Source organism: Paracoccus sediminis, from assembly GCF_900188295.1.
Lineage (GTDB): Bacteria > Pseudomonadota > Alphaproteobacteria > Rhodobacterales > Rhodobacteraceae > Paracoccus > Paracoccus sediminis.
Genome location: NZ_FZNM01000008.1, coordinates 1 through 111,167 on the forward strand (window position 1 = coordinate 1; position 111,167 = coordinate 111,167).

Genomic DNA, 111,167 nt, shown 5'->3' on the forward strand with positions numbered 1-111,167 from the left:
CCGGCACGGGTTTCACGCGCAGACCGACGGGCGGATTCGCTGGGGCGGGCGTCCGAGGCGCGCGAACGAACCTCGCCCAAGGTTTCCCGGTTGGCCCGCTGGGGGGTGCCTTCGCCTCGGGTGGTTATATTGCGTTGGGTCTGTTGCTCGCGCCGCCGCGAGTCATCCAGGATTTGTTGGCTGTCAGTTCTGTCTTGCCTGCGGGACGCGGGTTGGCGCGCCGGTCGTTCCACAGGCTGATCTTGGCGCGTTGCGGCACGTTCCGCATCTTCGCCGCGGGGTTCGGGGCGGTCCCTGTTCCGTTCGCGTTCAGCCTGGTCTTGGCGTTCGGTCCTGTCGCGGCGCGGGGATTGGTCCGTTTCGGATCGGGGCCTTGGGCCTTGCTCTGATCGGCCGGGGCGTTCGTTCCGGGAATTACGATCAGCGCGGTCCGGCCGTTGTTCGGATTGACGTTCTTGCCGCGCGTTCTCTCGCGCCGGCCGCTCGTCATTGTTCTTGGCATTGTCACGATCCGGGCGTTCACGTCGCGGCTGATCCCCTGCGCGACGGACAGACGGCCCATCGCCGGATTCGGATCGAGCCTCGGCACCTGTGGACGCCTCTTTCGATGCGTCGCGGCCCCGACGAGGTTGTTCATCTTCCTCTTTCGTTTCCGCACGCTGCTTTTGTTCGGCTTGGGGCTGATTTCTGTTTTCGCCCTGCGGTTCGGAACGTTGCGTCTGGCCCCGGCGCACCGGCGGCTCGTCCCGTTCGGCCTGCGCCAGAAGCAACAAGCCCCTGGCCCGGCCCGGCATTGCATCCTGCCCGATTGTCACAGCGACCGGCTGGGCCGGTGCGGCATGAGGCAGCAGCATTGCAAGACATGTCATGATCGCAGTCGTGTTTCGGATGGCCCGATGCATGGCGTCTTCCTTCACTGGAACGGGTTCGGCATTCGGCAGAAACAACCCCGCGGCGGGGACGTCAGTTCCGCAAGCGGGCCAGTGTCAAGATGCCGACGGGCGATCATCAAAGGGAATATCGGCGCCTTGAAAACTTGCGCGGGGGGTCCTGTGGAAATCAAGAGAGCTTGAGCCTGTGCGGAACGGTTATCCTTGACGAATCCGATCTGGCTTTCTGGGTGCGCGGCGGCAAAAGATGAACCACAGCCAGATCACCGCCTGCCAAAGATAGGGCTTGATGGCGTGAACGAGATTTTTCGGGAAAGGCTTTTCTGCATTCGACACATGCCAATTGAACACTCCATCCGGTTTTATCGGATGCCAGAGGGTATTCTCCTGTTTGTGCGGGAACAGGAACGACGGGCGAAAGACGAAGGTGCCAGGGGACATCGACGGCGTAGCGGGCGTGTTGAAATAAAAGGCGTTCCGGTTGTGCGGCTTTACATAAGCGCCTGTGCCGCCAATGTCCTCGATCTCGTACCCCATCGATTTCGCCAAGGTTCCCCAGGCGACCTCGTAATGACCCGTCCAACCCATCCGATACGCCGCATCCACCGCCGCCAGAAATCGGTTGCTGGCACGAAACAGCGGATAGAACCCGCGAACCAGAAACTCGGGTTCCGGAATGTCCCCCTCCGGATTTCTGACCAATGGATTCAATATCTTTTTTGGCGTTTCCGCCGCATTATACAGGGCTGTCGCAAGGATGTCTGCCCGGCTCTGCTCGAAATGCCGGAAAAGAAAGGACCAATGCCCTTCGAAATGTACATCGTATTCGATGCCCCAATAGTAATCGAAATCCGGATAGTTCTTATAGAAACATAACATGTTCGTGTCTTCATGTCCCGGCATCTTCCACCCCAAGCCATTCCAACCGGCGGGATCGACCTTGGCCGGGTATGGCAAGGCCATGATCTGCCTGAAGTTGCAAAGGTGGATGTGATCGGCATGGGGCAGCGCAGCCTTTGGCATGTCCAGGGAATTGGCGCCGCAATTGATGTTGATAAAGACTTGATATCCCTCAGGCGCTTCGGACGTCAGCCGCTCGAACAACTGCCGGATGTGGTCGTTGAAAAAATGCGTCAGTATGACAACAGCAACTCTTGCCATGAAGGGGTCCACTCGAAATGTCTGTAGCCTGCCCATATGGCGGCAGGAAATTCCGCCTTGTCAACGGCATCCGGGCAGACGAGCCTCTGGCGGGTGTCGAGTGAATCGGGCATATTCTACCAAGGATTGAAGTCCGCCGTTCCTGGGCGGAATGGCCCTGATGCCCCTCATCGACGATGACATTTTGTCTTAGCGTGTTATCGCCGGAAATCGGGGTCCCTTGGCAGGATCAGGCCATACTTGCAGTTGAGTAAGCAAGGATCCGCCTTGCCTGGATTCTTTTGCAGGGCGATGATGAAGCCGCCGCGATGTTTTCCCAAGTCAATGCGTTGCTGGGGGCTGAGATCCACGGCCAAAGAGGCGGCACCAGGGGAATATTTCACGCCGACGGTCAACGCCGACTGCGCGGGCCGCCGGGCTTGCCTTCGGTCACAAATACTTCGGAGGGGCCGTTTCACGATTCGCGATCCTGCGACGACTTTGGCCCGTCCCTACGCGCAATCACAGAATTTGCTTTATCAAGGTTTTTGCAATCCCTCCGAATTCCCTTATTCCGTTGAACATCGTCGCAAAGCTGTATGTGACGAAAAAGAGGAAGGGATAGACAAGATAATCAGGATATCGATCCTGATTAAACCGGGCATCCAGAACCCTCGAAACTAGGGGAACCAGCAGGATCGACAACATCACGCCTATCGCCGCCCCGACAAGGATGTCAGAAAGATAATGCAATCCCAGCAGCAGCCTTGGCAGGCACACGATCAGCGCCGCATGGGCAAACGCCAGAAGTCCGACCTTTCTGGATATCAGGAAAAATCCGGTGGCAAGCGCGAAAAACATGATCGCATGATCGCTTGGCATCGAACTCCAATCTTCAAAGAAGGAGTTCTGTGAGATTGCGCTTCCGACAACTTCGGGATTTGCCCGCGGCCGCGGCCGAAAGGGAAGGGAATTCGCCAGTATCCTTCCAAGCGTGATGGAAACGACCGTCGTAAAAAGAACTGCCCACAGCTTGCTTCGGTGGCGGCCATCACCTTTCGACGGATAAAACCACAGGAACCAGAAGATGATCGCGGAAACCAGACCCTTGACTTCGTGTGCATTCGCGATCTTGTTTATCAAGTTATTCGCAAAAGGAAAGTCGTTCATATGCTCCAGCAAGGACCGTGATAAATTGTAATCGAATTGTTCAATGAAATTAATCACTTTACCTCACGGGCTTATGTCGCCATGCGTTATGTAAAATCTGTATGACAGAATATTCACGCGATCAAGACATCTTGATGAACGCCCTTGCAAGGGTCGCCGCACGGCACCGGCCGGCGACGGGGCGCCGGACACGCTGTCCCAAGGAGTCGAGGTCGGTCTTGGCGCCCATCGCGTGTGGCCCGCCCCGATCGATGATGCCGGACCGGCCGGGATTGGCCCGTTGCCGCGATTCGCGTTGCAAAGGCGTCTGCGGAAATCCCAGGAACTGGGACCGACACCCTGTCAGCGCACCCGTTCCATCAGCACACGCGGACGAGAACAGTCCCGCCGCACGTCCGGCGCGCAGCGGCGCGGGTCCAGGTCGCGGGTCAGGCAGATGCGCACCTCGCGCAGCGCGTCGCCCTGACAGGTGACGGTGGTGCCGTCGAAGGTCAGGTCGGGATTGGCCTCTAGAAAGGCGTCCTCGACCACGGCGGGCGGCAGGGCGATGTCGCGGCTCAGACCGTCGAACAGCACGGGAACCGCGATCCGGTCCGCAGCCTCGCGCATGGCGTCGTAATAACCGGCCGCCGAAAGGCCCGAACAGCGGCCGTGCTTTTTCCACTGATGCAAGGCCAGGCCCGGCGCCATCAGGTCGGCCATGGCCTGGGTTTCGCGCCGCGAGGGATCGCGTTCGTCGGTGTCGCAATATTCAGGATAGCCTTGTTCGTATTGCGGCCAGAGACCATGGACCACGAAATCCAGCCCGCTTCCCCGTTCGCATTCGTCCGCATCGCGTGCATCGCCTGTCGCGCGGCACCAGCTTGGCGACCAGCTGAGCGTCAGCACATAATAATCGAAATCGCCCGCCATGTCCTGGGCGGGGGCGGCGGCAGGCCACACGCTGAGCAGGAGCGGGATGACGGATAGGGCGCGCATGACGCCACCTTGCCCGGCCCGAGGGCCTGCGTCCACAGGGATATGCGAATCCTCTTTTCCCCGCGCGCCGAAATCGCTATAGCGGCTGGCAATTCCCCCCGAAAACGAGGAATGGCATCCGCCAAAAGCCGTTTTTCCGGCCCAGGTTCGATATTGTTCGGGGCAGACACGCGAAGGAGATTGACATGAGCAAGCCGCTGATGGCCAAGGCGACCGCCGTCTGGCTGGTGGACAATACCACGCTGAGCTTCAAGCAGATCGGCGATTTCTGCGGCCTGCACGAACTGGAGGTGCAGGGCATCGCCGACGGTGACGTGGCGGCGGGGGTCAAGGGTTACGACCCCGTGGCCTCGCACCAACTGGACGCCGAGGAGATCAGGAAAGGCGAGGCCAGCCCGGCCTATCGACTGCGCCTGAAGCACAATCCCGCCGCCGAGGGCGAGGAAAAACGCCGCGGGCCGCGCTATACGCCCCTGTCCAAGCGGCAGGACCGGCCGAACGCGATCCTGTGGCTGGTCAAGTTCCACCCCGAGCTGCCCGACGCGGCCATCGCCAAGCTGGTGGGCACGACCAAGCCGACCATCGCCTCGATCCGCGAACGGACGCACTGGAACATCCAGAACATGCAGCCCATCGATCCGGTGGCGTTGGGCCTTTGCCGTCAGACCGAACTGGATGCGGCTGTCCAGAAGGCTGCCAAGAAGGCCGCAGGCACCGGCGAGCTGATGAGCGACGACGAACGGCGCAAACTGGTCAGCACCGAGACGTCCCTGGCGATGAGCGACGAACCGCGCCTGCCGTCCTCGATCGCGGGACTGGAAAACTTTTCGCTGACCCGCGAGGAGGAAAAGGCGCCCGAAGGCGATCTGGACGCGGACAGCTTCTTCAACCTGCCCGATGCGGATGACGAGGAAGACGACGGCGACGACAACCGCCGTTAAGCCCGGCCGGCACGAACGGTTCATAAGGAAAAGGCCGGTGGAACGAACCACCGGCCTTTTCCTTTGATACGCTTCCGCCTTCAGGTCTTGCGGCGGATGAAGCGGCCGATGGCGATCAGGATGCAGGCGCCGATCACCGCGATGACAAGCTGACCGATCGCCCCGCCCGCCGTGGTGCCGAAGATGGCATAGGCCAGCCAGTTGCCCAGCAAGGCGCCGACGATGCCCAGGATGATGTTCATCAGCAGCCCGGTATCGGTCTTCATGATCTTTTCCGCGATCCACCCGGCGATTGCCCCCAGGATGATCGACATAATCCAGCCAAAACCTTCCATGCACTTCCCCTTTTCCAAATGACCCCGATGGAACCGAACGGCGGGGCCTTCGCCAGTCAATGCGCGATCCCCGCCATGCGTTCCCGCAAGCGACGGATTTTGCTGCGATCTGTCAAATCGACAGGCAGATGTATTTCAGTTCCAGGTAATCCTCGATCCCGTGCCGGCTGCCCTCGCGTCCCAAGCCGGACTGCTTGACGCCCCCGAACGGCGCCACCTCGGTCGAGATGATGCCGGTGTTCACCCCCACGATGCCGTATTCCAACGCCTCTTGCACGCGGGTGATGCGGCCGATGTCGCGGGCATAGAAGTATGAGGCCAGTCCGAAGATCGTGTCGTTGGCCTTCTGCACGGCCTCCTCCTCGGTGTCGAAACGGAACAGCGGGGCCAAGGGACCAAAGGTTTCCTCGGTCGCGACCTTCATGCGGTCCGTGACGCCGGTCACGACCGTGGGCTGAAAGAACAACCCGTCCATCCGTTCGCCGCCGGTGACGATCCGGCCGCCGCCGTCCAGCACGTCGCGGATATGTTCCTCGACCTTTTCCACCGCACCCTCATTGATGAGGGGACCGGTGGTCACGCCGTCCTCCAGCCCGTCGCCCACGCGCAGCTTGTCCACCGCCGCCGCCAGTTTCTGCGCGAACGCGTCATAGACCCCGGCCTGGACATAGATGCGGTTGGCGCAGACGCAGGTCTGGCCGTTGTTGCGGAACTTAGACGCCATCGCGCCGTCCACCGCCGCATCCAGGTCGGCATCGTCGAAGACGATGAAGGGTGCGTTGCCGCCCAGTTCCATGCTGCATTTCAGAACCTGGTCGGCGGCTTGGCGCAGCAGGATGCGCCCCACCTCGGTCGAGCCGGTGAAGGTCAGCTTGCGCACCAGCGGGTTTTCGCAGAATTCCTTGCCGATGTCGGAGGACCGCGACGAGGTGACGACCGACAGAATGCCCTTGGGCAGCCCGGCGCGTTCGCCCAGCACCGCCATGGCCAGCGCCGACAGCGGCGTTTCCGCGGCGGGGCGGGCGACGAAGCCGCAGCCCACGGCCAGGGCGGGGGCGGCCTTGCGGGCGATCATGGCGTTGGGGAAATTCCACGGCGTGATCGACCCCACCACGCCGATCGGCTGGCGGATCACGGTCAGGCGCTTGTCGGGCATGTGGCCTGGGATGGTTTCGCCGTAAACGCGCTTGGCCTCCTCGCCGAACCATTCGACGAAGCTGGCGCCATAGGCGATCTCGCCCTTGGCCTCGGGGAAGGGCTTGCCCATTTCGGCGGTCAGGATGCGCGCCAGGTCGTCCTGGTTGGCCATCATCAGGTCGAACCATTTGCGCATCACCCCGGCGCGGTCCTTGGCGGTCCGGGCGGCCCAGTCCTTCATCGCCTGGGCTGCGGCCTCGATGGCGCGGGCGGCCTCCGTGCGGTCCATGTCGGCGACCTTGGCGATGACATCGCCGCGCGCCGGATTGACGACGTCGAAGGTCGCGCCGTCGGCGGCCTCGATCCATTCGCCCGCGACATAGGCGCGGGTTTCCAGCAGCGATGGATCGCGCAGCAGGGTTTTCAGATCGGTGGAATGCTTGGTCATGGCTGGCTCCTTGGGCTTGGCCGCATGATCGCCTTGCGGGCGGCGCTTGTCAAAGCGCAGCTCTGCCGGGCATGTCCGCGAAAAAAGAACGCGACCAGGGGAAACTGGCGAGGGGCTGTCGCGTTGAACCGACATCGCTAGGCCTTCCCTCTTGGCGACCCTCTCTGACGGGGCGGTGTGCCGGTTGCGCGCCGCCCCGATTTCCTGTTCACGGTCCCGATTGGCGCCAGCAGGGTTGCCGATCGTCCGGTGCGGGTTCTGCGGCATGGACCCCCCGCGCAATCGCGCGGGCCAGCGTGCAGGCCACCGCATGGCCCAGCAGGAACGGATCGGTCGCGGGATCGGGCAGGGATCGCGCCCCGGTCGAAACCGCAAAGATCAGATCGCCGTCAAAGGGCGTATGGCTGGGCACCAGGGCGCGGGCCATGCCGTCATGGGCGGCGACGGCCAGGCGATGCAGGGCGGGCTTGTCCAGCGCGGCGTCGGTGGCGACGATGGCGATGGTGGTGGCCTCGCCCAGGCGCTTGGCCGGAACCGGTTCCTCTGCGGCGGGAAAGACGGGGGGCAGGCCATGCCCGCCGAATTCGCCGTCCAGTTCCCAAGGCGCGGCCCAGAAATGCCGGGTATCCCCGACGGTCGCTTGACCGACCGCGTTGACCACCACCAGGGCGCCCACCGCCAGCCCGTTCGACAGCCGGGCGGATGCCGATCCCAGACCGCCCTTGAGGTTCCCCGTGGTCGCCCCGGTCCCCGCGCCCGACGTGCCTATGGCGAAATCCACGGCGGCGGCGGCGAACGCGGCCCGGCCCAGCGCCGGATAGGGATTGTCGGCCCAACCCTTGTCCCCGCCGTTCAGCAGATCGAAGACGATGGCGCCGGGCACGATGGGCACCCGCGCCGCGCCGACGGCAAAGCCCCGCCCCGCGGCGCGCAGCCCCGCCATCGCGCCGTCGCAGGCCGCCAGTCCAAAGGCCGATCCCCCCGACAGCACCAGTGCATCGACCTGCGACACCAGCTTGTCGGGCGCCAGCAGGTCCGTTTCGCGCGTTCCCGGCGCACCGCCCATCACATGGACCGCTGCCCGGAACGGGGCATCGGCGGTCAGCACCGTCGTCCCCGATTTCAGACGCGCATCGGCGGCATTGCCGACCCGCAGGCCGGATATGTCGGTAATCAGGTTCAGCGTTCCCGGCCTCATGCGTCATCCTTGGTGAATTCGATCTGGCGCACGCGGACATGGCGCAGCGATTCGATCATCAGCGCGGTCATCAGGCCAAAGGTCAGCAGCCCGTTGGCGGCGGCCAGACCGCCGAGAATCCGCCATTCCAGCGGCATCAGCACATCGCCATAGCCAAGCGTCGTGAACGTCACCAGGGTGAAATACATCGCCTCCTCGAAATCGGAAAAGACGCCCAGCAGGTGAAAGGCCGCGGCCCACAGCCAGACCGACATCGTGACCATCGCCAGTACTGCCAGGCTGGAGGCCAAAACGACCAGGATCAGCTTGGGCCGATGCGGGGCGCGGATCAGCCACACCTCCCACCGGACGAACCCGATTTCCAGCAGCCATATCCACACCCCCGCGATGCCTATGCTGCACAGCATCAGGGCCGAACCGAACGTGATCTGTTCCAGCATGGCGACGCCATCCTTGCGCTTTTTGCAAGGGCTAGCCCACGGCCCGGCCGCCACGCAACAGCCGTGCATCTTTACACCCTGCCCCGGCCCCCCTATCTAACCCCCCTCATGACCAGCGATCCCGACAACAAGAACTACAAGATCATCGCCGAAAACCGGCGGGCGCGGTTCGATTACTTCATCGAAAGCGACATCGAGGTGGGCATCATGCTGACCGGGTCCGAGGTGAAGTCCCTGCGCACCGGACAGTCCAACATCGCCGAAAGCTATGCCTCGGTCGAGGGGGGCGAGCTGTGGCTGATAAACGGCTATATCGCCGCCTACAAGCAGGCGGGCGTCTGGGGGCACGAGGAACGGCGGCGGCGCAAGCTGCTGGTGTCGCGCAAGGAACTGGCGCGGCTGTGGCAGGCCGTCGGCCGCGAGGGAATGACCCTGGTGCCGTTGGTGATGTATTTCAACCACCGGGGCATCGTGAAGCTGAAGATCGGCGTGGCCAAGGGCAAGAAGGTCGCCGACAAGCGCGAAACCAGCGCCAAGCGCGACTGGAACCGGCAAAAACAGCGGCTGCTGAAGCAGGGCTAAGCCATTGCAAGGGGGGCATCGGCCTTGTAGATCAGGCCCGCGCCATGAGGGGAGGGGCCATGCAGGACGATCCGAAAACGCTGGTTTCGACCGATTGGCTGGCAGCCCACCTCAACGACCCCGATCTGCGGATCCTGGACGCAAGCTGGCATATGCCCGCCGCCGGGCGCGACGCGCGGGCCGAATACGACGCGGCCCACATCCCCGGCGCGCGGTTCTTCGACATCGACGCGATTTCCGACACGCGCAGCGCCCTGCCGCACATGGCCCCGCCGGTCGAGATGTTCGTGTCCCGGATGCGCGCCATGGGCGTGGGCGACGGGCATCAGGTCGTGGTCTATGACAATTCCGACGTGCGCAGCGCCGCGCGGGTCTGGTGGACCTTCCGCCTGATGGGCAAGACCAACGTGGCGGTCCTGGACGGCGGTTTCGCCAAATGGCAGGCCGAAGGACGGGCGGTCGAGGACATGGCCCCCGTCCTGCGCGACCGCCACATCACCGTGCAGCGGCAGGCGGGCCTGGTGCGCGACGTGACGCAGGTCGCCCTGGCCAGCAAGCTGGGCGATCACCAGATCGTCGATGCCCGCGCCCCCGAACGGTTCCGGGGCGAGGCGGCCGAGCCGCGCCCCGGCCTGCGGTCCGGCCACATCCCCGGCGCACGCAACGTCCCCTTCGGGCGGCTGCTGAATGCGGACGGCACGATGAGGGCGCCCGATGCCCTGCGCACGGAATTCGAGGCCGCAGGCGTCGATCTGAAAAAGCCCGTCATCACCAGCTGCGGCAGCGGCGTGACGGCGGCGGTTCTGGCGCTGGCGCTGGAGCGGATCGGGCACCGCAACCACTCGCTCTATGACGGAAGCTGGGCCGAATGGGGCAGCTTCCCGGACCTGCCCATCGCAACCGGAGACGCCTGATGCTGTCCAACCTGCAACCCCAAGCCCCCGATTCGATCCTGAAGCTGATCGAGGAATTCAAGGCCGACACCCGGCAGGGCAAGATCGATCTGGGCGTCGGCGTCTACAAGGATCCGCAGGGCGTGACGCCGGTGATGCGGGCCGTCAAGGCGGCGGAACAGCGGATCTGGGAAACCCAGACCACCAAGGCTTATACCGGGCTGGCGGGCGAACCCGATTATCGCGACGCCATGGCGCGGATGGTGCTGAAGGACGTGCCCGCGGATCGTCTGGCGTCGCTGGCGACGGTCGGCGGCACCGGCGCGATCCGGCAGGCGCTGGAGCTGGCGCGTTTGGCCAATCCGGGGGTCACGGTCCATGTGTCGAATCCGACCTGGCCCAACCACCTGTCGATCATGAAATTCATGGGCCTGCCCTTCGTCGAATACCGCTACTTCGACGCGGCCACGCGCGGCGTCGATTTCGACGGCCTGAAGGCCGACATCGCCCGCGCGGGCAAGGGCGACATCGTGCTGCTGCACGGCTGCTGCCACAACCCGACCGGCGCGAACCTGTCGATGGACCAATGGAACGAGGTCGCGGCGATCCTGGGAAAATCGGGGGCGATCCCGCTGATCGACCTGGCCTATCAGGGCTTCGGCGACGGGCTGGAGGAGGACGCGGCCGCCACCCGGATGATCGCGGGGCGCCTGCCCGAAGTGCTGATCGCGGCCTCGTGTTCCAAGAACTTCGGAATCTACCGCGAACGCACCGGCATCCTGTTCGCCCTGGCGGAAAACACGGCCGCACGCGATCTGGCGCAGGGGTCGATGGCTTATCTGAACCGGCAGACCTATTCCTTCCCGCCCGATCACGGCGCGCGGATCGTCAGCACCATCCTGTCTGACAATGCCCTGCGCGCCGACTGGGCGGCAGAGCTGGAGGAGGTGCGGGGCACCATGCTGGGCCTGCGGGCGCAGCTGGCGTCCGAACTGCGCGACCTGTCGGGCAGCGGCCGTTTCGATTTCGTCGAACGGCACCGCGGCATGTTCTCGCGCCTCGGCGCCACGCCGGAACAGGTGCAGCGCCTGAAATCGGATGCGGCGATCTACATGGTGGGCGATTCGCGGCTGAACATCGCAGGGCTGAACCGGCATACCGTGCCGATCCTGGCCCGCGCGATCATCGACGCCGGGATCTGACCGGGCCCCGCGTCGCGGCGGGGTCAGCCCGGACTGCGCAGCAGGTCGTTCACGCCGTGCAGCACGGGGCCGTCAGCGCCCATCCCGACCACAACGGCGCCGGTTTTGCGCAACCGGCCCAAATCCAGCATCACGCAGGTCCATTCGGCGCCGGTCGGCAGCTTTTCCGACACCACGACAATGCGCTGCGGCCGGCAGGCGGCAGGGGCACGATCGGCCGCGCCCTTGCCGGTGAAATGCCAGACCTGCCAGCCCCCCGGCAGCGAGGCCATCCGATCGCGCCTGTCGCCCCCCCAGGCGGGGCGGGCGGCCGATTCTTCCTGGCTGGCGATGTCGCCGTCTTCCTGCAACCATGTGCCGATGATGAAGGCCCCGCCAGACGGCTTGGATGCGGCGCGGCCCTGCGGGGTCATCAGGCCCACCGCCTCTCCCTCGGGCGCGATCAGCAGCAGGGGACGATCGGCCGTGATCCAGATCGCGGCGGATGCCACAAGCATCGCGACCCCGGCCAGAAAGCCCAACGCTCCCGGACCAAGGCGCCGGATGCGCAGCCCCCCACCCCAGCACAGGACCGCCAGGGTCGCGCCAAAGCACATCAGCGGGATCACCGGGCCGGGCGGCAGGGGCAGGGCCGTCACCGACCCGCCCAGGCCCGCGATCCATTCGGCCACCCACAGCATCCATTTCGTTCCAAGGCCCATCACCCACAGCGCCGGTCCCGCCAGCCCGACGGGCGCCAGCAGCGCGCCGATGACGCCGGCGGGCATCACCAGGGCGCCCATCACCGGCACCACCAGCAGGTTCGCCAACAGCCCGTACTGCGCCATCCGGTTGAAATGCGCCGCCGCCAGCGGCGAGGTCGCGATGGACGCCACCAGCGACGACACCAGCAGCATCGCCACCGGGCGCAGCCAGAACGGGACATGGGGCGAGACGCGCGACCAGGGGCCGGCGGACAGGATCAGCGCGACCGTTGCCGCAAAGCTCATCTGGAAACCGGGCTGGGTCACGGCTTCGGGCGAGTAGATCAGGATGATGGTCGCGGCCAGGGCGATGGTGCGCAGCGAAATGGCCCGCCGGTCGGCCATGATCGCCAGCAGCATGACCGCCACCATGACGAAGGCGCGTTCGGTGGCCACGCCGCCGCCCGACAGCCACAGATAGGCCGCCGACGCCAGCAGCGCGCCAAGTGCCGCGACCTTGTGGACGCCCTGCGGCAAGGGCGCGCCCAACCCTTGGCCCAGCACCAGCGCCATGCGCAGCGCGGTATATACGAACCCCGCCAGCATCGACATGTGCAGCCCGGAAATGGAAATGATGTGATACAGGTTCGATGCCCGCATCACCTCGTTCGTGGCCTCGGCGATCCCGGATCGGTCGCCGGTCATCAGGGCGGATGCGACCGCGCCTTCCTGTCCGCCGATGCCGTCCCGGATCGCCTGACTGACCGCCATTCGCGCGCGGTGCATGGCCCATATCCCGCCTTGGGCCGGTTCGACGGTCATGATGGGCGTGCGGGTATAGCCGACGCCTCCCAGCCCCTCGAACCAGGCCAGCCAGCGGAAATCGAAGCTGCCGGGGGATGCCGGGGCCGGGGGCGGGCCAAGGTGGCCGGTCAGCATGACCCGTTGGCCCAGCGGCGGCAGGGGGTCGGTGTTGTCCATCAGCGACAGGCGCACCTTGGCAGGCGTGCGGTCGGGGGCGGTGTCGTGCAGCACGACCCGATCCAGCGTCAGGCGGATGCGGTCGCGGGCGGATCGGTCGATTTCCACCACCCGACCCTCGACCGGGCCGTAGTACCGCCATTCCATCACCGGCGCCGCAACCAGCGCGGACCGCATCCCGATCAGGCCGAAGCCCGCGACGACCAGCAGCAGCCCCGTCGCGCCGGTCCGCAGAGCGTCCGCCAGGGACCAGCCGATCCGGCCCCGTTCGGCCCAGGGCAGGGCCATCCGGCCGATCGCCAGGCAAAGGCCCGCCAGCGCCCCGGCCGTGATCCAGTGCCAGCGGTCCGGGGCGACCGGCAGCGCGAACCACAGGGCGATCCCGGCGGCCAGGCAGACGGGCACCCATGCAAACAGCCCGGCGCGCGACGTGGCCGCCATCCGGGCGGGACGCGCCGTTGCGTGGCGCGATGCCCCGCGCGCGCCGGACAATCCCGGAGGGGCCGTCATGTCGCCCGAGATGGCGGCCATTCTTGTCCTTTCGCGGCGGCTTCTCTATCTCTCGGCCAACGATGGCATGGACTGCTTACCAAAGCGTTAATGTCCGTCCGTCCCTGATTCATGAAAGTTGCCATGTCCGATACCCCCGCAGATCGCCCTGTTGTCACCCGTTTCGCCCCTTCGCCCACCGGATACCTTCATATCGGCGGGGCACGGACGGCGTTGTTCAACTGGCTTTATGCGCGCGGCCGGGGCGGGAAATTCCTGCTGCGGATCGAGGATACCGACCGCGCGCGTTCGACCCCCCAGGCGACCGAGGCGATCCTGAAGGGCCTGACCTGGCTGGGTCTGGACTGGGACGGCGATCCGATCAGCCAGTTCGAACGCAAGGACCGCCACGCCGAGGTTGCGCGGCAGATGCTGGCCAGCGGCGCGGCCTACAGGTGCTTTTCCACCCCCGAGGAGATCGCGGCCTGGCGCGAGGCCAACCCACGCCAGCCGTTCCAAAGCCCTTGGCGCGACGCGACCGATCTGCCCGACGCGCCCTATGCGATCCGCCTGCGCGCGCCGCGCCAGGGCGAGACTGTCATCGACGATGCCGTGCAGGGCCAGGTGCGCGTGGGCAACGACCAGCTTGACGACATGATTATCCTGCGGTCCGACGGAACGCCCACCTATATGCTGGCGGTGGTGGTGGACGATCACGACATGGATGTAACCCATGTGATCCGGGGCGACGACCACCTGACCAACACCTTTCGACAGGTGCAGATCTTCGACGCGATGGGCTGGCCGCGCCCGGTCTTTGCCCATATTCCGCTGATCCATGGCGAGGACGGCAAGAAACTGTCGAAACGCCACGGCGCGGTGGGCCTGCACGAATTCGCGGCCTTGGGGTATCCTCCCGAGGCGATGCGCAACTATCTGGCCCGGCTGGGCTGGAGCCATGGTGATGACGAGTTGTTCGTGGACGAACAGGCTCGCGGCTGGTTCGACCTGTCGGGCATCGGGCGCGCCCCCGCGCGGCTGGATTTCAAGAAACTGGAACATGTCAGTGGCCACCATATCGGCATCATGCCGGACGCCCGGTTGCTGGCGGCCTTGGACGCCTTCCGGTCGGAAACCGGCGCCGCATCCCTGACGCAGCGTCAGAAGGATCGGCTGATGCCTGCGCTGCCCGCCTTGAAAGAAAAGGCGAAAACCCTGCCGCAATTGCTGGAACAGGCGCGGTTTGCCTTGATCGATCGGCCTGTCGATCCGGACGAAAAAGCCTCAAAGTCTCTGGATTCGGTATCCCGTGGTATGCTGGCCGCGTTGACTGCCGCAGTGCAGCATGGTAGCTGGACCCGAGACGAGCTGGAGCGGGCGGCTAAGCGGGTCGCCGAGGATCACGGCGCAGGCCTGGGCAAGCTGGCGACGCCACTGCGCGCAGCCCTGGCTGGCCGGACCGCGACCCCCAGCGTGTTCGACATGATGACGGCGCTAGGCCGCGAGGAATCGCTGGCCCGGTTGCAGGACCAGACGGATTTGGCGGGCTGAAGCCTGCCCCTACATGCCAGGGTCGTCCCGCGTTCAGTCGAAGGATCGGCCCGGCTTACCCGGAAAGGACGCTTTGGATGGCCGACGCGACGACCGCCACACTCAAGATCAACGACGCCGAATACGATCTGCCGATCCTTCGCCCGACGCAGGGGCCGGACGTGCTGGACATTCGCAAGCTGTACGGGCAGGCGGACGTGTTCACCTATGATCCCGGCTTCACCTCGACGGCCAGCTGCGATTCGACCATCACCTTTATCGACGGCGACAAGGGCGAACTGTGGTATCGCGGCTATCCCATAGAACAGCTTGCCGCCCGATCCCATTACCTCGAGGTCTGCTATCTGCTGCTGTATGGCGAACTGCCCACCGCCGAGCAGATGGAGGATTTCGAGCGTCGCGTGACCCGTCACACGATGGTGCACGAACAGATGCACAACTTCTTCCGCGGCTTCCGCCGCGACGCGCATCCGATGGCGACCATGGTGGGCGTGGTCGGCGCCATGTCGGCCTTTTATCACGATTCGACCGACATCAACGATCCCTGGCAGCGCGAGGTCGCCTCGATCCGGCTGATCGCCAAGCTGCCCACGATCGCGGCGATGGCCTACAAGTATTCGATCGGCCAGCCCTTCGTCTATCCGCAGAACGAACTGGATTACGCCAGCAATTTCCTGCACATGTGCTTTTCGGTCCCGGCCGAGAAATACAACGTCGATCCGGCCCTGGCCCGCGCCATGGACCGCATCTTCACGCTGCACGCCGATCACGAACAGAACGCGTCCACCTCGACCGTGCGTCTGGCGGGATCGTCGGGGGCCAATCCCTTTGCCTGCATCGCGGCGGGCATCGCCTGCCTGTGGGGTCCGGCCCATGGCGGCGCGAACCAGGCCTGCCTGGAAATGCTGCGGGAAATCGGGACGGTGGACCGTATTCCCGAATACATCGCCAAGGCCAAGGACAAGTCCGATCCCTTCAAGCTGATGGGGTTCGGCCATCGGGTCTACAAGAACTTCGACCCGCGTGCGACGGTGATGAAGGAATCCGCCGACGAGGTTCTGGAACTGCTGGGCATCCACAACAATCCGACGTTGCAGGTCGCCAAGGAGCTGGAAAAGATCGCGCTGGAAGACGAATACTTCGTCGAGAAGAAGCTCTATCCCAACGTCGATTTCTATTCGGGCATCATCCTCGAGGCGATGGGCTTTCCGACCTCGATGTTCACGCCCATCTTCGCGCTGTCGCGCACGGTGGGCTGGATCGCGCAGTGGAAGGAAATGATCGCCGATCCGCAGAACAAGATCGGCCGCCCGCGCCAGCTGTATGTGGGCGAGGACAAGCGCGACTATATCGAGGTCGGCGCGCGCTGATCCGCCCCGATCCGTGAAAGGCCCCTGTGGGGGCCTTTTTCGTGGTTGGCCTTGCGAAGGCAGCGGGCGGGTGGCAAGGGATCAACCATGACAAAGACACCGAAAATCGCATTGGTGACGGGGGCGTCGCGCGGCCTTGGCGCGGCCCTGTCCGAGGAACTGGCCGCGCGCGGCTTTCATGTCCTGGCCGTGGCCCGCACCGTAGGCGGGCTGGAGGAACTGGACGACCGCATCCGCCGCGCGGGCGGTGCCGCGACCCTGGCGCCGATGGACGTGGCCGAGGCCCCTGCGATGCAGCAACTGGCCCATGCCGTGCTGGGCCGCTGGGGCGGGCTGGATCTGTGGGCGCATTGTGCGGTGCATGCGGCCCCCTTGGCCCCCGCACCGCATGTGGATGGCAAGGACTGGGCCAAGTCGGTTCTGGTCAACATGGACGTGACCCGCGGACTGATCGCGCTGCTGGAACCGCTGCTGCGCGCGAGAGGCGGCACGGCGCTGTTCTTTGACGATCCGCGCGCGGGACAAAAATTCTTTGGCGCCTATGGGGCGACCAAGGCGGGCCAGATTGCGCTGGCCCGCAGCTGGCAGGCCGAGGCCGCGTCCGTCGGCCCGCGCGTGGTCATCGCCGAACCTGCGCCGATGCCCACCGCCGTTCGCGCGCGGTTTTTTCCGGGCGAGGATCGGGCGGCGCTGACCTCCTGCAAGGACGAGGCGGCGCGGATCCTGGACGCGCTGTGATTGCGTCCCGCGAAGGCCGGGGGCGCTTCGCCCCCCCGGACCCCCAGAGGATATTTTTACGAGGGAGAAACGGCGAGCGGCCTGGTGGCCTGATCGAGCCATTGGCGCGCGTCGTCGTCCAGATGCGGCGACAGCGTGTCGCGGACCTGCGCGTGATAGGCGTCCAGCCAGGCGATTTCGTCCCGCGACAGCGCCGCCACGTCGATCAGGCGGCGATCGATGGGGCACAGGGTCAGCGTCTCGAACTCCAGCAGGGCGCGGCCGGGTTCGGCTTCGGCCTGATTGATGGCGACCAGATTCTCGATGCGGATGCCGAAGGCGCCCTCGCGGTAATAGCCCGGTTCGTTGGACAGGATCATGCCCGCTTCCAGCGGCAGAGTGCTGACGCGGCTGATCCGCGCCGGGCCTTCATGGACGCACAGCGCCGCGCCGACGCCGTGGCCGGTGCCGTGGTCATAGTCCAGCCCCTGCGCCCACAGATGCTGCCGCGCCAACGCATCCAGATGCGCCCCCCCCACGCCCTGCGGAAAGCGCGCCCGGCTGAGCGCGATCATGCCGCGCAGCACGGCGGTATAGGGGGCGATGGCGTCAGGCAGGGGGTTGCCCAGGGCCACCGTGCGGGTGATGTCGGTGGTCCCGTCGGGATATTGCCCGCCGGAATCGATCAGCAAAACCTCGCCTCGCGCCAGGCGGCGGTTGCTGGCGCGGGTGACGCGGTAATGCACGATGGCGCCGTTCGGGCCTGCCCCGCAGATCGTGTCGAAGCTGATGTCGAGGATCCCGGCCTCGCGGCGCAGCGACTCCAGGTGTTCGACCACATCGATTTCCGTCAGGCTGGCCGGATCCTGGGCGTCCAGCCAGGCCAGCAGCCGCACCATCGCCACGCCGTCGCGCCGGTGGGCGGCGCGCATCCCGTCCAATTCGGCGGCGTTCTTGCGGGCCTTGGGCAGGATCGCAGGATCACTCGCGCGGGCGATCTGGGTGTTGGCATCCTCGAGCAGGCGGAAGGCGGCCTCGGGGGCGGTGGCGGGATCGACGCGGACGGGGCCTTCCAGATCCAGCAAGGCGGGCGCCAGGCCTTCGGGATGCAGGATCGCCACCTGATTGCCCAGATGGGCGCGCAGGGCATCGTCGAATTTCTCGGGGTCGGCGAACAGCGCGACATGGCCGTCGTCCGACAGCACCGCAAAGGATTGCACCACCGGATTCTTGGGCAGGTCGCTGCCCCGGATGTTCAGCAGCCACGAGATCGAATCGGGTAGAGTCAGCAGGGCGGCAGCCTGCCCATCCTGGCGCAGTTGGGCGGCAAGGCGGGCGCGTTTCCCGGCCGCGGTTTCCCCCGCCACCGCGTCGTCATGGACCCGCGCCCGGCCCACGGGCGGGGCGGGGCGGTCGGTCCAGATCGCGTCCAGCGGGTTGCGGTCCACCGCGATCAACCCAATGCCGCTGTCGGCCAAGGCCTTGTCCAGCGTCTCAATCTCTTGCTGAGTGTGCAGCCAGGGGTCGAAGCCCAACCGCCCGCCTGCGGGAAGGGCCTCGCGCAGCCAGTCCGAGGGCTTGGTCTCGGGCCAGTTGACCGGCGTGAAATGAGCCGGATCGACCTGTGCCTTGACCTGCACCCGGTAACGTCCGTCTATGAACACGCCCGCGCGGTCAGCCGTCACGATGGCAAAACCCGCGCTGCCGGCAAAACCTGTCAGCCAGGCCAGCCGGGCATCGGCATCGGCCACGTATTCGCCTTGATGGGCGTCGGCACGCGGGACGACGAAGGCGTCCAGGCCCTCGGCCGTCAGGCGGTCGCGCAGCGCGGACAGCCGGGCGGGATGATCGGCGCCGCCCGCCGGATCGTCAAAGGATTGAAAGCTCACAGCGTGATGGCCTTCATGATCTCGGGCTCGATCACCTGCACGCCCGGCAGCCCGTCGATCAGCGCCTGCGCGGATTGTTCCAGCATCGGAAAGGTCTTGTAATGGCAGGGGATCACCGTCTTGAAATCGAAATACTTCTTCGCGGCCCAGGCCGCGCGGCGCATGTCCATGGTGAAATGCCCGCCCGCGCACAGGATGCCGATGTCGGGCTGGTGGTATTCGCCCATCCAGCCCATGTCGGCCATGATGTCGGTATCGCCCGAGACATAGATCACATGGCCGTCGCCCGCGATCATGTAGCCCGATTCGTGGCCCGCATAGATCGGCCCGTCGGCGCCCTCGATGGAACTGGAATGGCTGGCATTGACCATCGTGACCTTGGCCCCGCCCAGATCGACGGTGCCCCCCTTGTTGAAGCCGATGCCGCCGATGTCGTGATGGGTGGTCCAGGTGTTGACCAGATCATAGATGCCCGCGACGGGGATCCTCAGTTCCTTGGCGATGGCCAGCGTGTCGCCCGAATGATCGCCATGGCCATGGGTCAGCAGGATATGGGTCGCGCCCCCGATGGCCTCGGCGCGCCGATCCTCGGGGAAGACCGGATTGCCGGAAATCCACGGATCGATCAGGATCACGGCATCCTCAATGTCCAGGCGAAAGCCGGAATGTCCAAGCCAGGTCAGTTTCATCGCGTTCCCCTTGCCGGTGTCGCGGACAGGTTAGCGGCGGGGTCTGGCCGTGACCAGACGCGATCAGACTGGCGCGGCGTCCTCCAGCCGCAGGCGCAGGCGTTCGCGCCCGTTCCAGGTGGACAGGTCCAGCCGGCCCGCCAGGTGGAACCGCCGCCCCCGCGCGCCGATCAGCGCAGGGCCGAGCGGTCCGTTCATCGCCCCCCAGGCCACGGCCTCCAACGCGGGGCCGCCGCCGCTGCGGAAGGACAGGCGCAGGTGGCTGTCGCCCATGGTGGACGCGCTGTCGATCATCTGGTCGGCGAATGCGAAACGCGGCGCCGGGGCGGCCTGGCCGAAGGGACCGGCATCCTCGATCCGGCGATACATCTGCGGCGTGGCCCCCGCGCCTTCCATCAGGCCGGATATGCGCAGATCGCGCCCGCCGGTCCGCTGCGCCAGATCGGCCGCGATCAGGTCGGACAGGCGCGCCATGGCGGCAGGAATGCGGTCCTCGGCCACGGTAAGGCCGGCCGCCATGGTATGCCCGCCGCCCCTTATCAGCAGCCCTTCGTCCGCCAGGCGGTGGATCGCGCGGCCCAGATCGACGCCGGGAACCGACCGCGCCGATCCCTTGCCGATCCCGGCTTCGATGCCGATCACGACCGAGGGGAGGTCGGTCGCCTCCTTCAGGCGGGCGGCGACGATGCCCACGACGCCCGGATGCCAGCCCTGGTCCGCCGCCCAGGACAGGCGCGCATCGCCTCGCGCCTCGACCTGGGCCAGGGCCTGATCGCGCACGGCGGCTTCGATGGCGCGGCGGTCGCGGTTAAGCCCGTCCAGTTCCGCCGCCAGCCGCCCGGCCTCGCGCGGGTCGCGGCAGGCCAGGCACTGCGCGCCCAGATCGGCGCGGCCCACCCGGCCGCCCGCATTGATGCGCGGCCCCAGCAGGAAACCCAGGTGAAAGGCGCTGGGCGGGCCATCCAGACGGGCCACATCGGACAAGGCCACAAGACCGGGGCGCCGCCTGCGCCCCATGATCGCCAATCCCTGGCGCACGAAAGCGCGGTTGACCCCCACCAGCGGCGCCACGTCAGCCACGGTGGCCAGCGCCACCAGATCCAGCATCGCCATCAGATCAGGCTCGGGCCGGCCCATGCCCCGCAGCACGCGGCCCGCCTGCACCAGGGTCAGAAACACGACCCCCGCCGCGCAGAGATGACCCAGGGATCCATCCTCGTCCGCGCGGTTCGGGTTCACGACCGCCAACGCGGGGGGCAGGGTCTCGCCGCCCAGGTGATGATCCAGAACGATGATGTCGGTGCCTGCGGCGGCGGCCAAGGCGTCATGGCTCAGCGTGCCGCAATCGACGCAGACGATCAGGTCGTGATCGCCCGCCAGCGCGGTCATGGCGGGCACGTTCGGGCCATAGCCCTCGTCGATGCGGTCGGGGATATACAGCGTCGCGTCGCGTCCCTGGCCGCGCAGCCAGTCCAGCAGCAGGGCCGCCGAACTGCCGCCGTCCACGTCGTAATCGGCAAAGATGGCGATCCGTTCGCCGTTGATCGCCGCCGCCACCAGCCGTTCGGCCGCAACGCCCATGTCGCGCAACGCAAGGGGATCGGGCAGCAGGTCGCGCAGGCGCGGCGTCAGGAAGCCTTCGGCCCCCTCGGCCTCGACCCCGCGTTCGGCCAGGATGCGGGCGATGGGCAGGGGCAGGCCGGTGCGCTGCGCCAGCCCCTCGGCCAGCCGGTCGGCCGCGGCGTCCGGGCCGATCCATCGCCGATGTGTCAGCGACTGCTCGATTCCCAGAAACGCCACGACCGCACCTTCTTCTTCACTTAAATATCCTGGGGGAAGTCCCGCAGGGACGGGGGCGAAGCCCCCTTATTTCACCGGGTTGCGATAGATCATCCTGCGAACCGATCCGGTCTTGGACCGCATCAGGATCGTTTCGGTCTGAAGATACCCCGGTTCGCGCTTGACCCCCGCCACGATGGACCCGTTCGTCACCCCGGTCGCGGCAAAGATCACGTCGCCCGTGACCAGTTCGTCCCGCGCATAGATGCGGTCCAGGTCGGCGATGCCCGCCTTGCGCGCCCGGCCGCGTTCGTCGTCGTTGCGAAACAGCAGCTTGCCCCACATCTGCCCGCCCATGCATTTGAGCGCGGATGCCGCCAGAACGCCCTCGGGCGCGCCGCCCGATCCCATGTACATGTCGATGCCCGTCAGTTCGGCCTCGGCGCAGTGGATCACGCCCGCCACGTCGCCATCGGTTATCAGCCGGATGGCCGCGCCGGTGGACCGCACCTCGGCCACCAGATCCTCGTGGCGGGGGCGTTCCAGGATGCAGACGGTGATGTCGCTGTTTTCACAGCTTCGTGCCTTTGCCAAGGCCCGCACCCGTTCCGAGGGCGTCATGTCCAGGCTGACCACATCGGTCGGATAGCCCGGCCCGACGGCCAGTTTTTCCATGTACACGTCCGGCGCGTGCAGCAGCGTGCCGCGCGGGGCCATGGCGATCACGGTCAGCGCATTGGGCATGTCCTTGGCCGTCAGGGTGGTGCCTTCCAGCGGGTCAAGCGCGATGTCCACCTCGGGGCCGTCGCCGGTGCCGACCTCCTCGCCGATATACAGCATCGGCGCCTCGTCGCGCTCACCCTCGCCGATCACCACGACGCCCTGGATGTCCAGCATGTTCAACTGGTCGCGCATGGCATTGACCGCAGCCTGGTCGGCGGCCTTTTCGTCGCCCCGCCCGATCAGCCGGGCCGACGCATGGGCCGCCGCCTCGCTGACGCGGGCCAGGCCCAGGGAAAGCATCCGGTCGTTGAAATCCTTGGGCGCGGTCATGTCCATCCCTTTGTGACGCAGGTCCGGCCCGGTCTTACGCGCGCGGTGCCGCAGCGGCAAGCCTGTCGGCGCTAACGGATCAGGCCTCCGACAGATCCAGGGCCAGGGCGTGGATACGGGGAACGATGTCGCCCAGCGTCCGGTGGACCAGCCGATGCCGTTCGATGCGGCTCAGTCCCGCGAAGGCGGGGCTGGCCATGCGGATGCGGAAATGGCTTTCGCCGCCGTCGCGGTATCCGGCGTGGCCGCGATGGGCTTCGCTTTCGTCGACGACCTCGATCCGACTGGGCTCCAGCGAAGCCAGCCTGTCGCGCATTTCATCCGCAATCATTCGTCAAGACCTTTCATGTCGCGTCAAAAACCCTAAACTGCCGCCTCCGAGTCGCAAAGGTGCCCCCAATGAGCAGTAACGACCCGTTCGGATTCGACATTTCGGCCGCCAAGGACAAGAAGCGCAAGACCAAGGGCCGGCGTGGCATGTCCGGGGCCTTCGAAACCTCGACCCGCATCTGCGACAAGCAGGGCTGCGACGAACCCGGACAATACCGTGCGCCCAAGAATCCCCGGCACCTGGACGACTATTTCTGGTTCTGCAAGGACCATGTGCGCGAATACAACGCGAACTGGAATTATTTCCAGGGCCAGTCCGAGGAGGAATTCCAGCAGTTCATCGACAACGCGACCGTCTGGGAACGTCCGACCAAGCCTTTCGGACGCGCCGCGGCCGAGGACAAATGGGCGCGCCACGGCGTCAGCGACCCGCTGGAGATCCTGGGCGCCAACGGCACCGCCCCCGAGGCGCGGGCCAGGGCGGGCCGCAAGCTGCCGCCCACGGAACGCAAGGCCCTGGACATCCTGGAAGCCAAGGACGGCTGGACGCGGGCCGAGATCCGCAAGCAGTACAAGTCGCTGGTCAAGGATCTGCATCCCGACATGAACGGCGGGGACCGATCCGACGAGGATCGCCTGGCCGAGGTGGTCTGGGCATGGGATCAGGTCAAGGACAGCCGGTTCTTCAAGGACTGACATCGTGTCAGGGGGCTGCCGCCCCCGTCCGCTGCGCGGACCCCCCCGCGGATATTTGAGTGAAGAAGAAGCCGTCAGGCCGGTCTGCGGCGGACACGCGCTGCGGCCAGGGCAAGCAACGCAAGCATGACGGCCGGGGTGTTTCCCCATGCCATCCAGGCGGTTTCCGGCAGGGCGCCCGGCAGGGCCGCGTCGATCTTGCCCTCGACGCCAAGCCCCAGGGATTGGCGGACGCGACCATAAGGGTCGATCACCGCGCTGATGCCGGTATTCGCCGCGCGGATCAGCGGCAGGCCGGATTCGATGGCGCGCAGGCGGGCCTGGGCCAGATGCTGGTAGGGACCGGAGAACTGTCCGAACCAGGCGTCGTTCGTGGCCTGCAAAAGCCAGGCCGGACGGCTGTCGAGGCCGCGCAGATGCTGCGGGAAGATCGCCTCGTAGCAGATCAACGGCTGGAAATCGGGAACTCCGGGGGCGGACATGATGGCGGGGCCGGCTCCGGGGGAATATCCGTTGCCCTGCTGCGCGGCAAAGGCCGTGATGCCGACCCTTGCCAGCGCATCGCCCCACGGAATGTATTCCCCGAACGGAACCAGGTGGAACTTGTCATAGGTGGCGCCCACGGTCCCGTCCGGATTTAACGTGACAAGGCTGTTATGGTATCGGCTGCCGTCGCGCCGCTGAATGCCCATGACCAGGGGCGCCCCTGCCGCCCGAGCCATGGCGGGCAGCACCGGGCCCGCGTCCTCGAGCAGGAAATTGACGGCCGTTTCCGGCCAGATGACCAGATCGCGCGGGCCGGGTGCCGCCGACAGATCCAGCAGGCGCTGAAAAAAGACCGCGGCCCATTCGGGATCCCATTTCAGATCCTGCCGGGCGTTCGGCTGAACGATCCGCACCATGACCGAGGTGTCGGGCGGCAAAGGCCAGGACTGGCGCACGAGGCCCGCGCCCCACAGTCCCCCGGTCAGCGCCATCGCCGCCAGAGCCGAGGACACAGGCCGCAGCAGGGATGGAAGCGCGGCCAGGGCCAGGGTAATCAGGCACAGCCCGATGGCGCCCCCCCAGGCGGCGGTCTGCGCGACCGGCGTGTCGATCCAGACATGGCCGGTCAGCGCCCAGGGCAGACCGGTGAAGATCCACCCCCGCAGCCAGTCGGACAACAGCAGCGCCGCGGCGATCGCCACGGCCCGGCGCCCGGGATCGCCAGCGAAACGCGCAGCCAGGCCCGCGGGGATCGCCCAGAACAACGCCCCGCCAAGAGCCATGAAAAACAGCGCAAAGGGCGCCATCCAGCCATAGATTTCCGGCTCGACCAGGAACGGCTCGACGATCCAGGACATCGACAGGGCGAACCATCCGAACCCGGCGACCAGCATGGGCCAGAACGCCCCGTCTGCGCGCGACGCGCGGTAGATCAGCAACGCCAGTGACAGCGGTGTCGCGATCCACAATCCGAAGGGAGGCAGGCCAAGCGCGGCGATCAGGCCAAGCGCGAAACCGGCCAGAAGATGCCGCAAGGGCGGGTGGCCGGATCGGATGCGCATCGGCCGGGATCAGGCGTCCGCGCTGTCCTGGGACGCGGCGACCGGAACCTCGTCCGCCTTCTTGCGGCGGGTGCGTTTCGGCTTGGGCGCATCCTCGGCCACGGCGTCCGGGGCGGGTTCGACGGCGGCGTCGGACTTGGCGCGCCGCGTCCGCTTGGGCTTTGCGGCCGGTTCGGCAGCGGGAGCGCCGTCGGTTTCCGGCTCGGCCTTCTTGCGGCGGGTGCGCTTGGGCCTGGGCGCGTCTTCAGCCGCCGGTTCGATGACCGGCTGGTCAACCGGCGAAACATCGGCAGCCGGTTCCACGGCATCCGGTTGGACCGCCGCGATCTGCGGGGCGGATTCCCCGAGGGCTTCGACGGCGGCCGCTTCGGGCGATGCGGACTCGGACCGGTCCTCGGCGCGCTTGCGGCGGTTCCGGCTGCGGCGCGGCTTGTCCGCCGAAGCCTCGGCCTTGGCGGGCGAGGCAGCCTCGACCGGCTTTTCCGGGATGGCGCCGTTGTCGTTCGCGACCGAGGCCAGCGCCCGCCGCAGTTCCACCAGCATGAATTCGGGAACGTGATCGCCCATGCCGACCACAGCGGGGCCGCGATGGTGGTCGTCACGGCCGCCGCGCCGGTCGCGCCCGTGATCCCGGCGATCCTCCCGACGTGCCTCGCGCTTCTCCTCGCGGGCCGGCTCGCGCCGTTCCTCCGCCGCGGGGGCTTCGCGCTGCGGTTCGGGGGCGCGGTCCTCGCGCGGCTCGCGGCGGTCTTCTTCGCGGCGGCGGCCACGGCCTTTGTCCCGGCCGGGGCGGCGTTCCTCTCGGCCTGCGTTGCGATCGTTTTCGGACAAGGTGAATCCTTCAGGCAGGGGCGCGCGGGGCAAAGGCTGTTTCACAAGGTTCTCGATGGCGGCCAGATATTTGTCGTCGGACGGCGTGGCGATGCTGAAGGCGCTGCCCAGACGCCCGGCCCGGCCCGTGCGGCCGATGCGGTGGACATAATCCTCGGCATGGGACGGCAGGTCATAGTTGAACACATGGCTGACCGCCGGAATGTCCAGGCCCCGCGCCGCCACGTCGGATGCGATCAGGAATTTCAGCTTTCCCTCCCGGAAACTTTCCAGGGTGCGGGTGCGGTGGCTTTGGTCCAGGTCGCCATGGATCGGCGCCGCGTCATAGCCGTGCTTGGCCAGCGATTTCGCCAGAATGTCCACGTCGGTCTTGCGGTTGCAGAAGATGATGGCGTTCTTCAGCCCGCCGTTTTCGGTCTCCGGGCCTTCGGCGTCGATCAGCGCCCGCAGCAGGTCGCGTTTCTGCTTGGCGGCCAGGTCGCGGCGGGTGGGGGCCAGTTCGACCAGCTTCTGGGCGATGGTTTCGCTGGCCGTGGCCTGGCGCGCGACCTCGATCCGTTCGGGGGCGTGCAGGAAGGTGTCGGTGATCCGCTCGATCTCGGGCGCCATGGTGGCGGAAAAGAACAGGGTCTGCCGGGTGAACGGCGTCAACTGGAAGATGCGTTCGATGTCTGGGATGAAGCCCATGTCCAGCATCCGGTCGGCCTCGTCCACCACCATGATCTGCACGCCGGTCAGCAACAGCTTGCCGCGTTCGAAATGATCCAGCAGCCGGCCCGGCGTGGCGATCAGCACGTCCACGCCCCGGTCGATCAGCTTGTCCTGTTCGCCAAAGGACACGCCGCCGATCAGCAGAGCCTTGGTCAGGCGGGTGTGCTGGGCATAGGTGTCGAAGTTTTCGGCCACCTGGGCGGCCAGTTCGCGTGTCGGGCACAGGACCAGCGACCGCGGCATTCGCGCCCGCGCGCGGCCCCGGCCCAGCAGCGTAATCATCGGCAGCACGAAGCTGGCGGTCTTGCCGGTGCCGGTCTGCGCGATCCCAAGAACGTCGCGGCCTTCCAGCGCGGGGGGAATGGCACCGGCCTGGATCGGCGTCGGCATCTCGTACCCGGCCGCGGCAATGGCCTTCAACACGCTGGGATCAAGCTTCAGATCGGAGAATTTCGTCATTCAGGGGCTTTCCAAGGCTGCGGCGCCGGTCATCCGGCGCGATGCGTTCCACCGCCGCGAAGCCCGGATGGCTGGTGCGGCCTGTCATGGGACGCAGACTCGCACGCCCCTTCAGTCGGTCCGCCGGATGCGGGCCATGCCACGCGTTAGACCAAGCCGACGCTCACGTCAATGTTTTGACGGGTAAACCTTGCGTAAAAGACAGGTTTCAACAGAGTTTCCGGGCTTTCGGTTGACCAGGCCCTGCCCCAGACGCTAACCGGCAGGGGACAGTCAGGAAAACGATCATGAACCTTTTTACCGATCTGCGCGGCGTCGTCCTGGCCGCGCTGGACCAGATGGTGCGGCTGGGCGAATTGCCGCGGGGCCTGGATTTCGCCAATGTCGCCGTCGAGCCGCCGCGCGATCCGGCGCATGGGGACATGGCGACCAACGCGGCGATGGTGCTGGCCAAGCCCGCCGGGATGAAGCCGCGCGAGATCGCGGACCGTCTGGCCGCCCGTCTGACCGACCCGCGCATCGCGGCGGCCGAGGTCGCGGGACCGGGGTTTCTGAACCTGCGGCTGTCGCCTGCCGTCTGGCAGGGCGTTGTCGCCGCCGCCATCCGCGCGGGCGCGGATTTCGGGCAGTCCGACATCGGCGCGGGGCAAAAGGTCAATGTGGAATTCGTCAGCGCCAACCCCACCGGGCCGATGCACGTGGGCCATGTGCGCGGCGCGGTGTTTGGCGACGCGCTGGCGAACCTGCTGGCCTTTTCAGGCCATGACGTGACGCGCGAATACTATATCAACGACGGCGGCGCGCAGGTCGACGTGCTGGCCCGGTCGGCCTATGAACGCTATCGCGAGGCCAACGGGCTGGAGCCGGAAATCCGCGAGGGGCTGTATCCCGGCGACTATCTGATCCCGGTGGGCGAGGCGTTGAAGCAGAAATACGGCGACCGCCTGCTGGACCGCCCGGAATCGGACTGGCTGGCCGAGGTGCGCGATTTCGCGACCCAGGCGATGATGGAGATGATCCGGGGCGATCTGGCCGCGCTGGGCGTGCGTATGGATGTCTATTCCAGCGAAAAGGCGTTGTATGGCACCGGCCAGATCGAGGCCGCGATCGAACGGCTGCGGTCCTTGGATCTGATCTATCGCGGCGTGCTGGAGCCGCCCAAGGGCAAGCTGCCCGAGGATTGGGAGGAGCGCGAGCAGTTGTTGTTCCGGTCCACCGCCCATGGCGACGACGTGGACCGGCCGATCCAGAAATCGGACGGGGCCTGGACCTATTTCGCGCCCGACATCGCCTATCACTGGGACAAGATCGACCGGGGCTTCGACCAGTTGATCGACGTGTTCGGCGCCGATCACGGCGGTTACGTCAAGCGCATGAACGCCGCCGTTGCGGCCCTGTCCAACGGCCGGGTGCCGCTGGACATCAAGCTGATCCAGTTGGTCAAGCTATTCAGGAACGGCGAGCCGTTCAAGATGTCCAAGCGCGCGGGCACCTTCGTCACGCTGCGCGACGTGGTCGAGGAGGCGGGCGCCGACGTGACCCGTTTCATCATGCTGACGCGCAAGAACGATGCGCCGTTGGATTTCGACTTTGCCAAGGTGCTGGAACAATCCAGGGACAACCCGGTCTGGTATGTCCAATACGCCAGCGCGCGGGTGCATTCCGTGCTGCGCCGGGCAGGTGATTCGGGGATCGATGTGGGTGATTCGGTTTTGGCCGCCGCCGATCTGACCCGCCTTTTCCATCCCGCCGAACTGGAACTTGCGCGGAAGGTCGCCGAATGGCCGCGACTGGTCGAACACGCGGCACGGGCGCATGAACCGCATCGAATCGCGTTTTTCCTGTATGAAATCGCGTCCGACCTGCATTCGTTGTGGAATCGGGGCAATGACGACCTGTCGCTGCGGTTCGTGCAGGATGGTGATCCGGCCACGTCCCAAGCAAAAATTGCGCTGGTGCGTGCAGTTGGCGTTGTTATTTCAAGCGGCCTCGCTATCCTTGGGGTCACGCCGGTCAAGGAAATGCGCTGATCTCACAAAGCGCCCCAGCCGGATGGAACGGGCAGTCAAGTTCAAGCCGGGTCAACCGGCAGGCAGGCAGGCTATGGCAGTGATGGATTTCCGCGAAGGCGGCTATGTGTTCTCGCGTCACAAGGTGAAGCGCGAATTTTCCTATGACGGGGGCTGGGACGACCGGCAGCAGGGCGGCAGCGCCGGTCCTGCCGATGCCCAGGGCAACGACAGCCTGACCACGCGTTTCGCGCGGCTGACGCATTATCTGGGCGCGGTCGCATCCGTTGCGCTGATGGTGGGGCTGATGGTCTGGGGCTGGCAGCTGGTGTCGCGCGACGTGTCGGGCGTGCCGGTGATCCGGGCCATTGCCGGGGATGCCCGCACCACGCCATCCGAACCGGGCGGGGAACTGACGAACTATACCGGCTATGCGGTGAACACCGTCGCCGAAGGCGTGGAACAACAGCCGACCCAGCAGGTCGCCATCGCTCCTGCCCCGGTCGGCCTGTCGGACGAGGATGTGGCCATGGGCCAGCTTGGCGCGACCGCCCGCGATCCCGCCGTCACGTCCGAGGTTCCGCTGAGCTTTGCGGGCGATCCCATCATACCCCTGTCCGACAGCGAGGCCCGCGCGCAGGCCGAGGCCGAGGCGCAGCGTCTGGCCATGGCCGACAGCGCCGTCCAGGACGCCACGATCATCGACATCCCCGCCACCGAAGGCCCCGTGAACGAGGCGCTGACGGACGAGAACGGCGTACCCGCCCAGGCCGCCGCCATCGCCGAAGCCCTGGTCCAGGCCCAGGCCGAGGCCAATCCGGGCGTGCTGACCGCCTCGACCCGGCCCGCGCCGCGTCCGCGCAGCACCCGTGTCGCGTCGGCGGGAACCACCGCCACCGACGCCCGCCCGGTCCCCCCCGAGGAGCGCCCGGCCGAAGCCCCCGCCGCCCGTCCCGACGCCTCGCCCGTCGCCGCCGTGTCGCAGGCCAGCGGCCCGCAAGTCCAGCTTGGCGCCTTTGACAGCGATTCCATCGCGGCCAGCGAATGGAACCGGCTGATGAACAAGCATGTCGTCTTTGCCGGCAAGCAGCAGGTGATCCAGCAGCACCAGTCCAATGGCCGGACCTTCTGGCGGCTGCGCGTTGCGGGTTTCGGGTCGCTGTCCGAAGCGCGCCAGTTCTGCGCGGCGCTGAAATCGGCGGGCACGGACTGCCTTGCCCTGAACTGATGGGTGCAAGCGCTACCATCCTGGGCGGCATCGCCGGAATGGACCTGACGGCGGCCGAGCGGGATTTCTTTCGCGCGGCCGATCCCTGGGGCTTCATCTTGTTCGGGCGCAATGTGGGCAGCCCCGACCAGCTGCGCCGCCTGACCGGCGACCTGCGCGATGCCGTGGGCCGCGATGCGGTCGTCACCGTCGACCAGGAAGGCGGCCGGGTGCAGCGCCTGCGCGCCCCGCATTGGACCGATTGGCCCGCGCCCCTGGATCAGGCCGCCGCCGGGCCGCGCGCGATGTGGCTGCGCTATCACCTGATCGGGCGGGAACTGCGCGCGGTGGGCATCGACAGCAATTGCGCGCCCACGCTGGACGTGGCGCAGGCCGATACTCATCCCTTCCTGCGCAACCGCTGCCTGGGTGCCGATCCCGGAACGGTCGCCATGCTGGGCCGCGCCGCCGCCGACGGGATGCTGGCGGCGGGCGTGCTGCCGGTGATGAAGCACATGCCCGGCCACGGCCGGGCCATCGCTGACAGCCACCACGGCCTGCCGACCGTCGCCGCCGCGCCCGAGGAACTGGAGGCGATCGACTTTGCCCCCTTTCGCGCGCTGAACGACCTGCCGATGGGCATGACCGCGCATATCCGCTTTACCGCGCTGGACGACGCGCCAGCAACGGCATCGACCCGGATGATCGGCCTGATTCGCGACCAGATCGGCTTTGACGGGCTGCTGATGACCGACGACATCACCATGAACGCCCTGTCGGGGACCGAGGCCGAACGCACCCGCGCCTCCATCGCCGCGGGCTGCGATCTGGTCCTGCATTGCAACGGCACGATCGCCGGCATGGAGCCCGTGGTCGCCGCCGCCGGTGATCTGTCGTTCACGGCGCAGCGTCGCGCCGACGCCGCCCTGGCGCAGCGTCGCGCGCCCCTGGATCACGACCCCGCCGCCCTGATGGCCGAATGGCGTGGCCTGACCGCGGCCCTGGCCTGACCGGCCGCTTGACAGGATCGTTCCGTCGGCGGACGTTGCCACCCTGCCTGGATACGATGCGCCCGTGACCCGATCCCCGACCGACAGCCCCCATCCTTGCCGCACGCCGCCTGACGGGGATATCGCGCGGCGCCGGGCCGACGAGGCGTTGATCGTCGAACTGGAGGGTTATGAAGGCCCGCTGGATCTGCTGCTGACGCTGGCGCGGACGCAGAAGGTGGATCTGATGCGGATCTCGGTTCTGCAACTGGCCGAACAGTACCTGTCCTTCGTGGAACAGGTGCGCGCCCTGCGGATCGAACTGGCCGCGGATTACCTGGTGATGGCCGCCTGGCTGGCCTTCCTGAAATCCCGCCTGCTTCTGCCCCCCGACCCCGAATCCGACGAGCCGTCGGCCGAGGACATGGCCGCGCATCTGGCATTCCAGCTGGAACGGCTGGCGGCCATGCGGCAGGCGGCGGGGCAACTGATGGCGCGCGACCGCCTGGGAATCGGCCGGTTCGCGCGCGGCAGGCCGGAAACGGTGGCGCGCAGGCGGCGGACCGAATGGCAGGCGGGACTGATCGACCTGATGCGCGCCTATGCCCGGCTGAAGACGCGCGACGAATTCCGCCCTTATGCCTTCGACCGCCATGACGTGTTCACGATGGAACAGGCGTTGGACCGGCTGCGGCGCCTGATCGGCTTTGCGGGCGACTGGACCGATCTGGCCGATGTCCTGCCGGACGGCTGGGTCGAACAGGGCGCCCGGCGCCGGTCGGCCACGGCCGCGACATTCGCGGCGTCGCTTGAGCTTGCGCGTCAGGGCCGGATCGAGATACGGCAAGCCGATGCCTTTGCCCCGATCCGCTTTCGCAGCAAGCCCGACCTGACCGATCCGCCATGACCCGTCCCGCCATGACCCGTCCCGCCGCCGAAACAGACGATCCGACGCCATCCCTTGCGCAGCAGGAACGGATGGTCGAGGCGATCCTGTTCGCCTCGGACCGGCCGATGGCCCTGCGGGAACTGGCTGATCGCCTGCCCGCAGGCTGCGACCCGGCACAGGCCCTGGACGGATTGCGCCAGACCTATGCCGGGCGGGGGGTGGCGCTGGAACGGATCGGCGAAGGATATGCCTTTCGCACCGCATCTGATCTGTCCTTCCTGATGCAGGCCGAAACGGTGGAACAGCGCCGCCTGTCGCGTGCCGCCGTCGAGACACTGGCGATCATCGCCTATCACCAGCCCGTCACCCGCGCCGAGATCGAGGAAATCCGCGGCGTCGCCGTCAGCCGCGGCACCCTGGACCAGCTGATCGAAATGGAATGGGTGCGTATCGGCCGCCGCCGGATGACCCCCGGCCGCCCGGCCACCTTTGTGGTAACGGAAGCCTTTCTGGATCATTTCGGCCTGGAATCGGCGCGCGATCTGCCCGGCCTGGCCGAATTGCGCGCGGCAGGGCTGCTGGAATCGCGCCCGCCGTCACCGGCGGCGCATGCCCCCCTTGCCTTGGGCGACGAGGATGACGATATGGCTGCCGCAGAACCCGCCCATCCGGCGTTCAAGGACGACTGACCCATGAACCTGAGCAAGATCCTTTCCGCCCTGACTCGTCTGGTCATGCGCCGCGCCGTGACGCGGGGCATCAGCAAGGGCATCGACCGGATCGCCAAGTCCGGCACAAAGCCCGCCCCCGTGTCGGCCAAACAGGCCAAGGACATGCGCGCGGCGGTCAAGCGCGCCCGCCAGGCCGCCCGGCTGACCCGGCGCATCGGGCGCTGACGCATGGCCTTTGACGCGCGCCCGCGCTAGGGCTGCGCGATGGATGACCGATTCGCGATTTTCCTGGTGGCGACGCCGGGCCTGGAGGCGCCGCTGGCGGCCGAGGCCGCGGCCCTGGGCTGGCAGCCGGTCGTGCAGCCGGGCGGGGTGACGATCACCGGCGGCTGGCCCGATGTCTGGCGCGCGAACCTGTGGCTGCGCGGCGCGACGCGGGTGCTGGCGCGCGTGGGCCAGTTCCGCGCGCTGCATCTGGCGCAACTGGACAAGCGGGCGCGCCGGTTTCCCTGGTCCGAGGTGCTGCGCCCGGACGTTCCGGTCCGCGTGGAAACCACCTGCAAGGCCAGCCGCATCTATCACGCGGGCGCCGCCACCCAACGGATCGAACGGGCCATCGCCGAGGAGCTGGGCGCGCCCCTGGCCGCCGATGCGGCCCTGGTCGTGAAGGTGCGGATCGAGGACGATCTGGTCACGATCAGCCTGGATACGACCGGGGAATCCCTGCACAAGCGCGGCCACAAGGAAGCCGTTGCCAAGGCGCCGATGCGCGAAACCATGGCCGCGATGTTCCTGCGGGAAATGGGGTTCGACGGCAGCCAGCCGGTTCTGGACCCGATGTGCGGTTCGGGCACGTTCGTCATCGAGGCGGCCGAAATCGCAGCGGGCCTGGCCCCCGGCCGCAGCCGCAGTTTCGGGTTCCAGCAGCTTGCCGGATACGATCCCGTGGCCTGGGATGCCATGCGTGCATCCGTCACGCCGCGCCCGGCACCGGCGCAATTCATGGGCAGCGATCGGGACGCGGGCGCTGTGCGCATGGCCCAGGCGAACGCCGATCGCGCAGGCGTCGGGGCGCTGACCCGGTTCGAATGCCGTGCCATCGGCGATCTGCAACGCCCCGACGGACCGCCCGGCATCGCCATCGTGAACCCGCCCTATGGCGCGCGGATCGGCAACAAGGGGCCGTTGTTCGCCCTGCACGCCGCCATGGGCGCCGTGTTTCGAGAACGATTTCACGGCTGGCGCGTCGGAATCGTGACCAGCGAAGGGGCATTGGCCAAGGCCACCGGATTGCCGCTGGAATCCGGGCCGATCGTGGCGCATGGCGGGTTGAAGGTGCGGCTGTGGCGGACAGGGCCGTTGTAGCCGGACCGACGCGGGCCAGGATGGCCTTAACGGAACTGCTTGGCCAGTTTCAGGCCTTGGCCCTGGTAATTGGATTTGATGCCTGCGCCATAAAGCCGGTCAGGGCGCGCGGTCATGCGTTCATAGACCAGGCGTCCGACGACTTGGCCGTGTTCCAGAACGAACGGCGCCTCGTGGCAGCGCACCTCCAGCACGCCGCGCGCGCCGGTTCCTGATTCCCCGATGCCGAAGCCGGGGTCGAAAAATCCTGCGTAATGAACACGGAATTCGCCAACCATGGCCAGATAGGGCGCCATCTCGGCCGCGTAATCGGCCGGGATCGCCACGGATTCCCGGCTGACAAGAATATAAAAAGCGCCGGGGTCCAGGATCAGGCGCCCATCCGTTGTGCGCAATTCATCCCAGAAATCGCGCGCGTCATAGGCGCCGATCCTGTCAAGATCGATCACTCCGCTGTGGGGACGGGCGCGATATCCCACCAGATCGCCCGATGCGGGCCGCAGATCGACGGAAAAGCCAAGCCCCTGGTCGATCAACGCCTGACCGGCGACAAGGGGGTCGCGGGCGTTCAGATCGCGCAGTTCGGCATCGGACAGCACCGCCTGGCCCCGCCGCAACCGCAACTGGTTCAGCCGCATTCCGGGGCGCACCAGGACGGAAAAGCTGCGCGGGCAGATCTCGGCATACAGCGGGCCGTCATAGCCTTCGGGCAGCCGGTCGAATTCGGTGCCGCTGTCGGCGACCAGGCGAGTCAGGAGATCCAGTCTGCCGGTCGAGGATTTGGCGTTGGCTGCCGCCGTCAGGCCAGCGGGCAGGGCGACGCGTTCCATCAGCGGGATCAGATACACGCAGCCCCGTTCCAGCACCGCGCCCCCGGTCAGATCCATCTGGTGCATCTGGACATCGGCCAGCCGATCCATGACCCGGTTCCCGCGCCCCGCCAGAAAGCTGGCGCGCAGGCGATAGGCCACGGTCCCCAAGCGCAGGTCCAGCGACGCAGGCTGGGTTTGTTCAACGATGATTGGGGGATCGGCCGCGATGGCCCCCGACCGGATCAGGTCATGGATGCCGCTGTCGGGAAGAACGCCATTCATGCCGAAACCTTTCATGCGAAAACGCCCACCCCCGGACAGGAATGGGCGTTTTCGAAATGGTCGGGCCGGAGAGATTCGAACTCTCGGCCTTCCGCCCCCCAGACGGACGCGCTAACCAGACTGCGCCACGGCCCGACGCGCACCGTATAGTGCGATCCTGCCGGAATGCACAAGGGCCGCAGTGCGGAAATCTGCTGCCCGGCGCAGGCGAGGTTCAGCAAATCCGCGCCAAGGCATCACGCAGCCGCGACAGCGATGCCCGATGATGTGGCGCCGCGGCATCGGACGGGCGAAGGCCGCGCAGGCGGGCGTTGAGGGCCATCACCTCGGCCAGCCAGCTTATGGGACGTTCCTGGCTGCGGCCGTTCAACGACACGCCGGGCGACATCCCCACGGCGCGGCGGCGGCGATGGCGGGACCGGGGTTCCTGGGCCGGTTCGGGCCCGGCGTCGAGATCGTCGTCGGCCCCATCCAGATCGAGGTCTGGGGCAGGATCGACCGGTTCTGCCAGATCGGCCAGACGTAACAGCCCGCGCTCCCGGACCGACGCCCCGCGATCGCGGGCCAAGAGCTTCTTGGCGCCCCGGATCGTCAACCCCTCGTCACGCAGCACGATGCACAGTCCCGCCGCCAAGCGCACGTCGTCGGGACGGTAATACCGCCGCCCGTCCGGGCGCTTCATCGGTTTCAGCAGGGGGAACTGGGTTTCCCAGTATCGCAGCACATGCGGGGCCACGCCCAGAAGCCGTGCAACCTCTCCTATCGACCGGAATGCGTCTGCGCCCTTTGTCATTCAGTTCGGACCGCCCCTAGCCCTTGTTTCCGGCCGCGACGCGATCCTTCATCAGGTGCGAGGGGCGAAAGGACAGGACGCGGCGGGGGGTAATCGGCACTTCCTCTCCGGTCTTGGGATTGCGGCCGATGCGTTCGTTCTTGTCGCGCAGGCTGAAGGTGCCAAAGGACGAAATCTTCACCTGTTCGCCCTGCACGAGCGCCTCCGAGATATGGTCCAGCACCGATTCGACCAGTTGGGCGGATTCATGTCGCGACAAGCCGACATCGCGAAAAACGGCCTCGGCCAGATCCATCCGGGTCAGCGTCTTGTCACTCATGACTTTCCCCTTTGATTTCACAAGGATGGTTGGATTTCTTCCATATGTCAACGAGAAGCGCGGGTTTTTCGTTCCGGCACCTCCCGCCATGCACAGGATTGTGCATCCGGCCCGAGTCGCAGACGGCGTTGCAGAACCGCGGTCGCGCCCTATCTTGAGGGACAATGGCAGGAGAAGAACATGGCCGGTGGATGGGCGCGCGACGACGCGGTGAACGACCAGATCGAGATCAGCACGGCCGAAGCCGTGGCCCGCGCGCGTCTGCGCGCCACCCAGGCCGGTGCCCGTGTCAGCGCCTTGGAATGCGTGGACTGCGGCGAGCCGATACCCGAACCGCGCCGCTTGGCCCTGCCGGGGGTTCAGCTTTGCGTGGAATGCCAAGGGGACCGCGACCGGGCGTTTCGTCCGCTGGCCGGCATCAATCGGCGCGGCAGCAAGGATTCGCAGCTGAAATAGCGCCTACCAGCGAAGAACGACGGAACCCCAGCTCAGCCCGCCGCCAATCGCTTCGGTCACGATCACGTCGCCTTGCCTGAAACGGCCTTCGCCATCGGCCACCGACAGCGCCAGAGGAATCGATGCGGCCGAGGTGTTGCCGTGATCGGCCACCGTCAGGATCACCTTGTCCATCGGCAGGCCCATCTTTTGCGCGGTGGCGGTGATGATGCGGGCATTGGCCTGATGCGGCACCAGCCAGTCCACGTCGGCTGCCGCCAGGCCCGCCTTGTCCAGGGCGGCATGCGCCGTCTTGGCCAGCTTTTCAACGGCATGGCGGAACACCAGGTTTCCCTGCATCCGCAACTGCCCGGCAGTCCCGGTGGTGGATACGCCGCCATCGACATACAGCAGGTCGCGGTACCGGCCGTCGCTGTTCAGGTCGCAGGCCAGAATGCCTTGGTCGTTGCTGCTGCCCGTGCCCTTCTGACCCTCCAGCACCACGGCACCGGCGCCGTCGCCGAACAGCACGCAGGTTCCCCGGTCGCTCCAGTCCATGATGCGGGAAAAGGTTTCCGCCCCGATGACCAGAACGCGCCGGGCCAGCCCGCCGCGAATCATCGCATCGGCATTGGCAAGGGCAAAGACGAAACCTGCGCAGACGGCCTGCACGTCATAGGCAAAGCCGTGGGTCATCCCCAGGCCGTGCTGGATCATGGTCGCGGATGCGGGAAAGGTATGGTCGGGGGTCGATGTCGCCAGCACGATCCCGTCGATGTCGTCGGGTTTCAGTCCCGCCCGGTCCAGCGCCGCACGGGCCGCGCGCAGGCCCATGTCGCTGGTGGCCTGCCCCTCTGCCGCGAAATGGCGCCGTTCGATCCCGGTGCGGGTGCGGATCCAGTCGTCCGTGGTGTCCAGCCGTTCCTCGAACCAGCTGTTCTCGATGACGCGGTCGGGCAGGTAATGGCCCGTGCCCCGGACGACGGAACGAATGGTCACGATGCAGCCTCGGTTCCCGGCGCGGATGCGGCCGCTTGGGCCACGCGCGCCGCCAGACGATCCTGAAAGCCCGATTGCGCCAGCGTGAAGGCCAGCTTGATCGCCGCCGACACGCCCGTCGCATCGGCGGACCCGTGCGATTTGATGACCGTGCCGTTCAGGCCCAGGAATATCCCGCCGTTGACGCGGCGCGGGTCGATCCGCTTTTGCAGGCGTTTCAGGGATGTCATCGCCAGCACGGCGGCAAACTTGGACATGATGGAATTCGCGAAGGCGTCCTTGAGAAGCGTCCCGACCAGCTTGGCCGTGCCCTCTCCGGTCTTCAAGGCGATGTTTCCGGTAAAGCCGTCGGTGACGATCACATCCACGCGCGCCGAGGGCAGGTCGCCGCCTTCGACGAAGCCGACATAGTCGAACTTGCCCGCCTCGGTCGCGGCCAGGATCATATCCTGCGCCTGCTTCAGTTCGGCCCGGCCCTTGTGTTCCTCGGTCCCCACGTTCAGCAGCCCGACGCGGGGCCGGTCCAGGCCCAGGCCGTTGCGGGCATAGGATGCGCCCATCAGCGCGTATTGCAGCAGGTCATGCGCGTCGGCGCGAATGTCGGCGCCCACGTCCAGCATGATGTTGAAGCCCTGGGGGTTCAGCGACGGCCACAGGCAGGCGATGGCGGGTCGGTTGACGCCCGGCAACCTGCGCAGGCGCAGCATCGACAGCGCCATGAGCGCGCCGGTGTTGCCGCAACTGACGGCGGCGCCCGCCTCTCCGGTCTTGACGGATTCGATGGCCGACCACATGGAGGTGCCGTCGCCCTTGCGCACGATCTGGCTGGGCTTGTCGTCCATGGTGACGACACCCCCGGCATGGCGGATGTCGCACCGCCCGGCCAAGGCCTTGCGCCGCCCGACATGACGGCGCAGTTCGGTTTCGTCGCCATGGACGATGAACCGGATTTCGGGATTTTTGGCCGCGCTTTCGGCCATGCCCGCAACGACCGCCGCAGGGCCGCGATCGCCGCCCATGGCGTCAACCGATATCACCACGCTGCCCCGGTGATCGGGGGCAGGCGGTGCGGCAGGGGTCACGTCACGATCGGTCATCTGGCGCGGATGCCACGCCCGATCAGGCGGCGTCGTCGTCCAGGTCGGTGTCGTTCGCCTGGGCCACGACTTCGCGGTCGGCGTAATGGCCGCAGGACGGGCAGACGTGGTGCGGACGTTTCAGTTCGCCGCAGTTCGAACATTCGTTCGGATTGCCCGCGACCAGGGCATCGTGGGCGCGGCGCATGTTCCGGCGGGACCGGGTGACGCGATTCTGAGGGACAGCCATGTCACAACCTCGGGTTTGGACGGGGTGCGACGCTGTGGCGTCTTGCGCACCTCGGGGGATTGAATTCGAAAATGAACCGCGCAGATACGCCATGACGGTCCCGCCCGCAACCCCTTGCGTCGGGGCAGCCGGGGCTTATTGCGGCCGGGATCCGCTTTCCCTTGGGGTCAGGGATGACAGAATCGGCCCGCGCTGTGGCAGGAACGCAACGCATCGCGCTGGCTGGCGCCGTCAATCGTCATCGCGATGGCGCAGCAGCTTGTCCAGCCCTTCGAAGGGGCGGCGGGTGTCGGGAGCGGGAACTTCGGGCGCGGCTTCGAATTCCGCGCCATCGGCGCGCGGATAGGGGGGCAGCGCCAGGGCCAGTTCCTCGATCATCACGGCCGCCAGGTCGATGAACTGGCCAAGGGGTTCCAGCGTGTCGTCGGGCATTTCGACCTCGTCGCCTTCGGGCGTGGCGAGATGGGGGGAATAGTGGCGCGCGACCGCCTCGTCCAGGGTGGTCTTGACCGGCTTCAGCGTGACGACGCACGGCTGCGTGACGCGCGCGCGCAAACGGCCGGACAGCGCCCAGCCATCGCCGGATTCGGCCCGGATTTCGCCCGAGAAGGTCAGCCTGGACAGCGCGCTGATGCCCAGTTCCGCCGCAATGGCGGCGCAGCGGTCGGCGTCGGGCGTCAGGTCGAAGACGGTCGGCGCGCGCGGGTTCAGATGCGCCACGCGCAGGCGCTCGGACGGGGGAAGGGGGGCGGTCATGGCTGGCCTCTTGGTGGCATGGGGCGCGGCGGCCTGCGGCGCAAACCGCGACGGGATTGAGCGCGGTGCCCGAGTTTGCTAAGCCGGGCGGGCCGCGTCAACAGCCCCTTGCAAAGGAAAGACGGAATGACCGCCATCAGGAACCTTGTCGTCCTGGCTTTCGTGGCCGTTCTGGGCCTTGCCGCCTGTTCGCCCGTGTATCGCAACCACGGCTTCATCCCCGCGCCCGAGGATCTGTCCCAGGTCGTCGTCGGGCAGACCACCGTGGACGAACTGGCGGGGCTGATCGGGCGCCCGTCCGCGCAGGGGCTGCTGACGGGATCGGGCTGGTATTACGTCGGGTCGCGCTGGCGTCATTTCGGCGCGCTGGAACCGCGCGAGATCAACCGCGAGGTCGTGGCCGTGTCCTTTACGCCCGGTGGCGTTGTCAGCAATGTCGAACGCTTCGGCTTGGAACGGGGCCGCGTCGTCCCCCTGTCGCGCCGCGTGACCGAGGGCAGCGTAACCGAAATCTCGCTGATCGGACAGCTGCTGGGCAACCTGGGGAATTTCCAGGCGGCGGATATTGTTGATTGATAGGGGCGGGTGCGGTGTGGAAGGACGGCTTTGCGAACAAACCTATCAGTTCAAAGGTCAGCGAAGTTTCTTGCGGAAGGTGATCTTATCATCGCCATCCGCCCAGAAGTCACGGATCCTGGCCTCTAGCTCGTACCCGTTTTTCTCGTAAAAGTTTCGGGCGCGGGCAAAGGCGTCGCTGCTGGATGTGTCAACGATGATGATGCGCGCGCCCTGCGCCTGCAACCTGTCTTCCAATGCTGCCACAAGCGCCGATCCAAGCCCTTGCCCATGCAGGTCGGCGGCGACCCCCAACGCAAGCATGTTCCAAGTGCCTTCGGTCATTTCTTCGGCGCGCGCGTAGCAAAATCCGGATGCAATTCCGTTGGAAACACACCCCAGCCACAACTCCGATGAGGCTCCGTCCAGAAATGGCGCAATCATTTCGGGCAACATGTCCGCAGGAAATAGCTCGATGCCCATAAGCACCTTTTCGATGCCGGCCAAATGTTCAGGAAGGCAGACCTGGATATTAGGCGAGGGCACGATAAATCCTTCGAGTGCTGAGAAGTCAGGTGGTTTGGCGTTACGAAGAAAATAATTGCCATATCCGGATGTCCATTCGCAATGGACTCAAAGCAACCGCATCGTTCCTACACCACCCTTACGATCCGGTCCGCCAACCTGTGCAGGTCGTTGCGATAGCCCGTCCGCGCCGATGGCTGGTCGGGGTCCGAGGTCATGGCGACCGCCGCCGCGGGCTGGCGTCCGGTCGCCGGAAAGACAAAGATCATCTGCCCGCCATAGCCCCAGCCATAACGCACCGGACGCCCACCGGCCTCGCCCACGAACCAGCCGTATCCGTAGCCCTGACCGCTGAAGATCGACGACGTGCGCGACCGCCAGCTGTCCGCGATCCAGGTTTCGGGCACCACCTGCCGTCCGCCCGCGCGGCCCCGGTTCGCATACAGGGCGCCGAAGGCCAGAAGGGATCGCGTGCTCATCGCCATCTGGTTGCCGCCCAGATAGATGCCCTGGGGATCGCGTTCCCAGCCGGTGATGGCGAAGCCGGGCACCGCGTCCAGCCAGTCGCGCGCCAGATCCAGCGTGGACCGGCCCGTCACCCGCGTCAGGATGGCCGACACCAGATGCGTCGAGGCCGTGGAATACTGCATCCGCCCGCCGGGATCCTGGGTAAAGGGCGCGGCCAGGGCGGCGCGGACCCAGTTGCGGCTGCTGACCCAGGCGCCGTAATTCGGACCCGACTGCCGTTCCAGCCCCGCCTGCATGGACAGCAGGTTGCCCAGCGTGACCCTGGCCAGCCGGGGGTCGGGATCGTCGGGCAGGTCCGCACGCAGGATCGGCGCGATGGGCTGGTCGGGTCCGTCCAGATCGCCCCGCTGGATCGCGATTCCCGCCAGGGCCGAGATGATCGACTTGGACGCCGACTTGATGTTCGTCGGGCTGTCCGGGGAAAAGCCGCCATAGCCCTGGGCGGCGATCTCGGATTCGTCCGCCCAGACCGCGATGGCGCGCAGGTTCTCCAGACGCGCGGCGTCGTCCAGGATGGACGTCAGGCCGGCCTGGCCCAGGGCGGGCGCGGCAAGCAGCGGGGACAGGCCGGCGGTCAGCAAAAGGATGCGTCGGTTCATGCCTTTGATATGTGCGCGCGACCGGTCCCGGCGGAATCACGGTTGCGTCAGCACGGTCTTGTTTGCCGGTCGGGGCGCCATTAGGGCAGGGAAACGCCCTTTTCCGCAGCACGAAGGCCCGCCATGACCGCGCTTGACGACCTTGCCCCGGTTCCCTTTCACGATGCCGACGCCCCGCAGCGGGCCCGGATGCTGTCGCGGCTGGCCGACACGGAGCTGGTCGTGGCGCTGCGGGCCGAGCCTGCGGGCGACACAATTGAATTGCGCATGTTTCCTCTGGATGGCGGCCCGGTGGCCCTGGCCTGCGATGCCGAGGACCGGCTGGCGGGGTTTCTGGGCGGCCCCGTGGCCTATGGCGCGATGCCGGGCCGGGTGGTGGCGGGGCTGTTGAAATCCCAGGGCGCGGGGCTTCTGGTCAATCCGGGCCATCCATCGGAAATGCTGCTGGACGCGGCGATGCTGGACTGGCTGGTCGGAGCGCTTTCGGTCGTCCCCCAGGCGACGGATGCCCGCCTGCGCCCGACCGCCCCCGCGCCTGCCGTGGTTCAGGCCCTGGCGCAGCCCCTGGCCGAACGGCTGGGCGACATGCGCGGGCTGATCGCGGGCGCCGCCCTGGCGGGAACGGAAGAAGGCCATGCCGTCCTGATCGCGGGCGCCGACCCCGCCCATCAGCCCGCCATCGCCAAGGCCCTGGCCGAGGCGCTGGCCTTTCTGCCCCCCCAGCCCGGCGGCGTCGATGTCAGCTTTACCGATGCGGTCCTGCCCCCGGCGGTGCTGCAATTCGACCTGGCGGTCCCCAGGGAACCCGCGCCCGCGCCGCGCCCGAAAGGCCCGCCGAATCTGCGCTGACGCCCCAAGCACGGTTGCGTGATGGGCGCCAAGCTGCCAGAACCGGTCCATGAAGACGCAACACAAAGCCCTGTCCGTCCATCTTCTGACCGCCACCGGCGCCGTCCTGTCCATGCTGGCCATGCTGGCCGCCGTCGAGGGAAAATGGTCGCTGATGTTCCTGTGGCTGGTCGTGGCCCTGGTCGTCGATGGCGTCGACGGTCCCTTGGCGCGGCGTTACGATGTCAGGATTCATTCGCCGAATTACGACGGCGTGCTGATGGATCTGATTATCGACTATCTGACCTATGTGTTCATCCCGGCCTATGCGCTGTTCAAGTCGGGGCTGCTGTCGGGCTGGACCGGCTGGTTCGCGATCATCGTCATCGTCTATGGCAGCGTCATCTATTTCGCGGACAGCCGCATGAAGACCAAGGACAATTCGTTTTCCGGCTTTCCGGGCTGCTGGAACATGGTGGTGCTGGTCCTGTTCGCGACCGATCCGCACTGGACGGTGATCCTGCTGATCGTGGTGGCTCTGACCGTGGCGATGTTCCTGCCCATCAAGTTCATCCACCCGGTCCGCACGGAACGCTGGCGCGCGGTGTCGCTGTCCATCGCGATCCTGTGGTGCGTGTTCGCCGCCCGCGCCGCCTGGGTCGATTTCCATCCCGACAGCTGGGCCAACTGGGGGTTGGTCGTCACGTCCCTGTGGCTGCTGCTGGCCGGGGCGGCGCAGCAGCTGCTGCCGGAACGCGCCTGATGGGACGCCCATGATCCGCGCGCGGATCGGCTCGGGAAAACGCCCGGTGCAAAAGATCGGACCGGGGCAGGGGGAAGGGGTGCGCGGCACCACGCCGGGCCGCGGCCTGACACGCCTGAGACGGGTCCGCTGACATGTCCCGCCTGCGCTGGATCCTGTCGCGCCTGCGCCGGACGCTGTGGGTCCGGGTATCGCTTTATGCGGTGCTGGGCGTGGTGGCGGCTGTCGCGGCGACGCTGGCGTCCTGGCTGCCTTGGCCCCTGCCCATCTACATCAGCGCCGAGGCGATCGACAGCCTGCTGAACGTCATCGCATCGTCCATGCTGGCGGTCACGACGTTTTCGGTCACGGCCCTGACCTCGGCCTATGGATCGGCTACGTCGAACGCGACCCCGCGCGCCACGGCCCTGCTGACCGAGGACGAGTTCATCCAGTCGGTGCTGGCGACCTTTATCGGATCCTTTCTGTTCAGCGTCGTGGGACTGGTGGCGCTGCGGGTCAGCATCTACGGACCGCAGGGCCGGGCGCTGCTGTTCGTGACCACGGTGCTGGTCATCGTCCTGATCGTGCTGGCGCTGCTGCGCTGGATCCATCAGCTGACCAAGCTGGGGCGCGTGGGCGACACCCTCGACCGGCTGGAACAGGCCACCGACCGGTCGATCCGGGCGCGGCTGGACCTGCCCTTTCTGGGCGGCCTTCCCTTGCCGGATGATGCCCCCGACGGGCCTGCGGTGCTGTCCGACCGGGTCGGCTATGTCCAGTTCATCGACACCGCCGCGCTGTCCAAGTTGTGCGAAAGGCATGGCCTTTACCTCGACATCCTCGTCTTGCCGGGGGCATTCCTGTATCACGGCAGCCCGCTCGCCATGATCCGGGACGGGTCCGCTACCGAAGATATTGCCGCCGAAATTCGGGATACCTTTACTGTCGACAGCGCGCGGTCCTTCGACCAGGATCCCCGTTTCGGCATCATCGCCCTGACCGAGGTCGCGCTGCGCGCCCTGTCGCCCGCTATGAACGACCCCGGCACCGCCATCGATGTGATCGGCCGGCAGGTGCGCCTGCTGACCCTGTGGGCCGAAGGCTGGCACAAGGCGGAACTGCAAAAGGCGGAATACCCCCGCCTGCGCGTCCCGCCGCTGCGCTACGACGACATCTTTGACGACGCCTTCCGCCTGATCGCGCGGGACGCGGCGGGCCAAATCGACGTGCTGACCCGTGTGCTCAAGGCCCTGGACGCCCTGACCCGTACCGGCCCCGAAGCCGCCCGGCAGGCCGCGGCCGCGCAACTGGGCATTGCCTGCGCTCGGGGCCTGGACGGTCTGCCCCCGCCGGATCAGGACCGGCTGCGGCAAGTGCTGAACGATCTGGACGGAGATCAGAGCGCGGCATGATGTCCGGGTTGGCGTTTGCAGGAAACCTTTCAAAGCTCATCGCTTGTGTCTTGGGCTTGCTGCTGATTGGTCTGGTGGGATGGTTGCTGGCGCGGCCCGACGGTGCTGGTCTTTTCAACCGCGCCACCATTCGTAGCCTACGTGCCGAAGCAGTCACGGTAAGCCGGATCGCGTCCTTGTTTCTGACGCCGCGACGGTCTGCATCGTCGCGCCTTATTTCAACATGACGTTCTATGATACCCCGCATTCGGCCCTGATCGGCCAGATGGATCAGGACTTCGGCCACGAGGGCGTCACCCGGATCGGGGTGTTCGACAATAAGGGCGAAATGCTGGCGGATCGTTCCGCTTCAAGACGTTTGCTGGATCTGGCCCAAGGGCTTCGTTCGGATTGCCGAACACCAGAACGTTTCGTTGTCCGGTTCGATGGAAACGCCCGGTCGCGGATGGTGATCCTGCGACAGCAGCCATAGGGCAATTTCCCCTTTTCAAACCGCGACCATGGCGGCATAGTCCGCCCCATGACCCGGATGCTGCATATCCCCGCCGCCCCCGCCGCGCCCCTGGGCGCGCGTCTGGCCGTGACCCTCCGCGGTCTGCTGCTTCTTACGCTGCGCTGAGCGGGTCTTCCGGGCCGCCGCTCAGCCAGGACCGTGCCCGGTTCCCCTGAACAGCGCAGAAGAAAGCACCCATCATGTCCGACAAGAACCGCGTCGTCATCTTCGACACCACCCTGCGCGACGGCGAACAATCGCCCGGCGCCACCATGTCCCACGAAGAAAAGCTGGAAATCGCCCAGATGCTGGACGAGATGGGCGTGGATATCATCGAAGCCGGGTTCCCCATCGCGTCCGAAGGCGATTTCGCCGCCGTCAGCGCGATTGCGCAGCAGGCGCAGAACGCCGTGATCTGCGGCCTGGCCCGCGCGCAACTGCCCGACATCGACCGCTGCTGGGAGGCCGTGCGCCATGCCCGCCGCCCGCGCATCCATACGTTCATCGGCACCTCGCCGCTGCACCGGGCGATCCCGAACCTGGACATGGACCAGATGGCCGAACGGATCGAACAGACCGTGACGCACGCCCGCAACCTGTGCGACAACGTGCAATGGTCGCCCATGGACGCGACGCGGACCGAACACGATTACCTGTGCCGCGTCGTGGAAATCGCCATCAAGGCGGGTGCCACCACCATCAACATCCCCGACACCGTAGGCTATACCGCGCCGCGCGAATCGGCCGACCTGATCCGGATGCTGCTGGAACGCGTGCCGGGGTCGGAAAACGTGATCTTCGCCACCCATTGCCACAACGACCTGGGCATGGCGACCGCCAACGCCCTGGCCGCGGTCGAGGCCGGGGCGCGCCAGATCGAATGCACCATCAACGGCCTGGGCGAACGCGCCGGCAACACCGCGCTGGAGGAGGTCGTGATGGCGCTGAAGGTGCGCCACGACATCATGCCTTTCGACACCGGCATCGACACCACCAGGATCATCGGCATTTCACGCCGCGTGGCCCAGGTCAGCGGCTTTCCGGTCCAGTTCAACAAGGCCATCGTCGGCAAGAACGCGTTCCTGCACGAAAGCGGCATCCATCAGGACGGCGTGCTGAAGAACGTCGAGACGTTCGAGATCATGCGCCCCGCCGACATCGGTTTGAACGAAACCAACATCGCCATGGGCAAGCATTCCGGCCGCGCCGCGCTGCGCGCCAAGCTGTCCGACCTGGGATACGATGTGGGCGACAATCAGTTGAAGGACATTTTCGTCCGCTTCAAGGCCCTGGCCGACCGCAAGAAGGAGGTCTACGACGAGGATATCGTGGCGCTCCTCCAGGACGCCTCGGCCAACACCGGCGACGATGTCCTGCAAGTGAAGCATCTGCGCGTCGTCTGCGGCAGCGACGGGCAGTCGGCCGACCTGACCATGATCGTGGACGGGCAGGAAAAGACCGTGCACGCCACCGGCGACGGCCCGGTCGATGCCTGTTTCAACGCGGTCAGGCAGATCTTTCCGCACAACGCCACATTGAAGCTGTATCAGGTCCATGCCGTGACCGAGGGGACCGACGCGCAGGCCACCGTGTCCGTGCGGATGGAGGAGGACGGCCGCATCGTGAACGGCCAGGCGGCCGACACCGACACGATCCTGGCATCGGTCAAGGCTTATGTCGGCGCGCTGAACCACCTGATCGTGCGCCGCGCACGGGCGGGCCGCGACGGCAAGGAAATCAGCATGTATTCGCATTGACGCTGGTGCGCTGCCGCCCATCCGGGCGGCATCCGGATCAGGTCACGCCGACGGATGTGATGTCGGGACCGGCGGGTTAACCGCCGGTTCTTGTTTTGCGGTTACACCCCAAGGGTGTTCTTTTGCCAAGGAAAGACGATGCGGGCCTCTTGTCTTGCTTTTGCGTTCGCCCTGCTGACGGCCGGCACCGTCGGCGCCTCTACCCTGACCGAGGGGGCGGGGTCTGCCGAATTCTCGGGCGACTGGAAATCCCCCACACTTGTCGGTGCCGGCCCCGACCGGATCGCTGGCCGCTGGAGCGGCGGGAACGATCATGACCTTTTGGGCTTCACCGGCCTGCGCAAGGGCGCGCAGACCGTCACCCTCCGGTTTTCGCCCCTTGCCCCGATCGGCGCCACGGATTGGAGCTTTTCCGCCGGAGGCAGCCTTCGCTACCAGTTCGAGGCTCCCCGCTATGGCGCCTGGGAAGGCAGGGAATTCGGGTCGGTGAACATGCAGCACTGGAACCGCAACGGCGATTTCACCTATCTGCTTCAGCTTGGCGAGGACTTCATGGGCGTTCTGTATCTGGGCCTCTACGGCACTCATGGCAGCCTGAACTATGACATCGGACTGCCCGGCAATGCCGTGGCCGATCAGGATGTCCAGCCCGCCCCGGTGCCGCTGCCCATGGGCGGGGCGCTGCTGCCCGCCGGTCTGGCGGCGCTGGCCCTTTTGCGCCGCCGCCGATCCCGCTGAGGCCAGGCGGCGACAGGGGCGCCCGATCCTTTGCTCCGGGACGGGAACGGGGCTTTCCCGCTGCAACCGGGGATTCTATACGGGGACACACCGCCGCCCGCCGATTCCGCGGGGCGGGCGGCAACGCGGACAAGAATGGGCAAAGCCGGTAAACCGGCGCGAAAGGAAAACGGGCATGGCATTCGGCGGGTTGTTTTCGACCGACATCGCAATCGACCTCGGGACGGCGAACACGCTGATCTATGTCAAGGGCAAGGGCATCATCCTGAACGAGCCCTCGGTCGTGGCCTATCACGTCAAGGACGGCAAGCGTCAGGTTCTGGCCGTGGGCGAGGATGCGAAACTGATGCTGGGCCGCACGCCGGGCAGCATCGAGGCGATCCGGCCCATGCGCGAAGGCGTCATCGCCGATTTCGACAGCGCCGAGCAGATGATAAAGCATTTCATCAAGAAGGTCTTCAAGCGCACCAGCTTTTCCAAGCCCAAGGTGATCGTCTGCGTGCCCCATGGCGCCACCCCCGTCGAAAAGCGGGCGATCCGCCAGTCGGTCCTGTCGGCGGGCGCCCGCAAGGCGGGGCTGATCGCCGAACCCATCGCGGCGGCCATCGGCGCGGGAATGCCCATCACCGAACCGACCGGTTCCATGGTGGTGGACATCGGCGGCGGCACCACCGAGGTGGCGGTCCTGTCGCTGGGCGACGTGGTCTATGCCCGGTCGGTCCGCATCGGCGGCGACCGCATGGACGAGGCGATCATCAATTACCTGCGCCGCAACCAGAACATGCTGATCGGGGAAAGCACTTCGGAACGGGTCAAGACCTCCATCGGAACGGCGCGGATGCCCGACGACGGGCGCGGGGCCACGATCATGGTGCGCGGCCGCGACCTGCTGAACGGCATCCCCAAGGAAATCGAGATCAGCCAGGCCATGGTGGCCGAGGCGCTGGCCGAACCCGTCCAGGCCATCTGCGAGGCCGTGATGGTCGCGCTGGAGGCCACCCCCCCGGACCTGGCCGCCGACATCGTGGATCGCGGCGTGATCCTGACCGGCGGCGGGGCGATGCTGGGCGATCTGGATCTGGCGCTGCGCGAGCAGACCGGGCTGTCCATCACGCTGGCCGACCAGCCCATGAACTGCGTGGCGCTGGGCACCGGCAAGGCGCTGGAATTCGAAAAGCAATTGCGCCACGTCATCGACTACGACAGCTGAGGGCGGCCCGGAAAGGGGCTGCGTGAATGGCACACAAGGGACCAGATTTCGCCACGCCTGTCCGGCGCGTCCTGATCGCGCTGCTGACGCTTGTGCTGATCGCGCTGTTTTTGTTCTGGCGCATCGACAGCCCGCGCGCCGAGGCGATGCGCATCGCCATCATCGACCGCGTGGTGCCCGGTTTCGACTGGGCCATGGCCCCGGTCACCCGGATGGGCCAGATGATCGGCGGGTTCCAGTCCTATGCCCGCATCCATCAGCAGAACCAGGAATTGCGCCGCGAACTGCAAAAGATGCAGGCCTGGAAGGAGGCCGCGGTCCAGCTGGAACAGGAAAACTCCAAGCTGATGGCCCTGAACAACGTCCGCATCGATCCGGCGCTGACCAGCGTGACGGGCATGGTGATGGTGGACAGCGGATCGGCCTTCCGCCAGTCGGTGCTGCTGAACGTGGGCGCGGACGACGGCATCGTCGAAGGCTGGGCCACGATGGACGGGCTGGGGCTGGTGGGGCGCATCTCGGGCGTGGGCCGGCGGACCAGCCGGGTGGTGCTGCTGACCGATCCGTCGTCGCGCATCCCGGTGTCCGTCCTGCCCTCGGGCGAACGCGCGCTGCTGACGGGCGACAACACGCCGCTGCCGTTTCTGGATTTCATCGAGACGCCGGGCAACGTGCGCCCCGGCGACCGGGTCGTCACCTCGGGCGACGGGGGAGTGTTTCCGCCGGGGCTGCTGGCGGGGCAGGTGGTCCAGGGCAGCGACGGGCGGACGCGGCTGCGCATGGCCGCCGATTACGGACGGCTGGAGTTCCTGCGCGTGCTGCGGTCCCATCCGGCGGAAACGGTGGTGGATTCGGGGGCGGTCATCACGCCGGGCGACGGGGGCCTGATCGGCCCGCAGATGCCCGCCTCTCCGGTCGAGGCGGCGGCCGCGGATCCCCTGGCGACGGGGGCCGAATGATGAACCGGCGGACGCTGATCGGCACGGCCCTGTTCTGCGGCGCGATGGCGTTTCTGCTGTTCCTGCGCCTTTTGCCCCTGTCGGCGGGAACGGTCCGCCTGCCCGGCCCCGACCTGGGCCTGTGCCTGACGCTTGCCTGGGTGCTGCGCCGCCCAGACCAGATCGCCGCCCCGGTGATCGCGCTGGTATTCGTGGTCCAGGACATCATCCTGTTCAATCCCCTTGGCCTGTGGCCCGCCATCGTCCTGATCGGATCCGAGGCCGCACGCTTGCGTGATGGGCGTTGGCGCGACGCGCCGTTCATGGTTGAATGGCTGCGCATCGCCATCCTGATCGGTCTGATGATGCTGGGCTATCGCGTTCTTCAGGTGCTGTTCATGATGCCGGTTCCGGCCCTGGGTCAGGCGATCCTGCATTTCATCGCCACCGTGGTCGCCTATCCGCCCGTGGTGCTGGCGGCGCGGGCGCTGGTTGGCTTGCGCCGGATCACGCCGGCCGAGGCCGAGCAGACGAGGTTCGCACGGTGACGACGTCTTCCCGTCAGGACGATGAAAAGGGCAGGATCGGCCGCCGTGGCCTGATGCTGGCGGGCATCCAGTTGGGCGTCATCACGACGCTGGCCTTGAGGCTGCGGTCGATGCAGGTCGAACAGGCCGAGGAATACCGGGTGCTGGCGGACGGCAATTCCATCAAGATCCGCCTGCTGGTGCCCGCGCGCGGGTTAATCCACGACCGCAACGGTATCGTCATCGCCGGCAACGAACAGAATTACCGCGTCACCCTGACGCGCGAGGAAGCGGGCGGCGACGTGGAACCCGTGCTGCGCCGTCTGGCCCGGCTGATCCCGATCAGCGACGCCCGCATGGCCGAGCTTCTGGCGGAATTCTCTAGGCGCAGCGCGGTCACGCCCATCGTGCTGGCCGACCGGCTGAGCTGGGAACAGTTCAGCTCCATCGCCGTGAACGCGCCGTCGCTGGCGGGGGTGACGCCCGAATCCGGCCTGTCGCGCGCCTATCCCCGCGCGGGCGATCTGGCGCATGTGCTGGGCTATGTCGGCCCCGTGTCCGATTACGACCTGTCCAAGATCGCGGATCCCGACCCGGTCCTGATGCTGCCCGAATTCCAGCTGGGCAAGGTCGGCTTCGAGGCGCGGATGGAGGATGTCCTGCGCGGCAAGGCCGGTCAGCGCCGGGTCGAGGTGAACAGCGCCGGCCGCGAGATGCGCCAACTGTCCCGGCAGGAGGGCGAGCAGGGCGCGACCGTCCAGATGACCATCGACGCGCGGTTGCAGAACTATGCCGCGCAGCGCATGGGCACCGAAAGCGCCGCCGCCGTGGTCATGGACGTGCGGACCGGCGACATCCTGACGATCTGTTCCTCGCCCAGCTTCGATCCCAACAAGTTCGTGCGGGGGATTTCATCGCCCGACTACAAGGCGCTGATGAACCATGACCATCGCCCGCTGGCTGACAAGACGGTGCAGGGGGTCTATCCACCGGGATCGACCTTCAAGATGATCACGCTGCTGGCCGGCCTGGAAGCGGGCGTCATCAACGCCGGGACGCGGTTCTTCTGCCCCGGCTATACCGTGGCGGGCGGACGCCGGTTCCATTGCTGGAGCAGGAGCGGCCATGGCAGCGTCGATGTGGTGACAAGCCTGTCCCGCAGCTGCGACGTCTATTACTATGAACTTGCGCAAAGAGTCGGCATCGACCCCATCGCCGCCATGGCCCGCAGGCTGGGCCTGGGACAGCGCCACGACCTGCCGATGTCCGCCGTGGCCGAAGGCACTGCGCCCGACCGCGCCTGGAAACAGGCCCGCTATGGCCAGGCGTGGCAGGTGGGTGACAGCCTCAACGCCTCGATCGGGCAGGGCTATGTGCTGGCCTCGCCCTTGCAGCTTGCGGTCATGACCGCGCGCGTGGCAACCGGGCGGCAGGTGGCGCCGCGCCTGGTGCGCGCCATCGGCGGGGTGGCGCAGCCGGTTCCCGAATTTCCAGACCTGGGGCTGACCCCGGCGTTCCTGCGGCTGGCGCAGGCGGGCATGGACGCGGTGATGAACGGTGACGGCGGAACCGCCCGCCGCTCGCGCATCCTGCGCGAGGATTGGCGCATGGCCGGCAAGACCGGCACCAGCCAGGTGCGCAACATCACCGCCGCCGAACGGGCGGGGGGCGTGGTGTCGAACGACCAGCTGCCGTGGAACCGGCGGGACCACGCGCTGTTCGTGTGCTATGCCCCCTTCGACGCGCCGCGCTATGCCGTATCGGTGGTCGTCGAACATGGCGGCGGCGGATCGGCGGTGGCGGCGCCAGTGGCGCGCGACATCCTGCTGTTCGCACTGGCGGGCGGGCTGCCGCCGCTGGACGCCGTTCCCGACGATCAGCGCGCCGCGATGGAGGAGCGCCACAACGCCATGCAGCTGTTCATACCGGATGCGCCCCGGCTGACGCGGGCCTGACGCGATGTCCTATCTTGGTTATGGCGATGCCCAGACGCCCACCGGCATCCGCAAGATCCTGTATCTGAACTGGCCGCTGGTCTTTCTGATCGCCGCCGTGGCCGGCATCGGCTTCCTGATGCTGATTTCGGTCGCGGGCGGCGATATCAAGACCTGGGCCGAACCGCAGATGTACCGCTTCGCGGCCGGCATGGTCATCATGATCGCGCTGGCCTTCGTGCCGATGTGGTTCTGGCGCGGTATTTCCATACCCGCCTATGTCTGCTGCTTTCTGCTGCTGATCGCGGTGGAACTGGTGGGCACCGTCGGCATGGGCGCGCAACGCTGGATCGACCTCGGCCCGCTGCGCATTCAGCCGTCCGAACTGATGAAGATCGCCTTGGCGCTGCTGCTGGCGGCCTATTACGACTGGCTGCCCGCGCGCCGCGTGTCGCGTCCGCTGTGGGTGCTGATTCCGGTGGTGCTGATCCTGGCGCCGACCGGGCTGGTGCTGAACCAGCCCGACCTGGGCACCTCGATCATGCTGGTGGCGGGGGGCGGGATCGTGATGTTCGCGGCGGGCGTGTCGCTGTGGTATTTCGGCGCGGTGATCGCGGCCGCCGTGGGGCTGGTCATGGCGGTGATGAACAGCCGGGGCACCGACTGGCAATTGCTCAAGGACTATCAGTTCCGCCGCATCGACACCTTTCTGGATCCGACCGCCGATCCCCTGGGCGCGGGCTACAACATTATCCAGAGCCAGATCGCCCTGGGATCGGGCGGCTGGTCGGGCCGGGGTTTCATGCAGGGCACGCAGTCGCGGCTGAACTTCCTGCCCGAAAAGCACACCGACTTCATCTTCACCGTCCTGGCCGAGGAATTCGGCTTTGTCGGCGCCATGTCGCTGCTGGGGCTGTACACGCTGATTATCGGGTTCTGCCTGTATTCCGCGCTGACCAACCGCGACCGGTTCGCGGCGCTGATTACCGTGGGCATCAGCGGGACGTTCTTTCTGTATTTCGCGATCAACATGGCGACCGTGATGGGAATGCTGCCCGCCAAGGGATCGCCCCTGCCGCTGGTCAGTTACGGGGGAACCTCGCTGATGATCCTGATGCTGGGATTCGGCCTGGTGCAGGCCGCCCATGTCCACAGGCCGCGATGATGCGCGTCCTGTTCGCCGCCCCCGACGCGCTGTGGCCCGCATGGGCGCCCGTCCTGACCCGCCTGGCGCCCGAGATGGATCTGGTCCGCGACGCCGATGCCGACCCCGCCGGCATCGACGCGATCATCCTTGCCCCCGGCGGGCCGGTCGGCGATCTGTCGCCATTCGTGAACGCACGGCTGGTCCAGAGCCTGTGGGCCGGGGTCGAACGGATCGTCACCAATCCCACGCTGACGCAGCCCTTGGCGCGCATGGTCGATCCGGGGCTGGCGCGCGGCATGGCGGAATACTGCGCCGGCTGGACCCTGCGCGCGCATCTGGGGATGGACGCCTATGCCCAGGATGGCGTCTGGCGCAACGACCTGACCCCCTCGCTGGCTGGCGCGCGGCAGGTGACGATCCTGGGGATGGGCGAACTGGGCCGCAGCGTTGCCGCCATGCTGGGCGGGATCGGCTTTCGGATCGCGGGCTTCAGCGCCTCGGGGCGCGCTGTTCCGGGGGTCGAGGTGGTCGACCCCGCCGACCTGGGCCGTGCCCTGTCCGGGGCCGAAATCCTGATAAACCTGCTGCCCGACACGGACCGGACCCGCGGCCTGCTGGATGCCGGACGGCTGGCGTTGCTGCCGGGGGGCGCCTGGCTTATCAACCCCGGCCGCGGGACCGTGCTGGACGACGACGCGCTGTTGGCCGCCTTGGATCGTGGCCGTCTGGGCCATGCCGTCCTGGATGTGTTCCGAACCGAACCGCTGCCCCCCGGACATCCCTTCTGGACCCATCCCCGCATCACCGTCACCCCCCATGTCGCCGCCGAAACGCGGGTGGAAACCGCAGCCCCTGTCGCGGTGGAAAACCTGCGCCGCGCCATGGCGGGCCGCCCGGTCCTGCATCTGGTGGACCGGCAAAAGGGATATTGACGGCCATCCGGCTAACTTTCGTTAAGTCATCGTTCCAAATGGTCTATTGCGGCGTTTCGGCAATGGTCGCTATGTCTGGGCGGAAAGATTTAAGCTGGTAAGGGATTCGATGCAGGACGGCACGCTTCGCCGCGTTCTGATGACGCAAACGCAGGATCTGCATCGATGCCTGGACCGGGAAATCGGGGCCTTTGACGACGCATCCGCATATCATGCCTTCTTGTCCGGCAGCCATGCCTTCCGCGCGGCCATCGAGCCGCAGTTGACGCAGCGCGCGGACTGGCGGATCCAGCCGCTTGCGCCGCTGATCGCCCAGGATCTGGCCGACCTGGGCCAGCCGGTCCCAGGCGCCGCGGGCGCCGTGGCCTTGCCCGATCCCGCCGCGCGGGCTGCGGCCTGCTATGTGCTTGAAGGATCCGCCCTGGGGGGGCGGCTGCTGGCGCGCCGCGCGGCAGGCCTGGGGTTCACAGCCCAGCACGGCGCGCGGCATCTGGCGATCCAGACGGCGTCCGGCGCGCGCTGGCGGCAATTCCTGGCCTGGCTCGAAGCGGGCGGGTTTTGCGTGGCCAGCGCCGTCGCAGCCGCCCGCGACGTGTTTGCGCTGGCGCTGCGGGCTTACGGCGTTAAGGTCGCTGCATGACACGAAACGCCGTTTCCGACGCCTCGCTTGCCGGCCAGCCCATCGACCTGACAAATTGCGATCGCGAGCCGATCCACATTCCCGGATCAATCCAGCCGCATGGTTGCTTGCTGGCGTGCGACAATGCCGCGCGGACGATCCTGTTCCGTTCGGAAAACGCGCCCGCGATGCTGAACCTGACCGAAGATCCGCTGGACCGCACGTTGGCCGACACCATCGGCAGCGACACGGCCCATGCGCTGTTGAACGCGCTGGCGGTGTCGGGCAACCGGCCGCGCCCGGCGCTTCTGTTCGGCCAGACCGTCAACGGCCGCCGGCTGGACGCCACGATCCACCGTTTCGACAATCGCACCATCATCGAATTCGAACCCGCCTCGCTGCGGTTGGGCAAGACGATCAGCCTGTCGCGGACGGTGATCGAACGGTTGCGCGCGGCCCCCGACGCCGACCGCCTGATCCAGCAAGCCGCGATGCTGATCCAGGCGCAGCTTGGCTATGACCGGGTGATGATCTATCAGCTGGGCGAGGACGGCGCGGGCAAGGTCGTGGCCGAAGCCAAGCTGGACTGCCACGAAAGCTTTCGCGGCCAGTATTTCCCCGCCAGCGACATTCCCCAGCAGGCACGGGCGCTGTACGTGCGCAACCCGATCCGCGTCATCGGCGACATCGCCTTCACGCCGGTTCCCATCCTGGGCCGCGACGGCAACGCCGAACCGCTGGATCTGTCCTATGCGCATCTGCGCAGCGTGTCGCCCATCCATTGCGAATATCTGCACAACATGGGCGTCTCGGCGTCCATGTCGGTGTCGATCATCATCGACGGGGCGCTGTGGGGGCTGATCGCATGCCACCATTATTCGCCCAAGATCCTGTCCATGGCCGACCGCGCCGCGGCCGAGATGGTGGGCGAATTCTTCTCGATGCATCTGGATGCGCTGCATCGCAAGCATACCCGCGACACGGAACTGGCTGCCCGCCGCACCTTGGACGACATGCTGGTCACGGCCAGCCGGAACGAGGATGCAGGCATCGCCTTGCAGGACCGCCTGCCGCAACTGGCCGAACTGATCCCGTCCGATGGCGCCGCGATGTGGATCGACGGAACCTGGACCACCCTCGGCCATGCCCCCACCGCGGCCCAGGCGGCGCCGATCCTGGCGCTGGCCAACGGGCTGTCGGAGGGCCAAGTCTTTCAGACGGCCTGCCTGTCGGGCGTCCTGCCCGACGCGCAGGAACTGACCGCCCTGGCCGCGGGTGTGATGATTATTCCCCTGTCCAAGCGGACACGCGATTTCCTGTTCTATTTCCGAAAGGAAGCGATTCAGACGCTGGACTGGGGCGGCGATCCGAACAAGACCTATGAAACCGGCAGGTTCGGCGACCGGCTGACGCCGCGGAAAAGTTTCGCGATCTGGAAGGAAACCGTCCGCCACACGTCCCAGCCCTGGTCCGAATCCGACCGCCGCTTCGCCGAGGCGCTGCGCATCGCCGTGGTCGAGGTTTTGCTGTTCAACAACGAGGTTCTGGCCGACGAACGCACCCGCGCGGCGATCCGGCAGCGGGTTCTGAACCGCGAATTGAACCACCGCGTCAAGAACATCCTGGCCATCATTCAATCGCTGGTCGGCCGCAGGTCCGGCGATGGCGAAACCTTGCAGGATTATGTCCAGACGCTTCGGGGCCGGATCCAGGCCTTGGCCTATGCGCACGATCAGGTTGTGCGCGATGACGACGGCGGTCTTCTGGGTGATCTTCTGTCGGCCGAACTTGGTCCCTATGCGGGCGAGGGGCGGTTCATCGATCTGGACGGCCCGGCGCTGGCCCTGGAAGGACGGGCCTTTTCGGTGATGGCGCTGATCTTTCACGAAATGGCGACGAATGCCGCCAAATACGGGGCCCTGTCGCATCCCGAGGGGCGTTTGTCCGTGGCATGGCGCGTCGATGACGGCGGGAATTGCCGGATCGCATGGACCGAAGACGGGATGGAGGGGCTGACGGCGCCCACCCGGTCGGGGTTCGGATCGGCCCTGATCGAACAGTCGCTGCCCTTCGATCTTGGCGGCGAAAGCCAAGTCGCGTTCCATCCGACCGGAATCGAGGCCTGTTTCATGCTGCCCGCGCGCTTTGTCCGAACGGCGCCCGATTCCGCCCAGCGGCCCGGCCGCGCCGTTCAGGACGGTCCGGCACCCGCCGCCCCCGTGCTGGCCGGACGCCGCGTCCTGTTGGTCGAGGATCAGACCCTGATCGCCATGGCCCTGGAAAGCGAACTGCAAGATCACGGCCTGCATGTGACCGGACGCGCCGGCACCGTCCAGTCCGCCCTGGACATGATCGACCGCGACCCGCCGGATCTGGCGGTGCTGGACGTCAATCTTGCCGACGGGGATTCGCTGGCCGTGGCCGAACGGTTGCAAGCGGCGGGCATCCCGTTCGTTTTTGCCACGGGTTATGGCGCGGATCTTGGCCTGCCGGACAGCTTTTCGGACACGCCCGTCGCGGGCAAACCCTATCAGGCGCGCGACATCGTGCAAAAGCTGGCAGAGGCCGAACAGCAAGAGGCCGGGCGCGGCTGAACGGCCGCGTGGCTTTTTCCGCCCCGGAAGGCGACAGGATGACAAGCGGTGTGCGGGTGCGGCAGGCGGTCACGGTGCTGATCGGCGCGGCGGGGGTGGCGGCATTCTGGGCGCTCGGCCTGCCGCTGCCGTTCCTGTTCGGACCAATGATCGCGTCCCTTGCCGCGGCCTTGGCCGGGGTGCGGCTGATGGGCATGGGCGAGGTTTCGGTCGCGGCGCGGTCGGTGCTGGGGGTCGCCATCGGCGCGTCGGTGACGCCCGCCCTGATGGTCGAACTGCCGTCGATGCTGGCTTCGGTCGCCATCATTCCCGTCTATATCGCGGTCATTGGCCTGGTGGGCGTGCCCTTTTTCCGCCGGTTCTGCGGCTTTGATCCGGTCACGGCCTTTTACGCGGCAATGCCGGGGGGCGCGGCCGACATGACCATCTTCGGGGCCGAGGCCGGGGCGAACGTGCGGCAGGTGTCGCTGATCCACGTCACGCGGTTGCTGGTCATCATGATCGTCGCGCCATTGGTGCTGGCCGGGATTTACGGGATCGAGCTGACCCACCCGATCGGCCAGCCCGCCGTGGACATTCCCGTGGCCGACCTGGCGGTCATGATCGGCGCCGGGCTTGTCGGCTGGAAAACAGCCGAAGGTGTCGGCCTGTTCGGCGCGGCGATCCTGGGGCCGCTGATCGCCGCCGCCGTCCTGTCGCTGCTGGGAATCCTGCACATGCGCCCCCCGCGCGAGGCGTTGCTGGCCGCGCAATTCCTGATCGGCGTCGGCATCGGTGTCAGCTATGTCGGCGTCACCCTGCGCGAACTGCGCGAAACCGTCGCGGGCGGCGCGGCCTTCGTGCTGATCCTGGCCGTCATCGCCGGGGCGGTCACGGAATTCGTGACCCTGACCGGCCTTGCCCCGCCGGTCGAGGGGTTTCTGGCCTTCATGCCGGGCGGACAGGCGGAAATGTCGATGCTGGCGCTGATCGCGGGGGCCGATCTCAGCTTTGTGGTGGTCCACCACATCGCCCGAATCGTCATCGTCCTGATCGGGGCGCCCATTGTGTTCCGGCTGGTCCGCCGCCGTCAGGGGCGCTGAGACAGCATCCCGCGCAGGACCGCGATCAGGTCGTGGAAGCGGTCGCCTTGCACGATCACATGATCGCGCAGCGCCTTTGCCGCGCGGTCGGCGTCACCCGCCTCGATGGCCGCGACGATGGCGTCGTGTTCCGCAAACGACCGGCCCATCCGGTTCCTGACCTGCAACTGCATCCGCCGATAGGGTTGCAGCATCGCGTGCAGCCGCGCGGCCTCCTGCATCAGGAAGGCGTTGTGGGTGGCGCGATAGATGCAGTGGTGGAATTCGGAATTGCGCGCGTAATAGCCCTCGACCTCGCGCGCCCCGGCCAGACGGCGGCAGTCGTCGTGGATGGCGCGAAAAGCCGTCAGTTCCGCGTCGGTGATCCGGCGCGCGGCCAGACGGCCGCAGCTTGCCTCGACCTCGGCCATGACCTCGAAACGTTCGGCCAGTTCCTCGGGCGACCACTGGCTGACAAAGGTGCCGCGCTTGGGCAGGACGCGCACCAGGCCCGAGGCCTCGAGCTGCTGGAACGCTTCGCGGATGGGGGTGCGGGAACAGTCGAACTCCGCCTCCAGGGCCTCGGGGTCCAGGCGGGTGCCGGGCAGGTATCGACCCTCGACGATGGCATCTTCCAGGGCGCGACGGATGCGCAGGGTATTGGGAACGGTGGGCACGGGATCCTCCTGAGGCGACCCTATCAGGGGCGAAGTGAAAAATCCATCGATGGATATGTTATATACATCAATAGACGAAAAGCGTATAACGGTCGTGGGAGGAGGATTCGTTTGGAGGCGGATCCCCGACGCCGATCATGCAGGACAAGGGGGAAACGCCGCATGACACCACATCTCATATCCATCTATGCGCTGGTCCTGATGTTTGTGATCGCGACCATCTGGCCGATCAACATGGGCGTGCTGGCCTTTGTCGGGGCCTTCCTGGTCGGCACGCTGCTGGCCGCGCAATCGACCAAGGACATCATCGCGGGCTTTCCGGCCGGGCTGTTCCTGACGCTGGTGGGCATCACCTGGCTGTTCGCGCTGGCCCAGAACAACGGCACCATCGACTGGCTGGTGCGGATGGCGGTGCGCGCGGTCAAGGGCCGGATCGGCGCAATCCCCTGGATCATGTTCGGGATTTCCGCGATGCTGACCGCCGTGGGCGCCGTCAGCCCCGGCGCGGTCGCCATCGTGGCCCCCATCGCGCTGGGCTTTGCCTTCCGCTATCACATCAGCCCGCTGCTGATGGGCCTGATGGTGGTCCACGGCGCGCAGGCCGGGGGATTCTCGCCCATCAGCATCTATGGCGGCATCACCAACGGCGTGGTGGAACAGGCCGGGCTGCCGCTGTCGGCCATGACCACCTTCGCGGCCAGCTTCTTTGTCAACGCCGCCGTGGCAGGGATCCTGTTCGCGATGCTGGGCGGGCGCCACCTGATGGCCGCCCGCGACATCGTCGAGGCCATTCCCGTTCCCCATGTCGAGATCGCCCGCGCCGCCACCGGCCCGCAGATCTTCGGCGACAGCGAAGCCGAGGCGCTGAGCCGCCGCATCGGTGCCGAGGCGGGCGGCGATTCCAACCGCCTGGTGGCCGAGGTCGAGGAAGGCAACCAGCCCGACGGCACGCCTTACCAGATCTTCACCCTGGCGGGGCTGGCCCTGCTGGCGGTTCTGGTGCTGGCCTTCAACCTGGATATCGGCTTTGTCGCGCTGACCATAGGCCTGGCCTTGGCCTTGTGGAACCCGACCATGCAGAAACGCGCCATGGCGCAGGTCGCCTGGCCGGAAATCATGCTGATTACCGGCGTCAGCACCTATGTCGCCGTGCTGCAAGCGATGGGCACCATCGATTTCGTGGGGGATTCCGTGGCGGGCATGGCCTCGCCCCTGCTGGCGGCGCTGATGCTGTTCTTCATCGGCGCGGTGGTGTCGGCCTTTGCCTCGTCCACCGCCGTCCTGGGATCGCTGATCCCGCTGGCGGTGCCGTTCCTGCAAGGCGAAAACGGCGTCGGCGCCATCGGCTTCATCGCCGGGATGGCGGTGGCCTCCACCATTGTCGATGTCAGCCCCTTTTCTACCAACGGCGCGCTTGTGCTGGCCAACGCCCATGGCACCGACAAGCAGGCGTTCTTTCGCAAGCTGCTGAACTATGGTGCCATCGTCACCGTCGTGGCGCCCGTGGTCCTGTGGCTGATCTTTGTCGTGCTGCCGGGATGAACCCCGGCCGCCGCCCTTTTCCCAAAAGGAGAGCGCCGTGACCAAATCCGATGCTGCCCAGCGTCCGTCCCGTCCCGCCTTTCTGGGCGATCTGTTCGAAACCCTGACCGACCGGGGCCGCGCGCTGCTGCGCTGGCGCGACCCGGCGGGGCGGATCACGGCCCCGCCGGGCCTGCCCGAGATGGGCGACCTGCTGCTGTCGCGGCGGGGCGAGGCGTCGGGCGTGGCCCTGGCCCGCGCCCTGGTCACGGCGTTCGAGGACGCGGAGTCGGACACGCGCCGGGAATTCCTGATGACGCTGGCCGACCGCTTCGGTCCCGATCCCCAGGCGGTCGCCAAGGCCCTGGCCGCCTTGCAGACCGAGCCTGAATCCGTCGAGGCGGTCGAGGCCCTGCACAGCGCCTCTGAACCCCGCCGTCAGGAACTGTTCCGCCGCCTGAACCTGGCCCCCGGCGGCACCGCCGCCCTGGTCAGGATGCGCGAGGAACTGCTGCGCCACCTCAGGGGCAATCCGTCCCTGCGCCGGGTGGACGGCGATTTCGCGCATCTGTTCGCGTCCTGGTTCAACCGGGGCTTTCTGGTGCTGCGCCACATCGACTGGAACACGCCTGCCGCGATCCTGGAAAAGATCATCCGCTATGAAGCCGTCCACGCGATCCAGAACTGGGACGACCTGCGCAACCGCCTGCAACCGTCCGACCGGCGCTGTTACGGCTTTTTCCATCCGCAACTGGTGGACGAACCCCTGATCTTCGTCGAGGTCGCGCTGACCAAGGGCATCCCCGACACCGTGGCCCCGCTGCTGGAGGTGGACCGCAAGCCCATCGACGCGGACCGCGCCGGCACGGCGGTGTTCTATTCCATTTCCAACACGCAGCGCGGACTGGCGGGGGTGTCCTTCGGCAATTTCCTCATCAAGCAGGTGGTCGAGGAGCTGAAGGCCGAACTGCCGAACATCCAGACCTTCGTGACCCTGTCGCCGGTGCCCGGCTTTGCCGCCTGGCTGGCCCGCGCGCGCGAAGGGGGCGGCCTGCTGGACGACGCCCTGCGGGCCGACCTGAAGCCCCTGGACCAGCCCGGTTGGCATGTGGACCCCGACGCGGCGCAGGCGCTGCGCGAACCGCTGCTGGCGGCGGCCGCGATCTATTTCCTGCGCGGTCGCGACGGCAAAGGCCGGGCGGTCGATCCCGTCGCCCGCTTCCACCTGGGCAACGGCGCCTGTCTGGAACGGCTGAACTTTCTGGGCGACGTTTCGGCCAACGGGTTGAAGCAATCGCATGGCCTGATGGTCAATTACCTGTACGATCCCGACCGGATCGAGACGAACCACGAAGCCTTTGCCGAACGCACCGACATCGCCGCATCCGACGCGGTGCGCCGCCACCTGCCCGCCGCGCAAGCCATCACGAAGGAAACGCCATGACCGCCAACCTGTTTCATATCCTGGAAACCGGCATCGCCGATCCCCATGCCACCGCCATCGAAACCGCCGGCGGCGAACGCATCAGCTATGCCGACCTGATCGCCCGCACCGGACGCATGGCGAATGCCCTGGCCGGAATGGGCGTGAAGCCCGGCGACCGGGTGGCGGCCCAGGTGGAAAAGTCGGTTCAGGCGATCATCCTCTATCTGGCGGCGGTGCGGGCGGGGGCGGTGTTTCTGCCGCTGAACACCGGCTATACCTCGTCCGAGATCGACTATTTCATCGGCGACGCGACGCCCGCCGTGTTCGTGTGCGATCCTGCACAGGTGGACGCACTGGCGGACGCGGCATCGCGCGCAGGCGCGCGGATCGTCACGCTGGACGCGGGCGGCCAGGGCAGCCTGACGGATGCCGCCGCAGCCGCGCCCGCCGATTTCGCCACGGTGCCGCGTCAGGCGGACGATCTGGCCGCCCTGCTCTACACCTCGGGCACCACGGGGCGCAGCAAGGGCGCGATGCTGACGCATGGCAATCTGGTGTCGAACACCACCGCGCTGCGGGACGCCTGGCGTTACACGGCCCAGGACGTGCTGATCCACGCCCTGCCGATCTTTCACACGCACGGGCTGTTCGTGGCGACCAACGTGACGCTGTTTTCCGGCGCGTCGATGATTTTCCTGGCGAAATTCGACCCGGACCAGATCATCGGCCTGATGGACCGGGCGACCGTGCTGATGGGCGTGCCGACCTTCTATGTCCGCTTGCTGGGCGACGGCCGGCTGGACCGCGGCCGGACCGCGCATATGCGGCTGTTCGTTTCGGGATCGGCGCCGTTGCTGGCGGAAACGCATCGCGAATGGCAGGCGCGCACCGGCCACGCGATCCTGGAACGCTATGGCATGACGGAAACCAACATGAACGCCTCCAACCCCTATGAGGGCGACCGGATCGCGGGCACCGTAGGGATGCCCCTGCCGGGGGTAGAGATCATCGTGACCGACCCCGACACCGGGGCCGAACTGCCCCAAGGCGAGATCGGCATGATCGAGGTGCGCGGCCCCAATGTCTTCAAGGGCTATTGGCAGATGCCGGAAAAGACCGCCGCCGAGCTGCGCGACAACGGGTTCTTCATCACCGGCGACCTGGGGAAATTCGACGAATGCGGCTATCTGCATATCGTCGGGCGGGGCAAGGATCTGATTATCACCGGCGGCTACAACGTCTATCCCAAAGAGATCGAGACCGAGATCGACGCCCTTCCCGGCGTGGTCGAATCCGCCGTGATCGGCCTGCCGCATCGCGATTTCGGCGAAGGGGTGACGGCGGTGATCGTGCCGACCGGCCGGGATGCCCTGTCCGAACACGACGTTCTGGCGGCGCTTGACGGACGGCTGGCGAAATTCAAGCAGCCCAAGCGCGTCCTGTTCGTGGACGACCTGCCGCGCAACACCATGGGCAAGGTGCAAAAGAACCTGCTGCGCGACCGCTATGCCGATTTGTATCGCGGCTGATCGTCAGGGCGTGCGGGCCAGCAGCGCGCGAAGCTGGGACGGAAACAGTTGCAGGATCAATGTTTCCGTCATGGCCGTGCCCGCGCGGTCCACATAGGCGCGCAGGTCGATGGGGGCGTCGCCCGCCTGTGCCACGGTCAGGTCGAACAGCGCGCGCCAGTAATCGGTGCCAACCACCGGATAGGCTGCCGTGTTCGACGCCTGCGCCCCGCTGGTCGAAACCACGACCGACAGGCCATCCCCTCGCGTCAGGCCGGAAAGGTTCGGCCCGGCGAAATCGCACACCACCTTGATGACGCCCTTGGGCCGGGGCTGGCCGGGCACCCCGCCCGCGCCCAGCCGGATGGCCGTGAACCGTGCGACCTCGCTGGCGGTCGGATTGTCCCGCACCCAGTCCAGCCGATAGGCGAAATCATACCGCCCGCCCGCCGCCGTGGGACCGGCGGGTTGCCAGAATGCCACGATGTTGTCATGGATTTCATCGTCGGTGCGCAGTTCGGACAGCACCACCGCCCCGTCGCCCCAGTCGCCCTGCGGCGTGATCCAGGCGCTGGCGCGTTTTTCATAGAACACGCCGTCGTCCTGATACTGCGCGAAATCGCGTTCCCGCTGCATCAGCCCGAATCCCTTGACCCCCGGCGCGGCAAAGCTGTTCACGGTCGTTCCCGGCGGGTTGTTCAGCGGCCGCCAGATGCGTTCGCCATTGCCGGCCAGAATCTCCAGCCCGTCGGAATCATGCACCTCGGGCCGCCAGTCGGGCGAGACATGGGGCGTGTTCTTGCCGAACCAGAACATCGAGGTCAGGGGCGCGATCCCCAGCCGTTCCACCGCGTCGCGCAGAAAGACGGTGGCGGTGATATCCTGCGCAATGCCATCGCCGCGCCGCGATTGGATGCGATAGGCGCCGGTCGCGCGCGGGCTGTCCAGCAGCGCATAGGCGGTCAGGTCGCCGTTCGCTGCGGGTTCCAGCCAGAACTGCGTGAACAGCGGAAATTCCTCGGGCCCGTCCGGGATGGCGGTGTCGATGGCCAAGCCGCGCGCTGACAGCCCGAACTGTCCGCTGTACCCCGAGGTCCGCCAGTAGGACGCGCCCAAAAAGGCCATCCAGTCAGTGCCGGTCCGGGCGTCCTGGACGCGAAACCCCGCAAAGCCCTTGGTGCCGGTCAGCCGGCGGGCCGGGTTGTCTTCGGGAATGTCGAACAGGTCCAGCGAGAACGGCAGCTCGGTCGCCATGCCGTTTTCGACGGTGTGAAGGCGCACCGGATTGCGGAAATAAAGCCCCGGAAAGAATGCCTGCACGGGCGAGATGCCGCCCCGGCCACGCCACAGGCTGCGGTCGGCCCGGAAACGGATCTGGTTGTGGCGGTCGTAGTCCAGCTGATCCAGGATGTCGGGATCGGCGACCTCGGGCGCGGCATGGGGCCGGGTGGCCAGATCGCGTGCCATGGCGCGCAGCCAGTCCAGGGAAAACGGCTGGCTGCTTCCGCTGCTGGTCATCTGCGCCCGCGCCACATGCGGCAGCAGAAAGAACGCCCCGCTGCCCAGGGCGGCAAGCAGGACAGCGCGGCGGGACAGGGGATCGGTCGGCATGGACATCCTGGTGGCGGGCATATGCAAGCCATCAAATGTTTGCCCGCCGCCGAAAATGCAAGTCCCCGCACGAGGCCGGGCGGGGACTTGCCATCATTTCGGGCGCCCTCGTCGCGGCGGTGCCACGGGTTCGGTCAGGCCTTGGCCCGGCGCGTCACCAGATGAAGTCGTCGCTGTCCAATGCGTTCAGGCGCGCATCCTCGATCACCAGGCGGTGGGTGCCCGCCCGCAGGACGACATCGTCGCCCGCTTGGGACAAGGCGTTTCGGATGCTGGCAAAGCTGGCGAATCCCGAAAAGGCCGACACGTCGATGCGGTCGTCGTCATCGTCGAAATCGATGATCCGGTCCAGTCCGCTGTTGAACACGAATCGGTCCGCGCCCTCGCCCCCGCCCATTAGATCGTTGCCCGCCCCGCCGTTCAGGATATCGTCGCCTTCGCCGCCCGACAGGGTGTCGTTGCCCGCCTCGGCCAGCAGCACGTCGTCGCCTTCGCCGCCCCACAGGCGGTCGCTGCCATCGCCGGATCGAACGGTGTCGTTGCCGTCGTCGGCATGAACGGTGTCGTTTCCGCCTGCCGATACGGACGCGTCGTTGCCTTCGCCCAGCACGATACGGTTGTGCCCGCCCCCGGCGCTGACCAGATCGTTGCCCTCGCCGGCAGAAATGCGGTCGCTGCCGCCGCCGGCCTGGCGGGCTGCGGCGCGCTGCCGCGCATCGGCATGGTCGATACCGGCCTGAACGCCGGTCACGCGGCCTTGGCACATGCGCGGATCCGTGTCCACCGGATCGAAACCGGCGCCCTCGGATCTGCTGCACGGCACGGCGGTCGCCGCGCTTCTGGTGGGGAATGCGGACAGCCGCAGTCCCGGCCTGGTGCCGCAGGCCGAACTGGTCGCCGTGGACGCGTTCCAGAAGGTCGCGCAGGATCAGCGCATGGACGCCTTTGCCCTGATCGAGGCGCTGGATTACCTGACAGCCCAGAACGTGCGCATCGTCAACCTGTCGCTGGCCGGACCGCCCAATGCGGCGCTGGCCGGGCAGGTCGGGCAGATGGCGGCGGCCGACATCCTGATGATCGCGGCGGCGGGCAATGGCGGACCCAGGGCGGCGCCGGCCTATCCGGCGGCCTATGACGCGGTGCTGGCCGTCACGGCGGTGGACCGGCGCGGACAGGTCTATCGCCGCGCCAACCGGGGCGATCACATCGATCTGGCGGCGCCGGGGGTAAACGTCTGGACGGCGGCCTCGATCCGCGGGGCGCGGACCAAGACCGGCACCTCTTATGCCGCGCCCTTCGTGACGGCGGCAGCCGCGCTGTTGTGGCAGCGCGATCCGTCGCTGAGCGCCGCCCAGTTGCGCGACCGGCTGCGCGCCAGCGCCCGCGACCTGGGGGCGGACGGGCGCGACGCGATCTTCGGCGACGGCCTGATCGCCGCGCCGCCGCCCTGCTGATCCAGGTCTTGGCAGGATCGCCGCCTCGTGGCACATCTGCGGCATGGGGCGTTTTGTCTGGATCATTGCGGCGGTTTTCTGGGCGACCGTCGCCCTGGGGCAGGATCTGCGGGTCGCCACCTATGATCCCGGCCTGACCCGCAAGGGGCCGGGCCTGCTGGTGCGCGACATCCGCGCCGGTGATCCTCAGGTCCGGGCGGCGGCCCAGGTGATCGCGGCGGCAAGGCCGGACGTGATCCTGTTGACGGGTCTTGACTGGGACGCCGACGGGCAGGCCCTGGCGGCCTTTGCCAAGGTGTTGGAGGATGCGGGTCATGCGATGCCATACCGCTTTGCCGCCCGCCCCAATGCCGGGATGCCGACCGGGCTGGATCTGGACGGCGACGGCCGGCTGGGCGGCGCGGACGACGCGCAGGGCTTTGGTCAGTTTACCGGGCAGAACGGCATGGCGGTGTTGTCGCGCCTGCCGCTGGGGCCGGTCGTCGATCACACAGCGGTCCTGTGGCGCGACCTGCCGGGCAACCTGATGCCGCCGCTTGACGAGGCGGTGGCAGGGGTGCAACGCCTGTCGTCCACGGCCCATTGGAACGTACCGGTCCTAACCCCGCAGGGACCGCTGCATCTGCTGGCGTGGTCGGCCACGCCCCCGGTCTTTGACGGACCCGAGGATCTGAACGGCCGCCGAAACCATGACGAAGCCGCGTTCTGGCTGCGCCGCCTGCCCGAGGCGCCCTTCGTCTTGCTGGGCAATCCCAATCTGGATCTGGCGGATGGGGATGGGCGCCCCCAGGCGATGACGGCCCTGCTGGACCAGGCGCAGGATCCGCAGCCGCGCGGCGCCTATCAGCCGGAACAGACCGGGGCCAACGCGTCCCATCGCGGCGATCCGGCACTGGATACCGCGGTCTATGACGCCGCCGGGCCGGGCAACCTGCGTGTCGATTACGTCTGGCCCGCCAAGGGGCTGCGCGTCACCGGCAGCGGCGTGATCTGGCCCGCGCCCGGCGATCCGCTGGCCCCGGCGGTCGAGGCCGCGTCAAACCACCGGCTGGTCTGGGTGGATATCGATCCGGCATCGCTGGCGGAACCTTTCCGCGCGAAACGCTGACGGCACAACGAAACGGGAAGAAATCCCGCCATGGGGCGCAGGATCCCCCCACCATGCGGCGCCCGCACGCATCATTCGCCGGCCCGGATCCGGTCTTGCCGCCGCGCGTCTTGGCGGCAGGCTTCGGGATCGGCGAACACCGCATCCCGCCTTTCTGGCGGGGCGGCTTCGTCCGTTCGCGTTCATGGCAGCCCCGCCGTCAGTAGCGGGGCGTCCTTTCCTCCTCGCGGCGGGCGGCGGACAGATTCAGCAGCACTTCGGCCCGACCGAATTCGCGCGCGGCGTCGCGGCGGGCCGCGTCAAAGCGGGGCAGCATCCGCGCGACCTCGGCCTCGGCCTGGCGCAGTTCGCGGGCGCTGCGCCCGGCCTGGGCGTTGGCAATGCGCGCCTCGGGCACCGACAGGGGCGCGGCGCTGCGATAGCTCTGGTCCAGGGCGGTGCGCATCGCCCCCGCGTGGTTTCGGGCCTGGGCCATGTGCAGGCTGAAGGCCGCGAACCGTTTCAGCTCGCGTTCGGCCTTGATCCGCGCGATGCGTTCCAGTTGGGCCAGCTTGTCGCTGTCCTTCACCATGGTTCCCTCACCATCCGGCCCTTGCCTTTTCGCGCATCTTTTCGGCGAACCGGATCGCGGCGGCAACGGCGGCGAACTGTTCGCGGCGGATTTCCTGCCCGACCTCGACCATGGCGTGGATCGCGCGGGCGCAGGGCGGATCCGGGAAGATCGGCACGCGGTGATCCCTGGCGCGCTCGCGGATGCGGGCGGCAACCTCGTCGGTGCCCTTGGCCAGGCAGACCGGCGCGCGACCGCTGCCGCGTTTCCATTCCAGGGCCACGGCGTAATGGGTGGGGTTGACGATCACCACATCGGCGCGGGCCACATCGGCCAGCATCTGATTGGTGGCGATGTCCACGGCGCGCTGGCGGCGGGCGGCCTTGAAATGCGGATCGCCTTCTGAGTCCTTGTATTCGTCCTCCATCTCCTTGCGGGACATGCGGTTCTTGCGGCGGTGGTCGAACCATTGCCAGCCCATGTCCAGACCCGCGAACAGGATCGAAACCGCCAGCGCCAGGGCCAGCACCCGTCCCAGCAACACCCCCAGATCGACGATCCAGCGGTCGCCCGCCAGCGGGCTTGCGGCCAGATGGCCCAGCAGGGCGCGGAACAGGAACCAGCCGCCCGCGCAGACCAGGGCCACCTTGCCCAGCGAGATGCCGAAATTCACCAGCCCCGACTTGCCGAATTTCTGGCCGGCCGTCTTCATCGGGTTGATCCGGTTCAGATCGAAGGCCAGCTTTTGCGGGGCGAACACCAGACCGCGCCCGGCGATCAGCGCCACCACGATCACCAGCGACGGGACCGCGGCCACCGCCAGCACCATCCAGCCGGCGTATTGGCCCAACGCCGCGGCAATCGCGCCGGTCGCGCCGGGCGCCCAGCCCTCGGACCCCAATGCCCGCGTGGCCATCGACAGCCAGGCCTTGACGGCAAATCCCGCGCCGACCGCAAAGGCCAGCCACGCGCCCAGATACATCGCCGCGACGTTCAATTCGGCCGACCGGGGGATGTCGCCCTTTTCGCGCGCTTTTCGCAGCTTCTGGTCGGACGCCTCGAAGGGCTTGTCGTCGTTCTCCTTGCTCATGGCGCCCTCGGCAGCATGTATCCCAGAATCGCGTCCGCCCAGATGGCGATCAGCAGTGGCGCCAGCAGCGCCAGGGCCGCCAAGGCCAGCATGATCGCGGCGGGCGAGCCGATGAAGATCACCGGAAGGGCGGGCATCACCCGGTTGATGACGCCCGACAGCGCCTGGAACATGAATCCCCCCAGCGTGAAGGGCGCGGCCAGCAGCATGGCGATCCAGAAGCTGCGGGCGGCCAGGCGGATCGCCTCGGTGGCCAGGCCGTCGGCGTCGGGCCAGCCGCCTGGCGGCCAGATCGCGAAGCTGTCGGCCATCAGCTGCACCAGCATCACCGGCAGGCCAAGCGCCATCAGCACAGCCAGTCCCGCCAGATGGACCATGTTTCCGATGGGATGGGGCGCGGCCTCGTTCTGGCCGCCGACCAGTTGCGACAGCGACGCCGTGGCCGCGATGGCCGAGGTGGCGATATCCAGCGACAGCGCCAGCAGCCGCAGCCCCATGCCCGCGGCCAGCCCGATCAGGGTTTCGGCCGCGGCCTGACCCAGCGTCGCCAGCGTATCGGCGGGCGCGAGGGCAGGCGGCAGCAGCCCCGCCAGCATGGGCGTGACGGCCATCGCGGCGGCGGCGCGGACGCGCACCGGGAGCACCCGTTCGCCCAGCCCCGGCAAGACCAGAATCAGGGCCTGCACCCGCAGGTAGACCAGCACCCAGGTCCAGCCAAAGCCCGGCAAGATCTGGCCAAGCTGGTCCCACATCATCCCACCTCGATGGTGCCGACCAGCCGCAGCTCGGCGCCGGGGTCGATTTCTTCCAGCCCCAGGACCGGCAGGGCGATGCCGTTCGACCCCAGGACTGCGCGCAGCATCCGCCGCCGATGATCGGGGGCCACGACCACGGTCTGCAAGGCAGGCTCGACCGACGCCATGGCGCGGCGCGCGGCGTCCAGCAGCTTGCGCGACAGGGCGGGCGTCATGGCGCCGCCGCCCGCGCGGCCCGTTTCCTGGTCGGCGCGGACGAACTCGGCCTCCCATGCGGGGTGCAGTTGCAGGGCGGAAATGCCGCCGGCGAGATCGGAATATTGCTGGGTGATCTGGCCGCGCAGACGCTTGCGGACCAGCTCATAGACGGTCTCGATCGACTCGATCCCCCGGAATTCGGCCATCGCGTCGACGATCAGCGGCAGGTTTCGGATCGAGACCTTTTCGTCCAGCAGCGCCCGCAGCACCGCCAGCAGCGTTTCGGGCGAAACCTTGTCGGGGATCATGCCGTCGAAATAGCGCCGGTTGCGTTCGGCGCGGCCAGGATCGGAAAGGGTCTTCAGCTCTTCGATCTGGCGCTGCATGGCGCCCAGCGTCAGCAGCGCGGACAGGTTGGCCTTCACGACCTCCATCAGGTGGGTGGACAGGACCTCCATCGGGGTGACGACGGTGGCGCCCTGGGTCGCGGCCTCGTCCTGGGTGCTGCGGTCGATCCAGCGGGCGGGGCTGAGATAGACGGGCTCTCGGACCGCATCGCCCGGCAAGCCTTGCAGAACGTGGTCGGGTCCAAGCGCCAGGATGCCGCCGGGGCGCAGGCTGCCGCGGCCGCGCACGACGCCATGGATGCGGATCTGATAATCGCCGGGATGCAGATCGTCGGTGTCGGTGATCCGCACGTCGGGCAGGATCAGCCCATAGGCGCGCGCGATGTGGATGCGCAGGTTGGTGATGCGGCTGCCCAGGCCGCGCGCCTGGTCCAGCGCGATCAGCACCAGGTCGGTGCCGATCTCGACGCTGATCTCGTCGGTGTCCAGAACGTCGCCGATCCGCGCGGCGGGGCGGGGGGCGTTTGATTCGGCCGGGACGGCGGGGTCGGCGTGGGCCGCGGCAAGGGCGCCGCGATGCAGCCGCCAGCCGCCGAACGCCATGGCGCCCGCGATGGCCAGAAACAGCAGGCGCGGCATCCCCGGCACAAACGACATCATCAGCATCGCCGCCGCCACGACCGAGGCGGGCTGCCAGCCGCGAATCAACTGGCTGGACAAAAGCCGGGTGGTGGTGTCGGTCGCGCCCCCGCGCGACAACAGCAGGGCCGCCGCCATCGAGGTGATGACCGCCGGGATCTGGCCCACCAGCCCGTCGCCGATCGTCAGGTGGGAATAGGTCGCCATCGCCTCGCCCACCGGCATCCCGTAAGACACGATGCCGATGCCGAGGCCGACCAGCAGGTTGACCAGCGTGATGATGATGCCGGCCACCGCATCGCCCTTGACGAATTTCGATGCCCCGTCCAGCGACCCGAAGAAGCTGATCTCCTGCTGGTCGCGCAGGCGGCGGTTCTTGGCCTCCTGGTGGTCGATGGCGCCGGCGTTCAGGTCGGCGTCGATGGCCAGCTGCTTACCGGGCAGCGAATCCAGCGCGAACCGCGCCGCGACCTCGGCCATGCGGCCCGAGCCTTTGGTGATGACGACGAAGTTCACGATGGAGATAACGGCAAAGACCGTCAGCCCCACCATCAGCGACCCGCCAGCGACGAAGCTGGCAAAACCGTCGATGATCTGGCCCGCCGCCTCGGTGCCGGTATGGCCCTGCGTCAGGATCAGCCGGGTCGAGGACACGTTGAGCGCCAGCCGGATCACCAGCGTCAGCAGCAGCAGGATCGGAAAGGCCTGGAAATCGGTGGGCCTGTCCACCAGCGAAGCCATGACCAGCACCAGGACCGCCGCCGCGATGGACAGCGCAAAGCCGAAATCCAGCACCGAAGGCGGCAGCGGAATGACCATCGACAGGACGATCAGGACCAACCCCCCGGTCACAAGGACCGACGCGTCCAGGGATTTCAGCCGGCTGGCACGGATGGCAGCGGTCATTTCGCACCGGCATCGGCTGGATCCGCGGCAGCGGCGGGGGCGGGGTCCAGGATGTCGGGCAGCGCCCAGGCATCGCTGGTCAGAAGCCCGGACCGGCGCAGGAAGATCAGGGCTTGCAGCCGCGCTTCGGGCGGCATCGCCATCAGCCTGACGCGGTAATCGGGCGGCAGGGACTTGCCCTCCAGCAGCCAGCCGGTCGCGTCGGCGGCCAGGGCGGCCGCCTCGGGCAGCAGCGGCAGGTCGGCGGCGGCCGTGGCGGACAGCCCCACCGCCAGGATCAGCGTGCCGACCATCATGCGGCCTTTTTCAGATCGCGCAGCGCCGCCTCGAGCGTGTTGAAACTGGGACGGACGTGATCGGGCACGGTCTGGCGGCCCACTTCGACGCACAGGTTGGTGGCGTGCTGGTGGAGGCCCGCGATCAGCACCGACTTGATGACATCGAAAAAGGCCAGATCCTGCCGGATGACGCCACCCAGCCGCCCGGCCAGGGGGGCCACGAAGCCATAGGCCAGGAACACGCCCAGGAACGTGCCGACCAGGGCGCCGCCGATCATCTTGCCCAGCACGGCAGGGGGTTGGTCGATCGAACTCATGGTCTTGATGACGCCCAGCACGGCGGCGACGATGCCCAAGGCGGGCAGGGCGTCGGCCATGGTTTGCAGCGCGTGCGGCACATGCATCGCCTCCTCGCGCAGGGTGGCAAGGCGGCGGGACAGCATTTCCTCGACCTGATAGGGGTCGTCGTAGTTCAGGCTGGCCGACCGCAGCGTGTCGGCGATCAGCGACACCACGTCATGATCGGCCAGCAGGCGCGGATAGGCGGTGAAGATCGCCGATTCCGCCGGATTTTCGATATGCTGTTCCAGCGCCACGGGATTTTCGCGCGCGATCTTCAAAAGCTGGAACATCAGGCACAGCACGTCCTGATGATCGGCTTCGGTCCATTTCGGTCCCTTGAAGGCCTTGATGATGCCGCCCAGCGTGCGTTTCAGCGTGTGGCTGTCGTTCGACAGCAGATAGGATCCGATCGCCGCGCCCGCGATCATCATCATCTCGAAGGGCAGCGAATACAGGATGACCCCCATCTTGCCCCCGGCAAGGACGTACCCGCCAAAGACCATTGCAAAGGTAAGGACGATGCCGACAATGCCGAACATGGGTTTCTCCTAGTCGTTCTGGACGCTGCGCGCGCCCATCTGGGCGGTCAGCAGCGCCGCCTGGCGCGGCTCGACCGAGGCGATGATGCGGGCGCCGGTCTCGGGCTGGACGCGCATCAGGATTTCGGCGGCGAAGTCGGGGGGCAGGTTGGTCAGCACGGCGGCGGCCTCGGCGGGTTTCATCTGGTCGTACACCGCGACCAGCCGGTCGATGTCCGCGCGCACCTCGGACGACGCGGTGTCGCGGCGGGTCTGGAGGCCGGATTTCTGCTGGCGCAGTTCGGCCGCCCGCGCCTTGAGCGCGGCCTCGGCGGCGGCAAGCTCGGCCTTTCGGACGTCCAGAGCCTCCAGGTAGCGTTCGATCCGCAGGGCGCGGTCGCGCAATTCGGTCGCCAGGGCCACGGCCTCGGGAACGTCCGTACAGCCCTCGAGAAGGTTGCCGGATTCGGCGCGGGCCGCGAAGAAACGTCCCAGATCCCCGCCCTGCCACACCGCCGCCGCAGCGGGCAGGGCAAAGGCCAGCGTCAGGGCCGACAGCATCGATCTACGCATCGGCGACCACCACGCGCTTGCGCAGGCGACGCACCGGCGCGACGGCGGCGGGCAGGTCGGCCGGGGATTGGGCCAGGGTGATCTTCTGGCGCAGATCCCACAGCGCGCGTTCCGTGCGGGCGGCGGCGATCTCGCGCGACAGGGCCTCTCCGGCCTCGGTGGCTTCGGCTCTCGCGCCCCGGATCGCGCGGTCCAGCCGATCCACCTCGGCCGCCATCACGGCGATGGCTCCGCCCAAGCCTGTTTCCAGGTCGTTGAGCCTGCGCAGCCTGCGCGACAGGATCATGCAAAAGGCGCCAAGGCCAAGCGACGCGGCCAGGAGCGTGGCCTGAAAGAGATATTCGGGGGTCATCTGAACCGGAACTCCGTAATCAGCAGATCCTTGACGGCATCGGCTCCCAAGACATAGCGGGACCGGGTCACAAGCTCTGCCCGAATGATTTCCAGCACGCCGCGCTTGTCATAGGCGGCGGGGTCGATTCCGGACAGAAAGCCAGTGAAGGCATCCAGGATGCGCGGCATCAGGTGCGTCACCTCGGCCTGATGGGCGCTGTCGGTCTCGATGCTGGCGGAAACGACAAGCTGGCGTCCAGACCCGCCGGGGATGTTCAGCTCGATGGGCGGAACGGTTACGAAGATCACCGCCGGGGCGGCGGACGCGTCCTCCTTGGGGGCCATCAGGGCGGCGGGCGACCACAGCCCCAGATAGGTCGAGGCGAAACCGCCCCCGGCCAGCACCAGGGCAGCGAGGATCGGGATCAGCTTCTTCTTGCCGGACGGCTTGGCGGGCGGGTCGAGCGCCGTGTCGGCAGTCGCATCGGTCATGGTGATTCTCCGTCGTGACAAGACGGAATTAGCACCTCGCGACTAACCAAATCTTAATGCGGCCCATGTCATCAACGGCGGACAAGGGAACCTGACGCTGATTCGAAAGGGCCGGTTTTGCAAAAATTGCAGGACTATTGGACAGAGCGAAGCTCTCAACAGAAAGCCGTCCTGATGGCGGCCTTCGTGACAACCTTCCTGGCGATCGCCGGATTTTCCTGGGTGGCCAACCGCCCGTCGATGGGTCTGCTCTATGGCGGCCTGGACAGCGCCCAGGCGGGCGAGGTCGTGGCCGGGATCGAACGCGCGGGCGTCGCCTATGAGGTGCGCGGCGATTCGATCTGGGTCGATTCGGCCAGCCGCGACAAGCTGCGCATGGATCTGGCCGCCCAGGGCCTGCCCGCCGCCGGAGGTGCCGGTTACGAGCTGCTGGACGGCATGTCGGGCTTTGGCACGACCTCGCAGATGTTCGACGCCGCCTATTGGCGCGCCAAGGAGGGGGAACTGGCCCGAACCATCTTGGCCCTGCCCAATGTCAAGACCGCGCGGGTCCACCTGGCCATCGAATCGGGCCGCGGCTATCGCCGCGACGGATCCAGCAGCGCATCCGTCACCATCGCCACCAACGGCCAGGCGATCGGCCGGGACCAGGCGGCGGCGCTGAAATACCTGATTTCATCAGGGGTGCCCGGCATGGCGCCCGAGGCGGTCACGGTCATCGACACCCGAACCGGGATCGTCGCCGCCGGAGAGGACAGCGCAGGCGCCGACCGGGCCGCCGAGATCAAGCGCAACGTGGAGCGGATCCTGGAACCCCATGTCGGCATCGGAAACGCCATTGTCGAACTGAACCTGGATGTCGTCACGGAATCCGAGATGATGACCGAACAGCGTTTCGATCCCGACAGCCGGGCGCTGATTTCCCAAGTGACCGAGGAAACGACGGATCAAAGCAATTCGACCGGATCGGGCGCCGTCACCGCGGCCTCGAACCTGCCCGACGGCGATCAGGCCCAGGGCGATCGCAGCGAGGCGAACCGCCAGGAAACCCGCCAGCAGGCGAATTACGAAGTGACGCGCGTGACGCGAGAGGTGTCGCGCCAGCCCGGTTCCACCCGGCGGCTGACGGTCGCGGTCCTGGTCAACGGCGTTCCCGAAAAAGGCGCCGAGGGAGAGACGCAGATGGTTCCGCGCGGGCAGGCCGAACTGGACGTGCTGCGCGAGCTGGTGGCATCCGCCGTCGGATACGACGAGGCGCGGGGCGACCAGATCACCGTCAAGTCGCTGCCCTTCGCGGGCTTGGGCGACGACGGCACCGCCGCGGTGCCCGGTTGGATGGACCGGCTGGAACTGAACGGGCTGGCCCGGATCGGGCTGATCGGGCTGTTCGCCCTGGCGCTGGTGCTGCTGATCCTGCGCCCGGTCCTGAAAGGCCGCGCACCTCGCCCGGCGCTGGACGACAGCCGTCCGCCGCTGGACGCGCCCGCCCTGACCGGCACCATCGTTTCCCCCGCCGAGATGCAGGCCGAACCCGTTGCCGTGCAGCCCGCCGCCCCGGCCGCCCCCGAACATCTGGCCTTGCCGCCTGCCGATCCGGTCGCCCGGCTGCGCAACATGATGCGGGAACGTCATGACGAAAGCGTCAAGATCCTCAGCGGATGGATCGACAACAAGGAGAATGCGCATTGAGCCTCGCGGTGTTCAAACTGGAATCCTTCGGCGCCGCCGTGGCCGCGCAGGGGGCGGAACTGACATTCACCCAGGATGCGTTGGACCAGGCCTATGCCGACGGGCTGGCCGACGGCGTCGCCCGGCAAGCCGACGACCAGGCCCGGACCCTGACCGCCGGGCTGGAACGCCTGGCCCGCGCCCTGGCCGACGACGAGGCGCGCCGGGACGCGTTGCGGCGCGAGGCGGCCGGCGCCCTGACGCCGATCCTGGTGCAGATCCTGGATTGCCTGGCCCCGGCCGCCCAGTCGCGCCGCCTGGAAGCCGCGCTGACCGAGGAACTGCTGCGCCTGTCGCGCTGCGCGACGCCGATGCGCGCCAGCATCGCCTGCGGACCATCGTTGCGCGCGGTGGTGGACCGGTGCCTGGCCCATTGCGGCCTGGTCGGGATCGACGTCGCCGAAACCGAATCGGAACGCATTTCCTTGTCGCTGGGCGGCGGGCGGATCGAACTGGATCCGGCTTGTGTGGCCGACGGAATCCGCGCGCTGATCGGCGAAATCACCGGGCCTGGATCGACCGGGCCGAAACCTGATGGGGACGACATGTCATGGACGCACTGACACACCTGATCGACACCGACGCCATCCAGGTCGAGGTGACGGTGCGGCTTGGCCGCACCCGCCAGACCGTGGCGCAACTGTCGGCGCTGCGGCCCGACGACATCCTGCTCTTGGACCAGGCCATCGACGAGGGGGTCGAGATCTGCGTGGGCGACAAGGTCATCGCGCGGGGCGAACTGACCACGGACGGCGCGGCCGAGGATCGGCTGTGCGTGCGCATCCTCCCCGTGCCCGGCGCGGCATGATCGGTCGCCTGACGCTGCTGGCGCTGCTGGTCCTGCCGGGCGCGGCCCTGGCCCAGGACGGTCTGGACCAGATTGCGGGCCAGATGGGCCAGGGCTTGGGCGCAGGCCTGGGCCAGAACGCGGTCCTGCTGGTGGCCGCGCTGACGGCCCTGTCGCTGGCACCCGGAATCGCCATCACGGTGACATGCTTTCCCTTCATCGTCACCGTGCTGTCGATCCTGCGCCAGTCGATCGGGCTGCAATCCTCGCCCCCGAACATGCTGATCGTCGCCCTGGCGATGTTCCTGACCTGGTTCATCATGGATCCGGTGCTGCGCGAGGCCTGGGCCGTGGCGGGCGCCCCCTTGCAGGACGGCACCATCACCCTGGGCGAGGCGATCCGCCGCGGCATCGTGCCCTTTCAGCAGTTCATGGCCGCGCGCACCGATCCCGATACCCTGGCGGGCCTGGCCGAGATCGCGCCCGGCTCGGGCGACCGCAGCGGCCAGCTGTCGGTGTTGATCCCGTCATTCATGCTGTCGGAAATCCAGCGGGCCTTCGAGATCGGCTTCCTGATCGCCCTGCCGTTCCTCATCATCGACCTGGTGGTGTCGGCCGTTCTGATGGCGATGGGCATGATGATGGTGCCGCCGGTCGTCGTGTCGCTGCCCTTCAAGCTGGCGTTTTTCGTCACGGTGGATGGCTGGTCGATGATCGCGGGGGCCTTGGTGCGCAGCTATCAGTGACACCGCCCGCTTGCGCGGCGGCGCCATTCCGGGGCAGATGCGCGCAGAACAAGCAGCGGAAGCCCTGGCAATGGCCTTGCGAACCGACGAACCCCCCGCCGGGACCGGCACGGGATGAGCATCGATCTGCACGATGTCGGCGTCACGCTGGCCGGGCGGCCGGTGCTGCGCGCAATATCCGCCGGGCTGACCGAAGCACGGGTGGGGATCGTCGGGCGCAATGGGTCCGGCAAGACTACGCTGGCGCGGGTGATCGCAGGGCTGGTCGCGCCCGACCTGGGCAGGGCGCGGATCGGCGGGATCGACCTGGCGACGGACCGCCGCGCGGCCTTGGCGACCGTCGGAATCATTTTCCAGAATCCCGATCATCAGATCATCTTTCCCACGGTCCTCGAGGAAATCGCCTTTGGCTTGACCCAGCAGGGGCTGAGGGCCGCCGAAGCCGAAACCGCCGCCCGCGCCATGCTGGGCTGCTTCGGCAAGACGCATTGGGCAGGGGCCGCGACCCACAGCCTGTCCCAGGGGCAGAAACAGTTGCTGTGCCTGATGGCGGTCCTGGCGATGCGTCCCCGCGTGGTGGTGATGGACGAGCCATTCTCGGGCCTCGATATCCCCACGCGGATGCAGTTGACGCGCCATCTGGACGGCATCGCGGCGCAGATCGTCACCGTGACGCATGATCCCGACCACCTGCACGGCTTTGACCGGGTTCTGTGGCTGGAGGGGGGCAGGCTGGTTGCCGACGGGCCGCCCGCCACGGTGCTGCCCGCCTTTGCCGCGCAGATGAGGGATTGGGGGGAATCGGATGATCTCGCTCACCTCGCCGGTTGAAACCTGGGCGCACCGCATTCCGGCGGGCGCCAAGCTGCTGGCCTTGTCGGGCCTGACCTTGGGGCTGTTTCTGACCAACCGGCCAGAGGTGCTGGCCGCAAGCCTGCTGGCCATCGCCGCTCTGTATCGGTCGGCCGGCACCATCTTTCTGCGGCAGGGCGCGGGGCATCTGCGGATGCTGTGGCCCTTTCTTCTGCTGATCGCCGTCTGGCATGGGCTGACCGGCCAGATCCAGGCGGGGCTGGCCATCGCCTTTCGCCTGCTGGCGGCGCTGGCGCTGGCGAATTTCGTGACCATGACCACGCGGCTGACCGACATGATCGCGGTTCTGACGATGTTGCTGGCTCCCCTGCGCCGGATCGGCCTGTCCACCCGCGCGGTCGAACTGGCCATCGCCATGGTCTTGCGCTTCACCCCGATGCTGGTGGAAAACGGCAACCGGCTGGCGATGTCCTGGCGCGCGCGGTCGCGCCGGCGGCCGAATTGGCGGATCGTCATGCCGATGGCCGCCTTGGCACTGGACGACGCCGATCATGTCGCCGAAGCTCTGCGCGCGCGGGGCGGCATTCTGCCCGACACCGACAACACAAGGGACTGACCGATGGAACGCAACATGACCATGATCGCGCTGTTCGCCGCGCTGATCGCCGCCCTGGGGCTGATCCCCAGCCTGACCCTGGCCTTCGGCGTGCCGATCACCGCGCAAAGCATGGGCGTCATGCTGGCGGGCGCGATCCTGGGCGCAAAGCGCGGCGCGCTGGCGGTTTTGCTGTTCATGGCCCTGGTGGCGCTGGGCCTGCCCTTGCTGGCGGGCGGGCGCGGCGGGTTGGGAACGTTCGTCGCGCCGACCTCGGGCTTTTTCCTGGGCTGGCCGGTTGCGGCCTTCGTGATCGGGCTGATCGTCGAACGCTGGCAGTCGGGTCCGCTGGGGGTGACGGTCACGCTGGCATCCGTTATCGGCGGGATCCTGGTCATGTACGGCTTCGGCATCGTCGGCATGTCGATCGCGCTGAAGAAAACCCTGGCCGAATGCGCGATGCTGGTCACGGCCTTCCTTCCGGGCGACCTGCTCAAGGCGGTGCTGACCGGGGCGATCACGCAGGCCCTGGCCCGGTCCCGCCCCGCCAGCATCCTGTCGCGCCACTAGGCGGCCGAATTTTTCTGGCAATATCAGAGAAGTCTTTGACCTGTCACAGGCCATGGCTATGATTTCCCCGGATGGATCGCCGCCCGTCCGGGCGGCCATATCGGGGGATGACACATGAACGGACTTCACCGCCGCGGCCTGTTGAAGGGCGCGGCCGCGACCGCCGGACTGACCCTGGCCGCGCCCTGGGTCGCGCGGCCGGGATTCGCCCAAGGCTCGGGCACGGTCAACATCTTTGCCTGGGCGGGCTATCTGAACGACGACATCCTGGGGGCCTTTCAGAAGGCGACCGGGATCACGCCGAACTTCACGCCCTATGGCACCAACGACGAGCTGCTGAACCAGCTGCGCGCCAACAACGGCGCGGGCTTCGACCTGATCTGGCCGACCGTGGACCGGGTGCCGAACTATGTCGAGTTCGGCCTGGTCCAGCCGCTGGACGAGGCGAGGATCGAGGTGGCCAAGGTGTTGCCAAGCGCCTGGGAAAATTCGACGAACCTGGGCGCTGTGGTCGATGGCAAGCGTTATCAGGTGCCGACCGACTGGGGGACCGAGGCCGTGGCCTTCGACACGGCCCAGATGCCGCTGGAATACGGCACCGCCTCCTATGGCGACATCTGGGGCGAATCAGCGGCGGGCAAGGCCACCGTGCGCGCCCATTCCGCGCTGGTGGGTCTGGGCCTGTGGCTGGAGGCCGAGGGCAAGCTGCCGCGTCCGCTGCTGGATGCCTTTACCAGCCCCGAGGCGCAGGTCGAGGTCTTCGACGCGATCCTGGCCGAGGCCGTGGCCCGCAAGGGCAACATCATCCAGTTCTGGAACAACGAGAACGAGGCCCAGGGCGCCTTTCGCGTGAACGGCGCGGCCATCGGCCAGACTTGGGATTCGACCGCCGCCGCCCTGTCCAAGGAAGGGCTGCCGGTGGGCTTCATCGCGCCCAGGGAAGGCGCCCTGGCCTGGATGGAGGGCCTGTCGATCCCGGCGGGGGCCGAGAACCTGGATCAGGCCTATGCCTTCATCAACTGGTTCCTGACGCCGGAAGCCGGGGCGATGTACACCAACGCGACCTCGATCAATTCGACCGCGGTGGGGTCGGCGGATCTGCTGTCGGATCAGGCCAAGGCGTTCTTTGCGGCCGCCTATCCGGACGATGCGCTGGACAAGCTGTGGTGGTGGCCCATCCAGGAAAGCTGGTACATCACCAAGCGCAACGAATACCAGGACCGCTTCCTGTCGGCCTGACACGACCGGGACAGGGGGTCGCCTCCTGTCCCCGCCAACGAACGGGGGACGGATGTCGCATTCGGTGCAGCTTGACGGGATCGGGATGACCTTTGGGTCCACCCGCGCGGTCGGCGACGTGTCGTTCACCGTGCAGGCGGGGGAATTCTTTTCGATCCTGGGACCGTCCGGTTGCGGCAAGACCACCATCCTGCGGATGATCGCGGGCTTTCTGGAACCGACCGAGGGTCGGGTGCTGATCGGCGGGCGCGACATGCGCGGGCTGGGTCCGAACCAGCGGCCGACCGCGATGATCTTTCAGTCGCTGGCCTTGTTTCCGCTGATGCCGGTCTGGGAAAACATCGCCTTCGGGCTGGAGGCGCGGGGCATGGGGCGGGCGGAACGCCGCAAGCGCGCCGAAGAATTGCTGCGCCTGATCGCGCTGGAGGGGTATGGCGACCGGATGCCGGGCGAACTGTCCGGCGGGCAGCGCCAGCGGGTGGCCATCGCCCGCGCGCTGGCCGTGGAACCGGGTGTGCTGCTGCTGGACGAACCCTTGTCGGCGCTGGATCTGAAGCTGCGCCAGCACATGCGGGCGGAACTGCGCGGCCTTCAGAAACGCACGGGCGTCACCTTTATCTACATCACCCACGACCAGTCCGAGGCGCTGGCCATGTCGGACCGCGTCGCGGTGATGAGCAATGGCCTGCTGCAACAGGTCGCCACGCCGCGCCAGCTTTACGACAACCCCGCCACCCCCTTTGTCGCCCGCTTCGTGGGCGAAACGAACGCCATCACCGGCCAGATTGGTGCGGTCGGCGGCGGCATGGCCCGTATCGATACGGCGATGGGTCCGCTGCGCGGGCGCGCGGATCCGCACCTCGCTGTCGGGCAAAAGGCCACCCTTTACATCCGGCCCGAGGCGCTGATGCCCGGCACGGGCGCCAATACCCTGCACGCGCGTGTCAGCCGCATGGACTTCGAGGGCGCCTTCGCCCTGGTCCACGGCCAGTTCCCCGACGGCGCGGCGCTGACGGCGGCGGTCCCCTCTACGCGGCTGTCCGATGCCCCGGCGCCGGGAACGGATGCCAGTTTCTTCTTTGCGCCCGAACATGCCGTGGTGCTGGCCGATGCGTGATCTGTATCGCCGCTTTGGGCCGGGGCTGGCGACGGTCTTTCTGTCGCTGGTGCTGATCTGGCTGGCGGCGATGGTGCTGGCGCCGAACCTGATGATGATCGACTATGCCTTGCGCCCGAACCTGCCGCCCGCCGAACTGGGCGGGCCGCAGGATGTCTGGTCGCTGGACAATGTCCTGTATCTGGCGAACGAAGGGGTGCATCGCGCGATCTTCTTCAAGACCATCTGGGCCAGCGCGCTGGTGGCCCTGCTGACGCTGATCGTCTGCTATCCCATCGCCTTCTGGATGGCGCAGCGCGCCACGCCTGGCCAGTTGTCCATCGCCCTGATGCTGGTCATCATCCCGTTCTTCATCAATGAGGTCTTGCGCACGCTGGCCTGGTTCATCCTGCTGGCCTATCGCGGGCCGCTGAATGCGGTGCTTTTGAACATGGGGGTAATCGACCAGCCTGTCCGCTGGCAGGGTGACGGCGGCGTGCTGGCGGGGATGGTCTATGCCTATATCCTGTTCATGCTGCTGCCGATCTATAACGCCATCGAAAGCCTGGACAGATCGCAACTGGAAGCGGCGCGGGATCTGGGCGCCGGGACCGTGCGCACCCACCGCCGCGTCGTCGTTCCCCATGCCAAGGCGGGCATCGCCACGGGCTGCGTCTTCACCTTCATGCTGGCCGCCGGATCCTATGTCGCGCCCGCGCTGCTGGGCAGCCCCGGCAGCCGCTGGTTCACGGAAATCATCTACAACTGGTTCTTCGAGGGGGGCGACTGGAACCGGGGTGCGGCCTATGCGCTGACGCTGCTGGTGCTGTGCCTGGCGGTGGTGCTGGTCACGCTGCGGCTGTTCCGCGTCAACCTGACGGATGTGGCGAAATGACGGCGGACCGGATCTTTCGCGGGCTTTTCGCCCTTTATCTGCTGGCTTTCGTCGCCTATTTGTTCGCGCCGCTGGCCATCATGTCGGCCGCGGCCTTCAACACCAGCCGCTTTCCGACCGTGATCCCCTGGCAGGGCACGACGCTGGACTGGTTTTCCGCCATGTGGGCAGACGCGGCGATGTGGCAGGCGCTGTGGACATCGGCCATCGTCGCCGTGCTGGTCGCGGCGGTGGCGCTGCCGGTCGGCACCGCCGCAGCCCTGGTGCTGACGACGCTGCACGCGCGGGCGCGCAGCGTGGCCTATGCGGTGATGGTGTCCCCCTTGCTGACGCCGGGGGTGGTGATCGGGATCTCGACCCTGATCCTGTGGCGGCAGGTGGGCGTGGGCGGCGGGATCGTGCTGATCGTGGTGGCGCAGACGACCTTCATCATCTGCTATGTCATGCTGATGGTCATGGCCCGCCTGCAACGGTTCGACCGCACGCAGGAAGAAGCGGCCCTGGGCCTGGGGGCATCGCGCGCGATGGTGTTCCGCCGGGTGCTGCTGCCGTTCCTGCGGCCGGCGCTGCTGGCCTCGGGCGGGCTGGCGGTGCTGCAATCGGTGGAAAACTACAACACCACGCTGTTCGTGCGCGGGTTCGAAACGCCGCTGACCGTGTTCATCGCCACCAAGGTCCGCACCGGCCTGACCCCCGCCGTCAACGCGCTGGCCCTTGTCATCATCGCCGCCACCGTGATCGGCGCGATCGCCTGGGAAATCGCCCGGCGCCGGCAGGTCACAGCGCGGCCGCGTTCCTGATCGGGCTGCGCGACATCTGCGCCACCGCATCCCGCAGCCGTTTTGCCAGGGGCGACAGCGGGCGGCGTTTCAGGTCCAGCAGGAAATAGGGCGACACCCGGATCGGCCGCGGGGTGGGCACGATGGTGAAGGCGGCCTGGACCGGCGGGCGGATCAGCAGTTCGGCCACCTCTTGCGATACCGGCGTGATGGCGTTCGACTGCGCCAGATAGGCGATGGTCAGCAGCAGCGACGGGCTGTTGACGATGTTGTCGGGTTCCGACAGGCCCACGCTGGCAAAGGCGGCCAGCGTCGCCTCGCGGATGGGGGAACCGCGCTGCTGCATGATCCATTCCTGGCCCACCAGTTCGGTCAGCGTCACCAGCCGGGCGCGGGCCAGCGGATGATCGGCCCGCGCCATCAACGCCACCTTTTCGTCCGACATCGGCAGGATGTTGAAGGCGTCGCTGTCGAATTCCGGCAGGATCCGGCCCAGCACGAAATCCATTTCCCCCGCCCCCAGGTGCATCAGCAAGTCGCGCGACGGCATCACGTCGACGGTGATGTCGGCCTGGGGGCTTTCCTCCTTGATCCGGCGGATCGCGCTGACAAGATAGCTGATCGCCGGGCCGGTCACCGCGCCCACGCGCACCGTTCCCGCATAGCCGCCGCGCAGGGCGCGCACATCCGCCTCGATGCTGGCCATTTCCCGCAGGATCACGCGGGCGCGCCGCAGGACGGTGGTGCCGATCTCGGTCGGATCCATGCCCTTGGGCTGGCGGATGAACAAGGGGGCGCCGATCTGGCGTTCCGCCTCGGCCAGCATCCGGGATGCGGCGGGCTGGGTCATCGCCAGGGCATCGGCCGCGATCTGCAACTGGCCGTGAAGGGCGACTTCGTGGATCAGCCGAAGCTGGGCGGGCTTGAGCGCAGGAACGGGCATATCATTTCCGATATGAAGATTGCCAATTTTATCATTTTACCGGCATGAAATCCTTGCGCTACATCTTTTCGCATCGAAAAGGGGATGCGCGGCGCGTGGTGCCGCGCAAGGGAGGATACAGATGAAGTTCAGAACCGCGGCGGTCGCGCTGGCGATCGGAGTCTCGTGGCTGGCCACCGGCGCCATGGCCGAAACCATCGGCATCGCCATGCCGACGAAATCGTCGGCCCGCTGGATCGACGACGGCAACAACATGGTCAAGCAGTTGCAAGAGGCCGGTTACGAGACCGACCTGCAATACGCCGAGGACGACATTCCGAACCAGTTGGCCCAGGTCGAGAACATGATTACCAAGGGCGTCAACGTCCTGGTGATCGCGGCCATCGACGGCACCACCCTGTCGAACGCGCTGGAAAACGCCGCCGCCGCCGACATCAAGGTCATCGCCTACGACCGCCTGATCCGCGGTTCGGAAAACGTGGACTATTACGCGACCTTCGACAACTTCAAGGTCGGCGTCCAGCAGGCGACCACCCTGGTCGATGGGCTGAAAGAGCGTTTTCCCGACGTGAAGCCCTGGAACGTCGAACTGTTCGGCGGCAGCCCCGACGACAACAACGCCTTCTTCTTCTATGACGGTGCCATGTCGGTGCTCCAGCCGCTGATCGACGACGGCACCATCGTCATCGGGTCGGGTCAGACCGGCATGGAAACCGTGGGCACGCTGCGCTGGGATCCCGCCGTCGCGCAATCGCGCATGGACAACCTTCTGTCCTCGAACTATGGCGACAAGCAGGTCCATGGGGTGCTTTCGCCCTATGACGGGCTGTCCATCGGGATCCTGTCCTCGCTGAAAGGCGTGGGCTATGGATCGGGCGACATGATGATGCCGATCGTGACCGGCCAGGACGCCGAGGTCCAGTCGGTCAAGTCCATCGAGGCCGGCGAGCAGTATTCGACCATCTTCAAGGACACCCGCGAACTGGCCCGTGTCACCGTGGGCATGGTCGATGCCGTCCTGAAGGGCACCGAACCCGAGATCAACGACACCGAGACCTATGACAACGGCGTCAAGGTCGTGCCGTCCTATCTGTTGGAACCGCTGCCCGTGACCAAGGAAAACTGGCGCGAAACCCTGGTCGATTCCGGTTACTATACCGAAGACCAGCTGAAGTGACGTTTTGCGGCCCCGCGTCGCCGGGGCCGCATACCGCATCGGGGGGAATGCGATGACGGCCATCCTGGACATGCAGGGCATCACCAAGACCTTTCCCGGCGTCAAGGCGCTGAGCAACGTCAACCTGTCGGTGCGCAAGGGCGAGATCCACGCCATCTGCGGCGAAAACGGCGCGGGCAAGTCGACGCTGATGAAGGTGCTGTCGGGCGTCTATCCCCACGGCAGCTATGACGGCGAGATCCTGTATGACGGCAAGCCCGCGCGGTTCCGCGACATCCGCGACAGCGAACATGCGGGCATCGTCATCATCCATCAGGAACTGGCCCTGGTGCCGCTGCTGTCGGTGGCCGAGAACCTGTTTCTGGGCAACGAGGTCGCGTCGGGCGGTGTCATAAACTGGCCGCTGGCCTACCAGAAGACCGAGGCGCTGCTGCGCAAGGTCGGCCTGTCCGAGGCACCCACCACCAAGGTCGAGAAGCTGGGCGTCGGCAAGCAGCAATTGGTGGAAATCGCCAAGGCGCTGGCCAAGAACGTGCGGCTGCTGATCCTGGACGAACCGACCGCGGCGCTTCAGGAAAACGACAGCCAGAAGCTGCTGGACCTGATGCTGGAACTGAAAGAGCAGGGCGTCACCCAGATCATCATCAGCCACAAGCTGAACGAGATCCGCCGGGTGGCCGACCGCGTGACCGTGATCCGCGACGGATCGACCGTGTCCACGCTGGATCGCAGCGAGATCACCGAGGACCGCATCATCCGCGACATGGTCGGCCGCGACATGGCCCACCGCTATCCCGACCGCACGCCGAAGATCGGCGAGGTGCTGATGGAGGTGCTGAACTGGTCCGTCATGCATCCCGATCAGCCGCGCCAGGTGATCCGCAACGTGTCCATGACCGTCCGCAAGGGCGAGATCGTGGGCATCGCCGGGCTGATGGGGTCGGGACGCACCGAATTCGCGATGAGCCTGTTCGGCCGCAGCTATGGCCGCGACATCAAGGGCGACGTGACGCTGGGCGGTTCAAAGCCCGACCTGTCCACGGTGTCCAAGGCCATCGACGCGGGGCTGGCCTATGTGACCGAGGACCGCAAGGCCCTGGGACTGATCCTGGACGAGCCGATCCTGCGCAACGTGTCGCTGGCCAACCTGGAAGGCATCGCCCGGCGCTATATCCTGTCGCGCGGCCGCGAACAGCAGGTGGCCGAGGGATACCGCAAGGCCATGAACATCCGCACGCCGTCGGTGTTCCAGCGGGTCGTGAACCTGTCGGGGGGCAACCAGCAAAAGGTCGTGCTGTCCAAGTGGCTGTTCACCGAACCCAAGGTTCTGATCCTGGACGAACCCACGCGCGGCATCGACGTGGGCGCCAAGTTCGAGATCTACAACATCATGAACGAACTGGCGGGGCAGGGCCATGGCGTCGTGATGATTTCGTCGGAAATGCCCGAACTGCTGGGCATGTGCGACCGCATCTATGTCATGAACGAAGGCCGGATCGCCGGCGAACTGACCAAGTCCGAAGCCAGCCAGGAACGGATCATGGCCCTGATCCTGCAAGACGGCATGAAGGGAGAGGCTGCATGAGCACGGCCGACATGAACAAGCCGGCCCAGCCCGGCATCGGCGCCCATCTGGGCAGCCACCTGCGCGAGAACGGCATGATGCTGGCGCTGGTCGCCATCGTCCTGTTCTTCTTCGTGATCGTGCGGGCCGTGCAGGGCGTGGACTTTCTGTCGGCGCAGAACATCACCAACCTGTTCTTGCAGAACTCCTATGTCATCATCATGGCGCTGGGGATGCTGCTGGTCATCGTGGCGGGCCATATCGACCTGTCGGTGGGATCCGTCGCGGCCTTCACCGGCGCGGTCGCATCCATGTTGCTGGTCAAGATGCAGCTGCCGGTCCTGCTGGTCATCCCCATGGTGCTGGTGGTCGGCGGGCTGATCGGCGCCGCCCAAGGATACTGGATCGCCTATTGGCGCATCCCGTCCTTTATCGTCACGCTGGCCGGAATGCTGGTCTTTCGCGGGCTGACCCTGTGGTTGCTGGGCGGCCAGAACATCGGCCCGTTCGAACGTTCGTTCCAGTCGCTGTCCACCGGCTTCATTCCCGACCTGCTGGGCGCCGACAAGCCCAACTTCACCGCGCTGATCCTGGTCGCCGTGGCCGCCGCCGCCATCGTCTGGTCGGGCGTTCGGGCGCGGGCGCGCGAGGCCGAATTCGGGATCGCGCCCGAACCCTCGGGCTTTTTCTGGGCGCGCAACGCGGTGGTCGTGGTCGCGCTGCTGTTCGTGGGCTGGAAGCTGGCCAGTTTCCGGGGCCTGCCGAACGTGCTTCTCATCATGTCGGTGCTGATCGTGGTTTATGCCTTTTTCACCGAAAGCACCACCACCGGGCGGCGCATCTATGCGCTTGGCGGAAACGAGAAGGCCGCCAAGCTGTCGGGAATCAAGACCGAACGGCTGGTCTTCCTCACCTTTGTCAACATGGGCGTTCTGGCGTCGCTGGCGGGGATGATCGTCACGGCCCGCCTGAACAGCGCCACCCCCAAGGCCGGCGTCGGGTTCGAATTGGACGTGATCGCGGCCGTCTTCATCGGCGGGGCGTCGATGGCGGGGGGATCGGGACGCATCATCGGGGTCGTCGTCGGCGCCCTCATCATGGGCGTGATGAACAACGGTATGTCGATCATGGGCATCGGCATCGACTATCAGCAGGTCATCAAGGGCCTGGTGCTGTTGGCTGCCGTGATCTTCGACGTCTACAACAAGACCAAGCAAGGCTGAACCATGCATCTGTCGCAACTGAAACGCCCCGGCGGGGACCGGGCTGTCGCCGCACGGCTGAAGGATGGCGCCTGGATCGTGCCGGGGGCGGCAACGACCCGCGATCTGGCCCATGCCGCCATTGCCGCCGGGCGCGACCTGACGGCCGAGGTCACGGCCCGCGGGCCGGGCGAACCCGTCGATCTGGCCGCCGCCCTGGCCGGGGGCCGGGTGCTGCTGCCGCTGGATCACGACGATCCCGCCCATCTGCACCTGACCGGCACCGGGCTGACCCACCTGGGCAGCGCCGCCACGCGCAACGCGATGCACGCGGGCGCTGAGCCGGAATTGCTGACCGACAGCATGAAGATGTTCCGCATGGGCCTGGAAGGCGGCAAGCCCCAGGGCCGCACAGCGGGGGTGCAGCCCGAATGGTTCTACAAGGGCAACGGCGTCAACGCGGTCGCCCCCGGCGCGGCCCTGGTGTCGCCCGGCTTTGCCCTGGATGCGGGCGAGGAGCCAGAGATCGCGGGCCTGTATCTGATCGGTCCGGACGGCACGCCCTTCCGGCTGGGATTCGCGCTTGCGAACGAATTTTCCGACCATGTGACCGAACGCGGCAACTATCTGTGGCTTGCGCATTCCAAGCTGCGGCCCGCCAGCTATGGCCCCGAGATGCTGGTGGGCGACCTGCCCCAGCATGTCGAGGGCAACAGCCGCATCCTGCGGAACGGCCGGGCCATCTGGGAAAAACCCTTCCTGTCGGGCGAGGCGAACATGAGCCACAGCCTTGCGAACTTGGAACACCACCACTTCAAATACGCGCTGTTCCGCCAGCCGGGCGACGTGCATGTCCATTTCTTCGGCACCGCCACCCTGTCATTCGCCGACGGCGTCAAGGCGCAAACGGGCGATGTCTTTCAGATCGACGCGCCCGCCTTCGGCCTGCCCCTGTCGAACCCGCTGGACCAGCAGCAGACCGGCGAGATTCCCGTCGCCGTCGCCCCCCTCTGAGGCCCCCCGATGACCTTCACCCCCGCCCCCTGGCCCCGTCAGCTTCGCTCGCAGCACTGGTATGGCGGCACCTCGCGCGACACGATCTATCATCGCGGCTGGATGAAGAACCAGGGCTGGCCCCACGACCTGTTCGACGGGCGGCCCGTGATCGGCATCCTGAACACCTGGGCCGACCTGACGCCCTGCAACGGACACCTGCGCGAACTGGCCGAAAAGGTGAAGGCCGGCGTGTGGGAGGCGGGGGGCTTTCCGGTCGAGGTGCCGGTGTTTTCCGCGTCCGAAAACACCTTCCGCCCCACCGCGATGATGTTCCGCAACCTGGCGGCGCTGGCGGTCGAGGAAACGATGCGCGGCCAGCCCATCGACGGCGCCGTGCTGCTGGTCGGCTGCGACAAGACCACGCCGTCTTTGCTGATGGGGGCCGCGTCCACCGACATTCCGTCGATCGTCGTCACCGGCGGGCCGATGCTGAATGGCTATTTCCGGGGCGAGCGCGTGGGTTCGGGCACGCATCTGTGGAAATTCTCCGAGGCCGTGAAGGCCGGCGAGATGACGCAGGAGGAGTTCCTGGAGGCCGAGGCGTCGATGTCCCGGTCATCGGGCACGTGCAACACCATGGGCACCGCGTCCACCATGGCATCCATGGCCGAGGCGCTGGGCATGGCGCTGTCGGGCAACGCCGCGATCCCCGCCGTGGACAGCCGCCGCCGCGTGATGGCGCAGCTGTCGGGGCGGCGGATCGTGCAGATGGTCAAGGACGACCTCAAGCCCAGCGACATCCTGACCCGGCAGGCGTTCGAGAACGCCATCCGCACCAACGGCGCCATCGGCGGGTCCACCAACGCCGTCATCCACCTGCTGGCCATTGCGGGCCGGGTGGGCGTGGACATCACCCTGGACGACTGGGACCGCTGCGGACGCGACGTGGCGACCATCGTGAACCTGATGCCTTCGGGCCAGTATCTGATGGAGGAGTTTTTCTATGCGGGTGGCCTGCCCGTCGTCCTGAAGCGCCTGGGCGAATCCGGCCTGCTGCACAAGGACGCGCTGACCGTCAGCGGCCAGTCGATCTGGGACGAGGTTCGCGACGTGGTGAACTGGAACGAGGACGTGATCCTGCCCGCCGACCGGCCCCTGACCGTCCAGGGCGGAATCGCCGTCCTGCGGGGCAACCTGGCGCCCAGGGGGGCGGTGCTGAAGCCGTCCGCCGCAAGCGCGCATCTGCTGGTCCATCGCGGCCGCGCGGTCGTGTTCCAGGACATCGACGACTACAAGGCGCGTATCGAGGACGAGGCGCTGGACATCGACGAGACCTGCGTGATGGTGATGAAGAACTGCGGTCCCAAGGGCTATCCCGGCATGGCCGAGGTGGGCAACATGGGCCTGCCGCCCAAGGTGTTGCGCAAAGGCATCACCGACATGGTGCGGATCAGCGACGCCCGCATGTCGGGAACGGCCTATGGCACCGTGGTCCTGCACACCAGCCCCGAGGCCGCGGCGGGCGGGCCGCTGGCCGTGGTCCGCGACGGCGACATGATCGAACTGGACGTGCCGAACCGCCGCCTGCATCTGGATATTTCCGACGATGACCTGGCCGCGCGGCTGGCCGACTGGCGGCCGCTGCCCGACCAGCCGGCCAGCGGCTATGCCTGGCTGCATCAGGCGCATGTCGAAGGTGCGGATACCGGGGCGGATCTGGACTTTCTGAAAGGCTGTCGGGGCAATCCGGTCGGACGGGACAGCCATTGATGAAGATCGCGCTTGTCGGCATCGGAAAGATCGCGCGGGACCAGCATGTGCCCGCACTGGAAGCCAGCCCGGATTGGGAACTGGCCGCGACCGTCAGCCGCCACGGCACTGTCGAGGGGGTCGAGTCCTTCACCGCCCCCGCCGCCATGCTGGACGCCCGTCCCGACATCGGCACGGTCAGCCTGTGCCTGCCTCCCCTGCCTCGCTATGCCGTGGCCGAAGCCGTGCTGCGCGCGGGCCGCCACCTGATGCTGGAAAAGCCCCCCGGTGCGACCCTGGCCGAGGTTCATGCCCTGTGCGATCTGGCCGACCGGCAGGGCGTCACCATCTATGCCACCTGGCATTCGCGCATGGCGATGGCTGTTGCCGCGGCAAAAGACTGGCTGGCAGGCAAAACCGTCCGCGAAGGCCGCATCACCTGGCGCGAGGACGTGCGCAAATGGCATCCCGGCCAGGACTGGATCTTCGCGGCGGGCGGCATGGGCGTCTTCGATCCCGGCATCAACGCCCTGTCGATCCTGACGGAAATCCTGCCCGAACCCGTCCGCCTGCTGGCGGCGGATCTGGATTTTCCGGCCAATCGCCAGGCCCCCATCGCCGCCCGGTTGCGGTTCAGCCGGGGGGTCGAGGCCGATTTCGATTTCCGCCAGGAAGGCCCGCAGACCTGGGACATGGAATTCCAGACCGACGCGGGCCGGATGGCGCTGCGCATGGGCGGCAACCGGCTGGAAATCGACGGTCGGCACAGGCAGGGCGCCGACGACATCATGGGCGAATACCCCGCGCTCTATGCGCGCATGGCAAGGCTGGTTTCGGACGGAAAATCGGACACCGACCTTGCGCCCATGGTTCTTGTGGCCGATGCCTTCACCCTCGGGCGACGCAACACCGTCGCGGATTTCCAGTTCTGAGGATAAAGCAATGACCTTCACCCCCCATGGCAAACATCTGGTCGCAGGCGAATGGCTGACGGGCGAGGGGACGTTCCGGTCGGCCCCCGTCCACGGCGATCCGCACGAGTTCAGCGGCGGGACGGTGGACCTGGTGGACCGGGCCGCCCTGGCCGCCGAGGATGCCTTTGCCCCCTATGCCGCCACCAGCCGCGACGACCGCGCCGCCTTTCTGGACGCCATCGCCGATCAGATCGAGGGCCGCGCCGAGGCGATCACCGCCATCGGCACCCAGGAAACCGGCCTGCCCGAGGCGCGGCTGCAAGGCGAACGGGGCCGCACCACCGGCCAGTTGCGCCTGTTCGCGGACCATATCCGCAAGGGCGAATACCTGGACCGTCGGCACGACCCGGCCATGCCCGAACGCCAGCCCCTGCCGCGCCCCGACCTGCGGCTGATGCAGCGGCCGATCGGTCCGGTCGCGGTCTTCGGCGCTTCGAACTTTCCCTTGGCCTTCTCGACCGCCGGGGGGGACACCGCATCGGCCCTGGCCGCGGGCTGCCCGGTGGTCGTCAAGGGCCACCCCGCCCATCCCGGCACCGGAGAGATCGTGGCCGAGGCGATCCGCGCTGCGATCCGCGAAACGGGAATGCCCGCCGGGGTCTTCGGCTTCATCCACGGCGACAGCCATGCGGTCGGCGCGGCCCTGGTGCAGCACCCGCTCATCAAGGCCGTGGGGTTCACCGGCAGCCTGCGCGGCGGCCGCGCGCTGTTCGACCTGTGCGCCGCGCGGCCCGAACCGATCCCCTTCTTCGGAGAGCTTGGCAGCATCAACCCCGGCTTCGTCCTGCCCCAGGCCCTTGCCGCGCGCGGCGCCAGGCTGGCCGAAGGCTGGGCGGGCAGCCTGACCATGGGCGCGGGCCAGTTCTGCACCAATCCCGGCCTGATCGTCATGCCCAAGGGCGTGCTGGCCGACGCCTTTGCCAAGGCGGTGGGGGACGCGCTGGCCAAGGTCGCCCCTCAGCCCATGCTGACCGACGGCATCGCGGACGCCTATCGCGAGGGCGCGAACCGCGCGGCGGGCGTGGCCACCCCCATCTTCGAGGGGCCGTGCGAGGGCCGCAACGTCCTGCCCGCCATCTACAAGACGACCGCCGAGGAGTTCTTGCGCGATCACACCCTGTCCGAGGAGGTGTTCGGTCCCATGGGCGTGATCGTTACCACCACGACCGAGGAGCAGATGATGGACGTGGCCCAAGCGATCGAGGGCCAGCTGACCGCCACCCTGCACATGGACGAGGCCGACATCGACATGGCACGGCGGCTGATGCCTGTCCTGGAACGCAAGGCCGGCCGGATCCTGGCCAACGGCTGGCCCACCGGGGTCGAGGTCGCGGATGCCATGGTCCATGGCGGCCCCTATCCGGCATCCACGAATTTCGGCGCCACCAGCGTGGGCACCATGGCGATCCGCCGGTTCCTGCGCCCGGTCAGCTATCAGAATATCCCCGAGGCGCTGTTGCCCGAGGATTTGCGGGGTTTTTGAGATCCCGCAGCCATCGCCCGGTGGGAGGCCGGGCGATTTTGGAAACAGGGAGGATAACCATGATCGTCAAGACCTTGCTCGGCACTGCCGCGCTGATGGCCGCGACCGCCGGGGCCGCGATGGCCGAAGGCGAAACCGTCGGCTTTTCGCAGATCGGTTCGGAATCGGGCTGGCGCGCGGCGGAAACGACGCTGACCCGGCAGCAGGCCGAGGAACGCGGCATCCAGCTGCAATTCTCGGACGCGCAGCAGAAGCAGGAAAACCAGATCGCCGCCATCCGGTCCTTTATCGCACAGGGCGTGGACGCGATCCTGCTGGCCCCGGTCGTCGCCACCGGCTGGGATTCGGTCCTGACCGAGGCCAAGGAGGCGGAAATCCCGGTCGTCCTGCTGGACCGGCAGGTGGACAGTTCCGACGACCTGTACCTGACCGCCGTGGGGTCGAATCTGGTCCGCGAAGGCGAGGTCGCGGGCGAATGGCTGGCGAACGAGGTCGGCGACCGCGAATGCCGCATCGTCGAATTGCAGGGCACCACGGGATCCAGCCCCGCCATCGACCGCAAGACCGGCTTTGAAAACGCCATCAAGGATTACCCGAACCTGTCCATCGTGCGCAGCCAGACCGGCGATTTCACCCGTGCCCTGGGCAAGGAGGTCATGGAAAGCTTCCTTCAGGCCGAAAACGGCGGCAAGGGCATCTGCGCGCTGTATGCCCATAACGACGACATGGCCGTGGGCGCCATCCAGGCCATCAAGGAAGCCGGCCTGAAACCGGGCAGCGACATCCTGGTCGTGTCCATCGATGGCGTGCCCGACCTGTTCCAGGCGATGGCGGCAGGCGAGGCGAACGCCACGGTCGAACTGACGCCCGACATGGCCGGTCCCGCCTTTGACGCGCTGGCGGCATACTGGGCTGACGGAACGATGCCCGAAAAGTTCATCCAGACGGAATCGAAGCTCTACACTCAGGCCGACGATCCGGCGGGCGAATACGAACGCCGCAAGGGCCTGGGCTACTGACCGCCGTTGCCGGGTCGCACGCGCGGCCCGGCAACCGCCGGCCAAAGGGGGGGGTGCGATGCTTCTGTCGATCCGGTCGCTGACCAAGACGTTTCCCGGCACGCGTGCGCTGGATGCGGTCGATTTCGACCTGCGCGCGGGCGAGGTCCATGCCCTGCTGGGCGAAAACGGCGCGGGCAAGTCGACGCTTATCAAATGCCTGACCGGCGCTTATCGGCGCGACGGCGGCACGGTGATGCTGGACGGCGCCCCCATCGACCCGCAATCGACCGCCATGGCGCAGGAACTGGGCATCGGCACCGTCTATCAAGAGGTGAACCTGCTGCCGAACCTGACCATCGCGCAGAATCTGATGTTCGGGCGCGAACCGCGCCGCTGGGGCCTGATCCAGGGCCGGGCGATGCGGATGCAGGCACGGGCCACCTTGGCCGAATACGGGCTGTCGCTGGATGTGGACCGCGATCTTGGCACCTGTTCCGTGGCTATCCAGCAGATCGTCGCCATCGCCCGCGCGGTCGCCCTGTCGGGCAAGGTGCTGATCCTGGACGAACCCACCGCCAGCCTGGACGCGGCCGAGGTGCGGATGGTCTTCGACGTGATCCGGGGGTTGCGCGACCGGGGGCTGGGGATCGTCTTTGTGTCGCATTTCCTGGATCAGGTGTTCGACCTGACCGACCGGGTGACGGTGCTGCGAAACGGCCGCAGGATCGTGACCGAAGATACCGCCAGCCTGGACCGCGTCCGCCTGATCGAACACATGCTGGGCCGCGAGCTTGAGGCCGCGACGGGCCATCCGTCGCCGGACCGGGTCGCCCGTCCGCCGATGCTGGACATCCGCGGCCTTGGCCGGCGCGGCACGATCGAGCCGTTCGATCTGGCCGTGGGGCAGGGCGAGGTCGTGGGACTGGCGGGCCTGCTGGGATCGGGCCGCACCGAAACTGCGGAACTGCTGTTCGGGTTGCTGGGCGCCCATTCCGGCGGCGCGCGCGACCAAGCCGGCCCGCTGGATCTGCGCAACCCGCGCGCGGCCGTCGCCGCAGGCTTCGGCTTCGTGCCGGAAGAACGCAAGACCGACGGCATCGTGGCCGACCTGTCGGTGCGCGAAAACATCGCCCTCGGCCTGCAAGCGCGGGCAGGCTGGGCACGGCCGATTCCGCGCGCACAGCAGAACCGGCTGGCCGACGACTATATCCGGCGGCTGGACATCCGCACCGCAGGCCGGGAAAAGCGCGTCGGCGATCTGTCGGGCGGCAACCAGCAAAAGGTCGTTCTGGCCCGCTGGCTGGCGATGAACCCGCGCTTTCTGATTTTGGACGAACCGACGCGCGGCATCGACGTGGGCGCCCATGCGGAAATCGTGCGGCTGATCCACGGACTGGTGGACCAGGGCATGTCGCTGCTGGTCATCAGTTCGGAAATCGACGAGTTGATCGCCGTGTCCGACCGGGTGATCGTGCTGCGCGACCGCCGCCATGTCGCCGAACTGACCGGCACCGATATTGCCCCCGACCGCATCATGCGGGCCATCGCCGCCACCGGAAAGGCCGCGTGATGGACCTGCTGAAACGCCTTGCCCCGCAACTGATCGCCCTGACGTCCCTGGTCGCGGTGGTCACGGCCCTTTACCCGGCGTTCCTGGACGTGCAGATGAACGACGGGCGGCTGGTCGGACCGGTGATCGACGTGCTGAAGCGGTCGGCGCCGGTGGCGCTGCTGGCCGTGGGCATGACGCTGGTGATCGCCACGCGCGGGATCGACCTGTCGGTCGGCACGATCATGGCGATCTGCGGCGCGGTCGCCGCATCAACGGTCGCGGCGGGCTTGGGCCTGCCTGCCGCGCTGCTGCTGGCGCTTGGAGCGGGTGCGGCGGCGGGGCTGTGGAACGGCGTCCTGGTCGCCATCGTCGGCATCCAGCCCTTTGTCGCCACGCTGATCCTGATGACCATGGGGCGCGGCATCGCCCAGCTGATAACCGAGGGGCGGATCCTGACCTTCACCGATCCGGGCTTTGGCTGGATCGGATCGGGGACGGTGCTGGGCCTGCCGGTGCCCACGGGAATCTGGATCCTCGCCGCCATCGGCACCGGTCTGCTGATGCGGCGCACCGCACTGGGCCTGCTGGTCGAGGCGATCGGCATCAACCGCCGCGCCAGCACTTTGGCGGGCGTCAACGCCACGGTGCTGCTGATCGCCGTCTATGTCGCGTCGGGCCTGTGCGCCGCCCTGGCCGGGTTGATCGTGACCGCCGACATCCGCGGCGCGGACGCCAACAACGCCGGTCTGTGGCTGGAACTGGATGCGATCCTGGCCGTGGTGATCGGCGGCAATTCCCTGCTGGGGGGGCGGTTCTCGATCGCCGCGTCCGTCCTGGGTGCGCTTGTCATCACCACGATCAGCATCGGCATCCGCCTGATCGGCTTTCCGTCGGAATACAACCTCATCATCAAGGCCGGGCTGGTGCTGGCGATCCTGGTCCTGCAATCGCCGCGCATCAGCGCCGAATGGCGCCTGTGGCGCGACAGCCACCGCGCAAGCCGCGAAGCCGCCCTGCGGAGGCAGGCATGAACACCCGCGCCCTGCCCCTGTATGTGACGGTCGGGATCTTCCTGCTGGCCTATCTGGTCTTCTGGCTGCAGTTCCCCAACATCCTGTCCACCCGTGTCATCGGCAACCTTCTGACCGACAACGCCTATCTGGGCATCGTCGCGGTCGGAATGACGCTGGTGATCCTGGGGGGCGGGATCGACCTGTCGGTGGGATCGGTGATCGCCTTTTCCGGCGTGTTCATCGCCGTCCTGCTGCGCGATGCGGGGCTGCATCCGCTGGCGGTCTTTGCGCTGCTGCTGCTGCTGACCACCGCCTTTGGCGCGGGCATGGGCTTTCTGATCGACCGGCTGGCCATGCCCGCGTTCATCGTCACGCTGGCGGGCATGTTCCTGGCGCGCGGCGCGGCCTATATCCTGTCCATCGATTCCGTGCCGATCCAGCATCCCTTCTATGATACGCTGCAAGGGGCATACTGGCTGATGCCCGGCAAGGGGCGGCTGACGCTGATCGGCGTCGCGATGGTCCTGATCGTCGTCCTGGGCATGATCGTCGCCCACAAGACCCGGTTCGGCGCATCCGTCTATGCCCTGGGCGGAGGAGAGGCCGCGGCGCGGCTGATGGGCGTCCGGCAGGGACGCACCACCGTCATGGTCTATGCCTTTTCCGGCGCCATGGCCGGATTGGCGGGGATCGTCTTTTCGATCTATACCGGATCGGGCTATTCGCTGGCCACCGTGGGCACCGAGTTGACGGCGATCGCCGCCGTGGTCATCGGCGGCACATTGTTGACGGGGGGCGCGGGATACATGTTCGGCACCTTCGTGGGGGTGCTGACCATGGGGCTGATCCAGACCTATATCGTCTTCGACGGCAGCCTGTCGTCCTGGTGGACCAAGATCGTCGTCGGGATCCTGTTGCTGGCCTTCATCCTGCTGCAAAAGGGCCTGTTGAAACTGTCGCGGATGCGGCTTGCGCGGGGGGCTGCATGATCCACGATCACCGGCATTGCCAGTTGGGCGAGGGGGCGCTGTGGCATCCCGAGCGCCGGCAGTTCTTCTGGTTCGACATCCTGGGGAAACGGCTTTTGTCCCAGGACGCGGACGGGTCGCCGCTGGAATGGCGCTTCGACCGCATGGCCTCGGCCGCGGGCTGGATCGACCGGGACCGGCTGATGATCGCCACGGAAACCGGGCTGGCGATCCTGTCGCTGGCAGACGGGATTCTGACCGATGTGAAGGCGGTCGAGGCCGACAACCCGGCCACCCGGTCGAACGACGGCCGCGCCGACCGGCACGGCGGGTTCTGGTTCGGCACGATGGGCAAGAAGGCCGAGGCGCGGGCGGGCGCGATCTATCGTTATCATCGCGGCGAGGTCCGCAGGCTGGTCGATACGATCACCATCCCGAATTCGATCTGCTTTGATCCCGACGGCGGCACCGTGCATTTTGCCGACACGGATCGCGGCATCGTCTGGCGTCAGGGGCTGGACGGCGACGGCTGGCCGGTGGGCGAGCGTCAGCTCTATCTGGATCTGTCCGCGCGGGGCTGGTCGCCCGACGGCGCGGTGATCGACGCGGATGGCGGTTTATGCTGCGCCATTTGGGGCGAGGGGGCGGTGGTCCGCTTTGACGCCCAGGGGCGGCAGACGCACCGGTTCGATGTCGGCGGGCAACAGTCATCCTGCCCGGCCCTTGGCGGGCCAGCCCTGTCCGATCTGCTGGTGACGACTGCCTGGGACGGCATGGCGGATCCCGATGACGCGCAAGGCCGCATCTATCGGCTGGAGACCGGCCTGACCGGACTGCCCGAACCCAAGGTGATCCTGTGAGCCGATGGAGCCTGCCCGACGGGCGGCGCGTGGACCGTCTGACGCTGACCGGCGGCGGGCTGACCGCGCAATTGCTGACGCTGGGCGCGACGGTGCAGGATCTGCGGCTTGACGGCGTGGATCATCCGCTGATCCTCGGCTGCCCCGATCCGGCGGATTACCTGGGCGACGGTCTTTATGTGGGCGCCATCGTGGGACGCTTCGCCAACCGCATTGGCGGGGCGCGCCTTGCGCTGGACGGGCGGGACTATCGCACCGATCCGAACTTTCGCACCCGCCACACGCTGCATGGCGGATCGCGCGGCACCCACTGGCACCTGTGGACGGTTCGGCGGGCACGCCCCGACGGCGCCACCCTGACGCTGGAACTGCCCGACGGCGCCATGGGCTTTCCCGGCACGCTGAGCATCCGCGCCGACATCGCCCTGCGCGACAGCACGCTGATGTTCGACATTCAGGCCGAAACCGACGCGCCGACGCCCTGCAATCTGGCGCATCACGGGTATTTCATCCTTGACGACAGCGGCGACGTGCGGGGGCACCGGCTGCGCGTCGCGGCGGATCGGTACCTGCCGGTCGATGACGACCTGATCCCGCTGCCCGGCACCGCGCCGGTTGCGGGCACGCGCTTCAATTTCCGGCATGGGCGCGCGATTGCGCCGGGCGGATACGACCACAACCTGTGCCTGCCGGGCGGGCCTGCGGCCCGGCGGCTGGTGGCGGAATTGACGGGCCAAACGGGAATCCGCATGCAGATTGAAACCGACCAGCCGGGCTTGCAGCTTTACGACGGGGCGCATTTCGACGGGCTGCGGGGTCTGGACGGCCGCCGCTATGGCCCGTTCGCCGGGGTGGCCCTGGAAACGCAGAACTGGCCCGACGCGCCGAACCGGCCGGATTTCCCCGATTCCATCCTGCGCCCCGGTCAGATCTATCGGCATCATACGGCCTACAGGTTTGCCCGATGACCGCGCTGATCGGCATCGACTGGGGCACCACCTCGTTCCGAGCCTGGCGGATGGGGCCGGGGGGCGAGGTTCTGGACAGCGTGACGGACGGTCCCGGCATCCTGGCGGCGGGCGCGTTGCCGGGCGGGTTCGCCCAAGCCTTGCAGGATCGCCTCGGCGGCTGGCTGGACGGCGCTCCGATCATCGCATCGGGCATGATTGCCAGCCGCAACGGCTGGGTGGAAACCCCTTATCTGCCCCTGCCTCTGGACGCGGGCGCGCTGGCGAACAGCCTGACCCTGCACGACGGCATCCATTTCGTCACCGGGGCCGTCAGCGACCCCGACGGACCTTCCCCCGACGTGATGCGCGGTGAGGAAACCGAGATCATCGGTCATCTGGCGGGCGGCGGCGGCGACGGCCTGTTCGTCCTGCCCGGCACGCACAGCAAATGGGCGCGGACCGAAGGCGGCACGCTGGTGTCGTTCCGCACGGTGATGACGGGCGAAGTCTTTGGCGCCCTGCGCGACCACACCATCCTGGGCCGCCTGATCCAGGCGGGGCCAGCCTCACCGGAACCCGGCCGGGACGACGCCTTTCGCCGGGGGGTCGAGGCTGGTCGGCAGGACGGCGCGCTGCTGGGCCGCATCTTCTCGGCCCGGACGCTGGCGTTGATGGACCGGCTGCCGCTGGGCCACATCGCCGATTACCTGTCCGGTCTGCTGATCGGCGACGAGGTGGCCCATGGCGCGCAGGACGCGGCCGGGCCGGTCACGATCATCGGGCGCGGCGATCTGGCCGCGCGATACCAGACGGCCTTCGCGGTGCTGGGCCGTGCCGCCGACATCGCGCCTCCGGGCATGGCGCAGCGGGGGCTGTGGGACATCGCCCGGCTAAGGGGACTTGCATGACCGATTTCGACACCGCCTTTGCCGCCAACCCGCTGATCGCGATCCTGCGCGGCCTGCGCCCGGACGAGGCCGCCAACACCGCCGCCGCCCTGACCGGCGCGGGGTTCACGATCCTCGAGGTGCCGCTGAATTCCCCCGATCCGCTGGACAGCATCGCCCGGATGGCCGCGGCGGTCCCCGATGCCCTGGTCGGCGCGGGCACGGTGACGACCCCCGATCAGGTCGGCGCGGTAGAGGATGCGGGGGGCCGGATCATCATCGCCCCGAACTTCGACCCCCGCGTCGCCGCCGAGGCCGTGCGCCGGAATCTTGCCTATTGCCCCGGCGTGGGCACCGTCAGCGAAGCCTTTGCCGCGCTGGATGCGGGGGCCGCCGCGCTCAAGCTGTTCCCGGCCGAGATGATCCCCCCCCCCGCCGTCAAGGCGATGCGGGCCGTCCTGCCGCGCCATGTGCGGCTGCTGCCGGTGGGGGGCATCGATCCGGCCGCGATGGCGGCATACCGGCAGGCCGGGGCGGACGGGTTCGGGCTGGGATCCGCGCTGTTCCGGCCCGGCCAGGATGCCGGAACCACGGGGATGCGGGCGCGCGACTTCATGGCGGCCTGGCGGGCGTTGCCGCGTTAAGGGTTCCTTTCGGCGGCGGCGGGCAGGGGGCTGGTCCCTTTGGGGGAGGAGGGGAACATTGCCCAAAGAATATGCGTTTGGGCCGATGCGCCGCAGGGGATGGCGTATCACACAATCCGGGAGGATCAGATGAAACCCATTTGCACAGGGGCTGTCGCTGCTGCGCTGCTGGCGCTGACAACCGTGGCCGCCCAAGCCGATTGCGCCGCCGAAATCGCCCGCCTGACCACGGGGGGCGACGCCTCGGGCAGCATGGCCGCAGAGTCGGAGGGAATTTCCAAGGACGGCTCGCTTGCGCCGCTGGAAGATGCGCCCGACGCGGCGGCGGACGGCGATGCCGCGGCCGCCGCTGATGCGGCGGCAGCCACGGAAACGGCGGCGGCCTCGGGGATGAACAGCGCGGCCCCCACCGATGCCGAGGCCGGCGCGGGGGATGAAGGCATCGCCAAGGACGGCTCGCTTGCGCCGCTGGAAGGCGCGGAGGGACAGCAGGCGGGTGTGGCGATGTCGGGTGCCGACGCGCAGGCGCAGCAGGAAGGCGAACCCACCGCCGCCGAGCAGGCCGCCGGCGGCACGGCCGACGCTTCGACCCGCGAGGTCCATATCCAGGCCGCGCGCGATGCGCTTGCCGCCGGGGACGAGGATGCCTGCATGAAGGCGATCGAGGCCGCGGGATCGGCCTGACCCCCCATTTGGCCGGGGGCGCACCCCGGCCATCGTGGCGCGATGGCGTCGGTCGGGCGAATAAGGGCTGGAATGCCGTGCCGGTTTCTGGTCAGAGGGCAGAAGTGCAGCCTGGCCGGGACGAACGACGCAATGAGCATACACCTGTACCCCAACGACCTTCCCGACGACCTGGATCTTGGCCCGGTGGTGGCCATCGATACCGAAACGATGGGGCTTGACCCCCGGCGGGATCGGCTGTGCCTGGTGCAGTTGTCCACGGGCGACGGCGACGCGCATCTGGTCCAGATCGAATGCGGCCAGACCGAGGCGCCGAACCTGTGCCGGATGCTGACCGATCCCAAGGTGCTCAAGCTGTTCCATTTTGCCCGGTTCGACGTGGCGGCGTTGGAAAACGCCTTTGGCGTGGTCACGGCGCCGGTCTGGTGCACCAAGATCGCCTCCAAGCTGGTGCGGACCTTTACCGACCGGCACGGGCTGAAATACCTGCTGAGCGAACTGGTCAACGTCGATGTCAGCAAGCAGCAGCAGACCAGCGACTGGGGGGCGGCGGATCTGACCGATGCGCAACTGGAATACGCAGCATCCGACGTGTTGCATCTGCACAAGCTGAAAGAGGCGCTGGAGGAGAAACTGCGCCGGGAAAACCGCATCGGGCTGGCGCAAGCCTGTTTCGATTTCCTGCCCGCCCGTGCCCATCTCGATCTGCTGGGCTGGGGGGATGAAAACGACATCTTCCGGCACTAGATCGGTCAGGCCGGGGGCTGTCTGCCCCCGAACCCCCGAGGATATTTGACCAAGGCAAAGGCAGCGGTTTGAGCGACTATCTGGATACGGCGCGGCGCGTCATCCTGACCGAGGCACGGGGCCTGACCCTGCTGGCCGACGATCTGGGCGACAGCTTTGCCCGCGCGGTCGATCTGATCCTGGCGGCGCGCGGCCGGGTGGTCGTGTCGGGCATGGGAAAATCGGGCCATGTCGGACGCAAGATCACGGCCACGCTGGCGTCGACGGGAACCCCTGCGCAGTTCGTTCACCCGGCCGAGGCGAGCCATGGCGATCTGGGCATGGTCACGCAGGCCGATGTCGCCCTGGTGCTGTCCAACAGCGGCGAGACGCCCGAACTGGCGGATTTGATCGCCCACACCCGGCGTTTCGGGATTCCGCTGATCGGCGTCGCCTCGCGCCCCGGATCGACGCTGCTGCGTCAGGCGGATGTGGCGCTTGTTCTGCCGGCTGCCCCCGAGGCCTGCGGCAACGGCATCGTGCCCACGACATCCACGACCATGACGCTGGCCCTGGGCGATGCGCTTGCGGTCGCGCTGATGGAACATCGGCAGTTCACCCCGGAACATTTCCGCACCTTCCACCCCGGAGGCAAGCTGGGCGCGCGGCTGGCCAAGGTGGACGATCTGATGCATCGCGACATGCCCCTGGTGGGCGAGGATACCCCCATGACCGAGGCGCTTCTGGTCATCAGCCAGAAGGGTTACGGCGTGACCGGCGTCACGGACCGCGCGGGGCATCTGGCGGGAATCATCACCGACGGCGACCTGCGCCGCCACATGGACGGCTTGCTGGACCGCCGCGCGGCCGAGGTGATGACCCCCGCCCCCCGCGTCATCGCCCCCGATGCCCTGGCCGAGGCCGCCTTGGCGCAGATGCAGGACAGCAAGATCACCTGCCTGTTTGCGGTCGCGGACGACATGCCGCAGGGCATCCTGCACATCCACGACTGCCTGCGGGCCGGGATCGTCTAGGGGATGAACCGGACCCGCATCGTCCGCTGGCTGCGCGTGCTGCTGCCGCTGCTGGCGCTGGCGATGCTGTCGGTGCTGTTCCTGTTTTCGCGCGGAAGCGAGACGGGATCGCGCATTCCCTATGCCACCGTGGATGCCGAGGCGATGGCCCGCAACCCGCGCCTTGTGGCGCCGGAATACGCGGGTGTGACCGATGACGGTGCCCGCCTGACCTTGCGGGCGGCCGAGGCTGCACCGGACGGCGAGGGTGGCGGCGGCACGGCGCGCGATCTGCGGCTGGACTGGCAGCGCCCCGACGGGCTGCGCGCCGACCTGACCGCCCCCCGCGCCAGGCTGGCCGACGGCACGATCCGGCTGGATGGCGGGGTGCGGATGACCACCTCGTCCGGGTGGGCGATGGATGCGCAGGCCGTCGAGGCCGCGACCGACCGTTCGCGCATCGCGGCCAGGGACGGGGTGGTGGCCGATGCGCCCTTCGGGTCGGTCTCGGCACGTCGGATGGAACTTGTTCCCGGCGACAGTGGCGCTTCGATCTTGAATTTCTCGGGCGATGTCCGTCTGATATACCGGCCCTGATCCATCAGAAGGACATGCCCGATGCTGCGCCCCCTGCTGACAGCCCTGATCCTTGCCGCCGCCCCTGCCGTTGCGCAGAACGTGGCCTTCGGGGGTATGCGCGCCGACATTTCCGCCCCCGTCGAGGTCGCGGCCGATACGCTGTCGGTCAACCAGGCCGACGGCAGCGCGGTGTTCACGGGCAACGTGGTGATCGGCCAGGGCGCCATGCGGCTGTCGGCCGACAGCGTGACCGTGATCTATGCCGAAGGCGGGCAGAACCGCATCCGGTCGCTGGACGCCACCGGCAACGTGACGCTGGTCTCGGGCGAGGACGCGGCCGAGGCGAAGGCGGCGTCCTATGACGTGGAAACGGGCAATGTCACGCTGACCGGCGACGTGGTGCTGACCCAGGGGCGGAACGTGCTGACCGGCGATACGATGCAGGTGAATCTGGAATCCGGCACCGCCGAGGTCCAGGGCCGCGTACGGTCGGTCCTGCAACCGGGCGGCAACTGATGCGGGGGGCTGCGGCGCGCACGGGCGACGGGCTGCGGATCCGGGGCTTGCGCAAGTCCTATCGCAATCGCCCGGTGATCCGCGACGTGTCCGTCGATCTGGCGCGCGGAGAGGTCGTGGCCCTGTTGGGGCCGAACGGATCGGGCAAGACCACCTGTTTCTATTGCATCGCGGGGTTGGTGCCGCCGGACGCGGGGCAGGTGCTGATCGACGGACAGGACGCCACCCGCCTGCCGATGTTCCGCCGCGCCCGGATGGGCATCGGCTATCTTCCGCAGGAAATGTCGATCTTTCGCGGCCTGAGCGTCGAACAGAACATCATGGCCGTGCTGGAGGTCGTGCACGAAGATCCCCGCCACCGGCGCGACCGGCTGGAGGAATTGCTGGGCGATTTTTCCATCGGCCATCTGCGCGGCGCGCCCGCGCTGGCCTTGTCGGGGGGTGAACGGCGCCGGGCCGAGATTGCGCGTTGCCTGGCGTCGGATCCCAGCTTCCTGCTGCTGGACGAACCTTTCGCGGGGGTGGATCCGATCGCGGTGGGGGAAATCCGCGGGCTGGTCCATGACCTGAAATCGCGCGGCATCGGGGTGCTTATCACCGACCACAATGTCCGCGAAACCCTGGGCATCGTGGACCGGGCCTATATCCTGCATGACGGGCATGTGCTGATGTCGGGAACCACCGATCAGATCGTCGCCGACCCTCGCGTGCGCGAGGTCTATCTGGGCGATAGTTTCCGCATGGCATGACCCCGATGCCGGCCCGCGAAATCGTCTCACGCAAACGTGCGCCCCGTTGACAGAACCCTTTGGCTGTCACCAAATTGATTCATGCGGGTGCGGCAGGAACCGTATCCCGCCAACCCCGTTTTCCGCCGCGCGCCGGCTGTCTGAACGGGCTGGCGCACCGGAAGACGGGCAACCGAGAGGAAAGACGATGCGCTATACCATCAGCGGAAAACAGATCGACGTCGGCGATGCGCTGAGCACGCATGTAAAGACCCAGGTGGGCGAAACGGTCGGCAAGTATTCGCAGCGCCCGACCGACGCCACGGTCACTTTTTCCAAGGATGCCCACCAGTTCCTGTGCGATGCCGTGGTGCATCTGTCCACCGGGCTGAACGTGACCGCCCGTGGAAGCGCCACCGAGATCTATGCCGCCTTCGAGGCGTGCCGCGAAAAGATGGACAAGCAGCTTCGCCGTTACAAGCGCCGCCTGAAGGATCACCACAAGGATCGGTCCGAGCCGGTTGAATTCGGTCAGGCAGGCCTGTATGTGCTGACCGCCGACGAGGATGAATGGGAATCGCAGGACAGCGGCCTGCAACCTATCATCATCGCGGAAATGGAAACCCGCGTGCCGACCCTGTCTGTGGGCGACGCGGTGATGCAGATGGAACTTGCCGGGACGCCGCTGCTTGTGTTTCGGAACGAAAAGCACGGGGGCGTCAATGTCGTCCATCGCCGCGATGACGGCAATGTGGGCTGGATCGATCCGCGCGGCGATGGCTGAGGCCGCCGCCAGGGCAGCCTGACCGAAACCCGAACCGCCCCCGGCATCCTGTCCGGGGGCGCTTGAACATTGGAAAGACCCGAGCCATGCAACTGACCGAGATCCTCAAGCCGGGCGCGGTGCGTTCCCTGGGTCAGGTGACATCGAAAAAGCGGTTGTTTCAGGAACTGGCGGACGTGGCCCATGCCGAATACGGCCTGAATGCGACCGAGGTTCTGGACGCCTTGCAGGAACGCGAAAGCCTGGGGCCGACCGGCGTGGGGCAGGGCGTGGCCTTGCCGCACGCGCGGCTGCACGGTCTGGACCGCGTGGTGGGCCTGTTCGTCCGGCTGGACAAGCCCCTGGATTTCGACGCGGTGGACCGCCAGCCGGTCGATCTGGTGTTCGGCCTGCTGGCGCCCGAATCCAGCGGCGTCGACCACCTCAAGGCGCTGGCGCTGGTGTCCCGCACCCTGCGCGACACCGACCTGCGCGCCAAGCTGCGCGCCAACGACGACCCGGTCAAGCTGCACGCGGTCCTGTCGGCGCAGGGCGTCAAGGCGGCGTAAGGGTTTGGCTGCGGGCCGATTCGGGCCTATAAAGGGCCTCCGACCCATGTCAGGAGGCCAGCATGACCAAGTCGAAAACAGAGAAGCCGGCGGGCAGGACCAACATCCGGTTGCGGGAATTCACCCGCCACGAACGCGAGGAAGCCACCCACCCCTCCGTCGAGGCCCTGCAACGCCGCCCGCAGATGCGGGGTGAGGAGAACCGCAAGGCGATGGAATATGCGCGGATCGAGCGCGGGCAGATGAGTTGAGAGAGTATGGGGAAGCGAGGGCCGTCCGGGGAGGGCGGCCTTTTTCTTGCAAATCTAGGCTTAATTGCTTTACAAAGAGCAGCGCACTGCGCTGCTCCTAATTTTTGCCGTACCTACTTTGGCAAACTACGCCAGTGGGCGCAGACATGCTCGATGCAACCGAAACGACGGCGCTTGTAGCGCTTGATCCAGATGTAACCGGCCATGCCCTTCTCCTTATATGAGAGGGTTTCGCTTGATGCAGGCCGATGTTTGTGAAATACTCTAGGTGCGAAGTAGAGGATTTCCACGGGTTTCGGCCCGCGTTGATTTCCGCCTATAATGGGAAGCCAGGCCGATAGGTCTGGCTTTTCCCGTTTAAGGTCGCGTTGGGATGGGCGATTTCAGTCCAACGGACCATGCGTTCTGGTGATGGTATTCTCCATTCCACTACACCGATAGTGCCATTTATAGCGCATCCGTTACAGCCAATCAAGCGCCCACAGAGATGGTGTAGAAGTTTTCTCTGGCAAAATGTATGATGGGTGTCAGGAAAGTGGAGGAAGCTGAAATGTCTAAAGAATTTCTCTCATCAATGTTGGCAGAGATAGCCACGCTAGAAGATGAACTGTTGCATGATCCGCGATATCTCAAGCTGTGCAAGCTTCGGGAGCTACATAGTTTGTATGAGTCTGGCATAGCTTCTGCGCCTCTCACAGAAAAAGGAATGACTCGTGAGGCAGGAGACAAGCGCCCATTATTGCCTAAGGAGAGCCAAGGCAGGCAGCCCTCTGAGCTTCGGGTTAAGGCAGTTGCATTGACAGCGGGGTTTTTGCAAGGACGCACTCAGCCGATTCCCACAAGGGACATTTATGCCATGTTGCTCGATCATGGAGTAGATGTCGGTGGGAAGGAGCCTGTGAGTAATCTGAGTGCGATACTTTCAAAAAGTGACGAATTCAGGCCTATAGGTCGATCAGGGTGGGTGCTGAACAATGATGAGCCTGAACCGTCGCTATCGACGAATGAAAGTGACGCAGTTGACCCTGACACAAATCCCAGCGTCGCATCTGATGGTCAAATACAGCCACCAAAGGAACTGCAAGACGACGGATTGATAGTTTGACGGAAATGGGGTGAGTGGGTAATTTCTTCGGTCTGTAAGGCCCGCGCTCGGGGGAATCCCGAGAAGTGAGGTTCCCAGCCACCGTATTGGAAGTGGGCCGCTCCCACCAGAGAAGCCCCCCACCCCCTCACGCCCGCACCAGCCGCTCGTAATCCTCGGCCACTTTCCGCGTGGTCTGCCCCACCTGGAAATGCCAATCGCCAATCTGCCCGACCGGCGTCACCTCGGCCGCCGTGCCGGTCAGGAAGCATTCCTGGAAATCCTCCAGTTCCTCGGGGCGGATGCGGCGTTCGTGGACCGTGGTCCCCCCATCACGAAGCATCCCGATGATCGTCTGGCGGGTGATGCCGTTCAGGAAGCGGTCGGCCAGCGGGGTGTGGACCTCGCCGTCCTTGATGAAGAAGATGTTGGCGCCGGTCGCCTCGGCGACATAGCCTTCCCAGTCCATGAACAGCGCGTCGGAACAGCCCTTGGCCTCGGCCGCGTGTTTCGACATCGTGCAGATCATGTAAAGGCCCGCGGCCTTGGCGGCGGTGGGGATGGTTTCGGGCGACGGGCGTTTCCATTTCGCCACGTCCAGTTTCGCGCCCTGCCATTTCGCGTCGCCGTAATAGCTGCCCCATTCCCAGCAGGCGACCGCCATGCGCACCGGGTTGCGCGACGCCGACACGCCCATGTCGGGACCGGATCCGCGCCACATCACCGCGCGGACATAGGCGTTCGTGAAACCGTTGGCGTTCAGCACGGCCTCTTTCGCGGCGTCGATGTCTTCGGCGGTATAGGGCGATTCCATGTCCAGCAGGCGGGCCGATTCGATCAGCCGCAGCGAATGGTCGTGGCCCTTGAAGATCGTGCCGTCATAGCAGCGTTCGCCCTCGAACACGGAACTGGCGTAATGCAGCGCGTGGGTCAGGATATGCACGTTCGCGGCGCGCCAATCGACCAGTTCGCCGTCCATCCAGATCTTGCCGTCGCGATCGTCATATGCGCCCGTCATCATACTCTCCAAAATCAGTCCGGGCTTTGCGGATCTTGCGCGGGTCCGCCCGGTATCGGCCCTTTTGTTGCGCGAAGCCCTTGACGGCTAGCAATCGAATCGTGGAAAGTCAACATCGCTGTCCTATCAAGGACAGGACAAGGACAAGAGGTGACAGGATGGCCGAACCGCTACGCGTTCACGGCATGATGGGCGACGATCTGCTGTTTCTGACCGACGACAAGCTGCGTCGCGGGATCGAGGCGATGTTCTTTGCCTATCGCGCCTTCACCGCCGATCCCGACCTGATCCTGGCCGATCTGGATTATGGCCGCGCCCATCACCGGGCCTTGCATTTCATCCACCGCGATCCGGGGCTGACGGTGACGTCGCTGCTGGCCGTTTTGGGCGTGACTAAGCAGTCGCTGAACCGGGTGTTGCGCGCGCTGATCGACGACGGTCTGGTCGAAAGCCGGGTCGGCCGCCGCGACCGGCGCGAACGTCTGCTGTTCCTGACCGAAAAGGGCGCCGCCCTGGAACGCCGCCTGTCCGAGGCGCAGCGGGCGCGGATGCGCCAGGCTTATCGCAGCGCCGGGC

113 protein-coding genes and 1 tRNA gene (1 of these 114 running past the window's edge) are annotated in these 111,167 nt (G+C 67.0%); 74 read left to right on the plus strand and 40 right to left on the minus strand.

From position 1 onward, the window contains the following. Window positions 1-124 precede the first annotated feature (124 nt). The 4 genes from CHB77_RS11635 to CHB77_RS11650 form a co-directional block, all read right to left on the minus strand. Window positions 125-637, minus strand: a complete 513-nt coding sequence (locus CHB77_RS11635; RefSeq protein WP_131023359.1) for a hypothetical protein — start codon at window positions 635-637, stop codon at window positions 125-127. A gap of 451 nt (window positions 638-1,088) precedes the next feature. Then, window positions 1,089-2,051: a hypothetical protein gene (locus CHB77_RS11640; RefSeq protein WP_089388396.1), complete on the minus strand. Its 963-nt coding sequence runs from the start codon at window positions 2,049-2,051 to the stop codon at window positions 1,089-1,091. Between the two features lie 501 nt (window positions 2,052-2,552). Next, complete coding sequence (locus CHB77_RS11645) at window positions 2,553-3,200, minus strand: phosphatase PAP2 family protein (protein WP_089388397.1); 648 nt, start codon at window positions 3,198-3,200, stop codon at window positions 2,553-2,555. Between the two features lie 342 nt (window positions 3,201-3,542). Next, entirely contained in the window at window positions 3,543-4,178 is a 636-nt protein-coding gene (locus CHB77_RS11650) for a ribonuclease T2 family protein (protein ID WP_089388398.1), read from the minus strand. 185 nt (window positions 4,179-4,363) lie between these two features. Here CHB77_RS11650 and CHB77_RS11655 point away from each other — a divergent pair, with 185 nt between their 5' ends. Beyond that, window positions 4,364-5,119: a DUF1013 domain-containing protein gene (locus CHB77_RS11655; protein WP_089388399.1), complete on the plus strand. Its 756-nt coding sequence runs from the start codon at window positions 4,364-4,366 to the stop codon at window positions 5,117-5,119. 80 nt (window positions 5,120-5,199) lie between these two features. Here CHB77_RS11655 and CHB77_RS11660 read toward each other — a convergent pair whose 3' ends face one another. The 4 genes from CHB77_RS11660 to CHB77_RS11675 all read right to left on the minus strand — a co-directional run bounded on the left by CHB77_RS11660 (window position 5,200) and on the right by CHB77_RS11675 (window position 8,677). Then, on the minus strand, window positions 5,200-5,454 hold the full coding sequence (locus tag CHB77_RS11660) for a GlsB/YeaQ/YmgE family stress response membrane protein (RefSeq protein WP_089388400.1): 255 nt from the start codon (window positions 5,452-5,454) through the stop codon (window positions 5,200-5,202). A gap of 112 nt (window positions 5,455-5,566) precedes the next feature. Next, window positions 5,567-7,039, minus strand: a complete 1,473-nt coding sequence (locus CHB77_RS11665) for an NAD-dependent succinate-semialdehyde dehydrogenase (RefSeq protein ID WP_089388401.1) — start codon at window positions 7,037-7,039, stop codon at window positions 5,567-5,569. A gap of 208 nt (window positions 7,040-7,247) precedes the next feature. Next, window positions 7,248-8,237 carry a P1 family peptidase gene (locus CHB77_RS11670; protein ID WP_089388402.1) on the minus strand — a complete coding sequence of 330 codons (990 nt, stop codon included), beginning with the start codon at window positions 8,235-8,237 and terminating at the stop codon, window positions 7,248-7,250. Then, window positions 8,234-8,677: an ion channel gene (locus tag CHB77_RS11675; RefSeq protein WP_089388403.1), complete on the minus strand. Its 444-nt coding sequence runs from the start codon at window positions 8,675-8,677 to the stop codon at window positions 8,234-8,236. Before CHB77_RS11675 ends, CHB77_RS11670 begins: the two co-directional genes overlap by 4 nt. A 108-nt stretch (window positions 8,678-8,785) precedes the next feature. Between CHB77_RS11675 and smpB the strand changes: the two genes are divergently transcribed. From smpB to CHB77_RS11690, 3 genes are read left to right on the plus strand one after another with little or no spacing between them, the layout of a single operon-like run. After that, window positions 8,786-9,259, plus strand: coding sequence for an SsrA-binding protein SmpB (gene smpB, locus CHB77_RS11680; protein ID WP_089388532.1), 474 nt, complete (start codon window positions 8,786-8,788; stop codon window positions 9,257-9,259). 59 nt (window positions 9,260-9,318) lie between these two features. Next, entirely contained in the window at window positions 9,319-10,173 is an 855-nt protein-coding gene (gene sseA, locus CHB77_RS11685; RefSeq protein ID WP_089388404.1) for a 3-mercaptopyruvate sulfurtransferase, read from the plus strand. Beyond that, complete coding sequence (locus CHB77_RS11690) at window positions 10,173-11,354, plus strand: amino acid aminotransferase (RefSeq protein WP_089388405.1); 1,182 nt, start codon at window positions 10,173-10,175, stop codon at window positions 11,352-11,354. The genes sseA and CHB77_RS11690 overlap by 1 nt, the downstream gene beginning before the upstream one ends. A gap of 23 nt (window positions 11,355-11,377) precedes the next feature. Here CHB77_RS11690 and CHB77_RS11695 read toward each other — a convergent pair whose 3' ends face one another. Then, a complete protein-coding gene (locus CHB77_RS11695; RefSeq protein WP_089388406.1) occupies window positions 11,378-13,549 on the minus strand; it encodes a ComEC/Rec2 family competence protein in 2,172 nt (723 codons plus the stop codon). Window positions 13,550-13,651: 102 nt separating this feature from the next. On the opposite strand from CHB77_RS11695, the gene gltX reads away from it, so the two are divergent. The 3 genes from gltX to CHB77_RS11710 all read left to right on the plus strand — a co-directional run bounded on the left by gltX (window position 13,652) and on the right by CHB77_RS11710 (window position 17,166). Next, window positions 13,652-15,058, plus strand: a complete 1,407-nt coding sequence (gene gltX, locus CHB77_RS11700; RefSeq protein ID WP_089388407.1) for a glutamate--tRNA ligase — start codon at window positions 13,652-13,654, stop codon at window positions 15,056-15,058. A gap of 77 nt (window positions 15,059-15,135) precedes the next feature. Further along, complete coding sequence (gene gltA, locus CHB77_RS11705; RefSeq protein ID WP_089388408.1) at window positions 15,136-16,428, plus strand: citrate synthase; 1,293 nt, start codon at window positions 15,136-15,138, stop codon at window positions 16,426-16,428. An 87-nt stretch (window positions 16,429-16,515) separates the two neighbouring features. Beyond that, entirely contained in the window at window positions 16,516-17,166 is a 651-nt protein-coding gene (locus CHB77_RS11710) for an SDR family NAD(P)-dependent oxidoreductase (protein ID WP_089388409.1), read from the plus strand. Window positions 17,167-17,222: 56 nt separating this feature from the next. On the opposite strand, the gene CHB77_RS11715 is transcribed toward CHB77_RS11710, so the two are convergent. The 5 genes from CHB77_RS11715 to CHB77_RS11735 form a co-directional block, all read right to left on the minus strand. Beyond that, on the minus strand, window positions 17,223-19,034 hold the full coding sequence (locus CHB77_RS11715; protein ID WP_089388410.1) for an aminopeptidase P family protein: 1,812 nt from the start codon (window positions 19,032-19,034) through the stop codon (window positions 17,223-17,225). After that, a complete protein-coding gene (locus CHB77_RS11720) occupies window positions 19,031-19,723 on the minus strand; it encodes a metal-dependent hydrolase (protein WP_089388411.1) in 693 nt (230 codons plus the stop codon). The genes CHB77_RS11715 and CHB77_RS11720 overlap by 4 nt, the downstream gene beginning before the upstream one ends. Window positions 19,724-19,786: 63 nt before the next feature. Beyond that, window positions 19,787-21,523: a single-stranded-DNA-specific exonuclease RecJ gene (recJ, locus tag CHB77_RS11725; RefSeq protein ID WP_089388412.1), complete on the minus strand. Its 1,737-nt coding sequence runs from the start codon at window positions 21,521-21,523 to the stop codon at window positions 19,787-19,789. 66 nt (window positions 21,524-21,589) lie between these two features. Continuing rightward, window positions 21,590-22,555: a class II fructose-bisphosphatase gene (gene glpX / locus CHB77_RS11730; RefSeq protein ID WP_089388533.1), complete on the minus strand. Its 966-nt coding sequence runs from the start codon at window positions 22,553-22,555 to the stop codon at window positions 21,590-21,592. 79 nt (window positions 22,556-22,634) lie between these two features. Next, window positions 22,635-22,886, minus strand: a complete 252-nt coding sequence (locus CHB77_RS11735) for a BolA family protein (RefSeq protein ID WP_089388413.1) — start codon at window positions 22,884-22,886, stop codon at window positions 22,635-22,637. Between the two features lie 68 nt (window positions 22,887-22,954). On the opposite strand from CHB77_RS11735, the gene CHB77_RS11740 reads away from it, so the two are divergent. Beyond that, complete coding sequence (locus CHB77_RS11740; RefSeq protein ID WP_089388414.1) at window positions 22,955-23,581, plus strand: J domain-containing protein; 627 nt, start codon at window positions 22,955-22,957, stop codon at window positions 23,579-23,581. 74 nt (window positions 23,582-23,655) lie between these two features. Here CHB77_RS11740 and lnt read toward each other — a convergent pair whose 3' ends face one another. Continuing rightward, complete coding sequence (gene lnt / locus CHB77_RS11745) at window positions 23,656-25,128, minus strand: apolipoprotein N-acyltransferase (RefSeq protein WP_089388415.1); 1,473 nt, start codon at window positions 25,126-25,128, stop codon at window positions 23,656-23,658. Window positions 25,129-25,137: 9 nt separating this feature from the next. Beyond that, window positions 25,138-27,129 carry a DEAD/DEAH box helicase gene (locus CHB77_RS11750; protein WP_089388416.1) on the minus strand — a complete coding sequence of 664 codons (1,992 nt, stop codon included), beginning with the start codon at window positions 27,127-27,129 and terminating at the stop codon, window positions 25,138-25,140. Window positions 27,130-27,416: 287 nt separating this feature from the next. On the opposite strand from CHB77_RS11750, the gene argS reads away from it, so the two are divergent. The 7 genes from argS to CHB77_RS11785 all read left to right on the plus strand — a co-directional run bounded on the left by argS (window position 27,417) and on the right by CHB77_RS11785 (window position 34,259). After that, the gene (gene argS / locus CHB77_RS11755) at window positions 27,417-29,159 is read left to right on the plus strand and encodes an arginine--tRNA ligase (RefSeq protein WP_089388417.1); all 1,743 of its coding nucleotides are present in this window, start codon (window positions 27,417-27,419) and stop codon (window positions 29,157-29,159) included. Window positions 29,160-29,232: 73 nt separating this feature from the next. After that, window positions 29,233-30,366: an SPOR domain-containing protein gene (locus tag CHB77_RS11760; RefSeq protein WP_089388418.1), complete on the plus strand. Its 1,134-nt coding sequence runs from the start codon at window positions 29,233-29,235 to the stop codon at window positions 30,364-30,366. Further along, window positions 30,366-31,355, plus strand: coding sequence for a glycoside hydrolase family 3 N-terminal domain-containing protein (locus tag CHB77_RS11765; RefSeq protein ID WP_089388419.1), 990 nt, complete (start codon window positions 30,366-30,368; stop codon window positions 31,353-31,355). The genes CHB77_RS11760 and CHB77_RS11765 overlap by 1 nt, the downstream gene beginning before the upstream one ends. Window positions 31,356-31,419: 64 nt before the next feature. Further along, window positions 31,420-32,241 (plus strand): segregation and condensation protein A, encoded by an 822-nt coding sequence (locus tag CHB77_RS11770; RefSeq protein WP_089388420.1) that lies wholly within the window; start codon window positions 31,420-31,422, stop codon window positions 32,239-32,241. Next, on the plus strand, window positions 32,238-32,912 hold the full coding sequence (gene scpB / locus CHB77_RS11775; RefSeq protein ID WP_089388421.1) for an SMC-Scp complex subunit ScpB: 675 nt from the start codon (window positions 32,238-32,240) through the stop codon (window positions 32,910-32,912). The genes CHB77_RS11770 and scpB overlap by 4 nt, the downstream gene beginning before the upstream one ends. A 3-nt stretch (window positions 32,913-32,915) precedes the next feature. Continuing rightward, on the plus strand, window positions 32,916-33,119 hold the full coding sequence (locus CHB77_RS11780) for a hypothetical protein (RefSeq protein WP_089388422.1): 204 nt from the start codon (window positions 32,916-32,918) through the stop codon (window positions 33,117-33,119). A 39-nt stretch (window positions 33,120-33,158) separates the two neighbouring features. After that, the gene (locus tag CHB77_RS11785) at window positions 33,159-34,259 is read left to right on the plus strand and encodes a THUMP domain-containing class I SAM-dependent RNA methyltransferase (protein ID WP_089388423.1); all 1,101 of its coding nucleotides are present in this window, start codon (window positions 33,159-33,161) and stop codon (window positions 34,257-34,259) included. A gap of 26 nt (window positions 34,260-34,285) precedes the next feature. On the opposite strand, the gene CHB77_RS11790 is transcribed toward CHB77_RS11785, so the two are convergent. From CHB77_RS11790 to ihfA, 4 genes are all read right to left on the minus strand, one after another. After that, window positions 34,286-35,353 carry a 2'-deoxycytidine 5'-triphosphate deaminase gene (locus CHB77_RS11790; protein ID WP_089388424.1) on the minus strand — a complete coding sequence of 356 codons (1,068 nt, stop codon included), beginning with the start codon at window positions 35,351-35,353 and terminating at the stop codon, window positions 34,286-34,288. 57 nt (window positions 35,354-35,410) lie between these two features. Continuing rightward, window positions 35,411-35,488: transfer RNA gene (locus CHB77_RS11795), tRNA-Pro, on the minus strand. 79 nt (window positions 35,489-35,567) lie between these two features. After that, window positions 35,568-36,146 carry a MerR family transcriptional regulator gene (locus tag CHB77_RS11800; RefSeq protein WP_089388425.1) on the minus strand — a complete coding sequence of 193 codons (579 nt, stop codon included), beginning with the start codon at window positions 36,144-36,146 and terminating at the stop codon, window positions 35,568-35,570. Between the two features lie 16 nt (window positions 36,147-36,162). Next, the gene (gene ihfA / locus CHB77_RS11805; RefSeq protein ID WP_089388426.1) at window positions 36,163-36,465 is read right to left on the minus strand and encodes an integration host factor subunit alpha; all 303 of its coding nucleotides are present in this window, start codon (window positions 36,463-36,465) and stop codon (window positions 36,163-36,165) included. Window positions 36,466-36,645: 180 nt separating this feature from the next. On the opposite strand from ihfA, the gene CHB77_RS11810 reads away from it, so the two are divergent. Continuing rightward, complete coding sequence (locus tag CHB77_RS11810; RefSeq protein WP_089388427.1) at window positions 36,646-36,921, plus strand: DksA/TraR family C4-type zinc finger protein; 276 nt, start codon at window positions 36,646-36,648, stop codon at window positions 36,919-36,921. Between the two features lie 3 nt (window positions 36,922-36,924). On the opposite strand, the gene CHB77_RS11815 is transcribed toward CHB77_RS11810, so the two are convergent. The 4 genes from CHB77_RS11815 to CHB77_RS11830 all read right to left on the minus strand — a co-directional run bounded on the left by CHB77_RS11815 (window position 36,925) and on the right by CHB77_RS11830 (window position 39,981). Beyond that, entirely contained in the window at window positions 36,925-37,899 is a 975-nt protein-coding gene (locus CHB77_RS11815) for a beta-ketoacyl-ACP synthase III (RefSeq protein ID WP_089388428.1), read from the minus strand. Continuing rightward, window positions 37,896-38,996, minus strand: coding sequence for a phosphate acyltransferase PlsX (plsX, locus tag CHB77_RS11820; RefSeq protein WP_089388429.1), 1,101 nt, complete (start codon window positions 38,994-38,996; stop codon window positions 37,896-37,898). Before plsX ends, CHB77_RS11815 begins: the two co-directional genes overlap by 4 nt. A 22-nt stretch (window positions 38,997-39,018) precedes the next feature. Beyond that, window positions 39,019-39,225, minus strand: coding sequence for a 50S ribosomal protein L32 (gene rpmF, locus CHB77_RS11825; RefSeq protein WP_089388430.1), 207 nt, complete (start codon window positions 39,223-39,225; stop codon window positions 39,019-39,021). A 231-nt stretch (window positions 39,226-39,456) separates the two neighbouring features. Continuing rightward, on the minus strand, window positions 39,457-39,981 hold the full coding sequence (locus CHB77_RS11830) for a YceD family protein (protein WP_089388431.1): 525 nt from the start codon (window positions 39,979-39,981) through the stop codon (window positions 39,457-39,459). A gap of 126 nt (window positions 39,982-40,107) precedes the next feature. On the opposite strand from CHB77_RS11830, the gene CHB77_RS11835 reads away from it, so the two are divergent. Further along, entirely contained in the window at window positions 40,108-40,557 is a 450-nt protein-coding gene (locus CHB77_RS11835; protein ID WP_089388432.1) for an outer membrane protein assembly factor BamE, read from the plus strand. Window positions 40,558-40,614: 57 nt separating this feature from the next. Here CHB77_RS11835 and CHB77_RS11840 read toward each other — a convergent pair whose 3' ends face one another. Next, window positions 40,615-41,082: a GNAT family N-acetyltransferase gene (locus CHB77_RS11840; protein WP_242626646.1), complete on the minus strand. Its 468-nt coding sequence runs from the start codon at window positions 41,080-41,082 to the stop codon at window positions 40,615-40,617. 107 nt (window positions 41,083-41,189) lie between these two features. Beyond that, complete coding sequence (locus CHB77_RS11845; protein WP_089388434.1) at window positions 41,190-42,188, minus strand: serine hydrolase domain-containing protein; 999 nt, start codon at window positions 42,186-42,188, stop codon at window positions 41,190-41,192. 123 nt (window positions 42,189-42,311) lie between these two features. Here CHB77_RS11845 and CHB77_RS11850 point away from each other — a divergent pair, with 123 nt between their 5' ends. From CHB77_RS11850 to CHB77_RS11920, 15 genes are all read left to right on the plus strand, one after another. Further along, window positions 42,312-43,037 carry an SseB family protein gene (locus CHB77_RS11850; RefSeq protein ID WP_089388435.1) on the plus strand — a complete coding sequence of 242 codons (726 nt, stop codon included), beginning with the start codon at window positions 42,312-42,314 and terminating at the stop codon, window positions 43,035-43,037. A 49-nt stretch (window positions 43,038-43,086) separates the two neighbouring features. Then, entirely contained in the window at window positions 43,087-43,779 is a 693-nt protein-coding gene (locus tag CHB77_RS11855) for a CDP-alcohol phosphatidyltransferase family protein (protein WP_089388436.1), read from the plus strand. Window positions 43,780-43,913: 134 nt separating this feature from the next. Continuing rightward, window positions 43,914-45,173: a DUF2254 domain-containing protein gene (locus tag CHB77_RS11860; protein ID WP_089388437.1), complete on the plus strand. Its 1,260-nt coding sequence runs from the start codon at window positions 43,914-43,916 to the stop codon at window positions 45,171-45,173. 223 nt (window positions 45,174-45,396) lie between these two features. Beyond that, complete coding sequence (locus tag CHB77_RS11865) at window positions 45,397-45,645, plus strand: hypothetical protein (protein ID WP_089388438.1); 249 nt, start codon at window positions 45,397-45,399, stop codon at window positions 45,643-45,645. A gap of 221 nt (window positions 45,646-45,866) precedes the next feature. Further along, entirely contained in the window at window positions 45,867-47,423 is a 1,557-nt protein-coding gene (locus CHB77_RS11870) for a 2-isopropylmalate synthase (RefSeq protein ID WP_089388439.1), read from the plus strand. 138 nt (window positions 47,424-47,561) lie between these two features. Beyond that, window positions 47,562-48,161 carry a hypothetical protein gene (locus CHB77_RS11875; protein WP_089388440.1) on the plus strand — a complete coding sequence of 200 codons (600 nt, stop codon included), beginning with the start codon at window positions 47,562-47,564 and terminating at the stop codon, window positions 48,159-48,161. A 175-nt stretch (window positions 48,162-48,336) separates the two neighbouring features. After that, entirely contained in the window at window positions 48,337-49,371 is a 1,035-nt protein-coding gene (locus tag CHB77_RS11880; protein WP_089388441.1) for a rod shape-determining protein, read from the plus strand. Window positions 49,372-49,397: 26 nt separating this feature from the next. Continuing rightward, a complete protein-coding gene (gene mreC / locus CHB77_RS11885) occupies window positions 49,398-50,330 on the plus strand; it encodes a rod shape-determining protein MreC (protein WP_089388442.1) in 933 nt (310 codons plus the stop codon). Then, window positions 50,327-50,857: a rod shape-determining protein MreD gene (locus CHB77_RS11890; RefSeq protein WP_089388443.1), complete on the plus strand. Its 531-nt coding sequence runs from the start codon at window positions 50,327-50,329 to the stop codon at window positions 50,855-50,857. The genes mreC and CHB77_RS11890 overlap by 4 nt, the downstream gene beginning before the upstream one ends. After that, window positions 50,854-52,791, plus strand: coding sequence for a penicillin-binding protein 2 (mrdA, locus tag CHB77_RS11895; RefSeq protein WP_089388444.1), 1,938 nt, complete (start codon window positions 50,854-50,856; stop codon window positions 52,789-52,791). The genes CHB77_RS11890 and mrdA overlap by 4 nt, the downstream gene beginning before the upstream one ends. A 4-nt stretch (window positions 52,792-52,795) precedes the next feature. After that, the gene (gene rodA, locus CHB77_RS11900; protein WP_089388445.1) at window positions 52,796-53,935 is read left to right on the plus strand and encodes a rod shape-determining protein RodA; all 1,140 of its coding nucleotides are present in this window, start codon (window positions 52,796-52,798) and stop codon (window positions 53,933-53,935) included. After that, window positions 53,932-54,849, plus strand: coding sequence for a 2-hydroxyacid dehydrogenase (locus CHB77_RS11905; RefSeq protein ID WP_341273562.1), 918 nt, complete (start codon window positions 53,932-53,934; stop codon window positions 54,847-54,849). Before rodA ends, CHB77_RS11905 begins: the two co-directional genes overlap by 4 nt. A 109-nt stretch (window positions 54,850-54,958) precedes the next feature. Then, window positions 54,959-55,489, plus strand: a complete 531-nt coding sequence (locus CHB77_RS11910) for a biliverdin-producing heme oxygenase (RefSeq protein ID WP_089388447.1) — start codon at window positions 54,959-54,961, stop codon at window positions 55,487-55,489. After that, on the plus strand, window positions 55,486-58,062 hold the full coding sequence (locus CHB77_RS11915; protein WP_089388448.1) for an HWE histidine kinase domain-containing protein: 2,577 nt from the start codon (window positions 55,486-55,488) through the stop codon (window positions 58,060-58,062). The genes CHB77_RS11910 and CHB77_RS11915 overlap by 4 nt, the downstream gene beginning before the upstream one ends. A gap of 38 nt (window positions 58,063-58,100) precedes the next feature. Further along, window positions 58,101-59,144, plus strand: a complete 1,044-nt coding sequence (locus CHB77_RS11920; RefSeq protein ID WP_089388534.1) for an AbrB family transcriptional regulator — start codon at window positions 58,101-58,103, stop codon at window positions 59,142-59,144. On the opposite strand, the gene CHB77_RS11925 is transcribed toward CHB77_RS11920, so the two are convergent. Beyond that, window positions 59,132-59,800, minus strand: coding sequence for a GntR family transcriptional regulator (locus tag CHB77_RS11925; protein WP_089388449.1), 669 nt, complete (start codon window positions 59,798-59,800; stop codon window positions 59,132-59,134). The two genes, CHB77_RS11920 and CHB77_RS11925, sit on opposite strands and share 13 nt — an antisense overlap. Before the next feature lie 162 nt (window positions 59,801-59,962). Between CHB77_RS11925 and CHB77_RS11930 the strand changes: the two genes are divergently transcribed. From CHB77_RS11930 to CHB77_RS11940, 3 genes are read left to right on the plus strand one after another with little or no spacing between them, the layout of a single operon-like run. After that, window positions 59,963-61,342 carry an SLC13 family permease gene (locus CHB77_RS11930; RefSeq protein ID WP_089388450.1) on the plus strand — a complete coding sequence of 460 codons (1,380 nt, stop codon included), beginning with the start codon at window positions 59,963-59,965 and terminating at the stop codon, window positions 61,340-61,342. 37 nt (window positions 61,343-61,379) lie between these two features. Then, window positions 61,380-62,765 (plus strand): malonyl-CoA decarboxylase, encoded by a 1,386-nt coding sequence (locus CHB77_RS11935; RefSeq protein WP_089388451.1) that lies wholly within the window; start codon window positions 61,380-61,382, stop codon window positions 62,763-62,765. Further along, window positions 62,762-64,276 carry a malonate--CoA ligase gene (locus CHB77_RS11940; protein WP_089388452.1) on the plus strand — a complete coding sequence of 505 codons (1,515 nt, stop codon included), beginning with the start codon at window positions 62,762-62,764 and terminating at the stop codon, window positions 64,274-64,276. The genes CHB77_RS11935 and CHB77_RS11940 overlap by 4 nt, the downstream gene beginning before the upstream one ends. 3 nt (window positions 64,277-64,279) lie before the next feature. On the opposite strand, the gene CHB77_RS11945 is transcribed toward CHB77_RS11940, so the two are convergent. After that, complete coding sequence (locus CHB77_RS11945; protein WP_089388535.1) at window positions 64,280-65,866, minus strand: OpgD/OpgG family glucan biosynthesis protein; 1,587 nt, start codon at window positions 65,864-65,866, stop codon at window positions 64,280-64,282. A gap of 154 nt (window positions 65,867-66,020) precedes the next feature. After that, window positions 66,021-66,632 (minus strand): calcium-binding protein, encoded by a 612-nt coding sequence (locus CHB77_RS18790; RefSeq protein WP_089388453.1) that lies wholly within the window; start codon window positions 66,630-66,632, stop codon window positions 66,021-66,023. Between CHB77_RS18790 and CHB77_RS11955 the strand changes: the two genes are divergently transcribed. Beyond that, window positions 66,631-67,320 (plus strand): S8 family serine peptidase, encoded by a 690-nt coding sequence (locus tag CHB77_RS11955; RefSeq protein ID WP_089388454.1) that lies wholly within the window; start codon window positions 66,631-66,633, stop codon window positions 67,318-67,320. The two genes, CHB77_RS18790 and CHB77_RS11955, sit on opposite strands and share 2 nt — an antisense overlap. A 43-nt stretch (window positions 67,321-67,363) precedes the next feature. Next, window positions 67,364-68,428, plus strand: a complete 1,065-nt coding sequence (locus CHB77_RS11960) for an endonuclease/exonuclease/phosphatase family protein (protein WP_089388455.1) — start codon at window positions 67,364-67,366, stop codon at window positions 68,426-68,428. Window positions 68,429-68,627: 199 nt separating this feature from the next. Here the strand turns inward: CHB77_RS11960 and CHB77_RS11965 are convergent, their stop codons facing one another. From CHB77_RS11965 to CHB77_RS12005, 9 genes are read right to left on the minus strand one after another with little or no spacing between them, the layout of a single operon-like run. Next, on the minus strand, window positions 68,628-68,999 hold the full coding sequence (locus tag CHB77_RS11965) for a hypothetical protein (protein ID WP_089388456.1): 372 nt from the start codon (window positions 68,997-68,999) through the stop codon (window positions 68,628-68,630). 7 nt (window positions 69,000-69,006) lie between these two features. Continuing rightward, window positions 69,007-70,068, minus strand: coding sequence for a flagellar type III secretion system protein FlhB (flhB, locus tag CHB77_RS11970; protein WP_089388457.1), 1,062 nt, complete (start codon window positions 70,066-70,068; stop codon window positions 69,007-69,009). After that, a complete protein-coding gene (locus CHB77_RS11975; RefSeq protein WP_089388458.1) occupies window positions 70,065-70,823 on the minus strand; it encodes a flagellar biosynthetic protein FliR in 759 nt (252 codons plus the stop codon). Before CHB77_RS11975 ends, flhB begins: the two co-directional genes overlap by 4 nt. Next, on the minus strand, window positions 70,820-72,913 hold the full coding sequence (locus tag CHB77_RS11980; RefSeq protein ID WP_089388459.1) for a flagellar biosynthesis protein FlhA: 2,094 nt from the start codon (window positions 72,911-72,913) through the stop codon (window positions 70,820-70,822). Before CHB77_RS11980 ends, CHB77_RS11975 begins: the two co-directional genes overlap by 4 nt. After that, window positions 72,910-73,209 carry a hypothetical protein gene (locus CHB77_RS11985; protein WP_131023358.1) on the minus strand — a complete coding sequence of 100 codons (300 nt, stop codon included), beginning with the start codon at window positions 73,207-73,209 and terminating at the stop codon, window positions 72,910-72,912. Before CHB77_RS11985 ends, CHB77_RS11980 begins: the two co-directional genes overlap by 4 nt. Continuing rightward, window positions 73,206-74,072 carry a flagellar motor stator protein MotA gene (motA, locus tag CHB77_RS11990; protein ID WP_089388461.1) on the minus strand — a complete coding sequence of 289 codons (867 nt, stop codon included), beginning with the start codon at window positions 74,070-74,072 and terminating at the stop codon, window positions 73,206-73,208. Before motA ends, CHB77_RS11985 begins: the two co-directional genes overlap by 4 nt. A gap of 9 nt (window positions 74,073-74,081) precedes the next feature. Then, window positions 74,082-74,624 (minus strand): MotE family protein, encoded by a 543-nt coding sequence (locus tag CHB77_RS11995; protein ID WP_089388462.1) that lies wholly within the window; start codon window positions 74,622-74,624, stop codon window positions 74,082-74,084. Next, the gene (locus tag CHB77_RS12000) at window positions 74,617-74,976 is read right to left on the minus strand and encodes a hypothetical protein (protein ID WP_089388463.1); all 360 of its coding nucleotides are present in this window, start codon (window positions 74,974-74,976) and stop codon (window positions 74,617-74,619) included. Before CHB77_RS12000 ends, CHB77_RS11995 begins: the two co-directional genes overlap by 8 nt. After that, the gene (locus tag CHB77_RS12005) at window positions 74,973-75,449 is read right to left on the minus strand and encodes a flagellar basal body-associated FliL family protein (RefSeq protein ID WP_089388464.1); all 477 of its coding nucleotides are present in this window, start codon (window positions 75,447-75,449) and stop codon (window positions 74,973-74,975) included. The genes CHB77_RS12000 and CHB77_RS12005 overlap by 4 nt, the downstream gene beginning before the upstream one ends. Window positions 75,450-75,575: 126 nt before the next feature. Between CHB77_RS12005 and fliF the strand changes: the two genes are divergently transcribed. The 11 genes from fliF (at window position 75,576) to CHB77_RS12060 (ending at window position 84,718) form a co-directional block, all read left to right on the plus strand. Further along, complete coding sequence (fliF, locus tag CHB77_RS12010; protein WP_280522753.1) at window positions 75,576-77,138, plus strand: flagellar basal-body MS-ring/collar protein FliF; 1,563 nt, start codon at window positions 75,576-75,578, stop codon at window positions 77,136-77,138. Further along, window positions 77,135-77,740 carry a hypothetical protein gene (locus tag CHB77_RS12015; protein ID WP_089388466.1) on the plus strand — a complete coding sequence of 202 codons (606 nt, stop codon included), beginning with the start codon at window positions 77,135-77,137 and terminating at the stop codon, window positions 77,738-77,740. The genes fliF and CHB77_RS12015 overlap by 4 nt, the downstream gene beginning before the upstream one ends. Continuing rightward, the gene (locus CHB77_RS12020; protein WP_089388467.1) at window positions 77,728-77,985 is read left to right on the plus strand and encodes a FliM/FliN family flagellar motor C-terminal domain-containing protein; all 258 of its coding nucleotides are present in this window, start codon (window positions 77,728-77,730) and stop codon (window positions 77,983-77,985) included. The genes CHB77_RS12015 and CHB77_RS12020 overlap by 13 nt, the downstream gene beginning before the upstream one ends. Further along, window positions 77,982-78,710, plus strand: a complete 729-nt coding sequence (gene fliP, locus CHB77_RS12025; protein WP_089388468.1) for a flagellar type III secretion system pore protein FliP — start codon at window positions 77,982-77,984, stop codon at window positions 78,708-78,710. Before CHB77_RS12020 ends, fliP begins: the two co-directional genes overlap by 4 nt. Window positions 78,711-78,824: 114 nt before the next feature. Continuing rightward, window positions 78,825-79,541 carry an energy-coupling factor ABC transporter ATP-binding protein gene (locus tag CHB77_RS12030; protein ID WP_089388469.1) on the plus strand — a complete coding sequence of 239 codons (717 nt, stop codon included), beginning with the start codon at window positions 78,825-78,827 and terminating at the stop codon, window positions 79,539-79,541. Next, the gene (locus CHB77_RS12035; RefSeq protein ID WP_089388470.1) at window positions 79,516-80,139 is read left to right on the plus strand and encodes a CbiQ family ECF transporter T component; all 624 of its coding nucleotides are present in this window, start codon (window positions 79,516-79,518) and stop codon (window positions 80,137-80,139) included. Before CHB77_RS12030 ends, CHB77_RS12035 begins: the two co-directional genes overlap by 26 nt. Before the next feature lie 3 nt (window positions 80,140-80,142). After that, window positions 80,143-80,688, plus strand: coding sequence for a biotin transporter BioY (locus CHB77_RS12040; RefSeq protein WP_089388471.1), 546 nt, complete (start codon window positions 80,143-80,145; stop codon window positions 80,686-80,688). Window positions 80,689-80,802: 114 nt separating this feature from the next. Beyond that, window positions 80,803-81,927: an extracellular solute-binding protein gene (locus CHB77_RS12045; protein ID WP_089388472.1), complete on the plus strand. Its 1,125-nt coding sequence runs from the start codon at window positions 80,803-80,805 to the stop codon at window positions 81,925-81,927. Window positions 81,928-81,979: 52 nt separating this feature from the next. Further along, window positions 81,980-83,044: an ABC transporter ATP-binding protein gene (locus CHB77_RS12050; RefSeq protein ID WP_089388473.1), complete on the plus strand. Its 1,065-nt coding sequence runs from the start codon at window positions 81,980-81,982 to the stop codon at window positions 83,042-83,044. Next, window positions 83,037-83,918: an ABC transporter permease gene (locus CHB77_RS12055; protein WP_089388474.1), complete on the plus strand. Its 882-nt coding sequence runs from the start codon at window positions 83,037-83,039 to the stop codon at window positions 83,916-83,918. Before CHB77_RS12050 ends, CHB77_RS12055 begins: the two co-directional genes overlap by 8 nt. After that, the gene (locus CHB77_RS12060; RefSeq protein ID WP_089388475.1) at window positions 83,915-84,718 is read left to right on the plus strand and encodes an ABC transporter permease; all 804 of its coding nucleotides are present in this window, start codon (window positions 83,915-83,917) and stop codon (window positions 84,716-84,718) included. The genes CHB77_RS12055 and CHB77_RS12060 overlap by 4 nt, the downstream gene beginning before the upstream one ends. On the opposite strand, the gene CHB77_RS12065 is transcribed toward CHB77_RS12060, so the two are convergent. Continuing rightward, window positions 84,696-85,640: a LysR family transcriptional regulator gene (locus tag CHB77_RS12065; RefSeq protein WP_089388476.1), complete on the minus strand. Its 945-nt coding sequence runs from the start codon at window positions 85,638-85,640 to the stop codon at window positions 84,696-84,698. The genes CHB77_RS12060 and CHB77_RS12065 overlap by 23 nt on opposite strands. 121 nt (window positions 85,641-85,761) lie before the next feature. Between CHB77_RS12065 and chvE the strand changes: the two genes are divergently transcribed. From chvE to CHB77_RS18070, 25 genes are all read left to right on the plus strand, one after another. Then, complete coding sequence (gene chvE, locus CHB77_RS12070; protein WP_089388477.1) at window positions 85,762-86,817, plus strand: multiple monosaccharide ABC transporter substrate-binding protein; 1,056 nt, start codon at window positions 85,762-85,764, stop codon at window positions 86,815-86,817. 52 nt (window positions 86,818-86,869) lie between these two features. Further along, a complete protein-coding gene (gene mmsA / locus CHB77_RS12075) occupies window positions 86,870-88,402 on the plus strand; it encodes a multiple monosaccharide ABC transporter ATP-binding protein (RefSeq protein WP_089388478.1) in 1,533 nt (510 codons plus the stop codon). Then, the gene (gene mmsB, locus CHB77_RS12080; protein ID WP_089388479.1) at window positions 88,399-89,604 is read left to right on the plus strand and encodes a multiple monosaccharide ABC transporter permease; all 1,206 of its coding nucleotides are present in this window, start codon (window positions 88,399-88,401) and stop codon (window positions 89,602-89,604) included. Before mmsA ends, mmsB begins: the two co-directional genes overlap by 4 nt. 3 nt (window positions 89,605-89,607) lie before the next feature. Beyond that, on the plus strand, window positions 89,608-90,597 hold the full coding sequence (gene araD1, locus CHB77_RS12085; RefSeq protein ID WP_089388480.1) for an AraD1 family protein: 990 nt from the start codon (window positions 89,608-89,610) through the stop codon (window positions 90,595-90,597). A 9-nt stretch (window positions 90,598-90,606) separates the two neighbouring features. Then, window positions 90,607-92,349 (plus strand): L-arabinonate dehydratase, encoded by a 1,743-nt coding sequence (gene araD, locus CHB77_RS12090; RefSeq protein WP_089388481.1) that lies wholly within the window; start codon window positions 90,607-90,609, stop codon window positions 92,347-92,349. Next, window positions 92,349-93,260, plus strand: coding sequence for a Gfo/Idh/MocA family protein (locus CHB77_RS12095; protein ID WP_089388482.1), 912 nt, complete (start codon window positions 92,349-92,351; stop codon window positions 93,258-93,260). Before araD ends, CHB77_RS12095 begins: the two co-directional genes overlap by 1 nt. A gap of 10 nt (window positions 93,261-93,270) precedes the next feature. After that, window positions 93,271-94,785 carry an aldehyde dehydrogenase (NADP(+)) gene (locus tag CHB77_RS12100; RefSeq protein ID WP_089388483.1) on the plus strand — a complete coding sequence of 505 codons (1,515 nt, stop codon included), beginning with the start codon at window positions 93,271-93,273 and terminating at the stop codon, window positions 94,783-94,785. Window positions 94,786-94,844: 59 nt separating this feature from the next. Then, the gene (ytfQ, locus tag CHB77_RS12105) at window positions 94,845-95,804 is read left to right on the plus strand and encodes a galactofuranose ABC transporter, galactofuranose-binding protein YtfQ (RefSeq protein WP_089388484.1); all 960 of its coding nucleotides are present in this window, start codon (window positions 94,845-94,847) and stop codon (window positions 95,802-95,804) included. Between the two features lie 58 nt (window positions 95,805-95,862). Beyond that, window positions 95,863-97,356, plus strand: coding sequence for a sugar ABC transporter ATP-binding protein (locus CHB77_RS12110; protein WP_089388485.1), 1,494 nt, complete (start codon window positions 95,863-95,865; stop codon window positions 97,354-97,356). Continuing rightward, window positions 97,356-98,369 (plus strand): ABC transporter permease, encoded by a 1,014-nt coding sequence (locus CHB77_RS12115; RefSeq protein WP_089388486.1) that lies wholly within the window; start codon window positions 97,356-97,358, stop codon window positions 98,367-98,369. The genes CHB77_RS12110 and CHB77_RS12115 overlap by 1 nt, the downstream gene beginning before the upstream one ends. Continuing rightward, window positions 98,366-99,340: a galactofuranose ABC transporter, permease protein YjfF gene (gene yjfF, locus CHB77_RS12120; protein WP_089388487.1), complete on the plus strand. Its 975-nt coding sequence runs from the start codon at window positions 98,366-98,368 to the stop codon at window positions 99,338-99,340. Before CHB77_RS12115 ends, yjfF begins: the two co-directional genes overlap by 4 nt. After that, window positions 99,337-100,179, plus strand: coding sequence for an SMP-30/gluconolactonase/LRE family protein (locus CHB77_RS12125; RefSeq protein ID WP_089388488.1), 843 nt, complete (start codon window positions 99,337-99,339; stop codon window positions 100,177-100,179). Before yjfF ends, CHB77_RS12125 begins: the two co-directional genes overlap by 4 nt. Beyond that, window positions 100,176-101,147, plus strand: a complete 972-nt coding sequence (locus CHB77_RS12130) for an aldose epimerase family protein (protein WP_089388489.1) — start codon at window positions 100,176-100,178, stop codon at window positions 101,145-101,147. The genes CHB77_RS12125 and CHB77_RS12130 overlap by 4 nt, the downstream gene beginning before the upstream one ends. Next, on the plus strand, window positions 101,144-102,037 hold the full coding sequence (locus tag CHB77_RS12135) for a 2-dehydro-3-deoxygalactonokinase (protein ID WP_089388490.1): 894 nt from the start codon (window positions 101,144-101,146) through the stop codon (window positions 102,035-102,037). Before CHB77_RS12130 ends, CHB77_RS12135 begins: the two co-directional genes overlap by 4 nt. Then, the gene (locus CHB77_RS12140) at window positions 102,034-102,660 is read left to right on the plus strand and encodes a 2-dehydro-3-deoxy-6-phosphogalactonate aldolase (protein WP_089388491.1); all 627 of its coding nucleotides are present in this window, start codon (window positions 102,034-102,036) and stop codon (window positions 102,658-102,660) included. The genes CHB77_RS12135 and CHB77_RS12140 overlap by 4 nt, the downstream gene beginning before the upstream one ends. Window positions 102,661-102,789: 129 nt before the next feature. After that, window positions 102,790-103,344, plus strand: coding sequence for a hypothetical protein (locus tag CHB77_RS12145; protein WP_089388536.1), 555 nt, complete (start codon window positions 102,790-102,792; stop codon window positions 103,342-103,344). A 132-nt stretch (window positions 103,345-103,476) separates the two neighbouring features. Continuing rightward, entirely contained in the window at window positions 103,477-104,091 is a 615-nt protein-coding gene (locus tag CHB77_RS12150; RefSeq protein ID WP_089388492.1) for a ribonuclease D, read from the plus strand. 68 nt (window positions 104,092-104,159) lie between these two features. Next, on the plus strand, window positions 104,160-105,104 hold the full coding sequence (locus CHB77_RS12155) for a KpsF/GutQ family sugar-phosphate isomerase (protein WP_089388493.1): 945 nt from the start codon (window positions 104,160-104,162) through the stop codon (window positions 105,102-105,104). A 3-nt stretch (window positions 105,105-105,107) separates the two neighbouring features. Further along, complete coding sequence (locus tag CHB77_RS12160) at window positions 105,108-105,680, plus strand: hypothetical protein (protein ID WP_089388494.1); 573 nt, start codon at window positions 105,108-105,110, stop codon at window positions 105,678-105,680. A gap of 21 nt (window positions 105,681-105,701) precedes the next feature. Further along, entirely contained in the window at window positions 105,702-106,178 is a 477-nt protein-coding gene (gene lptA / locus CHB77_RS12165; RefSeq protein WP_176430339.1) for a lipopolysaccharide transport periplasmic protein LptA, read from the plus strand. Further along, a complete protein-coding gene (gene lptB / locus CHB77_RS12170; RefSeq protein WP_089388496.1) occupies window positions 106,178-106,927 on the plus strand; it encodes an LPS export ABC transporter ATP-binding protein in 750 nt (249 codons plus the stop codon). Before lptA ends, lptB begins: the two co-directional genes overlap by 1 nt. Before the next feature lie 187 nt (window positions 106,928-107,114). Then, window positions 107,115-107,690, plus strand: coding sequence for a ribosome hibernation-promoting factor, HPF/YfiA family (gene hpf / locus CHB77_RS12175; protein ID WP_089388497.1), 576 nt, complete (start codon window positions 107,115-107,117; stop codon window positions 107,688-107,690). 86 nt (window positions 107,691-107,776) lie between these two features. Next, window positions 107,777-108,238, plus strand: a complete 462-nt coding sequence (locus CHB77_RS12180) for a PTS sugar transporter subunit IIA (protein WP_089388498.1) — start codon at window positions 107,777-107,779, stop codon at window positions 108,236-108,238. A gap of 62 nt (window positions 108,239-108,300) precedes the next feature. Beyond that, window positions 108,301-108,489, plus strand: a complete 189-nt coding sequence (locus CHB77_RS12185; RefSeq protein WP_089388499.1) for a hypothetical protein — start codon at window positions 108,301-108,303, stop codon at window positions 108,487-108,489. 550 nt (window positions 108,490-109,039) lie between these two features. Beyond that, entirely contained in the window at window positions 109,040-109,594 is a 555-nt protein-coding gene (locus CHB77_RS18070; protein ID WP_131023357.1) for a hypothetical protein, read from the plus strand. Window positions 109,595-109,721: 127 nt separating this feature from the next. On the opposite strand, the gene CHB77_RS12190 is transcribed toward CHB77_RS18070, so the two are convergent. Further along, a complete protein-coding gene (locus tag CHB77_RS12190; RefSeq protein WP_089388537.1) occupies window positions 109,722-110,591 on the minus strand; it encodes a branched-chain amino acid aminotransferase in 870 nt (289 codons plus the stop codon). Between the two features lie 158 nt (window positions 110,592-110,749). Here CHB77_RS12190 and CHB77_RS12195 point away from each other — a divergent pair, with 158 nt between their 5' ends. Further along, window positions 110,750-111,167, plus strand: partial view of a MarR family winged helix-turn-helix transcriptional regulator gene (locus tag CHB77_RS12195; protein ID WP_242626643.1) — the 5' portion only. The gene runs 95 nt beyond the window's last position; 418 of the gene's 513 nt are visible here — the first part of the coding sequence; it begins with the start codon at window positions 110,750-110,752; its stop codon lies beyond the right edge, outside the window.

Bases quoted from the DNA above. Each gene is read 5' to 3' on its own strand.
- CHB77_RS11800 (WP_089388425.1), bottom strand. From the start codon at position 36,146: ATGACAAAGGGCGCAGACGCATTCCGGTCGATAGGAGAGGTTGCACGG.
- ihfA (WP_089388426.1), bottom strand. From the start codon at position 36,465: ATGAGTGACAAGACGCTGACCCGGATGGATCTGGCCGAGGCCGTTTTT.
- rodA (WP_089388445.1), top strand. From the start codon at position 52,796: ATGTCCTATCTTGGTTATGGCGATGCCCAGACGCCCACCGGCATCCGC.
- ytfQ (WP_089388484.1), top strand. From the start codon at position 94,845: ATGATCGTCAAGACCTTGCTCGGCACTGCCGCGCTGATGGCCGCGACC.
- yjfF (WP_089388487.1), top strand. From the start codon at position 98,366: ATGAACACCCGCGCCCTGCCCCTGTATGTGACGGTCGGGATCTTCCTG.
- CHB77_RS11675 (WP_089388403.1), bottom strand. From the start codon at position 8,677: ATGCTGGAACAGATCACGTTCGGTTCGGCCCTGATGCTGTGCAGCATA.
- CHB77_RS11650 (WP_089388398.1), bottom strand. From the start codon at position 4,178: ATGCGCGCCCTATCCGTCATCCCGCTCCTGCTCAGCGTGTGGCCTGCC.
- CHB77_RS11695 (WP_089388406.1), bottom strand. From the start codon at position 13,549: ATGGCCGCCATCTCGGGCGACATGACGGCCCCTCCGGGATTGTCCGGC.
- CHB77_RS12065 (WP_089388476.1), bottom strand. From the start codon at position 85,640: ATGCCCGTTCCTGCGCTCAAGCCCGCCCAGCTTCGGCTGATCCACGAA.
- CHB77_RS11665 (WP_089388401.1), bottom strand. From the start codon at position 7,039: ATGACCAAGCATTCCACCGATCTGAAAACCCTGCTGCGCGATCCATCG.
- rpmF (WP_089388430.1), bottom strand. From the start codon at position 39,225: ATGGCTGTCCCTCAGAATCGCGTCACCCGGTCCCGCCGGAACATGCGC.
- CHB77_RS11870 (WP_089388439.1), top strand. From the start codon at position 45,867: ATGTCCGACAAGAACCGCGTCGTCATCTTCGACACCACCCTGCGCGAC.
- CHB77_RS11880 (WP_089388441.1), top strand. From the start codon at position 48,337: ATGGCATTCGGCGGGTTGTTTTCGACCGACATCGCAATCGACCTCGGG.
- CHB77_RS12110 (WP_089388485.1), top strand. From the start codon at position 95,863: ATGCTTCTGTCGATCCGGTCGCTGACCAAGACGTTTCCCGGCACGCGT.
- plsX (WP_089388429.1), bottom strand. From the start codon at position 38,996: ATGACCGATCGTGACGTGACCCCTGCCGCACCGCCTGCCCCCGATCAC.
- mmsA (WP_089388478.1), top strand. From the start codon at position 86,870: ATGACGGCCATCCTGGACATGCAGGGCATCACCAAGACCTTTCCCGGC.
- CHB77_RS11845 (WP_089388434.1), bottom strand. From the start codon at position 42,188: ATGAACCGACGCATCCTTTTGCTGACCGCCGGCCTGTCCCCGCTGCTT.
- CHB77_RS11905 (WP_341273562.1), top strand. From the start codon at position 53,932: ATGATGCGCGTCCTGTTCGCCGCCCCCGACGCGCTGTGGCCCGCATGG.
- araD (WP_089388481.1), top strand. From the start codon at position 90,607: ATGACCTTCACCCCCGCCCCCTGGCCCCGTCAGCTTCGCTCGCAGCAC.
- CHB77_RS11980 (WP_089388459.1), bottom strand. From the start codon at position 72,913: ATGACCGCTGCCATCCGTGCCAGCCGGCTGAAATCCCTGGACGCGTCG.
- CHB77_RS12000 (WP_089388463.1), bottom strand. From the start codon at position 74,976: ATGACCCCCGAATATCTCTTTCAGGCCACGCTCCTGGCCGCGTCGCTT.
- CHB77_RS11645 (WP_089388397.1), bottom strand. From the start codon at position 3,200: ATGAACGACTTTCCTTTTGCGAATAACTTGATAAACAAGATCGCGAAT.
- CHB77_RS18070 (WP_131023357.1), top strand. From the start codon at position 109,040: ATGTCTAAAGAATTTCTCTCATCAATGTTGGCAGAGATAGCCACGCTA.
- CHB77_RS11835 (WP_089388432.1), top strand. From the start codon at position 40,108: ATGACCGCCATCAGGAACCTTGTCGTCCTGGCTTTCGTGGCCGTTCTG.
- CHB77_RS11760 (WP_089388418.1), top strand. From the start codon at position 29,233: ATGGCAGTGATGGATTTCCGCGAAGGCGGCTATGTGTTCTCGCGTCAC.
- CHB77_RS11860 (WP_089388437.1), top strand. From the start codon at position 43,914: ATGTCCCGCCTGCGCTGGATCCTGTCGCGCCTGCGCCGGACGCTGTGG.
- CHB77_RS12125 (WP_089388488.1), top strand. From the start codon at position 99,337: ATGATCCACGATCACCGGCATTGCCAGTTGGGCGAGGGGGCGCTGTGG.
- chvE (WP_089388477.1), top strand. From the start codon at position 85,762: ATGAAGTTCAGAACCGCGGCGGTCGCGCTGGCGATCGGAGTCTCGTGG.
- CHB77_RS12180 (WP_089388498.1), top strand. From the start codon at position 107,777: ATGCAACTGACCGAGATCCTCAAGCCGGGCGCGGTGCGTTCCCTGGGT.
- CHB77_RS11735 (WP_089388413.1), bottom strand. From the start codon at position 22,886: ATGATTGCGGATGAAATGCGCGACAGGCTGGCTTCGCTGGAGCCCAGT.
- CHB77_RS12115 (WP_089388486.1), top strand. From the start codon at position 97,356: ATGGACCTGCTGAAACGCCTTGCCCCGCAACTGATCGCCCTGACGTCC.
- mreC (WP_089388442.1), top strand. From the start codon at position 49,398: ATGGCACACAAGGGACCAGATTTCGCCACGCCTGTCCGGCGCGTCCTG.
- CHB77_RS11710 (WP_089388409.1), top strand. From the start codon at position 16,516: ATGACAAAGACACCGAAAATCGCATTGGTGACGGGGGCGTCGCGCGGC.
- mmsB (WP_089388479.1), top strand. From the start codon at position 88,399: ATGAGCACGGCCGACATGAACAAGCCGGCCCAGCCCGGCATCGGCGCC.
- sseA (WP_089388404.1), top strand. From the start codon at position 9,319: ATGCAGGACGATCCGAAAACGCTGGTTTCGACCGATTGGCTGGCAGCC.
- flhB (WP_089388457.1), bottom strand. From the start codon at position 70,068: ATGAGCAAGGAGAACGACGACAAGCCCTTCGAGGCGTCCGACCAGAAG.
- CHB77_RS11790 (WP_089388424.1), bottom strand. From the start codon at position 35,353: ATGAATGGCGTTCTTCCCGACAGCGGCATCCATGACCTGATCCGGTCG.
- CHB77_RS11765 (WP_089388419.1), top strand. From the start codon at position 30,366: ATGGGTGCAAGCGCTACCATCCTGGGCGGCATCGCCGGAATGGACCTG.
- lnt (WP_089388415.1), bottom strand. From the start codon at position 25,128: ATGCGCATCCGATCCGGCCACCCGCCCTTGCGGCATCTTCTGGCCGGT.
- CHB77_RS11670 (WP_089388402.1), bottom strand. From the start codon at position 8,237: ATGAGGCCGGGAACGCTGAACCTGATTACCGACATATCCGGCCTGCGG.
- fliP (WP_089388468.1), top strand. From the start codon at position 77,982: ATGATCGGTCGCCTGACGCTGCTGGCGCTGCTGGTCCTGCCGGGCGCG.
- CHB77_RS11915 (WP_089388448.1), top strand. From the start codon at position 55,486: ATGACACGAAACGCCGTTTCCGACGCCTCGCTTGCCGGCCAGCCCATC.
- CHB77_RS11750 (WP_089388416.1), bottom strand. From the start codon at position 27,129: ATGACGAAATTCTCCGATCTGAAGCTTGATCCCAGCGTGTTGAAGGCC.
- CHB77_RS11960 (WP_089388455.1), top strand. From the start codon at position 67,364: ATGGGGCGTTTTGTCTGGATCATTGCGGCGGTTTTCTGGGCGACCGTC.
- CHB77_RS12185 (WP_089388499.1), top strand. From the start codon at position 108,301: ATGACCAAGTCGAAAACAGAGAAGCCGGCGGGCAGGACCAACATCCGG.
- CHB77_RS11785 (WP_089388423.1), top strand. From the start codon at position 33,159: ATGGATGACCGATTCGCGATTTTCCTGGTGGCGACGCCGGGCCTGGAG.
- CHB77_RS12095 (WP_089388482.1), top strand. From the start codon at position 92,349: ATGAAGATCGCGCTTGTCGGCATCGGAAAGATCGCGCGGGACCAGCAT.
- CHB77_RS11640 (WP_089388396.1), bottom strand. From the start codon at position 2,051: ATGGCAAGAGTTGCTGTTGTCATACTGACGCATTTTTTCAACGACCAC.
- CHB77_RS12035 (WP_089388470.1), top strand. From the start codon at position 79,516: ATGATCTCGCTCACCTCGCCGGTTGAAACCTGGGCGCACCGCATTCCG.
- CHB77_RS12150 (WP_089388492.1), top strand. From the start codon at position 103,477: ATGAGCATACACCTGTACCCCAACGACCTTCCCGACGACCTGGATCTT.
- CHB77_RS11945 (WP_089388535.1), bottom strand. From the start codon at position 65,866: ATGCCGACCGATCCCCTGTCCCGCCGCGCTGTCCTGCTTGCCGCCCTG.
- CHB77_RS11855 (WP_089388436.1), top strand. From the start codon at position 43,087: ATGAAGACGCAACACAAAGCCCTGTCCGTCCATCTTCTGACCGCCACC.
- CHB77_RS11740 (WP_089388414.1), top strand. From the start codon at position 22,955: ATGAGCAGTAACGACCCGTTCGGATTCGACATTTCGGCCGCCAAGGAC.
- CHB77_RS11690 (WP_089388405.1), top strand. From the start codon at position 10,173: ATGCTGTCCAACCTGCAACCCCAAGCCCCCGATTCGATCCTGAAGCTG.
- araD1 (WP_089388480.1), top strand. From the start codon at position 89,608: ATGCATCTGTCGCAACTGAAACGCCCCGGCGGGGACCGGGCTGTCGCC.
- gltA (WP_089388408.1), top strand. From the start codon at position 15,136: ATGGCCGACGCGACGACCGCCACACTCAAGATCAACGACGCCGAATAC.
- CHB77_RS11965 (WP_089388456.1), bottom strand. From the start codon at position 68,999: ATGGTGAAGGACAGCGACAAGCTGGCCCAACTGGAACGCATCGCGCGG.
- CHB77_RS11890 (WP_089388443.1), top strand. From the start codon at position 50,327: ATGATGAACCGGCGGACGCTGATCGGCACGGCCCTGTTCTGCGGCGCG.
- hpf (WP_089388497.1), top strand. From the start codon at position 107,115: ATGCGCTATACCATCAGCGGAAAACAGATCGACGTCGGCGATGCGCTG.
- motA (WP_089388461.1), bottom strand. From the start codon at position 74,072: ATGTTCGGCATTGTCGGCATCGTCCTTACCTTTGCAATGGTCTTTGGC.
- CHB77_RS12045 (WP_089388472.1), top strand. From the start codon at position 80,803: ATGAACGGACTTCACCGCCGCGGCCTGTTGAAGGGCGCGGCCGCGACC.
- CHB77_RS12005 (WP_089388464.1), bottom strand. From the start codon at position 75,449: ATGACCGATGCGACTGCCGACACGGCGCTCGACCCGCCCGCCAAGCCG.
- CHB77_RS11975 (WP_089388458.1), bottom strand. From the start codon at position 70,823: ATGATGTGGGACCAGCTTGGCCAGATCTTGCCGGGCTTTGGCTGGACC.
- CHB77_RS12140 (WP_089388491.1), top strand. From the start codon at position 102,034: ATGACCGATTTCGACACCGCCTTTGCCGCCAACCCGCTGATCGCGATC.
- CHB77_RS12030 (WP_089388469.1), top strand. From the start codon at position 78,825: ATGAGCATCGATCTGCACGATGTCGGCGTCACGCTGGCCGGGCGGCCG.
- CHB77_RS11995 (WP_089388462.1), bottom strand. From the start codon at position 74,624: ATGCGTAGATCGATGCTGTCGGCCCTGACGCTGGCCTTTGCCCTGCCC.
- CHB77_RS12060 (WP_089388475.1), top strand. From the start codon at position 83,915: ATGACGGCGGACCGGATCTTTCGCGGGCTTTTCGCCCTTTATCTGCTG.
- CHB77_RS11850 (WP_089388435.1), top strand. From the start codon at position 42,312: ATGACCGCGCTTGACGACCTTGCCCCGGTTCCCTTTCACGATGCCGAC.
- CHB77_RS11635 (WP_131023359.1), bottom strand. From the start codon at position 637: ATGAACAACCTCGTCGGGGCCGCGACGCATCGAAAGAGGCGTCCACAG.
- CHB77_RS12135 (WP_089388490.1), top strand. From the start codon at position 101,144: ATGACCGCGCTGATCGGCATCGACTGGGGCACCACCTCGTTCCGAGCC.
- glpX (WP_089388533.1), bottom strand. From the start codon at position 22,555: ATGACCGCGCCCAAGGATTTCAACGACCGGATGCTTTCCCTGGGCCTG.
- CHB77_RS12050 (WP_089388473.1), top strand. From the start codon at position 81,980: ATGTCGCATTCGGTGCAGCTTGACGGGATCGGGATGACCTTTGGGTCC.
- CHB77_RS12160 (WP_089388494.1), top strand. From the start codon at position 105,108: ATGAACCGGACCCGCATCGTCCGCTGGCTGCGCGTGCTGCTGCCGCTG.
- argS (WP_089388417.1), top strand. From the start codon at position 27,417: ATGAACCTTTTTACCGATCTGCGCGGCGTCGTCCTGGCCGCGCTGGAC.
- CHB77_RS11875 (WP_089388440.1), top strand. From the start codon at position 47,562: ATGCGGGCCTCTTGTCTTGCTTTTGCGTTCGCCCTGCTGACGGCCGGC.
- CHB77_RS12020 (WP_089388467.1), top strand. From the start codon at position 77,728: ATGGACGCACTGACACACCTGATCGACACCGACGCCATCCAGGTCGAG.
- CHB77_RS12190 (WP_089388537.1), bottom strand. From the start codon at position 110,591: ATGACGGGCGCATATGACGATCGCGACGGCAAGATCTGGATGGACGGC.
- CHB77_RS18790 (WP_089388453.1), bottom strand. From the start codon at position 66,632: ATGTGCCAAGGCCGCGTGACCGGCGTTCAGGCCGGTATCGACCATGCC.
- CHB77_RS11920 (WP_089388534.1), top strand. From the start codon at position 58,101: ATGACAAGCGGTGTGCGGGTGCGGCAGGCGGTCACGGTGCTGATCGGC.
- CHB77_RS12040 (WP_089388471.1), top strand. From the start codon at position 80,143: ATGGAACGCAACATGACCATGATCGCGCTGTTCGCCGCGCTGATCGCC.
- CHB77_RS11830 (WP_089388431.1), bottom strand. From the start codon at position 39,981: ATGACCGCCCCCCTTCCCCCGTCCGAGCGCCTGCGCGTGGCGCATCTG.
- CHB77_RS11955 (WP_089388454.1), top strand. From the start codon at position 66,631: ATGCGCGGATCCGTGTCCACCGGATCGAAACCGGCGCCCTCGGATCTG.
- lptB (WP_089388496.1), top strand. From the start codon at position 106,178: ATGCGGGGGGCTGCGGCGCGCACGGGCGACGGGCTGCGGATCCGGGGC.
- CHB77_RS11910 (WP_089388447.1), top strand. From the start codon at position 54,959: ATGCAGGACGGCACGCTTCGCCGCGTTCTGATGACGCAAACGCAGGAT.
- CHB77_RS11655 (WP_089388399.1), top strand. From the start codon at position 4,364: ATGAGCAAGCCGCTGATGGCCAAGGCGACCGCCGTCTGGCTGGTGGAC.
- smpB (WP_089388532.1), top strand. From the start codon at position 8,786: ATGACCAGCGATCCCGACAACAAGAACTACAAGATCATCGCCGAAAAC.
- CHB77_RS11930 (WP_089388450.1), top strand. From the start codon at position 59,963: ATGACACCACATCTCATATCCATCTATGCGCTGGTCCTGATGTTTGTG.
- CHB77_RS11660 (WP_089388400.1), bottom strand. From the start codon at position 5,454: ATGGAAGGTTTTGGCTGGATTATGTCGATCATCCTGGGGGCAATCGCC.
- CHB77_RS11720 (WP_089388411.1), bottom strand. From the start codon at position 19,723: ATGAAACTGACCTGGCTTGGACATTCCGGCTTTCGCCTGGACATTGAG.
- gltX (WP_089388407.1), top strand. From the start codon at position 13,652: ATGTCCGATACCCCCGCAGATCGCCCTGTTGTCACCCGTTTCGCCCCT.
- CHB77_RS11940 (WP_089388452.1), top strand. From the start codon at position 62,762: ATGACCGCCAACCTGTTTCATATCCTGGAAACCGGCATCGCCGATCCC.
- CHB77_RS11780 (WP_089388422.1), top strand. From the start codon at position 32,916: ATGAACCTGAGCAAGATCCTTTCCGCCCTGACTCGTCTGGTCATGCGC.
- CHB77_RS11865 (WP_089388438.1), top strand. From the start codon at position 45,397: ATGACGTTCTATGATACCCCGCATTCGGCCCTGATCGGCCAGATGGAT.
- lptA (WP_176430339.1), top strand. From the start codon at position 105,702: ATGCTGCGCCCCCTGCTGACAGCCCTGATCCTTGCCGCCGCCCCTGCC.
- CHB77_RS12100 (WP_089388483.1), top strand. From the start codon at position 93,271: ATGACCTTCACCCCCCATGGCAAACATCTGGTCGCAGGCGAATGGCTG.
- CHB77_RS11985 (WP_131023358.1), bottom strand. From the start codon at position 73,209: ATGATGGTCGGCACGCTGATCCTGGCGGTGGGGCTGTCCGCCACGGCC.
- CHB77_RS12145 (WP_089388536.1), top strand. From the start codon at position 102,790: ATGAAACCCATTTGCACAGGGGCTGTCGCTGCTGCGCTGCTGGCGCTG.
- CHB77_RS11810 (WP_089388427.1), top strand. From the start codon at position 36,646: ATGGCCGGTGGATGGGCGCGCGACGACGCGGTGAACGACCAGATCGAG.
- scpB (WP_089388421.1), top strand. From the start codon at position 32,238: ATGACCCGTCCCGCCATGACCCGTCCCGCCGCCGAAACAGACGATCCG.
- CHB77_RS12055 (WP_089388474.1), top strand. From the start codon at position 83,037: ATGCGTGATCTGTATCGCCGCTTTGGGCCGGGGCTGGCGACGGTCTTT.